This is a genomic window from Microvirga sp. (assembly GCF_014699075.1).
Taxonomy (GTDB): Bacteria; Pseudomonadota; Alphaproteobacteria; order Rhizobiales; family Beijerinckiaceae; genus Microvirga.
This window is the reverse complement of sequence record NZ_JACXAB010000004.1, coordinates 171445-286787: the sequence shown is the minus strand read 5'-3', so window position 1 is coordinate 286787 and position 115343 is coordinate 171445. Positions and strand designations below refer to the sequence as shown.

Here is a 115343-nt window from a genome sequence, read left to right as displayed (position 1 = left end):
CGCCCATAGAGGCGGCCATTCTTCTCGGTCAGCGTCCAGGGATCGGTGGTCCAATTCTGCCCCTCCACGGGCACCACGTCCGTATGGCCGGAGAACACGACCCCGCCCTCCACCTTCGGGCCGATGGTGGCGTAGAGGTTGGCCTTGTCGCCCTCCGGGCTCATCACGAGAGTGCTTTCCACCCCGTGGCTGTTGAGCCAGTCCCGGCAGAAGCTGATGATGTCGAGATTGCTGCTCGTCGAAACGCTCGGAAAGGCGACCAGACGCGCGAGCATCTCGCGGGGCGATAAGGACATGTCGTGCTTCTCCCAAGGAAAGGCGTGAGCATCCGATCCCGCAGCGCGCTTGGTCAAGCCGGAATTATCACCCATACACCGGCGGCTGCCTGTTGACGCGGCGGGCCGCGCGCCACCATGATCCGCCCTCCTCCCATTCCGGCCCGACGGAGACACGATGACCACCTTTGACGTCACGCTTGCCGATATCGAAGCCGCCCGCGGCCGCATCGCCGGACGGGTCCGGCGCACGCCAGCCTTCGACAGCCCTGAGGTGTCGGCGCGGCTCGGCAGGCGTACGACCTTGAAGATGGAGGCGCTGCAGCTTGCCGGTTCGTTCAAGGTGCGCGGCGTCTTCAACAAGGTGTTCACCTTGAGCGACGAAGAGCGCCGTCGCGGGCTGGTGACGGTGTCGGGCGGCAACCATGCCATCGCGGTCGCGCGCGTCGCCGGGACGCTGGGCCTCGACGCCCTCGTGCTGATGCCGAAGGTCACGCCACGCTTCAACGTCGATCTCGCGACGAAATACGGTGCTCGCATCGAACTCTGCGACGATGCCGCCGAGGCCTTCGCCAAGGCTGAGGAGTACCAGCGCCAGGGGCGGCTGTTCGTCCACCCTTATGACGATCCGGCGATCATCGCGGGCCACGGTACCCTCGGGCTCGAATTCCTTGAAGACATCCCCGATCTCACCCACGTCTTCGTCTCCATCGGCGGCGGCGGCATGATGTCCGGCGTCGCGGCTGCCTTGAAGGCGAAGCGGCCCTCGCTGACGATTTACGGTGTTGAAACCATTGGCGCCCCGACCATGACCGAGGCGCTGAAGGCAGGCGAGCCGGTGACGATCCGCCCGACCTCCATCGCCAGGACTCTTGGTGCACCATTCGCAACCCACAGGACGGTCGCGGGCGCCAAGCTCTTCCTCAAGGAGATCATTCTCGTGGAAGACGAGCGGGTGATTGCCGATGTGAGCTGGCTTCTGCAGAAGGAAAAGCTCCTCTGCGAACCCGCTGCCGCCTGCGTGCTGACAGCGGCTGAAACCGTTGCCTCATCCCTGCCCGAGGACAGCGTGATCGGCCTCGTGCTGTGCGGCTCGAACCTGTCCCTGGACGATCTGGACGGCTGGCGTTAGGCCTCCAAGGGGGCCTGATCGCGCCAGCCATCCCCCAGGGAGCTTAAGGGTATCGGATCCAACAAGGTGCTGCCGAGTTGTCTGCAGGACAGCTCAACTGGAAAGTACCGCGCATGGTTGATCCGGCTCTCCCTGCCCCTCAGCCGGCTCCACCGCCTGCGGCAGGCTCGTCTCTCTTCACGGCCGGCGGGATCGTTCTGGCGATCGGAGCGCTCTATTTCGGCCGTGACATCTTCATCCCGTTCGCCGTCGGCATCCTCCTCAGCTTTGCGCTGACTCCTCTCGTCAACCGGCTCCGGCGATTGAGGCTCCCGAGGGTGGCTGCCGCGTTGATCGCCGTGACCCTGGCCTTCGTCCTGATCGGAGGCCTCACCTATGTGGTCGGCCGCCAGCTTGTGCAGCTCGCCAACAACTTGCCCAGCTATCAGACGACGATTACGGAGAAGATCCGCGCCCTGCAAACCTCCGCTCCCGGAGGCGGGGTCGTGGACAAGGTCACGACCACCATTCAGGACCTAAGCAAGGAAATCTCAGGGGCAGAGAAGGCGACCGACAAAGCCGCCGAGCAGGCCGGCACGGCTCTCGGGAGCCCCCCTGCCTCACAGGAGCCCGTTACCGTCCGGCTCGAGCGACCCGAATCCCAGCCGCTGGAGATCATCCAGACCATTGTCGGTCCGCTCCTCGCCCCGCTGGCAACAGCGGGTCTGATCGTCATCTTCGTCATCTTCATCCTGCTCGAGCAGGAGGATCTGCGTGACCGCTTCATCAAGCTCGCGGGCGCCGGCGATCTTCAGAAGACCACGCAGGCACTCAACGATGCGGCCGCACGGGTGAGCCGCTACCTGCTGATGCAGCTTATCGTCAACCTAACCTACGGAGTCCCTATAGGGATCGTGCTCTACTTCATCGGCGTTCCCAATGCGGTGCTGTGGGGCCTGCTGGCGGCGGTGCTGCGCTTCGTGCCCTATCTCGGTCCGTTTCTGGCCGCGACCTTTCCCATCGCGCTCGCCTTCGCGGTCGACCCGGGCTGGTCGATGCTGCTGTGGGTCGTGGGATTGTTTCTTCTCGCCGAACTTATCAGCAACAACGTCATCGAGCCCTGGCTCTATGGATCCAGCACGGGCCTGTCGTCGCTCGCCATCATCATGGCGGCGATCTTCTGGACCACCTTGTGGGGACCGGTCGGGCTCTTCCTGGCAACGCCCCTGACCGTCTGCCTTGTGGTGATCGGCCGATACGTTCCGCAGCTCGAGTTTCTCGGTGTCCTCCTCGGCAGCGATCCGGTTCTCGCCCCTGAGGAACGCCTCTACCAGCGCCTGCTCGCCGGCAATCTGGAAGAAGCCACAGAGATTGCCGAAGATTACGTGGACGAGCATTCCTCGCGCGAGTTCTACGACCATGTCGCGATCCCGGCCCTTCGCCTGGCCGAGAACGATCGCCAGCGCAGCACCACCGACACCAACTACCGGCGCGCGGTCGCGAGCACGGCCATCTGTGTGGTGAGGGAGGTCGAAGACCACGTTCGGGAGAAAACATCGTCCTCGCAGGAGGCGGATGGCGCTGACAAGGCCCCATCCTCTGCGACCAGTCCGAACAAGCCCATTCTCTGCATTGCGGGACGGACGGAGCTCGATCGGGCTGCAGCCGAGATGCTGGCGCAGGTTCTTGAGGAGAACGGAGCCGGAGCGCGAGTCCTGCCGCCGATTGCAGTGACTGAGGGTGCTTTGGCGCAACTTGACCTCACCGGAGTGGAGGTGGTGTGCCTGTCCTACCTTCACCCTCAGCCGCAGGTCTTCGCCCGCTACATCTGCCGGCGTTTGCGCCGGCGGGCGCCTCACGTAAAATTGGTCGTGTGCTGCTGGAACGCTCCGCCACAGGGAACCCACACGGAGGATTTGGCCCGGCAGATGTCCGCCGATGCGGCGATCCTGTCGCTCGATGTGTGCGTCAATCAGGTCAGTGCGTGGCTTGCACATGAGGAAACCACTTCCGATACGAGTGGCAACCAAACGCCTGCTACGATCGACAATGAGCACGAACGGCTCGCCGCCATGCAGCACCTTGGGCTTGCAGGAGGGCATCGCCATTCCTTCGATGAGGTTGCAAAACGCGTTGCCGAAGCGTTCGGCGCTCCGATCGCGCTCGTGTCGATGATCACGGAGGAGCAACAGCTCATGCCGGGCGCGCAGGGTCTGCCGCCCGATCTTAACGCCAGCCGGCAGGTTCCCCGCGAGGAGTCTGTCTGCGGCCACGTGGTGGCGACCGACGAGGTGGTCGTATCCGAGGACGTGACGAAGGACCCCCGGTTTACGAACAATCCGCTCGTGCTCGAAAAAGGCATTCGGTTCTACGCCGGAGCGCCCTTGCGCACCTCCACCGGCCTCGCCCTAGGCTCCCTGTGCGTCATTGACATGGAGCCGCGTGAGTTTTCCGATGAGGACCGCATCAGGCTGCAACAGATGGCCGACGACCTCATGGCTGAACTGGAAAGCAACTCTCAAAAGCCAAATGAACAGGGAGCACCCGCCCCCATGTCAGGGCAGAGACAGAAGCAGGATGCATCGTCCTGAGCGAAGTATCGGAACGTCAGCCGTCAGATGGAGCGGCGGCGAAGCGAGACAGCCAGGCTGAAGAGCAACGCTCCTGCCGCCATGGCGACCAGGATCGTCCATGCTGTCCAAAGCGACGTAGAGGATGATCCCGGCGTGAGCGCCGACGAATAAGCCTGGATCGACCACGCGTTCGGCGTCCACCATCCGGCCTCCTGCAGCCAGGGCGGCAGGAAGAAGCGCGGAACCATGCTGCCGCCGGCAGCAGACAGGATGAGCACCACGAAGGTGGACAGCACCTGCGCCTGCTGACGGGAGGAGCAGATCACGCACAGGCTCAGGGCAAGGCCGGACGTCGCCGCGGCGACCGCAAGGGTCGTGGTGAGCCATGGACCAAAGGAGGCGATGAAATCCACCCCGTAGAGAATGTAGGCCGCCATAAAGACCAGGGCCGCTTGCACGCTCCCCTGCGCGACGAGGAACAGGAACTTGCCTAAGATGATCGTCGCGATGGCTCCAGGTCCTGCCAGCAGGCGATCATAGACGCCCAGGCGCCGCTCCTCGATGAGCCCGACGGCGCCCTGCACGGCTGCCAGAAGGAGGAACATCACCGCGACGGCGCCGGCATAGTAGGATACAGCCCAACCGGCATTCTGCGGCAGGGCAGATTCGCTAGCGACCAGACCCGCGTCCCGCATGCGCGGATCGTTGCGTGTCGCGTCCGCCTTTTCCTTGAAGGTCTCGTCGATCCAGATTCTCTGCTCGGACGTAATTCCGCCGATGGCTTCCAGATCGGCCAGCACCTGGGCGAACGCGACGTCCGGCATGTGGACTGCCAGAAGCCGCTGCAGGTGGCCTGCCATGATGGCACCGGCAATCGCCCGCGCCTCGTGGGTGACGAGGAGGACGGGAGCGCCGGCGCTGCGTTCATTGAGATCGGTCCTGAGGATGAGCCCCAGATCGACCGCGCCGTCCTTCACCAAGCCGCGCACGCTCTCGGCCGAGGCATCGTCACTGTGGGTGACGCGCAAGGTCGGCTCCCGCCGGAGCACCTGGACCAGTTGCGCGGTCGTCGGAGTTCGCGCCAGATCGGCGATACCCACATGAAGCCGGAGCTGGTCGCCACCGGCGGATGAGAAGATCGCCGCAAAAATCACGAAGATCAGCGGCGGCAGCACGAACGCCATGGCGAGCGCGCCACGATCCCTGAGCAAGGTCAGGAACATGACCCGAGCGGCCGGAAAGATCATGAGCGTGTGCCTTCCACATGAGCCAGAACATGTTCCAGCCCCGGCTCGCGAAGGCGGATCTCGTGCAGATCGATGCCATGCCGCCGCAGCGCAGCCGGCAGAGCCCCGAACCCTTCAACACCTGCTGACCATGAGGTCCATTCAAGCGGGTTGGCTGTCGGCGCCAGCCCCAATCGTTCGAGAGCGCTCTTCACGGTGTCGCCTGGCTCCCGGCTCAAGGTCACGACCACCTCGCGTCTGTCGCCGAACATGCGGCGGAGAATGTCGCCGACAGGCCCCTCCTCGGTCATGCGGCCGGATGCGAGAATGCCGATCCGATCAGCCAGGACCCTGGCCTCGTCGAGGTCGTGAGTCGTGAGCAGGATGGACGCGCCGTCATCCCGCAACTGCCTCAGGGCCCTGTGAAGGGACAGCCGGGCATCCACATCGACGCCGACGCTCGGCTCGTCCAGAAGGAGAAGCCTGGGCCGCGTCAGCAGGGCTGCGGCGATGTTGGCCCGGCGTTTGTAGCCGCCGGAAAGATGATCGATCAGGTCGCTTTGTCGGCCCTCCACCTGAACCAACGCCATCGCCTCCGCGACCCGCGTGGGAATCTCGCGCTTCGGCAGCCCCGCCATTCCGGCCATGATCTCAAGGTTTTCCCGAACTGTCAGGCGCGGATAGAGTGCGATCTCCTGCGGAACCAGGCTCATCAGCCGGCGAGGCGCAGCCTCCCTGCCGGGATTGCCTCCGAACACCCGCACCTCGCCGGATGTCGGCTGGAGTTGGCCCGTCATGAGCCGCATCAGGGTGGTCTTTCCCGTCCCGTTGCGTCCCAGCAGCGCGAAGATCTCGCCCTGGTTCAGGGACAGGTTCAAACCCTGCAGAACCTCACGCGCGCCCAAGCAAACATGAACCTGGCTCAAAACCGCAATCGCCGGTTCCGTATGTGCGGGCGCCGGCTTGGGCATCGTCGACAGGTTCTGACGCGCAGGAATGGCTGTCTCCTCGAGAGAAGTCGGCAGTGGCCGCCTCACGTCAGGAACCTAGCTCCGATTCCAGTTTCGGGAAGAGCGCGCGTTCATGTGATCCCCAGAGGAGCCGTGCGCTCTCGCATTCTTGAAGCCAAGCGCCAAGTTTGTCCTGGCCGGCCGCTCAAGGCGCGGCGCTCAACGAGGTGCACCATCCATGCTTCGATCGACGATTGGAATGATCGCTGTTCTCATGCTGACGGGCGCGGCGGAGGCAGCTCCGCTGACCGTTCAGGTGGAGGGCGCCATTCCGGGCCAGGGCTCCATTCTGGTCGGCATCTGCTCGGGATCCCTCGATTTCGGCTCCTGCCGGTATAGCCAGACTGTGCAGCCCCCGGCGGCGGAGTTTCAGGTCGCCTTCCCTGATGTTCCTGACGGATCCTACGCCATCGCCGTCTTCCAGGACACGAACGGCAACAACAACCTCGACCGCGACCAAAGAGGGCTGCCCCTGGAGCCCTATGGCTTCAGCAACGGAACGGGCCGCACGGCCCCGCCTTCGTTCGAGGCTGCCCGCATCATTGTCACGGGTCCGACCCTCGCAAAGGTCCGGATTGCCCGCTCGCCTTTGGCGCGCTGAACCTTCCTCGCGAGAGGCAAGAATCTCAAATTTTTGAAGAGATCAGAGCAAGGCAAAGGGGCCTAAACTCTTGAATTAATGGTCGGAGCGAGAGGATTTGAACCTCCGACCCCTAGTCCCCCAGACTAGTGCGCTAACCGGGCTGCGCTACGCTCCGACTGCCGAAAGGCTTGGATGCTCTAACTTTTTAGGAGCGGTAGCGCAACCCTGAAATTCATCTGCCGGACAGAAAGGGCTTGCCCGTCGCCGAGCGGTTCATCGGGCCATGTTCTTGCGGGGCGCTTTCTGCCCTTCAGCCCCTTTCAGATCACGTCACTCTTCAGCCGGTGCCGATCCAGCCCCTCCCCGTCCTGATGGAGTGCCGTCGGAATCCAAGCCCTCTGGGCTGCTTGCCCACCGAGCCTGAGCGGCACCGAGGCCGCACCGGTCGGATCGAAGCCTGCCGATAGCAGCAGGGAGTAGATGCCTCCCTACACCCTGCTGTCTTCCCAAAGGCTTGGATGATCAGATCGCCTCAATCCAAAAGTCTGTTGAGGACATTTTCCGGCCTGCTCCGATCTTCACGAATGGAATAGCTTCCTTTGAACCTGTTCCATCGGCATCATAGTAGATCGTGCCGTTCTTGGGATTATAGATGATACGATCATTGCTATCGTGAGCCTTGATGCCTTGCCAGAAGGCACTGGGTTTCATCCATGTGCTGGCTTTTCCGACCCCTGCAAACGCGTACTTTGAAAGCACAATCGAATCGTAGTTTCTGTTGTAATCCGTGATTATGTCCGTCGATGTCTTCGACAGCGCTGAGTTTCCGAAGAAGAAACCATCGTATCCGTCGCCGCCTGTAAGCCTATCACGGCCTCGGCTGCCGGAAATGAAGTCATCCCCGGCCCCGCCGTAGATCCGGTCGTTACCCCCGTTACCCCAAAGATCGTTGTCAAGCTCGTTGCCATAGATTGTATCAGGCCCGGCTGTGCCTAATGCGACCGTGGTACCTTGAGCATAGATGATAGCCATCCCTAATCCTCATTTGTCCGTCAGTACAAAGCCCCACTGGTTTATCTCGCGCCAGGCTCAAGCCTGATTCTGTGAGACAGGTTTACGTAATTACATTGTACATGAGCTAAAGCTGTGCGGCACCGCACGGGACTGTGAACTGCGGTTCCCGATCCAGCCAACCGCTGCGCTGAAACCTTCCCGCGGCCATGACGTTCGCATCGCAACGGCGGCCCAGAGTCGAGCGTCATCTTCGGCGTGTCGCGGCCGAGCCGGTATGTTCAGCAGGAGAGATTTATGGATCGTCGTGCGCTCCTCGGCGGCTTGGCCGCCGCGCTTATCGTTGCCCCTGCCCTCGCTCAGACCAGCGGGTCTTCATCTACCATGCCGACAGGTTCGTCGGGCAGCATGCCGATGAACCGCGCGGGCGGTCAGATGAGCCAAGCCGACATGCAGCACATGCAGCAGACCATGCAACTCGGCATGGTGGCTCTGGAATCGAGCCGCATGGCCATGAACAAGATTCGCAATGGCGACCTCAAGCGCTTCGCCAACTTCGAGGTACAGGAGCAGACCACCCTGTCGGAAGTCCTGCGCTCCATGATGGACCCTGGAGCAACCGCCGCAACGGGATCGGCGAGCAGCCAGTCGGCTCAGCCTGCCATGCAGATGGACGCCAGCGCCCGTGACATGATGCAGAAGATGCAGAACCAGCAGGCCGGGCCTGAGTTCGACAAGATGTACCTGGAAGCGCAGCTCCAGGGCCACCGCGACCTGCTGCAGGTCCAGGAGCGCTATCTGCAGGCCAACCCGCAGAACCGCGAGCATATGAACGTCGCCAAGATGGCCCGCGGGCATATCCGCGAGCACATCGCCATGCTCGAAGAGATGCAGAAGACCGTCCGCTAAGGCGCTAGAAAAAACCCGCTCCAGTGAAGGCTGGAGCGGGTTCAAGTCTCAGGAGCAATCCTTGGAGGGATCCTGTCCAACCCCTCGGAAAACGGATTGTTTCATGCAACGGGTGCGGCGTTCGACCCCATCGCCCAATCAGGCCCGTCACCTTCGCCAGACCGGTGAACTTCTTCAGAGCACCATTCGTTCTCATGCTGCCGCCTTGGCGAGAGATGGAACGGTGCTGGCATGCAGAGCAGCCTTAAAGAACGGGAAAGGGTGCTGAGAGGAAGCCCGAGCACGTCTCCGGCCCAGCCGCCCGGCTTCACCTCCGTGCTGGAGAGGAACATCAATGCCCTGCGCCACAAGCGCCAGGAGGAAGAAAGAAAGGCCAGTCTTCAGGATCGGATTGCCCAGACAATTACCCGCTTCACAGGCAGCATGGCGTTCGTCTACGTGCACCTTGCCCTGGTCGCCGGGTGGGTTGCCGCTAATCTTGGAATCATCCCCGGTGCGCCGGTCTTCGATCCGACTTTCGTGATCCTTGCGACCTTTGCGTCCGTGGAGGCGATCTTTCTCTCCACCTTCGTCCTGATCAGCCAGAACCGTGCAGCCGCAGAAGCGGACCGTCGCTCGGAGCTGGATCTTCAGACCAACCTTCTCTCAGAGCATGAGATCACCCGACTTCTGACCCTCACACGCGCCATCGCCGAGCATCTGGGCATCCAGGAAGCCAATGACCCTAGCTTGGAAGAACTGGAGCGGCATGTTGCGCCGGAAAAGGTGCTCGACCGGCTGACGCAGGACGGCGAGAACAGCTCGTCGTGACGAGGCGCCTTGAGGAGATCAGGCCTTCATTAGGGGAAATGGTGGGCGGTGAGGGGTTCGAACCCCCGACCTGCGGTGTGTAAAACCGATGCTCTACCAGCTGAGCTAACCGCCCGACAGGCCTGACATAAAAACAGAAGGCCAACAACGCAAGCGCTGTTGGCCCTCATCGCAACCAAACGCTGTCAAAAAGCGATTACTTCGCGTTGACGGCGTCCTTCAGGCCGGCGCCTGCGCGGAACTTGGGGGTCTTGGAAGCGGGAACCTTGACCTTTTCGCCGGTGCGCGGGTTGCGCGCCTCGCCGGCGGCGCGGTTGGTCACCACGAACGTGCCGAAACCGACGATCTTGACTTCGTCGCCCTGCTTCAGAGCGCCGGTGATCGCCTCGATGGCGGCGTCGATCGCATCACCAGCCTGGCCACGCGAAAGGCCCACCTTGTCGGCAACGGCCGCAACGAGCTCGCCTTTATTCATGTCTTATCCTCCAGTGATCACGGCAGCCGCAAAAGGAAATGGTCCACCGTTTCAGGGACCACCCGTTTGGCTCAAAGCTTATCCGTAAGCAACCCCGAAGTGGCTGAAATCAGGCGTTTTTCGGCACATTTTCCCAAAAAGAAGCCCCCGGACACGAGTCCGGGGGCTCCTGTCGTTACGTCAGGCAGAGGCTTTAGTGAGCCACGACCCCGGTCGAGTCGTCCTCGACTGCAGGCTTCGGATTCTTGAGAACCGAGGCCTCGTCCCATTCGATCCGCTCCGGCATGCGCACGAGGGCATGCTGGAGAACCTGATCCATCATGGAGACAGGCACGATCTCAAGCCCGTTCTTCACGCTTGCCGGGATGTCGGCCAAGTCCTTGGCGTTCTCCTCGGGGATCAGAACCTTCTTGATGCCTCCGCGCAGGGCCGCCAGGAGCTTCTCTTTCAGGCCGCCGATGGGCAGCACCCTGCCCCGCAACGTGACCTCACCCGTCATGGCGATATCGCGGCGAACCGGGATGCTCGTGATGACGGACACGATGGCGGTCGCCATGGCGATGCCGGCCGAGGGACCATCCTTGGGCGTCGCACCTTCCGGCACGTGCACGTGGATGTCACGACGGTCGAACATGGGCGGCTCGACGCCGAAATCGAGGGCCCGGGAGCGGACATAGGATGCCGCAGCCGAGATCGATTCCTTCATGACGTCACGCAGGTTGCCGGTGACGGTCATCTTGCCCTTGCCCGGCATCATGATGCCTTCGATGGTCAGCAACTCGCCGCCCACCTCGGTCCAGGCCAAGCCCGTGACGGCACCGACCATGTCCTCGGTCTCGGCCTCGCCGTAGCGATAGCGCGGGGGCCCGAGGAACTCCGGCAGGTTGTCGGTCGTCACCTCCACCGACTTGACCTTGGAGATCAGGATCTCCTTCACGGCCTTGCGGATGAGGTTGGCGATCTCACGCTCCAGGTTACGCACGCCGGCCTCGCGGGTGTAGCGGCGGATCAGCATGAGGAGAGCCTCGTCGCCGATCTTCCACTCCTTGTCCGCCAAGCCATGCTTCTTCATGGAGGACGGGATCAGGTGGGTGCGGGCAATCTCGGCCTTCTCCTCCTCGGTGTAACCCGCGATGCGGATCACTTCCATACGGTCGAGAAGCGGGCCGGGAATGTTGAGCGTATTGGCCGTCGTGACGAACATCACGTTGGACAGGTCGTAGTCGACCTCCAGGTAATGGTCGTTGAAGGTCGAGTTCTGCTCAGGGTCGAGAACCTCAAGCAGGGCTGCCGACGGGTCGCCGCGGAAGTCCATGCCCATCTTGTCGATTTCGTCGAGCAGGATGAGCGGGTTGGACGTCTTGGCCTTGCGCATCGACTGGACGATCTTGCCGGGCATCGAGCCGATATAGGTCCGGCGGTGGCCGCGGATCTCCGACTCGTCACGGACGCCGCCGAGCGACATGCGCACGAACTCACGGCCCGTGGCCTTGGCGATCGACTTGCCGAGGGAGGTCTTACCCACGCCGGGAGGGCCGACGAGGCAGAGGATCGGGCCCGTGAGCTTGTTGGCGCGCTGCTGCACGGCCAGGTACTCGACGATGCGCTCCTTGACCTTCTCGAGGCCGTAGTGATCCGCATCGAGCAGATCCTGGGCAGCCTTCAGGTCCTTCTTCATCTTCGAGCGGCGGTTCCACGGGATCCCGAGCAACCAGTCGAGATAGTTGCGCACGACGGTGGCTTCCGCCGACATAGGCGACATCTGGCGGAGCTTCTTGAGCTCGCCCATCGCCTTTTCGCGGGCTTCCTTCGTGAACTTGGTCTTCTCGATCTTCTCCTCGAGCTCGGCCAGCTCGTCGCGACCTTCGTCGTCGCCGAGCTCCTTCTGGATCGCCTTCATCTGCTCGTTGAGGTAGTACTCGCGCTGCGTCTTCTCCATCTGACGCTTCACGCGGGTGCGGATCCGCTTCTCGACCTGGAGAACCGAAATCTCGCTCTCCATCATGCCGAGCACCTTCTCCAGGCGCTGGGCAACGGTCGGGGTCTCGAGGATGGCCTGCTTGTCGGCGATCTTGATGGCGAGGTGCGAAGCGATGGTGTCGGCGAGCTTGGCCGGCTCGTCGATCTGGGTCACCGCGGTCACAACCTCGGGCGACACTTTCTTGTTGAGCTTCACGTAGTTCTCGAACTCGGACACCACGGAGCGGGCCAGCGCCTCGGCCTCCACCTGGTCACCGAGCGCATCGGGCAGAGCCTCGGCCTCGGCCTCGTAATATTCGTCCGTGCGGGTATAGGTCTTCACCTTGGCCCGGCTCGCGCCCTCAACCAGCACCTTCACGGTGCCGTCGGGCAGCTTCAGGAGCTGAAGCACATTGGCCAGGGTTCCGACCTTGTAGATCGCATCCGTTGCCGGATCGTCATCCGTTGCATCGATCTGGGTCGCCAGAAGGATGTGACGGTCTCCCTTGACCACCTCCTCAAGCGCGCGGATCGACTTTTCGCGGCCGACGAAGAGCGGCACGATCATATGCGGAAAGACAACAATGTCGCGCAGAGGCAGAACCGCATAGGTTCCGGTCGAGCCTGGAACAACAGGCTGACGTGGCTTCGATTGTGTCATGAGACGACTTCCTTTTCACTGCGTCCGGGGATCCCCTCACATGAGCTGGACCTCAGACGGATAACCGGAATGCTCAGGCTCTTGTTATGGGCTGCATCCGGTACGCCGGGCCCTCCCTCGGGCGATGAGCAGACAACTCCGGCGCAAGAGATAATGTGGCGTTGCGGACCTATCCTTTCAAGAAGATCGCCCGCAACGGTTGGGTTCATAGGGAGCCCCTGAGCCCGGCTTTAAGCGCTGGCGCTGGCGGCCTGATCGTTGCGCTCGCCGTGGATGAAGAGCGGCTTGGCCTTGCCCTCCACCACCTCGGGCCCGATCACCACCTGCTCGACGGAGTCGAGGCCCGGGAGGTCGTACATGGTCTCCAGCAGGATGCCTTCCATGATGGACCGCAGGCCGCGGGCGCCTGTTTTACGCTCGATCGCCTTCTTGGCGATGAGGGTCAGGGCCTCGTCCTGGAACGTCAGCTGGACGTTCTCCATCTCGAAGAGGCGCTGGTACTGCTTCACCAGGGCGTTCTTCGGCTCCTGCAGAATGGTCTTCAGGGCGTCGATGTCGAGGTCCTCCAGGGTCGCCAGGACCGGCAGACGGCCGACGAACTCGGGGATCAGGCCGAACTTCAGCAGATCCTCGGGCTCCACCTCGCGGAAGATCTCGCCCGTCCGGCGGTCATCCGGCGAGCTCACGGAAGCCGCGAAGCCGATGGACGTACCCTTGCCGCGGCTGGCGATGATCCGCTCGAGACCCGCGAAGGCGCCGCCGCAGATGAACAGGATGTTCGTGGTGTCCACCTGCAGGAACTCCTGCTGCGGGTGCTTGCGGCCGCCCTGGGGAGGCACGGAGGCGACGGTGCCTTCCATGATCTTCAGGAGCGCCTGCTGCACGCCCTCGCCCGATACGTCGCGGGTAATCGAGGGGTTGTCCGACTTGCGGGAGATCTTGTCGATCTCGTCGATATAGACGATGCCGCGCTGTGCCCGCTCGACATTGTAGTCGGAGGCCTGGAGCAGCTTGAGGATGATGTTCTCCACGTCCTCGCCGACGTAGCCCGCCTCGGTCAGGGTCGTGGCGTCCGCCATGGTGAACGGCACGTCCAGGATCCGGGCCAGGGTCTGAGCCAGCAGGGTCTTGCCCGAGCCGGTGGGACCGATCAGCAGGATGTTCGACTTGGCCAATTCGACGTCGTTGTGCTTCGTCGCATGGGCCAGGCGCTTATAATGGTTGTGGACCGCTACCGAGAGCACCTTCTTGGCGTGCTCCTGGCCGATCACGTAATCGTCCAGAACGCGGCTGATTTCCTTCGGGGTCGGAACCCCGTCGCGGGACTTCACGAGAGACGACTTCGACTCTTCGCGGATGATGTCCATGCAGAGCTCGACGCATTCATCGCAGATGAAAACCGTCGGGCCAGCGATCAGCTTGCGAACCTCATGCTGGCTCTTGCCGCAAAAGGAGCAGTACAGCGTGCTCTTGGAGTCGTTGCCGCCAGCCTTGGTCATTATCACATCTCCAATCCGCACCGGGACGGCCCTTCCGGCCCGATACTTCTTCTAAGTTTATGAGCGACGGACCTAACGAAAGGTTCCGTCGCTAAGAATTGAACGATCAAATCGCTATGTGCTCCGAATCCATATGCAATCACGCGCAGAGCACGGGATCAATAGAAACGGAATTGCCCGCCAAAAAGACGCACCCTGGAGGAATTTGTCCCCAGGTTTTAAGGATTAGGCCGGAGTGGCTGCCGGCTCAGGGCGCTTGGCGATCACCTGGTCGATCAGGCCGAACTCCCGGGCAGCCTCGGCGGTCATGAAGTTGTCGCGCTCCAGAGCCCGCTCGATGGCCTCGTAGGGCTGGCTGGTGTGCTGGACGTAGATTTCGTTCAGCCGGCGCTTCAGAGCCTCGCTCTCGCGGGCGTGGATCATGATGTCCGTGACCTGGCCCTGGTAGCCGCCGGACGGCTGGTGGACCATGATCCGGGCGTTCGGGAGCGCAAAGCGCATGCCCTTTTCGCCGGCCGTCAGCAGGAGGGAGCCCATGGAGGCTGCCTGACCGACGCACAGCGTCGAGACGGGGCAGCGGATGAACTGCATGGTGTCGTAGATCGACAGGCCCGAGGTCACCACGCCGCCGGGCGAGTTGATATAGAAGGAGATTTCCTTCTTCGGGTTCTCGGCCTCGAGGAACAGAAGCTGCGCCACGATCAGCGAGGCCGAGTAGTCTTCGACTGGGCCCGTGAGGAAGATAATCCGTTCGCGCAGAAGGCGCGAATAGATGTCGAATGCCCGCTCGCCGCGGTTCGACTGCTCAACCACCATCGGGACGAGCGTATTGTTTAAGAGCGCTACCGGATCTCTCATTGTCTCACTGCTCCAGTTCGGCCGCGCAGATTCGCGGCCGTCCAATTCATGCAAGCAACGAGACGCTTAAGGGAGCGTTACTCGCCCTTGCCGGATTTCTCTCCGTCTTCGTCCTCGTCGCTGAAGAGCGCGTCCTTGGAGACGGTCTCTTCGTTCACCTTCACCTGGGACAGGATCTGGTCGACGACTTTCTCTTCGAACAGAGGAGCCCGGATTTCAGCTAGGGCCTGCGGGTTCTTTTGGTAGAACTCCCAAACCTGGCGCTCCTGGCCGGGGTACTGACGGACCCGCTCGATGAGGGCCTGAGTCACCTCATCGTCGGAGATCTTGATATCGGACTTCTCACCGATCTGTGCAAGGACCAACCCGAGGCGCACGCGACGCTCGGCGATCTTGCGGTACTCGGCCTTGGCCTCGTCCTCGGTGGTGTCCTCATCCTCGAAGGTGCGGTTGTTCGACTTCATGTCGCCCATGACCTGCGACCACACGGCCGTGAACTCCTGCTCGACCAGGGTCGGCGGCAGCTCGAAGCTGTACCTGGCATCCAGGGCGTCCAGGAGGTCCTTCTTGACCTTGCGGCGGGACTGGGTGTCGAAGTCGCGCTTGATGGCGTCGCGGATCGCTTCCTTGAGCTTGTCCAGGGACTCCATGCCGAAGCCCTTGGCCATCTCGTCGTCGATCTTCAGCTCGCCGGGAGCCTCGACTTCCTTCACGGTCACGTCGAACTCGGCATCCTTGCCGGCCAGGTGAGCGGCCATGTAGTTCGTCGGGAAGGTGACCTTCACGAGCTTGGTGTCGCCTGCCTTGAGGCCGACGAGCTGGTCCTCGAAGCCCGGGATGAAGGTGTTGGAGCCGAGCTCGACCCGGATATCCTGGCCGTTGCCGCCCTCGAACTCGGTGCCGTCGATGCGGCCCACGAAGTCCACGACCACGCGGTCGCCGGACACCGCCTCACCGTCCTTCGTCTCGAAGGAGCGGTTCTGCTTGGCCATGCGCTCGAGCGATTCGTTGACCTCGGCGTCGGTGATCTCGGCCACCGGCTTCGTGACGGCAACGTCGGACAGGTCGGCCAGCTCGAAGTCCGGCAGGACCTCGAGGGCAACCGTGAAGGCCAGATCGCCCTTTGCGTCCATGGCCTTCTCGACCTCGTCCTGGCTCTCGGGGAACTGGACCTGGGGCTCGTTCGCGAGCTTCAGGCTGTTGTCCTCGACGATCTTGCGGTTCGCCTCATTGACGGCGTTCTGCAGCACGTCGGCCATGACGGAACGGCCATAGACCTTGCGCAGGTGACCCACCGGCACCTTGCCGGGGCGGAAACCGTTGAGCCGGACCCGGTCCTTCAGGGTCGACAATTCGCTGTTCAGGCGCTCTTCCAACTCGGTGGCCGGGAGCACGACCTTGAACTCTCGCTTCAAGCCTTGGGACAGTGTTTCCGTCACCTGCATGGTACTATTCGCCTTCATCCACTCGAAAAGAATTTCAAATCCAGGCTCCGGCCGATGCGGCGCATGCCATCACCTGAGCCGCTCGGAGCCTCCGGATCCAACCCTGACGGGATTGGTGCGGGCGGAGGGACTCGAACCCCCACAACTTGCGTCGCTGGAACCTAAATCCAGTGCGTCTACCAATTCCGCCACGCCCGCGCGGGAGCAGCGCGCGCGAACGCGCCCCTCTTCCGGGACGCGGCTCTATAGCATGCTTGAGAATGTGTGCATCAAAAAAGTTCGTGTGCGGCCAATTGGCAACCAAACTTGGCCGTTCACGTTCAACGCTGTACCCATACCTGCACCCTCAAGCCCTTGCGAGCCTCCTGCATGATCACCCGCCGCGCCCTCACCGCCGGCCTCGCCACCTCCCTGATTGGCTTGCCCCGGATGGGATGGACCCAGGACGCGGGCTCCTCCGTCCAGGAATTCACCGCACGGCCGGACAAGCTGCGGCTTCGGCCGGATGCGGCGAGCGATGTCGAGGCGTGGACCTTCAACGGCTCCCTCGCCCCTGTCGTGCGGGTCAAGCAAGGCGCTGAGCTGCGCCTCAAGCTGCGGAACGAGACCGCCCTGCCCCTGTCCCTGCACTTTCACGGGGTTCGCGGCCCGAACGCCATGGACGGCGTCGGCGGACTGACCCAGGAGCCGGTGGCGCCCGGCCAGACCTACGACTACCGCCTCACTCCGCCGGATGCAGGCACCTTCCTGATCCGCCCTTGCGTGCCCGGCGGCAGCGCAGAGCCCCAGGAGCGCGGGCTGTCGGGCCTGTTGATCGTAGAGGAGGCCAACCCTCCGCAGGTCGATCAGGATCTTGCTCTATTGATCGACGACTGGGGCCTGAACGACGATGGCTTGTTGGCACCTTTCGATAAGTCTGGAGAAGCCGCTCCCGCCGGCCGGCTCGGGAGCTGGCTCAGCCTGAACGGCAAGCCGACGCCGCAGCGGATCGAAGCCCCTCCCGGCGGGCGGCTCCGGCTTCGGCTCGCGAATGCCTGCAACGCCCGCGCCATGCGCCTGCGCTTCGATGGGCTGAAGGCCTATGTGATTGCCGCCGATGGGCAGCCGACCAGCACCTTCGAGCCCCTGCGCGCCTCCCTGCCCTTTGCGCCCGGCACCCGTTATGAGCTGCTCGTGGATCTTGCCTCAGACGCGGGCATGACGGGCGCCGTGACGGCCATGCTCGGCAACGGCCTGCCTCTCATTGAAATCGCGACCGCCGGCGAGAAGCGCCCGGCCCTGCCAGCCATCGCTCCGCTGCCGGCGAATACGAAGCTGCCGGAGACGATCAAGCTGCAGAATGCCACCCGCAAGGATGTGGTGATCAAGGGCGACCCGAAGGCGCCAAACGTTCCATGGACCATCAATGGAGCCGCCGGACAGCCGAACGGCGCTCCTCTCGTCAAGGTGAAACGCGGCACGCCCGTCGTGCTCACGCTGACGAACCAGACCGCGTTCATGCAGCCGCTCCATCTCCATGGCCACAGCGTCAGACTTCTCCATGCCCTTGACGACGGTTGGGAGCCCTATTGGCTGGACACGATCCAGGTGCCGGAAAACAAGACCACGCGCATCGCCTTCGTGGCCGATAACCCCGGCAAGTGGCTCCTGGCCTCGACCGCGCTGGAGCGGTTCGATGCGGGCTTGTGGACTTGGATCGAGGTTACCTGAGCAGGCCCTGCAGCACCGCCGGCACCAGCTCTGCCAAGTCCTCAGCGATCAGCCCCGGTCCGAAGCTCGCCCCGGCCTCGGCATGGATCCACACCCCGGCGCAGGCCGCCTCGAATGCGGGCACGCCCTGAGCCATCAAGCCGGCAATCAGGCCGCAGAGCGTATCGCCCGACCCGGCCGTTGCCAGATACGGTGTGCCGTTCTCGTTGATCGCCGCGCGGCCATCCGGCGCGGCAATGACGGTGTCAGCCCCCTTGAGAACCACCACCGCGCCCGTATACGCAGCGGCGCGCCGCACACGCTCGATTTTCGATGCATGATCAACGAGATCCGGGTGTCCTTTGAACAACCGGCTGAACTCGCCGTCATGGGGCGTGAGCACGGTCGGCGCATGCCTGAAGGCGCCGTGCAGCTCGGAGGCGAGTCCTTCAAAGGAGGTCAGTGCGTCGGCATCCAGCACGAGGCTGCGCCTGGCGTGGACCGCCACGGCGACCATGGCGCGGGTACCCGCATGAATGCCGAGCGCCGGCCCCAGCACCAAGGCGTTGAAGCGCGGGTCCTGCAGGATCGTGTTGAGGCCCTCCGGTCCATCGCAGCCCCGTAGCATGACGGCTGTGAGATGGGCTGCGTTGACTCCAAGGGCCTCCGGCGGCGAGACCACGGTCACGAGGCCGGAGCCGACCCTAAGGGCCGCTCGCGCGGCGAGCCGGGCTGCACCAGTCCGGGTTGCGCCGCCGGAGGCGACCAGGGTGTGGCCCCGCTCGTATTTGTGGGACGAGAGCCCGGGCCTGGGCAGCACGTGATTCCAGAGGTCTGGGATATTGGCGAACAGATTGCCGCCCTTGGCTACCAGTGTGTTGCGGCTGATCCCGATATCCGCCACCTCTACCGGGCCGCAATAGGCCCGGCCGGGCATGAGCAGATGGCAAGGCTTGCGGGCCGCGAATGTGACGGTCCGGGTGGCTTTGACGGCCACGCCCCGCACCGCCCCGGTATCGCCGTCAATGCCCGAAGGCAGATCCACCGCGAGAATCGGGCGCTCCGAAGCGTTCATGCGCTCCACGCCGAGCCGGGCGGCGCCCTCCAGATCGCGTGCGAGACCTGTGCCGAACAGGGCGTCGACGATGAGGTCCGCATCATCGAGGGAGAGATCCTCGATCCGCCCTACCTCACCCGTCCAATCCCTGGCAGCCTCGGCAGCATCGCCGGTCAGCCGGTCGGGGGCGCCCAGAAGACCAAGGCTCACCTGGTAGCCGCGCTCGGACAGAAGGGCTGCCGCGATGAAGCCGTCACCGCCATTCTGGCCGGGCCCGGCCGCCACGACGATCCTGGCACCCGGAGAGGCTAATTTTTCGGCACCGTCGGCCACGGCGCGCCCGGCGCGTCGCATGAGCTCGATCCCTGGAATCCCGCCCGCGATGGTCTCCAGATCGGCCAGCTTCATCTGCGAGGGGGTGAGAATGAGTTCGGAAGCTGTCATGGGAGCAAAATGGACCCGTTTTTCAGGATTTGGCGAGGTTTTCCGCAACTGCACAAAGTTTGAGCAGAAGATGCTCAGCAAGGCAGCAGAACGGCCGATTTTGAATCGACGAGACCATGGAAGGCTCCTCCCGGCTGGTGCTAAAAGCAGCAAAACCTTGAACGAGAACGGTTGAACGGGATGAAGAAGATCGAAGCCATCATCAAGCCTTTCAAGCTCGATGAAGTCAAAGAAGCTCTCCAGGAAGTGGGCCTCCAGGGCATCACCGTGATCGAGGCCAAGGGTTTTGGCCGTCAGAAGGGCCACACCGAACTGTACCGCGGCGCGGAATACGTCGTGGACTTCCTGCCGAAGGTGAAGCTCGAGATCGTTCTCAACGACGATATGGCGGACGCCGCCATCGAGGCCATCCGCAAGGCAGCCCAGACCGGCCGCATCGGCGACGGCAAGATTTTCGTTTCGACGGTCGAAGAGGCCGTTCGTATCCGCACGGGCGAGACCGGATCCGACGCGATCTAAGCTCGCTTTCTTAAAGCCAAGGCCTGACGGCCAAGGACGATTCTCAAGGGCAGAAGAGGACCAAACGACCATGCAGACCGCCAAGGATGTGCTCAAGGCGATCAAGGACAACGACGTTCAGTACGTCGATTTCCGTTTCACGGACCCGCGCGGCAAGTGGCAGCACGTGACTTTCGACGTGTCGATGGTCGACGAGGACATGTTCGCCGACGGCATCATGTTCGACGGCTCGTCCATCGCCGGCTGGAAGGCGATCAACGAGTCCGACATGACCCTCATGCCCGACCCGACGACGGCCCAGATGGATCCGTTCTTCGCGGCTTCCACCATGGCGATCAACTGCGACATCCTCGAGCCCGCCACCGGCGAACCCTACAACCGAGACCCGCGCGGCATCGCCAAGAAGGCCGAGGCCTATCTGAAGTCCACGGGCATCGCCGACACCGTCTATGTCGGCCCCGAGGCCGAGTTCTTCATCTTCGACGACGTGAAGTTCATGGCCGATCCCTACAACACCGGCTTCAAGCTCGATTCCGCCGAGCTGCCGACCAACGGTGATACGCCTTATGAGGGCGGCAACCTCGGGCACCGCATTCCCACCAAGGGCGGCTACTTCCCGGTTCCGCCGCTTGACTCGGCTCAGGACATGCGCGGCGAGATGCTGGCGGCCATGAAGGCTATGGGCGTCACCGTCGAGAAGCACCACCACGAGGTGGCTTCCGCCCAGCACGAGCTCGGCACGAAGTTCAACACCCTCGTGAAGACCGCCGACGAGATGCAGATCTACAAGTACTGCATCCACAATGTCGCCCAGTCCTACGGCAAGACCGCGACCTTCATGCCGAAGCCGGTCTATGGCGACAACGGCTCGGGCATGCACGTCCACCAGTCCCTCTGGAAGGGCGGCAAGCCGCTGTTCGCCGGCAACAAGTATGCCGACCTGTCCCAGGAATGCCTGTGGTACATCGGCGGCATCATCAAGCACGCCAAGGCGCTCAACGCCTTCACCAACCCCTCGACGAACTCCTACAAGCGTCTCGTTCCGGGCTACGAGGCTCCGGTGCTGCTGGCCTACTCGGCCCGCAACCGCTCGGCCTCCTGCCGCATTCCGTGGACGACGTCGCCGAAGGCCAAGCGCGTCGAGATCCGCTTCCCCGATCCGACCGCCAATCCATACCTCGCTTTTGCTGCGATCATGATGGCCGGTCTCGACGGCATCCTGAACAAGATCGATCCGGGCCCGGCCATGGACAAGGACCTCTACGATCTGCCTCCGCGCGAGCTGAAGAAGATCCCGACGGTCTGCGGTAGCTTGCGCGAGGCGCTGGCCAGCGTCGACAAGGACCGTGGGTTCCTGAAGGCCGGCGGCGTGTTCAACGACGACTTCATCGACAGCTACATCGAGCTGAAGATGGCCGAGGTTGCTCGCTTCGAGATGACCCCGCACCCGGTCGAGTTCCAGATGTACTACTCCGTCTAAAGCATCGGACCCAAAAGTGGACTTGCACTTTTGGGATCCAATTCGATGCTTCCTGCTTGGGTGAGAGCATCGACCAGACGCTTATCCTCCCGGCTGCGGATCCGCAGCCTTCCTCCGCCGGAGCCTTTTGGCTCCGGCTTTTTTGTTCTGTCGCTGAAGCCTCTTCTGCGAGCTTCTGCCACTCTGGAAGAACGTTCTTCTCAAAAGAAAAGGCCCGGAGTGACCGGGCCTTTTCGATTGCCATGATGATAGTCTTAGTAGGATCCGAACTTGGAGCTCAAACCAGCGCGAATCGTGTGGAATTCGGTTTCCACGTCGTTCGACGTGCGGCCAGTGAAGACTGGTGTCAGATCGTGGCTGAGGTCGTCGAACTGGGAGTAGCGGTACTCAAGACGGGCCGTCAGGTTGTTGGTGAAGGCATATTCAACACCGGCGCCGAGAGTCCATCCCCATTCCGTGTCGTCGAAGCTGGCAGTGTCTCTGCCGCCTGTCGTCGTATCAAGGAATGCGTAGTCGGTTTCGAAGTTGGCGAAAGCCAATCCGCCGGTCGCATAGATCAAGGCACGGTCGAAAGCGAAACCGAGGCGAGCCCGCAGCGAGCCCTGCACGGTGATGTTGCTGTCGCCGATATTGGTCGATCCGGTTGTGGGGCTGATCCGACCAAAGGTGCCGTCGATACCGGTGCCTTCTACGTCGGCCTCAAGACCTGCAACGATCGAGCCGAATTGCACATTGTACCCGACATGCGCGCCGCCGACGAAGCCGTCAAAATCGCCGTCCTCGGTGAACGGGAGAACCCCTGTCGGGATCGTCATCGTACCTGAGCTGTCACCCCACGCGTAGCCGGCCTGCACACCGACATAGAACCCAGTCCAGGTGAACACCGGAACGGCAGCGACTGGAGCCGGAGCCATGCGGGATGGGAGGTCCGCCGCAACGGCACCAACGGTCAATCCAAGGAACGCAACTGAGGACAGAAGTACGTTTTTCATTGTCAGAATCCATTTAGGAAAGGCACCGCCGCTACTTCTACAACGGATTCCCTTCCTAGACTGTGATGTGCAAAACACAATTACGTTGCGTAAGATACTTCTGATCGAGTGAGCAGCTCCGACCAAGCTTCTGGTCTCACGAGATCCGGATCATTGCCGTGATAAGCAAACAAAAAGGCCCGGGGGTGACCCGGGCCTTTTCGTCGATCGCCGAAGCGATGGATCTTAGTAGGTGCCGAAGCGGAAGTTCAGGCCAGCGCGGATCACGCCGAACTCGTACTCATCGTCGAAGCCAACGATGTCGTTGTCGCCATCGAGGTTGACGTAGAGGCCTTCGATCTTAGCCGACAGGTTGTTGGTGAAGGCGTACTCCACACCACCACCCACGGTCCAGCCGGTGGCGTCGTCAGCGAAGGCGAAACCGCCGGTTGCGTAGATCAGAGCGCGGTCGAAGGCCACACCGGCGCGAGCACGAACCGTGCCGAACCAGTCGCTGTTGTCGAAGTCTTCGCCCAGGACGCCGTCGAAGTCGTCATCTTCGCCGCCGAAGTCAGCGTACTGGATGTCGCCTTCGAGACCGACCACGAACGAGCCGATCTGGTAGTTGTAGCCAGCCTGGGCGCCGCCGACGAAGCCGCCGTCGTCGTCGAGGTCGTAGGTGATGCCACCGATGGTGACTTCGTCATTGGCGTTCCAGCCGTAGCCGGCGTTCACACCGACGTAGAAGCCGGTCCAGGTGAAGATCGGAGCAGCGGCAATGATCGGAGCCGGAGCGCGACGGGAAGGAAGGTCAGCAGCGACAGCGCCGGTGGCGAGGCCGAGCAGAGCAACCGAAGAGAGGAGAATCTTTTTCATTTGTTTGGTCCATCTGTTGGAAGGATGTGGCACAGCTTCTAGCTCAAGCCTGACGCTCCGTCTGTCACTTTCCTGCCACAGTCGATACCCCAACGGCGAGTTTGCTCATTTCCCGGTTGTTCTGCCTGTGTATTTCACCTTGCCCAAGTGGCTTCGGACACGTCTCCGCTCAACACTGGAAGCGAAACAATCCTTTTTTATCAATGCCTTATCTTTGGGCGAAACTTGTCCGCTATATTAGGAAGCCGCAGTAACCAATCATTGACCATGATTGCGAAGAACCCCGCAAGGGATCTGCGGGATTGTGGTTAATCCTTGTTCAGCCACAAGCTGAGTGCCTGCGTGACGCGCTCGGGCTGCTCCAAAGTCGACAGATGCCCCGACTCAGGCACGATCACCAGGGAAGCCCACTCGATCATCTCGGCCATTTCCCGCGCAATCTCCGGCGGCGTGATGGAATCCCCCTCCCCGACAAGCACCAGAGTCGGGATTTCGATTCCTGGAAGGCTCGGACGCGAGTCGACGCGTGCCATGATCGCCCGCTGCTGGCGGATATAGGCCTCAGTTCCCGTTTCCCGCATCATGCCGAGCACGACGTCCTGCAGGTTCCGGTTAGCCTGGTGGCCGGGGTGCACAAGGCGGGGCCAGAGCTTGGAATGGATGTCCTCGAACTGCCCTGCCTGGGCCAGGACAATCAGCCTCTCACGATCCTGGCTCGCCTCCACTGAATCGGGCCGCGCGCTGGTGTCGAGCAGAGCCAGCCGCGAAACCCGCTCCGGTGCCTGTCGCATAACCTCGAGGGCGATGTACCCACCCATCGAGAGGCCGGCGACGGCAAAACGCTCGGGCCCTTCCCTTAAGATGCGGGCCGCGATGGCCGGGATCGAATCATCGCGGGTGTGATCCGCGACCAGGATCGCACGCTCAGATCCAAGCGCGGCCATCTGTGGTTCGAAAAGGCGGGAGGTGCAGGCCAGACCGGGAATCAAAACGAGCGTTTCGGCCATCAAATCTTCCTCAAGTGTTCCCCGGCAAGTTCGCCTGGATTGACAAGCGCATAGCTTCTCTTATGGTCCGGCCACTCCTCAACTTGAGCAAGAGCCTCAGGTGAAACCAGTTTCGCGCCTGTTTGTTGCCGTAGAGCGCGGCCGGCACTTCAAGAGCGCGCCCAGCCCAACGGTAATGAGAATTCATGTCCTTCGCCGAACTCGGACTTAGCGAGAAAGTTCAACAGGCCGTATCCAGCGCAGGCTATACGGAGCCGACGCCGATCCAGGCTCAGGCCATCCCCCATGTGCTCGCCCGAAAGGACGTGCTGGGCATTGCCCAGACCGGCACGGGCAAGACGGCCGCCTTCACCCTGCCGATGCTGACGCTGCTGGAAACCGGCCGCGCCCGGGCCCGCATGCCGCGCACGCTCATCCTCGAGCCGACGCGCGAGCTCGCTGCCCAGGTCGAGGATAATTTCGATAAGTACGGCATCAACCACAAGCTCTCCGTGGCCCTGCTGATCGGCGGCGTGTCCTTCGGCGACCAGGACGCCAAGATCACCCGCGGCGTCGATGTGCTGATCGCCACCCCCGGCCGCCTGCTCGACCATTTCGAGCGCGGCAAGCTCCTGCTCACCGGCGTCGAGCTCCTCGTCATCGACGAGGCCGACCGCATGCTCGACATGGGCTTCATCCCGGATATCGAGCGCATCGTGAAGCTCGTGCCCTTCACCCGGCAGACCCTGTTCTTCTCCGCCACCATGCCGCCGGAGATCCAGCGCCTGGCCGACGCCTTCCTGCACAATCCGGTCAAGGTGGAGGTGGCCCGCGCCGCCTCGACGGCCTCCACCATCACCCAGCGCCTCGTGTCGACGGGCCGCGAGGATTTTGAGAAGCGCGAGACGCTGCGCGAGCTGATCCGCAACGCCACGGACCTGCAGAACGCCATCGTGTTCTGCAACCGCAAGCGCGACGTAGCCGTCCTTCATCGCTCCCTGCAAAAGCATGGTTTCGCCGCAGCGGCCCTCCATGGCGACATGGATCAGCACGCCCGCATGGCGGCCCTCGACAGCTTCCGGACCGGCGAGATGCCGATCCTGGTCGCCAGCGACGTGGCGGCCCGCGGCCTGGACATCCCGGCCGTGAGCCATGTGTTCAACTACGACATCCCGCACCATGCCGAGGATTACGTTCACCGCATCGGCCGCACGGGCCGCGCCGGGCGTGCCGGCCAGTCCTTCACGCTGGTGGGTCCGGGCGATGAAAAATCCCTCGCGGCGATCGAGAAGCTGATCGGCCAGCCGGTCGAATGGCAGGGCCCGACCCTGGCCGAGCGTCCGCAATCCGAGGGCTCCTCCCGCCGTCGCGGCGGGCGTGGTGAGCGGGGCGAACGTGGTGAAGAGCGTTCACGCGGCCGCAAGGTCAAGGTACGGTCCTCAGGGCGATCCCAGGAGCCTGTTGAAGCGGCACGAGAAGAGGCTCCGGTCGCACGCCCGGTTCCGGCTCCCCGTGAGGAGCAGCCGAGTCGCGCGCCCCGCCGCGAGCGGGAACGGCCTGAGCGGAGCCGGAGTTCGGACCAGGGATATCAGGGCCGCTCCCGGCGCGAAGATGACGATGAGCGCGTCATCGGCCTCGGCGATCACGTCCCGGCTTTCCTCATGCGGCCGGTGACTGTCAAGAAGGTCAAGTAGCGGGCTCGGGAGCAGTCTTCCGGGTTTTCCCGGGAGCCTTCTTGGGAGCTTTTCTGGTCGAAGCCGTCTTGGCGCCCTTGCGGGCTTTGGCGCGCCGGGCTGCACTCAGGGCCACGGCCGCAAATTCCCGTGCCTCATCAGGATCGTCCAGGGCCGATTCCGGCATGAGCCAGTAGCTCGTGAGAGTCGTGCGGCCATCCTTCGTCTCAAAGGTGAAGGGCCGGGAGCCCAGCTCCTGGAAGGCTTTGACGCTCTCCTCATCCGCCTTGAGGTAAAGCTCGCCACCCGCCTCCAGGGCGAACATCAGCTCGTCCTGATAGATCCCCTTCCCGCCGAACATCCGTCGGATATGAACAGGACCGAAGCTGCGAAAGACGTCGCGGATAGCCTCGGCGTCCATACATCACTCCGCTGATTGGAGTACGGGCGGGGTCGCCGGCGTGATGGCGACAGATTCGCCGCAGCCGCAGGCCGAGGTCTGGTTCGGGTTGTTGAACACGAACTGGGACGACATCTTGGTCGTCTGGAAGTCCATCTCGGTTCCGAGCAGGAACAGCACCGCCTTGGGGTCGATAAGCACGGTCACGCCCTTGTCCTCGACCACCTCGTCGAGAGGGTTGACGCTTTCCGCATATTCCATGGTGTAGGACATGCCGGCGCAGCCGCCGTTCTTCACGCCGACGCGTACGCCCACGATGGGACGATCCGCCTTGCCGATGATATCCTTGACGCGGTTTGCCGCCGCGTCGGTCAAGGTGACGACCTTGAAACCGGGTAGAGCCATAAGCCTTCTCTCCTGACAGCCGGGTTCAAGGCCCGGGCAGAACGAGTTCACATGAGCAATAGATAAGCGGTCGAAGGGCAAACGTCGAGACCATTGAGGGTTGCCCCAACGGCCGAGGTCGACCATATCGGGATGAAGCCATCCCCAAAAATCGCCCGTCCGAAGGAGAGCAGATGCCGCATCACACGCCGCTGATTTCAACCATCGTTGTCGGCCTGGTTCTGGCATTTGTCTTTGGCGCCCTGGCGCATCGCTTCCGGCTCTCCCCACTGATCGGTTACCTGGTCGCCGGCGTCCTGGTTGGTCCCTTTACCCCCGGCTATGTTGCCGACCAGGGGCTGGCCAACCAGCTCGCCGAAATCGGCGTCATTCTGCTGATGTTCGGCGTCGGCCTTCATTTTTCCCTGAAGGACCTCCTCTCGGTCCGCGCCATCGCCATTCCCGGCGCCGTCGTGCAGATCACCAGCGCCACGGCTCTGGGCATGGGCCTCGCATGGCTCATGGGCTGGAGCATCGGAGGCGGCATCGTTTTCGGCCTGGCGCTCTCGGTCGCCAGTACGGTCGTGCTGCTCAGGGCCCTGCAGGAGCGACGCCTCGTGGAAACCGAGCGCGGCCACATCGCCGTCGGCTGGCTGATCGTGGAAGATCTGGCCATGGTGCTCACCCTGGTGCTGCTGCCAGCCTTCGCGGCTGCCACCTCCGGCGGATCGGCGGATCTCGAATCCATCGTGATCTCTCTGGGCCTGACACTTGGCAAAGTCATCGCCTTCGTGGCCGTCATGCTGATCATCGGCCGCCGGGTGATCCCGTGGATCCTTCACTATGTGGCCCATACCGGCTCACGGGAGCTTTTCCGCCTGGCCGTCCTGGCCATCGCCCTGGGGGCTGCTTTCGGCGCCGCGGAGCTGTTCGGCGTGTCCTTCGCCCTCGGAGCCTTCTTCGCCGGCATGGTGTTGAGCGAGTCGGAGCTCAGCCATCAGGCGGCCTCCGAGACCCTGCCCCTGCGGGATGCCTTTGCGGTTCTGTTCTTCGTTTCGGTCGGCATGCTGTTCGACCCGATGATCCTCATCACCGATTTCGGCCCGGTCATCGCCACCTTCCTGATCATCGTCGTAGGCAAGTCGCTGGCGGCCTTCGCCATCGTCCGGCTCTTCGGCCACCCGAACTCGACAGCTTTGACCATCGCGGCGAGCCTTGCCCAGATCGGCGAGTTCTCCTTCATTCTGGCAGGCTTAGGGGTCGGTCTTCAGATCCTGCCCGAGAAGGGGCACGATCTTATTCTGGCCGGCGCTATCCTGTCGATCCTGACCAACCCGTTCCTCTTCACGGTGCTGGACCGGTGGTTCACGAAGCGGGAGACCGCCAGAGCACAGGCGAAGGCTGTTGCTGTCGCTGCGGAAAAGGAAGCCATCGCCGCCGAGAAGGCAGCCGCGGACGCGGCACGCGAACCGCTCCCTGTCACGAGTCTCACCGATCACGTGGTGCTTGTCGGCCATGGACGGGTCGGCAAGTACATCAGCCGCAAGATGGCAGCCATCGGTGCCCCCCTGCTCGTGATCGAGACCAACAAGGAGCAGGTCGCCGATCTGCAGAAGGACGGGCGTGAGGTCCTCGTCGGCAATGCGGCCGATCCGGAAGTGGCAGCCGCCGCCAACATTGGGGAGGCCCGCTGCCTGCTGGTGGCCATTCCCGATGCGTTCGAGAGCGGACAGGTCGTGGAGCAGGCCCGCAGGATCAATCCTGACCTGCCGATCATCGTGCGCGCCCACTCCTTCGCCCAGGAGGAGCATGTGATGAAACATGGTGCGACCAGGATCGTGATGGGTGAGCAGGAAATCGCCCGCGCCATGTTCGCCGCCGTGCCCGACGCTCCCCGCGCGCCGGTGCTGTCCTCCGTCGAGGAGGCGGATGACATTCTGGACGGGGATCAGGAGACAGAAGCGTCAGCGCACGTGCTCGGGCCGAAAGCCTATGCCGACAAGGCGGGCGGGGATGCGCCGGAACAGCGGCTGCTGCGCCAGCCACCGGATGAGCCAGGGCGGTGAGACGGGCTGCGTGCTGTTGAGAACCGGCGTGATCAGCCTGTTCTGGAGCAGCACCTGCAGCCTCTGAGTCATCCGGGTCGGCCACTCGCGGCGTTTCTGCACGAGAGCCAGCTTCTCAACAGCGACGGGGCCGCGCTTGAGCCGCGGCCCGAGAATGTTGGCTGTTGCAATTGCATCCTGGATCGCGAGATTGATGCCCACTCCGCCCGCGGGCGACATGGCATGGGCCGCATCGCCGATGCAGAGTAGCCCCGGCCTGTACCATTGCTTGAGCCGGTCGACTGCGACGGTCAGAAGCTTGATGTCATCCCAGGATTGCAGCTCCTCAAGACGATCTGCCAAAAATGGAGCAACCCGCGTGAGCTTCTCCCGGAAAGCCGGAAGCCCCTCCTGCTTGAGCCGCTCCAGCGAACCTTTTGCGATGAGGTAGGCGCACTGCCAGTAATCGCCCCGGTCGATCATCACGAGCATCTGACCGGCTTCGATGCGCCCGAGCAGCTGGCTCGGATCACCAGCGTGCTTCGATACCCGCATCCACAGCACATCCATCGGCGCGCCCACATCCAGCACCTCTAGGCCTGCCTTGTCGCGCACTACGGAGCGTCGGCCATCGGCAGCCACCAGGAGATCGGCCCTCACCTCAAGGGGTCCCTCCGGTGTCGAAATTCGAGCCCCCACGACCCTGCCCTGCTCCTCGATCAGATCCGTCACCTCCGCCTGCATCCGGAGCTTGAAGTGAGGGTACTCGCGGGCGTGATCGGCCAGGAAGTCGAGGAACTCCCATTGCGGCATGAAGGCGATGAACTTGCAGCGGGTCGGCAGATGCGAGAAGTCGCCGAGCGTCAGAGGCACGCCTCCGACCACGAGGCTGACCGTCTGGACGCGATGGTGCGGCCGGGCGAGAAACTCATCGAGCAGGCCGAGTTCGTGCATGACCTCGAGGGTCGACGGGTGAATGGTGTCGCCACGGAAATCGCGCAGGAAATCCGCATGCTTTTCGAGAACCAGCACCTCCACGCCCTGCCGGGCCAGCAGAAGCCCCAGCATCATGCCGGCCGGCCCACCGCCAGCAATGCAGCAGCGAACGTGGAGGGTTTCAGACGCATGAGGCGTGTTCATCGGCTCCCTCAGGAAGACCAGCAACCTCTCGGATGCAAGCCGAGCCTAGCGTGTTTTCCTCCCAAGCCAAAGCCAGACAGGGGGAATGATGTGAGACCAAGCCCCATCACAGGAATCGGGCGCAGAAAGCGGGTCGGAAGCCGGGGAGTAATTTGAGATCCCAATCCAGAGCCATGAGCTCGATGAGGAAAGATCTCAATATGACAACGCTTAGGAACAAGACTGCCATTGTGACCGGCGCCAGCTCGGGCATCGGCTATGCCACGGCTCGGCTCTTTGCGCGTGAGGGTGCCAACGTCATCGTCACCGCACGGCGTTCAGATGCCTTGAACGAGCTGGTCTCAGAGATCAAGGCGGAGGGCGGACGCGCCGTCGCTTTGGCCGGCGACATCAAGGACGAGGCTCTGGCCCACGCGCTGGTCGAGACGGCGATCAGCCAGTTCGGCGGCCTCGACATTGCCTTCAACAATGCGGGCATGAATGGCGAAATGGGGCCGACGCCTGGCACCTCGCTGGCCGGGTGGAATGAGACTCTCGCGGTCAATCTCACGGCGGCTTTTCTGGGTGCCAAGTACCAGATCCCGGCCATGCTCGACCGCGGTTGCGGCTCCGCGATCTTCACCTCGACCTTCGTCGGCTACACGGCAGGATTCCCCGGGGCCGCCTCCTACGCTGCCAGCAAGTCGGGTCTGATCGGCCTCACCCAGTCTCTCGCCAGCGAATTCGGCCCACGGGGCATCCGCGTCAACGCCTTACTGCCGGGCGGCACGGATACGCCTTTGGCCGAAGCCTGGATCAGCACGCCCGAAGCAAAGGCGTTTGTCGAGGGCCTCTACGCTCTGAAGCGGCTTGCCCGGCCCGAGGAAATCGCCCGATCGGCGCTCTACCTTGCCTCCGACGCATCGAGCTTCACGACGGGAACGGCCCTGCTCGTCGACGGAGGCGTGTCTATCAACCGGACATAAATGCCCTCTTGTCATTCCGGGGCGCACCTCTGGTGCGAGCCCGGAATGACAGTGAGTTTCAAATGAAAATGGCCGGGACAAGCCCGGCCATGACGTCGCAAAATTCAAAAGGGCTGAAGCCTAAGCCTCACCACATATCGAGCGCGACCCGCGCCTCGTCGGACATGCGGCTCTGATCCCACGGCGGATCGAAGACCATGTTCACCTTGACGCTCTGGACGCCCTGAACCGTGGCGACGGCGTTCTCCACCCAGCCGGGCATCTCGCCGGCCACAGGGCAGCCTGGAGCCGTCAGGGTCATGTCGATGGCGACGTTCCGGTCATCGTCGATGTCGACCCGGTAGATCAGGCCGAGCTCGTAGATGTCGGACGGGATCTCCGGGTCATAAACGGTCTTCAGGGCCGCGACGATGTCGTCCGTCATGCGGTCGAGCTCTTCCGGCGGGATCGCGGAGCCAGGGGACACCTGCGGCGCGTTGGATGGGGATTGGTCGTTCACAGGTTCATCCTCAAGCAAACAGGGCTTCCGCCTTCTGCAGGGCGTCCGCCAGCTTATCGACTTCTTGCATGGTGTTGTAGAGGCCAAACGAGGCCCGGCATGTCGAGGTTGCGCCGAAGCGGTTCAGCAGCGGCATGGCGCAGTGCGTGCCGGCCCGGACCGCGACGCCCTGCCGGTCGATCACGGTGGCGACATCGTGGGCATGCGCCCCCTTCATCTCGAAGGCGATGATGGCGCCCTTGCCCTTGGCCTGCCCGATGATGCGCACAGAGTTCATGGCCCGCAACCGCTCATGCGCATATTGCGACAGTGCCGCCTCGTGGGCCTGGATGTTCTCGCGCCCGAGGCTCATCATGAACCTGAGAGCCGCGTCGAGGCCGATGGCCTCGATGATCGGCGGGGTTCCCGCCTCGAAGCGGTGCGGCGGGTCGTTGTAGGTGATGCCCTCACAGAGCACCTCCCGGATCATCTCGCCGCCGCCCTGGTAGGGTGGCATCTTCTCCAGCCACTCGCGCTTGCCGTAGAGCACGCCGATGCCCGTCGGCCCGTAGACCTTGTGGCCGGTGAAAACGTAGAAATCCGCATCGAGATCGCGCACGTCCACCTGGAGATGGACCGCGCCCTGAGCCCCGTCGACCAGCACCGGAACGCCACGGTCATGGGCGATGCGGATGATCTCCTTGATCGGCGTCACCGTGCCCAGCACGTTCGACATGTGGGTGATGGCGACAATCTTGGTTCTGGCTGAGAAGAGCTTCTCGAACTCCTCGACGAGGAAGTTGCCCTCGTCGTCCACCGGAGCCCACTTGATCACCGCACCCTTGCGCTCGCGGAGCAAATGCCAGGGCACGATGTTGGAGTGGTGCTCCATGATGGAGAGGATGATCTCGTCGCCTTCCCCGATATTTATGCGTCCGAAGGAATCCGCCACGAGGTTGTAGGCTTCCGTGGCCGACTTGGTGAACACGATCTCGTCGATGGAACCGGCGTTGAGAAACTCGCGCACGGTCTCGCGGGCGCGCTCGAAGCCTTCCGTCGCCACATTGGCCATGTGGTGCAGGCCACGGTGAACGTTGGCGTAGCCCGTCTGCATGGTGTTCACCATGGCGTCGATCACCGCACGCGGCTTCTGGGCCGAGGCGGCAGAGTCGAGATAGACGAGCGGCTTGCCATAGACCTGCTGCGCCAGGATCGGAAACTCCGCCCGGACGGCTTCGATGTCGTATGGCTTCACTTGCATGTTCATCGCTGCCTCTTTCCCCTCCCCCTTGCGGGGAGGGGTCAGGGGTGGGGGTGGTGCAGAAGGCACTCTATGCGGTTCATTCTGCACCACCCCCACCCGACTTCCGTTCGCTTGCGCTCACTCCAGCCACCCTCCCCGCAAGGGGGAGGGAAACATCAGGCGCGCGCCTTCAGCCAGCCCTCAACCGTGCCGACAAGCGCCTCGCGGGCGGCCTCGTTCTCGACGAACTCAAGCGCCTCGCCCAGGAAAGCCTGAACCAGGAGGCTTTCGGCCTCCTTCTTGGGGAGGCCGCGGGCCATGAGGTAGAACAGGAGGTCCTCGTCGAGCTGGCCGCAGGTAGCACCGTGGGCGCACTGCACGTCGTCCGCGAAGATCTCGAGTTCCGGCTTGTTGTTCATGGAGCCGCCCTCTTCCAGGAGGAGCGCTGCCGACATCATGCGTCCATCGGTCTTCTGGGCATGATGCGGGACAATGATCTTGCCCTGGAAGACGCCGGTCGCCTCGTTGTCGATGACCGTCTTGAACAGCTCGCGGCTCTCGCAATGGGGAGCCGCATGCTCCACGACCAGCGTCGAGTCGGCGTGCTGCATGCCCTTCAGCATGGTGGCGCCATTAACGCGCAGGTTGGTATTCTCACCGTCGAGAACGGCGAAGACCTGGTGCCGGGATGTGGCGGAACCGGCCACCACGTTGATGCTGTTGAACACCGCCTCGCCGCCGATCTTGGCGGCAAGGGTGGAGAGAGCCAGCGCCTTGTCGCCCTCGGCATTGACGCGCACATGCTGCACGTTGGTACGGTCGCCTGCGATCATTTCGATCACATCGTTCGGCTGGTGGTTGGCACCGTTCGTGCTCTCGTGCGTCTCGAACAGGGTCACCGAGGCGCCCTTCTCCACGACCACGAGAATGCGCGTTGCCGTGGCGACGGCCGAAGTTGCAGAGGTGACGAAGCGCAGGTGAACCGGCGTTTCGACCGGTCCGGCGATCCGGATCATCACCCCGTCGGCCATGAAGGACGTGTTGAGCTGGTAGACCGGATTCTCGCTCGCCCATTTCACGGGGCTGAGCTTGGCGAGCCAATCATGATTGTCGGCGAGCGCCTCGGTCAGGGGGACGATTTCCACGTTCTCAGGGAGATTGTGGAAGTCCACCGCCTCGCGCACGAGATGTCCGTTCACGAACGGCACCTGCAGCGCCTCAGCACCGGCGAGCGCCTTTGCGTTTGCCAGAGCGGCCTTGGCCTCGTCAGCCGAGGGAGCCGAAGCGAAAGGCGCAATCTCGCGCAGGAAGGCGCGCAGGTCGGTGTACTTGAACTCCTCCACCCGGCGGTGCGGGAGGCCACGCTGGGTGAAGAGCTCGAAGGCCTGAGCGCGCGATTCCACATTGCCCGGCAACAGGGTCTTGGCGCTCTCGAAAGCCTGCGCCAGCGCGGTTTCCGCCGGCGTCTTCATGAGGGTGACGTCAGCCATATCAAGCAGCCTCAGTTTCCCGGTAATCGGCGTAGCCGTTGGCCTCGAGTTCCAGCGCTAATTCCTTGCCGCCCGTCTTCACGATGCGGCCGGCCGACATGACGTGCACGGTGTCGGGCACGATGTGGTTGAGCAGGCGCTGGTAGTGGGTGATGACCAGGAAGGCGCGGTCGTCTGAGCGGAGCGCGTTCACGCCCTCGGACACGATGCGCAGCGCGTCGATGTCGAGGCCGGAATCGGTCTCGTCCAGGATGCAGAAGGACGGCTGGAGCAGCGCCATCTGCAGGATCTCCATGCGCTTCTTCTCACCGCCGGAGAAGCCGACATTGAGGGCGCGCTTGAGCATGTCCTTGGGGATCTCGAGCTGGGTGGCAGCCGCGTTCACGCGCTTGATGAAATCCGGCGTGGTCAGTTCCGCCTCGCCGCGTGCCTTGCGCTGGGCGTTGAGGGTGGCCTTCAGGAAGGTCATGGAGGCGACGCCGGGGATTTCCAGCGGGTACTGGAACGCCAGGAACACGCCAGCGGCGGCGCGCTGGTCAGGTTCCATCTCCAGCACGTTCTCGCCGTTGAGCAGGATCTCGCCATCGAGGACCTCGTAGTCCTCCTTCCCGGCGATCACATAGGACAGGGTCGACTTGCCGGAGCCGTTCGGCCCCATGATGGCGGCGACCTCGCCCTTGTTCACGGTGAGGTTGAGGCCGTTGAGAATGCGCTTGTCCTCGATCTGGACAACCAGGTTCTTGATTTCGAGCATTGTTGAATTCCATTCACGTCATCCCGGACGGCTGAAGGCCGATCCAGGATCGTTATCCGAGTTGAACTGGTTTTCGCGATCCCGGCTCGCGCTGCGCTTGGCCGGGATGACGCTTGTTCGTTAACCGACCGAGCCTTCGAGCGAGATCGAGATCAGCTTCTGCGCCTCGACCGCGAACTCCATCGGAAGGTGTTGCAGCACATCCTTCACGAAGCCGTTCACGATCAGCGCCGTCGCCTCCTCTGCCGAAAGGCCGCGCTGCTGGCAGTAGAACATCTGATCTTCGGAGATCTTCGATGTGGTCGCCTCGTGCTCGAACACGGCGGTGGCGTTCTTCGACTCGATGTACGGCACCGTGTGCGCGCCGCACTGGTTGCCGATGAGCAGCGAGTCGCAGTTGGTGAAGTTGCGCGCGCCGGTGGCCTTGCGGTGGGCCGAAACCAAGCCGCGATAGGTGTTCTCCGAGCGGCCAGCCGCGATGCCCTTCGAGATGATCCGGCTCGTGGTGTTTTTGCCCAGATGGATCATCTTGGTGCCGGAATCGACCTGCTGCATGCCGTTCGACACCGCAATCGAGTAGAACTCGCCGCGGGAGTTGTCGCCGCGCAGAATGCAGGACGGGTACTTCCAGGTGATGGCGGAGCCCGTCTCGACCTGGGTCCAGGTGATGACCGAGTTCTTGCCCCGGCAATCGCCGCGCTTGGTCACGAAGTTGTAGATGCCGCCACGGCCTTCCGCGTCGCCCGGATACCAGTTCTGCACGGTGGAATACTTGATCTCGGCATCGTCAAGAGCCACCAGCTCGACCACGGCGGCGTGAAGCTGGTTCTCATCGCGCTTCGGGGCCGTGCAGCCCTCGAGATACGACACGTAGGAGCCCTTGTCGGCGATGATCAGGGTACGTTCGAACTGGCCCGTGTTCTTCTCGTTGATGCGGAAGTAGGTGGACAGCTCCATCGGGCAGCGCACGCCCGGCGGGATGTAGACGAACGAGCCGTCCGTGAACACGGCCGAGTTGAGGGTGGCGAAGAAGTTGTCCGTCACCGGCACGACCGAGCCGAGATACTGCTTCACGAGATCCGGGTATTCCCGAATGGCCTCGGAAATCGGCATGAAGATCACGCCGGCCCTGGCGAGTTCTTCCTTGAAGGTCGTGGCAACCGACACGGAATCGAACACCGCGTCCACGGCGACCCGGCGCTGCGGCTCGACGCCGGCCAGGATCTCCTGCTCGCGCAGCGGAATGCCGAGCTTCTCGTAGGTCTTGAGAATCTCAGGATCGACCTCGTCCAGGGACTTGGGCGCCGGGTTCTTCTTCGGCGCGGCATAGTAATAGATGTCGTTGTAGTCGATCTTGTCGTAGGACACGCGCGCCCAGTTCGGCTCCTTCATAGTGAGCCAGCGCTTATAGGCGTCGAGGCGCCACTGGAGCATCCACTCGGGCTCGCCCTTCTTGGCCGAGATGAAGCGGATCACGTCCTCGGAGAGGCCCCTCGGGGACTTTTCCATTTCGACTTCGGTCTCGAAGCCGTACTTGTATTGGTCGACGTCGATCAGACGGACCTGATCGATTGTTTCCTGCACTGCAGGCATCTGTCTCTCCCACCGCTCACGGCTTCAAGGGCCGCGGGTTGATGACATGGAATGCAAAAGCGAGGCCGTTCAGGCCGCGCTCGCCTTCCGCTTATATAAGGTGCCGACCACCCTTTCGCACGCCTCCGCAAAACGGATTACGTCCTCTTTCGTGGTCGACCACCCCAAACTCACGCGCAAAACACCCTCAGCGAGGGCCGGCTCCACGCCCATGGCGTCGAGCACATGCGACCGCTTGACCTTTCCGGACGAGCAGGCCGAACCGGAGGACAGGGCCACCCCCACCAGATCGAAGGCGATCAATGCCGTCTCGGCCTTGAGGCCGGGTATGGCAAAGGCGAAGGTATTAGGCAACCGCTCAGCTTGCGCGCCCACAACAACCGCATCCGGCGCAATGCGGCGGACCAGCGTCTCGGCCTCATCCCGTAGAGCCTTAAGCCGTTCAGCCTCCTGCTCAAGGATGCTTGAGGCGATCTCGGCGGCAGCGCCGAAGCCCGAGATGGCCGCCACGTTCTCCGTGCCGGCCCGAAAGCCCTTCTCCTGCCCGCCGCCTCGGATCAGGCGATCGGCGATCTCGAACTGGTCGGAGGCAAGAACCACGGCGCCGATGCCCTTAGTCCCACCGATCTTGTGAGCCGAAAGGGTGAGCACATCGACCCCGAGTTCGGCCATGTCGACCGGGATCTTGCCGGCGGCCTGAACCGCGTCGGTGTGGACCAACCCGCCATGCTCATGAACGAGACGGGCCACCTCGGCCACGGGTTGGAGCACGCCAGTCTCGTTGTTCGCAAGCTGAACAGAGACCAGAACGTGTTCTTCGCCAACCTCACGGAGGCGAACTTCGAGCCAAGCCAGATCAAGGACTCCGTTGGCATCGACGGGGATGATCTCGACAGCGTCCGGGGAGAATCGGTGTCCGTTGAGTACGCATGGGTGCTCGGCAGCACCCAGCAAGAGCCGGGTGCATCCCGGCTGACCGAGGCGGCGGAAGCCCGACGTCAGAACGAGATTGGCGGCCTCGGTGCCCCCGCTGGTGAAGATGACATTCTTGGTCCGCCCACCCACGAGGCGGGCCACCTGCTCGCGTGCCCGCTCGATCTCGGCCCGGGCGGCACGGCCCTCGGCATGGACCGAGGAGGCATTTCCGGGAAGCTGGAGGGCGCGCAGCACAACCTCGGCAACCTCGGGCCGCAAGGGCGAGGTCGCATTATGGTCGAGATATGTGCGCTGGCCTGCCGCCATAGCTGCCGTGAGCCTCAGGAAATTCTTGCAATCGACCCAGGTTGCCGTGCTAAAGCACCGCAACCACATCTGTCCGATGTCTCATCCGCTGGACTATGCTGCCCGGATGAAATGAAACATTGGAACAATTTAGAATAATTCTAAGGGTTCTTTTATGAGGAACCCCGGCCTGGAGTCAAGGCTGTCATGGGTTTTCCCTCTCCCGATGGAGGGGTGAGCAAGAGGTTCGCGTTCATGCCTGAAGTCATCTTTACGGGTCCTGCCGGTCGCATCGAGGGGCGCTATCAGCCCGCCAAGGAAAAGGGCGCTCCCATCGCCATCATCCTGCACCCGCACCCGCAGTTCGGCGGGACGATGAACAACCAGATCGTCTACAACCTGTACTACGACTTCGCGAAGCGCGGCTTCTCGGTGCTGCGGTTCAACTTCCGCGGCGTCGGCCGCAGCCAGGGCGCCTTCGACCATGGTCAGGGCGAACTTTCCGATGCGGCCGCCGCCCTCGACTGGGCCCAGGCCATGAACCCGGACGCCCGCGCCTGCTGGATCGCCGGCGTGTCCTTCGGCGCCTGGATCGGCATGCAGCTCCTCATGCGCCGCCCGGAGATCGAAGGCTTCATCTCGATTGCCGCCATGGCGAACCGCTACGACTTCTCGTTCCTCGCCCCCTGCCCGTCCTCCGGCCTTTTCGTGCACGGTTCGGAAGACCGTGTCGCGCCGGTCAAGGATGTGATCAGCGTCATCGAGAAGGTGAAGACCCAGAAGGGCGTGAAGCTCGAACACGCCGTCATCGACGGCGCCAACCACTTCTTCGACGGCCGTGTCGACGAGCTGATGGTGTCCGTCGACGAGTACCTCGACAAGCGCCTGGGCAATGCCGAGGAAGCCGCCTGAGCGGCTTTCTCTTTCAAAGCTCCCAATAGCAAAAGGCCGGCGCTCGTGGCACCGGCCTTATGCTTGTCGATAGTTTGTCCGTTTGTCTGGTGCTTACAGCCAGAGCAGGGCGAAGCTGGAGGCGGAGAGGGCCAGGCCTTTGCCGAGCGTGGCAAACTGCACCTGGGCTGCACCGCCGGCTCCGTCCGCATCGTAGAACAGGTCGCCAGTGCCGCTGTTGTACACCAGGCGATGCATTGGTTGCGGCAGTACCATAGGTGAACTGCCAAGAGTTGACCGAGCCCTGGTTGGCAAACGCCGTGAACGTGTTGCGCGTGAGCTGCAAGACGTCCGAGCCCACGGTGAAGTCGTTGACACTATCCACGTTGCCGGCACCCAGTGCGCTGTCGAAGCGGAAGATGTCCGAGCCATTGCCGCCAGTCAGCCAGTCGGAGCCGGCTCCACCGATCAGCAGGTCATGACCGTCGCCGCCGACCAGCCAGTCACCGTTTCCAAAGCCCCATAGCTCGTCATTGCCGCCATGACCGAACAGCTCGTTGTAGACCTCATTGCCGCCCAGCGCATCCGCATAGGCCGAGCCGCCGATCCCCTCGATCGACACATACCTATCGCCGGCAGCCTCGCCCTTGTTGCGCCAGCTCTCCGAGAGATTGGCTTCCACTCCTGACGTGGCGCGGTCGTAGCAGGCAAAGTCGTGTCCTGCTCCGCCATCGAGGACGTCGGCGCCGAGTCCGCCATAGAGCCCATCTCCGCCTTCGCCGCCATAGAGCGCATCGGCTCCACCACCGCCAAACAGCTCGTCGTTACCGCCATAGCCAGAGAGCGTGTTGTTCCAAGCGTTGCCGGTGAGCCAGTCGACGTAGTTCGACCCGCTCAGGCCCTCGATCGACACGAACGTGTCGCCATAAGCCTCACCGCCGTTGTCCCAAGGCCGTTCTAGGGACGCCTGCACGGCAGAGGTGGCATTTAAGTAGCTGGCAATGTCGTAGCCATCGCCACCGTTGAGGATGTCGGCGCCTATGCCACCGACCAGCAGGTCATCGCCCGCTCCGCCTTCCAGGTAGTCGTTGCCGCCCCGGCCCCAGAGTTCGTCATTGCCGCCGAGCCCATAGAGTTCGTGCGCGCCGTCGTCGTCATACAGCTTATCGGTGTAGCCGGTGCCGCCTACACCCTCGATATTGTCCTGATATTCGTCGCCGGCGGCGTCGCCCGTGTTGCGCCCCATTGCCTGACGATCAACCACCACGCCGGAGGTGGCGCCGCTGTATTCCACGATGTCAAAACCGGCTCCTCCATGCAGCCAGTCTGCGCCGGCTCCGCCGTAGAGCCGATCGTCGCCAGCCCCGCCGCTGAGGAAGTCGCGTCCGTCCAGACCATAGAGCCTGTCGTTGCCCGAGCGCCCATGCAGGTCGTTTCCGGAGTCGTTGCCCTCCAGAGTGTCAGCATGATCGGAGCCTTGCAGACCTTCGATGGAGATGTAGCTGTCGCCCGATGCATCGCCGGTGTTGCGCCAGGTATTTGCCAGGCTGACGAACACTGCCGAGGAGGCGTTCCAGTACACCGCGTAATCGGTGCCCTCACCGCCATGCAGCGTATCCATCCCGCCGCGTCCCTCAAGCACGTCGTTTCCGCCGTTGCCTCTGAGTTCGTTGCTCGCCTGATTCCCGCGGATCTCGTCATTCCCTGAGCCGCCATAAGCGTTCTCGATCAGAGATCGGCTGTCACCTCTATACTGGAGAGCATTGAAGACGTTGCCGCGAGCTTTGTTTCCGTTCCCGAGATCAGCAGTTTGGCCGAAAGAAAGCTTGGACCATCCTCCTGGCGCGAGATCAATCTTCAGTTCCGAGCCGTAACTCGAGAGATCGTAAGTATCGTTGCCGCCACCATCCCAGATCGTAAGGAAGATCCTGTTCGAGCCCCACATACCGTTGCCCGGATTGCCCTGCCCGACGCCGTTAACGAAAGTCTCGCCCGTCGTTGGTGTCCAACGATAGACGGTGTTGCCGCTGTTCGTCGTAAAGTCAGCGCCATATAGGTATTGCAGCGCTGCAATGTCATACATCATGAATGTCTGCGGCGCGCCGTATGTCTCGAAAGAGTAGTTGCTGGCCGGTCCACCCACATAAGACCGGTAGGTCATGACTGTGAACTCGATCGAGTCGCGATCCGCGCTGATCGGCCTGTCGATCACCCCAGCATACCAGTCCTTGCCTTCATGAGCATGCTTGAGACCGAGTGCATGCCCCAGCTCATGAAGCAGGAGCTTGTAGCCGTAAGAACCAACATCCGCGTTAGTATACTTGTTCTTGAGCCAAACATCGCCGCCATACACAGGCACATTGGGGTAATATCCGCGCCCCCCCGCATCGATGTCGGAACGTCCGACACGGATATTGGCGTCGTTCTGGCCCGCATATGAGAAGGATAGGTTCGTCAGCGATTCCACGGAGCCAAGAGACATCTTGGGACCGCCGGCGAATGGGCTACTGCCCTCAAGAATGTAGCGAACAGCCTGCTGCTGATCAAATGTTACCGCGCGGAAACCAGAAGCATCTGGATAGATTAGTCCGTAGTCTGAACGCGTATCCGGGAAGCTAAAGGTGACATTCGACTTGTTCCATTTATCCCCAGAGACCAAGGACAGCATGTTCGAAGTATGCCAGCTATCCGGCTGATACTCTGCAACCAGCTCCGTGTAGTACCCAATGACTGATTTGGACGGCGAAGGGTTATAGCCAACACTATTGGCAGACCAACCACGGGGACTGCTCAGATCATGACCGAAGACCCCCCAAGAGGCCGACTGTCCCGACATTGCACAACTCATGCACATAAGCAGCTCCTAAAATTCGCTTTCGGTTATTGTATAACATTAAATTATAATTGCCAAGCTCACGATTATTCCAACTGAATATTGTCCTATCGTCCCTTAGATTGAGCAAAAAAATTAGAAAAATCCGTGAAAATTGCCGATTAAGCTGTTAATGCCCAGCAATCCAACTGAAACCTGGGCCTTGGAGCTGCACATTGGGCAGCAATGGCTGACCTGAGCCGAATGTCCCGGCATGCCGGAGTAGAGATATGAACGCGCCAAAGTCCGACTTCCTGAAGGTGCTCACCGAGCGGGGCTTCATTCACCAGACCTCCGATTTCGAGGGCGTGGATGCCGCGGCTCTGGAGAACAGGCTGACCACCTATGTGGGCTACGACTGCACCGGCCCGTCGCTCCATGTGGGGCACCTGCTCTCGATCATGATGCTGCACTGGCTGCAGAAGACTGGCGCAGGAAAGCCCATCACCCTCATGGGCGGCGGCACGACCCGGGTGGGCGATCCTTCGGGCAAGGACGAGAGCCGCAAGCTCCTCACCGTGGAGCAGATCGAGGCCAACAAGGACAGCATCAAGACGGTCTTTTCGCGCTTCATCTCGTTCGGCGAGGCCAAGACCGACGCCATCATGGTCGACAATGCCGAGTGGCTGACCAAGCTCAACTACATCGAATTCCTGCGCGACGTGGGCCGGCATTTCTCGGTCAACCGCATGCTGTCCTTCGACAGCGTGAAGCTGCGCCTCGACCGGGAGCACGAGCTGTCGTTCCTGGAATTCAACTACATGATCCTCCAGGCCTACGATTTCGCGGAGCTCAACAAGCGCTATGGCTGCATCCTGCAGATGGGCGGCTCGGACCAGTGGGGCAACATCGTCAACGGCATCGATCTCGGCCGCCGCCTTGGCACGCCGCAGCTCTACGCCGTCACCTGCCCCCTGCTGACCACAGCCTCCGGCGCCAAGATGGGCAAGACCGCCTCCGGCGCCGTTTGGCTCAACGCCGACATGTTGAGCCCGTATGATTACTGGCAGTTCTGGCGCAACACCGAAGATGGGGATGTGGCCCGCTTCCTGAAGCTCTTCACGATCCTGCCGATGAATGAGATCGCACGGCTCGAGGCGCTCCAGGGCGCCGACATCAACGAGGCGAAGAAGGTTCTCGCAACGGAAGCAACCGCCCTCCTCCATGGCCGCGAGGCAGCGGAGCTGGCCGCCGAGACCGCCCGCATGACCTTCGAGCAAGGGGCGCTGGCGGAGAGCCTGCCAACCATCGAGATTCCGTCCAATGTGCTTGAAGGCGGGCTTGGCGTGTTGGCGGCTTTCGGGCCCGACTACGCCAAGCTGGTGCCCTCATCGAGCGAGGCGCGTCGGCAGATCAAGAGCGGCGGCCTCAGGGTGAACGATCAGGCCGTGTCGGACGAGCGGGGGACGTTGAGCCTCTCGGACGTGACGGCCGAGGGCGTGATCAAGCTGTCTTTCGGCAAGAAGAAGCACGTGCTGCTGCGCGCGGTGTAGGCGGTCTAGCGCTCAGAGGTCGTCGGCAGCGATCCGGTCTGCGGCGCCTGCTCGGCTCCCACGCCGAAGAGCTTGCGCAGGAAGCCCGGCGCCACGGCCGAGAGCGGATTGACCAACAGGGACGGTGCGCTCGCCTGCCCGTTCAGGCGGAAATTGACGGCGAACAGCCCCTCGTTCTGGCCGCCGCCCAGCAACGGCCCGAACAGCGGCACCTGGGCGAAAACGTTGTTGAGCCCATAGGCCGGCACGAAGGTTCCCGACACGTCGAGACGGTCGCGGGCATAGTCGATGAATCCGCCGAGGGTAAATCCGATCTGGTTGCCCCAGATGGCCGCATCCTTGAAATCCAGGCGCCCTGACGAACGCGTGAATTCAAGCCGCGCCTTCGTGAACTGGATCTCGTTCACGTCCACGCGAACCAGCTGCGGCTTGCCGGCCTGATCGCGCCCGGCGACCACCTGGGTCTGGGTCGGAATGATGCGGCGCAGGGCCGGTTCGTTGACCAGCGCGAAGGAGTGCATGATCACATGCCCGGCCTGCGGCTCGTCTCCCGTGGAGAGCTGCAGGATGAGATTGCCGCGCGACATGCGCTTGTAGATGTCCGTGAACCGCAGGAGCGCGCCCGCATCCTCCGCCTGGATGATCACCACCGGGCCGCCCCCGGCTTGCGGGATGGTGCGGCCGAGGATGTCGGTTGCCCCAAGCCGTCCCTTCAGGTCGAGCTGGCGCAGGCTATCCTTGCGCATGGATGCCTTCACGGTGGCGTTCGTGATCGCCTCCTCGTTGAAGCCGGTCAGGATGTTGAGGTTGAGATCAAGGTCGAAATCCTTGGTGTCCTTTTGGGCAGCAGCGCTGCGGCCGCCTGGCGGCGCCGTTCCTCCGCCTTTCACGAAAGGCCGCGCATCGCCCACATTTCCCCGGATCGTGACCTTGTAGACCCCGTTGGACCGCTCGATTTGAGCGCGCATATCGTCGCCCGGCGAAAGCTTGAACGTCGAAAGCTCAGCCTTGTCCAGGCCGCCCTCGTTGGTGAGCGTGGCATGGCCCCGCAGCTGGACGTTGCCGCTGTCGAGCTGCAGATCGCGGATCTCGTTCGTCGGCCCATCCACCATGGTGAAGGTGAGCTTGCCCGGCCTGCCAGCGGGCTTCACCCAACCCGGCACGAGCTGGTCGACACCGGCCCTGGCGAGGTCCGCCTCGACGTTGATGACCGACGGCGCGTTCGCGCCCAACGGTAGGCTCGCCTTGAGGCCGACGGTGCCGGTGAGCTGCGAGCCGAAGGAGAGCCCGCGCCTGCTGCGCGCGGCCTCGTCGAGGGAGAAGGCCACGCTCGCCTGCCCGCCCTGCCGGCTCTTCTGGAGATCGATGGCGGCCGTGCTTCCGGCGAGCTTGCCGCTGCCTTTCACTGACAGATCACCGCGGTCGTACGCGATGGTCAGGTCCGCATTCTCAAGGCGATCCTTCCCGAAGAAGCCGTCGACGCCGAAGTCGCTGACCATTCCGCCAACCTTCAGCGGCAGGTCGACGAATTGGGGAATGTCGTTGATCGGCAGGCCGATGCCGACCCGCAGATCCGTCCTGCCCTTCATGGTGGCCGGATCGATGTTGAAGCCTGCGATCTCCTTGATCCGCGGCTCGAGCAGCAGCGCCCCGAGGCCGTCGGCGCCGCCCATAAGGCGAAAGTCGATGCGCGCCACCCCGTTGTCGTCCCAGTAATTGTCCAGGACGAAGGCGCCTTCCGAGGCCGACAGGGATCGGTTGTTCGCCATCTGAACGAGCCCGGTCGGTGCGCGAACGAGCACCTTCATTCCGGTGACCTGGCCCGTCGCATTCATGCCGGAGATCGGCGGGATGCCTTCATCGACCTGCAAGGTGCCATTGGAGACGGCAAAGTCGATCTTCAGGGACTCGTCGGGCGTTGGGCCGCCGTTCAGCGCCTTCTCGATGTCGGCGCCGGTCATCGCGACCTTGAGATCGATGGCCTCGAGCATCCCGGCCTTCAAATGGGAGACCAGGTACCGCCGGACTGGTGGGGCTACGGCTTCCGGCCACAGCCGCAGGGCGGAGCGGATCTCGGTTTTCTCGGCGCGGACATCAAGCCTAAGCCCCTTCGGGTCGGCGGTGGCCGCCAGGAGGCCGCTGATGCGGGCGGAAAGCTCCGGGCCCTTGAGCATGATGCCGTCGATCCTGACGCCATCATGCCCGGAAAGGTCGGCCGCAAACTCGCTGACCCGGAGGGGCCGGTCGCCGGCAGCTGCCCCCGACCAGGCGATATCGCGGCCGTTCAGGCTCAGGCGCCAGGGATTGTTACCGTTCGGTGCTAGCATGCGGCCCTGGAGGCGCAGATTCGTGTCTCCGCCTTTCGCCTCGATGCGTTGAAGCTCAAGCGCTTTTGCCGCCTCGTTCCAATGCGCCTCGATGACGGCCTTCTCGACCGGGAATGGGGATGTGTCCGGATCCTGGATCTGGATCGTGCCGGGGCTGCTCTCAAGCTGCGTCTTCAGCTCCGTCACACGGCCTTCCGCAAAGCCTAAGTCAAAGCGGCCCGAGAACTCGAGATCCGTGGTCGCCGGAAGCTCGGAGGCGCCGGCGAGCAGGAGAATGTCCGTAATGGGCGCCCGCTCGGCCACGATGCTGGCCCGGTAGGCATCCTTGGCTTCCGCCGTCGCGTTGCCGTTCAGCCGCCAAGGCCCCTGTGGCCCCTCCACGGTGGCGGCGAACTGGCGGCCGCCGTTCTCGGTCCAGTCGAAAACGGCGTCGACGCGCTGAAACCTCGCCCGCTCGCGCCCGTCCGCATCGATGAAGACCAGACGCGCGTTGGTCAGCTGGGCCTGGTTGAGCGAGTTCAGGACGCTGCCGGGACCGACGATGAGTTCGAGCAGAGATCCAACAGCCCCGGAGACCGGCGAAGGCCCGTTCACGTCGCGGGCCATCGACGCAGCCGCCTCCTTGGAGGGTTCCGGCACGGCAGCGCTGGGCTGGGCTGCCTCTCCCTCAGCCCCCTGTACGGGCGAGAAGGAGAGCGAGCCGTCCCGGTTCACCCGGATCCGCAACTGGAGATCGCGAACCTCGATGGCCTTGGGTTGGAGATTGGCCGTCAGGAGCGAAGTCATGTCCGCGCTCAGGATGGCATAAGGGGCTCGGAGCACGAGCTCGCCGCCGGGAGCGCGGATGTCGAGGCCGTTCGCGCGCAACGCCGGCGAGCCGTCATGCAGCTCGATCGCCGTATTGCGCAGGGTCACCCTCCAGCCAGGCCCGATGCGGGACGCCAGCGCCTCTGCGACCCGCTCGGGCAGACGGCCGAAGCTCATGGGAGCAGCCGACAGGCGCAGGTAGAGCAGCCCGAAGGCGGCGGCCAGGAACACGATCAGCCCAAGCTTCACATAGAGAGTGCCACGCAACACGCGCCGTAGGAGGCTTCGCTTGACCGGGTCTCGCCGGGACAACGTGTTACGCAGGGGCAGCTTCATTCTTGTGACGTTTGGCAATCCGGTTCTTGCGCATGGGCGCCATTCAGGGAATCAAGAGGTGTGACCTTAACCGCCTCGGGAGCATCCCGCGACTGTTTCCCCATCAGTCGTGCACACCAGAGGTTTCCAAACAGTACATTCCGCCGAAAGGAAGGCGTTTCATGACCCTTAGCATCGGAACCAGGGCTCCGGACTTCTCCCTGCCTGCGACAGATGGTCGGGAGATCAGCCTCGACGGACTGAAGGGCCGAAAGATCGTGCTCTACTTCTACCCCAAGGACGACACCAGCGGCTGCACCCTGGAGGCACAGAATTTCCAGGCGCTGAAAGCCGAATTCACAGCAGCCGACACGGAAATCGTGGGAGTGTCGCCCGACAGCCTGAAGAGCCACGACAAGTTCCGCGCCAAATACGGCCTGGATTTCACCCTGGCTTCGGACGAGGCCACGGCCATGCTGCAGGCCTACGGCGTCTGGGCGGAAAAAAGCATGTATGGCCGCAAGTACATGGGCGTCGAGCGCACCACGGTGCTGATCGACCGGAACGGCGTCATTGCTCAGGTTTGGTCCAAGGTGAAGGTGCCGGGCCATGCGGAGGAGGTGCTCAAGGCCGCCCAAGCTCTGGGTTAGCGACAGGATGGCTCATTGCGGCCATGCATCAAATATTCCTAAGGTCTGCCGTCCGCCTATCCCTCCTACGCAGTGATCCCCGATGTCGAGCTACACAGCCATTCTCTCCGGCCAAAGCTGGAATGCTTACTCTTCCTTGAAGACCGCCAAGCGGCCTGTCTTCCTTACCTATTCCTTCAATGCTGTGTCCGAGGGGGCGTCGAAGTTCGGCAGCGCCGAGAAAGCCATGGCGCAGAAGGCCTTGAAGATGTGGGGCGATGCCAGCGGCATCCGGTTCCTTGAGGTCAAGAAAGGCGATGCCGAGCTGAAGTTTCAGTGGGCTTGGAACTGGTACACGGTCACCGCCTGGGCGGAGTTCCCGGAACTTGCCCGCGATAGCGTCGATGGATGGACGGACCAGGCGCGGGATGAAAGCGGAGGGAATGTTTACCTGAACACCCTGAGCCGCTCGGAGATCACCCGTAACCCGAATTTCATGCTCTACGTCCTGCTTCACGAGATGGGCCACGCCTTGGGTCTCAAGCATCCCTTCCATAAGATGGCTCACAACAAGAAGCTGCTGAGCTCGGACCTCGACAACGTCAAGCACACGGTCATGAGCTACACGGGCGGCGACGTCGATATGGGGCCCGTCGGGCTGGGAGCTTTGGACATCGAAGCCATTCGCGCCCTCTACGGGGATCCATCGCAGGATGGGAAACAGGTTGCGAAATGGTACTGGAACAAGACCAAGGAGACGCTGTCCCAGACCGGCAAGAGCAAGGCCGACATCATCTATGGCGTCAACGCCAAGGACATCATCAAGAGCGTCAGCGGCAACGACAAGCTCTACGGCTTTGCCGGCGACGATAGCCTCTACGGTGGAACTGGCAATGACGTCCTGAGCGGCGGGGATGACGAGGACATGCTGTTCGGCAATTCCGGCAACGATGTCCTGAGAGGCGGTCTCGGCGACGACCTGCTGCAGGGCGCTACGGGCGATGACAACCTCGGCGGCGGGTATGGCGATGACATCCTATACGGCGACTCCGGCAACGATGTCCTGAAGGGTGACGACGACAACGATACCCTGCAGGGCGGCGCAGGCAGCGACAATCTGGACGGCGGGGATGACGATGACACTCTGAACGGAGACATCGACAACGACATCTTGAGCGGTGGAGATGGCAACGACATCCTGCAGGGAGGCGACGGCGCCGACAACCTGGATGGCGGCTTCGAGAATGATACGCTCTATGGAGGCGCAGGGAGCGACATCCTGAGCGGCGGCGCGGGCAGCGATCAGTTTGGTTTCGACACTTGGTTCAACGGCGTCGACGACGTGGATCAGATTGCTGATTTCAGCAGCTGGGAGGATCAGATCCTCCTGTCGTCAACCGTCTTCAGTACCCTTACCAAAGGCACATTGCGCTTTGAGGTGTTCGTGGAGGGATCGACCGCGAAGGATGCGGATGACAGGGTCCTCTTCGACTACACTGGGCGATCTCTCGCTTATGACTCGGACGGCTCCGGCCCCAACGCCGCCTTGCGCTTCGCGCAATTCACGCAAGTGGTGACGATCAAATCCTACGACTTTTTCGTCGTATAGATCTGACCATTGATGACAAAGGCCCACTCGATCGAGTGGGTCTTTTCGTTTCAACTCATGAAACGGTTCCGCGGTCGCAGTCCTGCATCCTAGCAACAGAATTGCGACCGCAGAAAAAGCCGTCCTAGTCGATGTCCTCGACTTCGGCGTCGCCGCCATAAACGCGCTGGGCGAGCGAGGCTTCCATGAAGGGGTCGAGGTCGCCGTCGAGCACGTCCTGCGGAGCGGTCGACTGAGTTCCCGTGCGCAGGTCCTTCACCATCTGGTAGGGCTGCAGCACATAGGAGCGGATCTGGTGACCCCAGCCGATGTCCGTCTTGGCGGCGGCCTCGGCGCTGGCCTTCTCCTCGCGCTTCTTCAGCTCGGCCTCGTAGAGACGCGCGCGCAGCATGTTCCAGGCGGTGGCCCGGTTCTTGTGCTGGGAGCGCTCCTGCTGGCAGGCCACCACGATGCCGCTCGGAATATGCGTGATGCGCACGGCCGAGTCGGTGGTGTTCACGTGCTGGCCGCCCGCGCCCGATGAGCGGAACGTGTCGATGCGGCAGTCGGATTCCTTGATCTCGATGTTGATGCGGTCGTCCACCACCGGATAGACCCACACCGAGGCAAAGCTCGTATGCCGGCGGGCGTTGGAATCGTAGGGCGAGATGCGCACGAGGCGATGGACCCCGGACTCGGTCTTCAGCCAGCCATAGGCGTTGTGGCCCTTGATCAGCAGCGTGGCGCTCTTGATGCCGGCCTCTTCGCCGTCGGTGATTTCCAGAAGCTCGACCTTGTACTTCCGGCGCTCGGCCCAACGGGCATACATGCGCTGGAGCATGTTGGCCCAGTCCTGGCTTTCCGTGCCGCCGGCGCCCGAATGCACCTCCACATAGGTGTCGTTGGCGTCGGCCTCGCCGGAGAGCAGGGTCTCCACCTGACGGCGGGCGGCCTCGGCCTGAAGGCCGCGAATGGTCTCTTCGCCTTCCTTGATCGTGCTCTCGTCGTCCTCGGCCTCGCCGAGCTCGATCAGAGTGATGGCGTCCTCGAGGTCCTGCTCCATCCGCTTGATGGCGGTGATCTGGTCCTCCAGGGAGGTGCGCTCACGCATGATCTTCTGCGCGGCGTCCGCATCGTTCCAGAGGTCGGGACCTTCGGCTTGGGCGTTCAGTTCTGCGAGGCGTCGCTGGGCATTGTCCCAGTCAAAGATGCCTCCTCAGCAGCCCGACTGACTGCTTGGTCTCATCTACGAGATGTTGGATTTCGGCGCGCATTGTTCCGTTCGTTCTGTCCGTGCCTGTGATGACGGCGTCTTAGAGCATCCGGCCCCAAAGGGGAATGCACTTTGAGCCTATCGGCGCAAGCCCTCCAGCCTGGCTTGGCTCGAGGGCTTGCGATTCTGTTGATATGGATGGGTATCGATATGGCGACGAGCGCCCGTCAGTACAATCCGCCGGGTCCGACACCACCGGCCTGCCGCGGCGCTCCGGGAGGAGGAGGCGCATATTCCGCCTGCGGGATCTCCTCAGGCTCCGGCGGGATGAATTCCGGCGGGGACTGTCCGGGCTTGAAGGCTTCGAGAATCGTGCCGCCGCCCTCCCCGCCCGCGCGGGTGCCGGTCGAGGCGTTGACACGGATGAGCTTGATGCCCGCCGGCACGCGGAACGGCGTGGCTGGCTTGTCCGTGAGCGCCATCTGCATGAAGTCGCGGAACACAGGCGCCGCATACTGGCCGGCGGTGGCTGCATTGCCCAGCGACTTCGGCTGGTCGTAGCCCAGGAACACGCCCACGGCGAGATCCGGCGAGAAGCCGACGAACCACACGTCCTTGGCGTCGTTGGTGGTGCCGGTCTTGCCCGCGAGCGGCTTGCCGACGGCCTTGACCGTCTGGGCCGTGCCGCGCTGGACCACACCTTCCAGGATCGAGGTCATCTGGTAGGCCGTGAGCGGGTCGATCACCTGCTCACGGTTTTCGGTGAGCTTGGGCGCAGCGCCACCGTCCCACTTCTCCGAATTGCAGTTCGCGCATTTGCGGTCGTCGTGACGGTAGATCGTGCGGCCATTGCGGTCCTGGATCTGGTCGATCAGGGTCGGCTTGATGCGGCGGCCGCCATTGACGAACATCGAGTAGGCCGCCGTCATGCGCATCACGGTGGTCTCGCCGGCTCCCAACGACATGGAAAGCAGCGGCAGCATGTCGTCATAGACGCCGAAACGCCGGGAATATTCCGAGATCACCGGCATGCCGACCTCGTTGGAGAGGCGGACCGTCATCAGGTTCTTGGAATGCTCGATGCCATAGCGCAGGGTGCGCAGGCCGCCCGCCTTGCCGTCGTAGTTCTTGGGCGCCCAAGCCTCCTGGCCCGGCCCCATGTCGAGCACGAAGGGTGCGTCCATGATCTGGGATGACGGCGTATAGCCGTTGTCGAGGGCCGTCGCGTAGACGAGCGGCTTGAACGACGAGCCCGGCTGGCGCAGGGCCTGGATGGCCCGGTTGAACTCGCTCTGGTCGTAGGAGAAGCCGCCCACCATGGCGTGGACGCGGCCCGTATTCGGGTCCATGGCCACGATGGCGCCTGAGATCTCGGGAATCTGGCGCAGACGGAACTGTCCCTCCTTGTCGGCCAGAGGCTCCACATAGACCACGTCACCAACGGAAACGGCACGCTCGACGGGCCGGCGCGTCCATCTCACGCCGTCGGCTCCCACGATGCCGGTTTCGCGCTCCTTCACGACCTGGCCCGAGGCCTCCCGCCTGGGCTGCAAGCCGACCTTGGCCTGCCCGCGCGCAACCTCCAGCACGACCGCGAGGCGCCACGGCTGGACGTCGCCGAGAATCGGCACCTCGGACAGGGCGAGACCCCATTCGCGGCCCGCCAGGTCGATCTTCTGCTGAGCTCCGCGCCAGCCGCGCGCCTCGTCGAAGCGCACCAGACCGTCCACAAGGGATTTGCGGGCCATGGCCTGCATCTTGGGGTCGAGGGTCGAGCGGATCAGCAGGCCACCCTCATAGAGGGTTTCCTCGCCATAGCGCTCGGCGATGTCGCGGCGCACGCCCTCGGCGAAATAGCCCGAGGCAATGCTGTTGGGGGACACGTTCCGCGGCTTGACGTTGAGCGGCTCCTTCTGGGCAGCATCCGCCGCCTCCTTGGAGATGTAGCCGTTGACGGCCATGCGCTCGATCACCCAGTTCCGGCGCTCGACGGCAGCCTTGCGCTGGCGGAACGGGTGGTAGTTGTTCGGCCCCTTCGGCAGGGCTGCGATATAGGCGGACTCGGCGATGGTCAGCTCGTGGATCGACTTGCCGAAGTAATCCAGGGCGGCTGCTGCGATGCCGTGCAGATTGCGCCCCGGGGTCAGGGTGCCGAGGAAGATCTCGTTGAGATAGAGCTCGAGGATCTTCTCCTTGGAGAAGGTCGATTCCATGCGTAGCGCGATCAGTGCCTCGCGGATCTTGCGCTCATAGCTCTTCTCGTTGCCGACCAGGAAGTTCTTGGCGACCTGCTGGGTGATCGTGGAGGCGCCCTGCTCCCGCGATCCGCCCGAGCGAAGGTTGACCACGACGGCGCGCATCAAGCCTTCCGGGTCGATGCCCGGGTGCTTGTAGAAGTTCTTGTCCTCGGCCGACAGGAATGCCCCGATCACAAGCTTGGGCACGGAGTCGATCGGCACATAGAGCCGGCGCTCGCGGGCATATTCGGCGATCAGGCTGCCGTCGGACGCGTGGATGCGGGTCATCACCGGCGGCTCGTAGTTCGCGAGCTGGGCGTGATCCGGCAGATCCTTCGAATAGAACCAGAATCCATAGGCGAGCCCGACAGCGCCGATCAGGAAGAAGATCGCTCCAACGCTGAAGAGGAACCCGAAAAATCGTAGGACGAAGCGCATCCGAAGGTGTTCCATGACGGCGCCTTCAGGCGCCCGTTTATGTAGATCTCAAAAAGCGGACCCTCGTTAGCCGATGAATCGCGCCCCCGCTACGGGTATCCACACCTACTCTATGGTAAAACTGCGGCAGCGCCCCTCCGGGCGAGCCGGGTCGCGAAAAAGCGGTCCACGGCATTCGACATGGCCGAGACCATCTTGGCCCGCCATTCCTCCGACATCAACAAATCTAAGTCTTTTTGGCTCGACAGGTAGCCAAGTTCGACAAGAACGGACGGGACGTCGTGCGCCCGCAGCACTTGGAAGCGGGCCTGCCGGTGGGGGTTCTTGTTGAGTCGGGCCACAGAATCGAACTCGCCCACGAGACGGGAAGCGAAGCCGTGGGAGAAGCCGCGGGTCTCCCGAAGGGTGAGGTCCATCAGGATGTCGGATACGTCGTCCGGCATGTCGCCCGATTCGACGCCGGCCACCGCATCGGCCTTGTTTTCGCGATCCGCCAGCCGGGCGGAATCCGCGTCCGACGCCCGCTCGGACCCGGTATAGACCGTCAGCCCGCGCACGTCCTGCCCGCCCGAGATCGAATCCGCATGGATCGAGATGAAGAGATCGGCCTGGACCGAGCGGGCGGCACGCACCCGGTCTCCGAGGGACACGAACACGTCCTGATCGCGGGTCATGAGCACCTTGTAGCGACCGCCCTCTTCGAGCTTCTTCTTCAGCCGCTGGGCAAAGGAGAGCACCAGATCCTTCTCGGCCACGCTTCCGGAGCCGGCCGCTGCACCCGGATCGATGCCGCCATGGCCGGGATCGATCATGATCACCGGACGGGCATCCTTGGTCGCGTGCACGACGGGTGCGGGACCCTCCTTCACTGGTGCGGCGCTTCCCGATGCGGTTTTGCGGAACTCCTCCCGATCAACCCGGGAGAGCTCAATGGTCAGGATCGTGGCGGCGCCGGTCGCGTCCGGTGCAGTGGTCAAGCCCGACACGACCGCCGGCTGCGCGAGGTCCATCACCACGCGGGAGCGTCCGGGAGCAAAAAGACCGTAGCGGTAGGAGGCGATGAGCCCCTCCTTGCTGCGTCCGGCCTCGGCCGGCAGATGGAAGGCCACCTCCGGCAGGTCGATGATCAGCCTGTCCGGGCGCTCCATGAGGGAGACTTGCGCCGTCACAGGCTTCGACAGGGTCACCTTGAACCGGGTCTTTGCCCCATCCTGCTCGATCGCAGCGGCGGCGGCGATGATCGGGGTCGCGGGCTTCGCGCCCTCTCCCGCCGCCCAGGCATGACCCGTCCCGGCAGCGAGGATAATCGCCACGAGACAAGCGCCGACAAAGCGTATGAAGAGGGAAAGAGGCATCGCTGATCGCTGTGTTTCGAGCGTCCTTTCCTATACTCATAGCGGGCGTTTGGTTAACGGAACCTCACGCCCGGCGGCCGTTTACTGAGACTCTGTTGCATTCATGGCACAGTGAGACAGCATCTTGCCAAATGCCCCATTCGATCTGTAATGATCTTGATCCCGTCCGGCATGGCCGAATCTGACGGCGGCTCCGAGGAGACGGTTGTGTTGACCGATCCTTCAGGGACCGCCTCACCCTCGACAGGCTACGGACAGGATCAAAGGGCGACGCCTGTCGCCACTCGCCGATGGCCGGTTCACCCGGCCCATCGATATCTACGAAAGGGCCGTCTCGAATGGTTGCACACACGAAGTCAGCTATGACCTTCGTTTCTGCATCGTTCGAATCGCGCGTATCCCTTCGCGCACGCCCCATCACCACCCTTTCCGGCCCTGTGCCGGCCCAATTCAACCCAGAATGCGCCCCTTCGCGGCGCAGGATGGCGATCGACAGCACTCCGAACGCAATTTCAGCCCGTCGCCTTCGCTTGCGGCGTGCCTCACCGCCCACAATGCGGCCCCTGCCTCAGGTCCTGCCCTCGATCGCCATGTCGAGAGTTCAACATGGCAAACAAGATGCTCATCGATGCCTCCCACCCGGAAGAAACCCGGGTCGTGGTGGTACGTGGTCAGAAGGTCGAAGAATTCGACTTCGAGTCCGCTAACCGGAAGCAGCTGCGCGGGAATATCTATCTCGCCAAGGTCACCCGGGTCGAACCGTCTCTCCAGGCGGCCTTTGTGGAATACGGCGGAAACCGCCACGGGTTCCTGGCTTTCAGCGAAATCCATCCCGATTATTACCAGATTCCGGTCGCCGACCGGCAGGCCCTGCTCGAAGCCGAGGCGGAAGCCCAGCGCGAGGAGGAGCACGAGGAGGAGCGCCGCAGCAGCCGCGGCGGGCGTCGCCGCCGTTCCTCGCCGCGCCGCGCCGACAACAGCGAGACCGTTGTCTCGACCGAGGCCGAGGCCGGCGCCGTAGAAGCGATGCACGCGGGCGAGGCCTCCGATCAGTCGGAAGCCGGCGAGACGAGTGAAACCCCGCAGCTGGACGCTTCCGCGTCCGGATCGGCCGAGAGCGCCACGTCGGAAGCCAGCGAGGGCACCGAAGGGGCCGCTGTCGAAGCGGTCGAGGCATCGGCGCATGTCGCCTCCGCTCAGGACGAGGACGACTCGGACGAAGCCGAAGCCCGTTCGACCGACGGCGATCGGGAATCGTCCGACGATGAGGACGAAGAAGACGAAGACGAGGACGACGTCGAGGAGCACGAGATCGTCGAGCAGCTCGGCGGCGACGATGCCATCGAGGATCTTCCGCAGCGCCGGCGCACGCCCCGCAAGCAGTACAAGATCCAGGAAGTCATCAAGCGCCGCCAGATCCTCCTGGTCCAGGTCGTCAAGGAAGAGCGCGGCAACAAGGGCGCGGCTCTCACCACCTATCTGTCGCTCGCAGGCCGTTACTCGGTGCTCATGCCCAACACGGGCCGGGGCGGCGGCATTTCCCGCAAGATCACCAATGCGGCCGACCGCAAGCGCCTCAAGGAAATCGCCCAGGAGCTGGAGGTGCCTGAAGGAATGGGCATCATCCTGCGCACGGCCGGCGCCTCGCGCACCAAGCCCGAGATCAAGCGCGACTACGAATACCTGATGCGCCTGTGGGAGAGCGTGCGCGAGCTGACCCTCAAGTCCGCCGCCCCTGCCCTCGTCTATGAGGAAGGCTCGCTGATCAAGCGCGCCATCCGCGACCTCTACAACAAGGACATCGACGACGTGATGGTCGCCGGCGAGGACGGCTATCGCGAGGCCAAGGACTTCATGCGGATGCTCATGCCGAGCCATTCGAAGCTGGTCCAGCCCTACCGCGATCCGCAGCCTCTCTTCGCCAAGTTCGGGGTCGAGGCCCAGCTCGATGCCATGTTCTCGAACGTGGTGACGCTCAAGTCGGGCGGCTATCTCGTCATCAATCCGACGGAAGCCCTCGTCTCCATCGACGTGAACTCCGGCCGCTCCACCCGCGAGCACAACATCGAGGACACGGCGCTCCGCACGAACCTCGAAGCCTCCGAGGAAATCGCCCGCCAGCTGCGCCTGCGCGATCTCGCCGGCCTCATCGTCATCGACTTCATCGATATGGAGGAGAAGCGGAACAACCGCGCCGTCGAGAAGAAGCTGAACGAGTGCCTGAAGAACGACCGCGCCCGCATCCAGGTGGGCCGCATCTCGCCCTTCGGCCTGCTCGAGATGTCGCGCCAGCGCATCCGCACCGGCGTGCTCGAATCCTCCTCGATCCCCTGCCCGCACTGCGCCGGCACCGGCTCCGTGCGCTCGACGCCGTCCGTCGCCCTGCAGGTGCTGCGCTCGATCGAGGAAACCCTCATCAAGAACGCCAGTTACAACCTCGTGGTCCGCACCAGGATGGAAGCGGCCTTCTACATCCTGAACCAGAAGCGCATTCACCTGCGCGAGTTGGAAAGCCGCTTCGGCGTCGCGATCTCCATCGTGGCCGACGACACCCTGCAGGGCCACACCACCTACGCCATCGACCGCGGCGATCCGGCCCTCAAGCTGGAGCACAAGTCGGCCGCGACCGGCATCCAGATCGACGCCATCATCCCCGTCGACGAGCCTGTCGAGGAGGATGAGGTCGAGACGGAAGAGGACACCGCCGAGGAGACCCAGGCCGCCGGCGAAGAGCGCGGCGAGCAGGGCGAAAGCGAAAGCGAAGGTGATCGCCGTCGCCGCCGCCGCCGTCGCCGCCGTCGGGGTCGCGACCGCGAGGTTTCTGCCGGAGCGGACCAGGGCGACGAGAGCGCCGAGGGCGAAGAATCTGAAGGCGAAGCCGGCGAGGACGAGGCGGAAGCCCAGACGTCCGGAGCCGAGGCAGCATCGGCTGAGGCTGGCGAATCCGAGGACGACCGCGGGGGACGCCGCCGCCGTCGCGGTCGCCGCGGCGGTCGTGGACGCGGCCGGGACGAGAATGGCGAGTTCGCCCAGGAGGAAGGCTCCTTTGCCCCCGACCAGGCGGAAGCCGCACCGGCCTCCGACGCGACCTCTCCCGCAGATTCGCAGCCCGTGGCCGAGGCTCCCAAGCCCGCAGCCCAGGAAGAGCGGATCATGGCCCCGCAACAGCCCGTCGCCGAGGAGCCTGCCGCTCCCGCACCGGTGATCCCGGAGCCTGAGCCGGTCGCCGTCGTGCTGACCCCACCCGACCCGGAGCGCCCCAAGCGCGCCGGCTGGTGGTCCAAGGCCAAGTCTGTCCTGAGCGGATCGTAAGATAAAAACAAAATGCCCGGCTCAACGCCGGGCATTTCTTTTTGGACATCATCTCAAACGTCATGGCCGGGCTTGTCCCGGCCATCTCGATCCGAAGAAAGCTGCGTCTCTCATGATCGAGATCACCGGCACAAGGCCGGTGATGACGGGAAATCTTTACTTCAGCCACGCCTTCAGCCGCGCCACAGTCTCGCGGCAGTCGTTCTCGGAGCCTGCGAACGACAGGCGCAGGTAATGCGAGCCCTCGATGGGATCGAAGTCGAGACCGGGCGTTGCAGCGACGCCCGCCTCCTCCAGCATGCGCCTCGAGAACCCGATGGAATCGTTCGTGAAGCGGGCGATGTCGGCATAGATGTAGAAGGCCCCGTCCACCGGGTGCATTTCGGCAATGCCGACCTTGGGCAGTTCCTCCAGCAGATAGGCGCGGTTGCGGGCGTAAGCGGCCTTGACGGCCTCCAGCTCCTCCATGGCGTCGAAGGCGGCGAGCGCTGCCACCTGCGAGAGATAGGGCGGCGAGATGTAGAGGTTCTGGGCCAGCCGCTCGATGGGGCGCACCAGCCGCTCCGGCACCACGATCCAGCCGATGCGCCAGCCGGTCATGCAGTAATATTTGGAGAACGAGTTGATCACCACCGCGTCGTCGTCCGAGGCGAGCGCCGTCGAGGTCGGCTCGCCGTAGGTGAGGCCGTGATAGATCTCGTCGGACACGAACCAGAGCCCCAAGCGGCGGCAGGTCTCGCCCAGTTCGGCGAGCGCCTTGCGGCCGATCATGGTGCCGGAGGGATTGGCCGGGCTCATAGCCAAGATGCCGTGCAGGGGCTTCTCCGCATGAGCCCTGGCGATGGACTCGGCGGTCATGATCCAGCCGTCCGCCTTGGCGAGCGGGATCGTCACCGGCTCGATACCGAGTGCCTCCAGGATGTTGCGATAGGCAGGATAGCCCGGCGCCGTGATCGCCACCCGCTGGCCCGGATCGAAGAGGCTCAAGAAAGCCAGCACGAACCCGGCCGAGGAACCGGTGGTGACCACCACCCGCTCCGGCGCGACGCTCACCCCATAGGTGTCCTTGTAATGCCGGGCGATGCGCTCGCGCAGGGCGGACATGCCCAGCGCTTCCGTATAGCCGATGCGGCCGAGGTCGAGGGCCGCCTTCGCGGCCTCACGTGCGGCGCGCGGCGCCGGTGCCGACGGCTGGCCCACCTCCATATGGATCACGCTGTCCCCCCGCCGCTCCTTGGCGGCGGCCGCGCTCAGCACGTCCATGGCGAGAAAGGAGGCGACGCGGTCCATGCGGCGCGCGATGAGGGGCTGGTGGAGATCGGCGGATGCTTTGGTCATAAACAGGCTCGTATCCCGTTGGACGGATGGTCTCAAGGCGCTTTCCAGTGTCATTCCCGGCCGGAGCGCAGCGGAGGGGAAGGGAATCCATAGGTACACGCACCATTATGGATCCCCTTCCCGGCCTGCGGCCGCCGGGGATGACACCTGGTGCTGTAGACAGGTGTGAATACGCAGCCGTGATTTGACGCCGCGCTCGTCAAGCCGCTAACTCACGACAGAACGGATAAGTCTCAAGTCCGACTTGAACCATCGTTAAAGTGCGGACTTATCTCAAGAATTCCACAAAGGACCCTCAATGCGCTCTTCGTTTCTCAAGATCGGCCGGGCTGTGGCCCTGCTCGGCACATTGGCCATGGCACCCGCCGCGATGGCGCAGAGCGTGGTTTTCACCGACCAGCAGAAGCAGGCCATCGGCGAGATCGTGAAGGACTACCTTCTGAAGAACCCTGAGGTCCTGACCGAGGTGATCGCCGAGCTCGAGAAGCGGCAGGGGGAAGCCCAGCAGGTGGCTCAAGCCGGCGCCGTGAAGGAAACCAGACAGTCGCTCCTGAACGCCTCGCACTCCTACGTGGTCGGCAACCCGTCGGGTGACGTCACCCTGGTGGAGTTCTTCGACTACAACTGCGGCTACTGCAAAAAGGCGCTGGCGGACGTTCAGACCCTCATGAAGAGCGATCCCAAGCTCCGCGTGGTCCTGAAGGACTTCCCGGTCCTCGGGCCCGATTCCGTCGAGGCAAGCCGGGTGGCGCTCGCGGTCAAGAACCAGCTCCAGGGCCAGAAGCTCCTCGACTACCATGTGAAGGTCATGGACACCCGCGGCCGGGTGAACGGCGAGCGCGCCATGGCGGTCGCCAAGGAGATGGGGATCGACATGGCCCGCCTGCAGAAGGACGTGGAGAGCGCCGAGATCCGCAATGCCCTTCAGGAAAACATGGCTCTCGGAGACAAGCTGAGCCTCTCCGGAACCCCGGCCTTCATCGTCGGCGAGACAGTCATCCCCGGCGCGGTCGGCCTGGAGCCCCTGAAGCAGCTCGTGGACAATGTCCGCCAGTGTGGCAAGGCTAATTGCGGCTAGGGTTTCACCGCCACTGTCATTCCGGGGTGGCTATAGACCGAGCCCGGAATGACAATGGAAGCTGACACGCCGCCGCTTTTCGGGCCGAACTGCCCCCTCTGCCCTTCCGGAACCCCCGCCAAGCTTGGGAAAGCCCAGGTTTTCCCCTTTCCCCCTGCTCGCCTTTTGGCTAAGAGGGCGCTTCGGCTCCGCCTGACGGGGCTTCAAGGAACGCTCCTTATCCGATGACCACCGTCTTCGTCCTCAACGGACCCAACCTCAACCTGCTCGGCCGCAGGGAGCCTCAGATCTATGGCAGCACCACGCTTGCCGACATCGAGAAGCTCGTGCGCGAGAAGGCCGAGGCTCTTGGGGCGGCCGTCACCTTCCGCCAGTCGAACCATGAGGGACATCTGGTCGACTGGATCCAGGAGGCAGGAGCTCAGGGAGCCGGCATCGTCATCAATGCCGGCGCCTACACCCACACCTCGATCGCGCTCCGCGATGCCATTTCCGGCAGCGGCGCTCCGACGGTCGAGATCCATCTGTCGAACGTTCATGCTCGCGAGGGCTTTCGCCATCGCTCGCTCATAGCGCCCGTCTCCGTCGGCGTGATCTGTGGTTTCGGGCCCGTGAGCTACCTACTCGGCCTGGAAGCGGTTCACCGGGTGATGGCCGAGCGGGCCCGCCAGGTGAAACCCTCCCAGCACTAATTCCTCAAAAAAGCAGAGGTAAGCCCCATGGCCAAGGAAAACCCTTTCGATCCTGATCTCGTCCGCGAGCTGGCGAACCTGATCGCCGACACGGATCTCAGCGAGATCGAAGTGGAGAAGGGCGACCTTCGCATCCGCGTGGCGCGCATGGTCACCGCCGCCGTCACTGTTCCGGTAGCGGCTCCGGCCGCTCATCACGCCCCCGCCCCGGTCATGGCACCGCCGCCATCCGTGGCCGCTGCGGCCGAGGCTGCCACGAAGGCGGGCGCGCCCAACCCGGGCGCCGTGCTCTCGCCCATGGTCGGCACCGCCTACCGCAAACCCTCCCCTGATGCGAAGAACTTCGTCGAGATCGGCTCCAAGGTGCAGGCCGGCGACAAGGTTCTCCTCGTCGAGGCCATGAAGACCTTCAACGAGATCGTGGCGCCCCGCGCCGGCACCGTGACGGCCATCTTTGTCGAAGACGGAACACCTGTTGAATACGGCGAACCCCTCCTCGTCATCGAGTAAGGCGCGATATGTTCGATAAGATCCTGATTGCCAATCGAGGCGAGATCGCCCTGCGCATCCTGCGCGCCGCGAAGGAACTCGGCATTGCCACTGTGGCGGTGCATTCCACCGCCGACGCGGATGCCATGCATGTGCGCCTTGCCGACGAGAGCGTCTGCATCGGCCCGCCGGCCGCCCGCGACAGCTATCTCAACATCCCGGCGCTCATCGCCGCCTGTGAGATCACCGGCGCCGACGCGATCCATCCCGGCTACGGCTTCCTGTCCGAGAACGCGCGCTTTGCGGAGGTGCTGGAGCATCACCGCATCGCCTTCATCGGCCCCAAGGCGGAGCACATCCGCATCATGGGCGACAAGATCGAGGCTAAGCGCACGGCCAAGCGCCTCGGGATTCCTTGCGTGCCCGGCTCCGAGGGCGGCATCACCGACGACGACGAGGCCAAGCGCGTCGCCAAGGAGATCGGCTACCCGGTGATCATCAAGGCCGCGGCCGGCGGCGGCGGACGCGGCATGAAGGTGGCGCGCACCGAGGAGGACCTCGTCCACGCGCTCCAGACCGCCAAGACCGAAGCGAAAGCCGCTTTCGGCGACGATGCGGTCTATATCGAGAAGTATCTCGAGAAGCCGCGCCACATCGAGATCCAGGTTCTCGGCGACGGCAAGGGCAACGCCATTCATCTGGGCGAGCGCGACTGCTCGCTCCAGCGCCGCCACCAGAAGGTCTGGGAAGAAGGCCCCTCGCCCGCGCTGAACCTGGAGATGCGCGAGCGCATCGGCGGCGTGGTGGCGAAAGCCATGCAGGAGCTGCAATATGCAGGCGCCGGCACCATCGAGTTCCTCTACGAGGACGGCGAGTTCTACTTCATCGAGATGAACACCCGCATCCAGGTGGAGCACCCGGTCACGGAGATGATCACCGGCATCGACCTGGTGAACGAGCAGATCCGCGTGGCGGCGGGCCATCCGCTCTCCGTGAGGCAGGAAGACATCAAGATCGAAGGCCATGCCATCGAGTGCCGCGTGAATGCCGAGCATCCCTCGACCTTCCGCCCCTCGCCCGGCACGATCAGCTACTTCCACCCGCCGGGCGGGTTGGGCGTGCGCGTCGATTCGGCGGCCTATCAGGGCTACCGCATCCCGCCGCACTACGACTCCCTCGTGGGCAAGCTCATCGTGCATGGCCGCACCCGCAACGAGTGCCTCATGCGCCTCCGCCGGGCCTTGGACGAGTTCGTGGTCGATGGCATCGACACCACGCTCCCGCTCTTCCGCACCCTAGTGCGCAACCCGGAAATCCAGAACGGCCAGTACGACATCCACTGGCTGGAGAACTTCCTGAAGACCGGCGGGCTCGGAGACGAGTAGGTGTAACGTCTTGTTATGACATATCGGACCCTCTATTCTCGCCAAAACGGAACAGAGGGCCGCGTCATTGAAGGCGAGGCTATGAACACATGCCTCGCTTTCTTCATGTCGGTTGCGGCCCAAAGCGCAAAAATCAGAGCGTCAAGGCTTTCGCCTCGCCCGAATGGGAAGAGGTCACGCTCGATATCGACAGGAGCGTAAAGCCGGACCTCGTCGATAAGCTTCCCGAGTTGTCCCAGGTTGAGTCGAACAGCTTCGATGCGGTCTACTCGGCTCACAACATCGAGCATCTCTATCCGCACGAAGTGCCGGTGGCGCTGCAGTCGATGCGCCGGGTCCTCAAACCCGACGGCTTCGTGATCCTCACCTGTCCGGATCTTCAAACGATCGGGGAGAGACTGGCCTCGGGCGATATCGAAGCACCGATCTACACCAGCGGCAGAGGGCCGGTCGCTCCTCTCGACATGATGTATGGCTTCAGGCCCGCAATGGCGGAGGACAACCTCTATATGGCCCATCATACGGGCTTCACGCTGAAATCGCTCGGCGATGCCTGTATCCGAGCCGGCTTCGGCAAATTCTTCGGATTGAGACGTCCGCAGAGATACGACCTGTGGGGATTGGCGACGAAACTGCCGAAAACCGATGCCGAGATTCACTAACTCGGCAAAATCTATCTGACACCGGTCTGACTTCGGGTTTGAGCTATCCTATTTTGAAGGGCAGCCTGATTGATCAGATATGTAGGTGAATGCCCCACTCTCCCGACCATGCACCCGAGATTACCGCCGATATCCTGCTGAAAGCCTACGCAGCCGGGATCTTTCCCATGGCGGAGGATGCGGACGATCCGTCCCTGTTCTGGGTGGAGCCGCGTGAGCGGGGGATCATTCCCCTCGATGACTTCCATGTCTCCAAGCGCCTCGCCCGCACCGTCCGGTCGGATATGTTCGAAGTCCGGGTCGACCAGAACTTCGACGCGGTGATCGCCGGTTGCGCGGCACCCGCGGCCGACCGGGAGAAGACCTGGATCAGCCGTCGGATCCGGGAGCTCTATGGTGAGCTTTTCAATGCGGGCTACTGCCACACGGTGGAGGTCTATCAGGAGGGCCGCCTCGTCGGCGGTCTTTACGGGGTCAGGCTGAACGGCGCCTTTTTCGGCGAGAGCATGTTCCACACGGAGCGCGACGCCTCCAAGGTGGCGCTCGTGCATCTCGTAGCGCGCCTGCGCCGCGGCGGCTTCTCGCTGCTGGACACCCAGTTCGTGACCTCGCACCTGGCGCAGTTCGGCGCCACCGAGGTTCCGCGGCGGGCCTACAAGCAGATGCTGCGCAGCGCCATGGAGCATGGGGCCGACTGGAACGTCTTGCCCCGGGACAGGATCGTGAGCGGCGAGGAAGTTCTCGCTGCCCTCAGCGCCCCTTAATTGGGGCGATCCGAATTGATGACCGGCGCTGCTGCAGGCTGGCGGCGTTGGGGTTGGCGCTGTTGCGGCGCCGGCTGCCGCAGGGGTGCCGTCTCGACGGCGGGAGGACGCGGGGCGGTGCCGCCGGCCGGGGTTGTAATGTCCCCGGGCCGCGCAGGATCGTTTGGGCCGCGCGCCGCATCCTGGATGGGCGGCAGCTCCTCGGGGGTTTCCTTGGGCTCGGCGATCACCTCGGTGCCGCCTTTGCAGTCCACGAGCCAGATGTCGTAGACCGGGTGTTCGAGGCCGTGCAGGCCCGGGCTCGCCGCAAACAGCCAGCCCGAGAAGACCCGCTTGGCCTTCCCCTCTGATCCGGGCTCGTCCACCTCGATGAAGGATGTGGTGTTCGGCGTTTCCGTGGGCGGCTTGGTGAAGCAGACCCGCGCCGTCACCTGAAGCGCCCCGAACTGGACGGTTTCATCGACGGCCACTTCGAATGACACGATGCGCCCGGTGATCTTGTCGAGCCCCGAGAACACGGCCGTGGGATTCTTGATCCTGTCCGCCTGCGCCGCGCCGAGGCTGCCGAGTAGCGATGCGAGCACCAGGGCCGCCCGCGTCCATCCGAATGTCATCATGCTGTCCAGGCCAAGTTCGATTTGGCGTTTCTCGTCCGGCCAAGCTCGGCCGCACCTTGTTCCGTTCGGCAACGCGATAGCACGTGAACCATGATGGAAAAAGGGCAAGGCGGGAAGATAGGACAGGGATCCGCCCTGCCCCGGAAATCAGCCTGCCTGCGAGAGCGCTCTGAGCCCGCCCCGAAGAACCTCCGGCTGCACCTCCGGCAAGCCCGCCTCGATGGCGGCGTGGAGGTCGCGCCAGATCGGGACGGCTGCGGCCAGGGCCTCCCGCCCCTTGTCCGTGAGGCCGAGCAGCCGGCTGCGACGGTCGTCCGGGTCGCGGACAATGGTCACGAACCCATCCCGCTCGAGCGGCTTCAGGGCGGCGGTGAGCGTGGTCCGGTCCATGGCCAGAAGCTGCGCGACGGGACCGATCGGCGGGGGCTTGGGCCGGTTGAGGGCGTTCAGCAGGGAGAACTGGCCCGAAGTGATTCCTGTCGGCCGCAGCGCCTCGTCGAAGCGCCGCGACAGGGCCCGGGCGGCCCGCTGCGCATGCAGGCACAGGCAGGTGTCGCGCACCAGATGGGTTGTCTCGTAGGAAATCGCCTGCTCGTTTGACATGCCCTATTTATGTTGATATCAACCTAAATGTCAAGAGGAACATGCAACGAAGTGTCACGACGGGACGCTTCGCCAACCAGCCGTTCAAAGTGGCAAGGGAGAGACGCGATGGCTTATGTGGACGGGTTCGTGCTGGCCGTACCGGCCGACAAGAAGGAAGTTTACCGGAAGCACGCGGCCGAGGCGGTGCCCCTGTTCAAAGAGTTCGGCGCCACCCGGATGGTCGAATGCTGGGGGGACGACGTGCCGGACGGAAAGCTGACCGACTTTCGCCGCGCCGTGCAGGCCAAGGACGACGAGGTCGTGGTGTTCAGCTGGATCGAATATCCCTCCAAGGAAATCCGCGACGCTGCCCAACAGAAGATCATGACCGATCCGCGCATGGAGGAGATGGGCCAGCAGATGCCCTTCGACGGCAAGCGAATGATCTTCGGCGGCTTCATGCCGATCCTCGACGTCTAAGGAGCAGTATCATGGCCAATCAGCACGGCGACTTCAGCTGGTACGAACTTCTGACGAACGACGCTGACGCTGCCGCGCGCTTCTACGGCGCGGTGATCGGCTGGCAGAGCCGCTCGATGGAAGGATCCGACCAGGATTACCGGATCTTCGGGATCAACGGCGCGGATGTGGGTGGCCTCATGCCCTTCCCTCCCGGTGCCGAGAGCGCGGGAATGCGCCCGGTGTGGCTCGGCTATGTCGCGGTCGAGAATGTCGATGCGGCCGCGGCCGATATCGTGCGGGACGGCGGCACGCAGCACATGCCGCCCACCGACATTCCGGGCGTCGGGCGCTTCGCCATGCTGTCCGATCCGCAAGGGGTGATGTTCTACATCATGCGCGGCGCGGTGGATGCAACGAGCACGGCATTTGACCAAAGCAAGTTCGGCCATTGCAACTGGAATGAGCTTTCCACCAGCGACCCGCAGGCGGCGCTGGCCTTCTATCGGAGCCGCTTCGGTTGGGAGAAGGGTGATGCCATGCCCATGGGCGAGATGGGCGACTACCAGTTCATCGAGCACGGCGGCCGGACCATCGGGGCCGTGATGAAGCGCACGCCAGACGGTCCGCCGCCCCTATGGACGTTCTATTTCGGCGTCGAAGACATCGATGTTGCCGCACAGGCCGTGCCCGGCCATGGCGGCACGATCCACTACGGCCCCGCCGAAGTGCCGGGCGGTGTCTTCATCATCGTGGCCGGCGATCCGCAGGGCGCCCTGTTCGGCCTCGTCGGTCCGCGCAAATCGTAAGTCGGCCCCCAGGAGCATCCCATGTCCGACACGCTCGTTTCCGCCGAAGAACTCGCGCGCCGCTCGCCGGTGCGCTTTCCCAATGAGAGCGCCGAGTACCGCGCTGCGCGCGCAGCCCTGCTGGCGGAAGAGATCGAGCTGCGGCGCCATCTGGAGCGTGTCGCAGCCCAACGCCGCGCCCTGCCGCCCGGCGGCGCGGTGACCGGCGATTACCGTTTCGAGGGAGAGAACGGGCCGGTGAGTTTCGCCGACCTCTTCGGCGACAAGCAGTCGCTCGCCGTCTACACCTACATGTTCGGCCCGCAGCGCGAGCGCCCCTGCCCCATGTGCACCAACCTGCTCGGTGCGCTCGAAGGCAACGGCGCCGACATCCAGCAGCGCATGGCGCTCGCCGTCGTGGCGCGCTCGCCGATCGAGCGGCTGATCGCCTGGAAGCGGGAACGCGGCTGGACGAACCTGCGGCTCTACACCGATCTCAACGGCAATTACTCCCGCGATTTCCACGGTGTCCTGCCGGACGGGTCGGAGATCCCGAGCTTCAACGTCTTCTCGCGCCGCGACGGCACCATCCGGCATTTCTGGAGCGGTGAGATGACCGGCGATTCCGCCGATCCAGGCCAGGACCCGCGCGGCGCCCCGGATCTCGCGCCCTTATGGAACGTGCTCGACATGACGCCCGAGGGCCGCGGCACGGATTGGTATCCCAAGCTGAATTACGGTGCGTGAGAGCCCGCAGGTTTTGCCAACTCAGCCGATCCGCTAAGCTCCCAGGTCTGTGATAGTCCCAGGAGCCACGATGCCATGACGGAAGCCCAAGCTCTAAGCGATGCTGCCCGTATGCAGCTGGGCTTCCTGTCGCTGGCGGAAACCGCCGCCCTCGCCCATTTGGGCGTTCTGATCCCGGATCCCGGCTCCGTCCTCGTATTCGCCAATGTGCAGTTGGAGGACGGCTCTGTTCTCTGGCCGAACGTCATCCTTCAGGCCTCGGATCTCGGCCGGATCGCAATCGGACGGGGCACGAATCTCTTCCCCGGAACGCGCATCGTCGCCAGCGGCGGAAAGGTCGCTGTCGGAGCGGGTGCCGAGCTCGGCGAGGAAGGCGGCTTCACGATCAAGGCCGGCTCAGGCGAGGTCATCGAGATCGGTGATGGTGCCCGCCTCCTCGGCGGCGGATCGCTGACTCAATCGAACCGCATTGGCCGCGGCGCTCAGATCCTGGGTCCGATCCGCTGCCAGAACTGCACCCTGGGCGATGGCGGCACTTACCGCGATCCGGAGCCTGACGAGCGCGGTGGTGTTCTAAAAGGTGCAGGCGTTGCGCGAGGGGTCGAGGTGCCGCGAGGTCACGTGATTCAGGCCTTCAGCCTATTTGCCGAGGCACCTGTGAGGCGCCAATCCTATTTTCACCCGAAGGGTTGAAGACGTCTCAGGGCCAATCCTGCTCGATTGGGTTTGGCGCCGGCTCTGTCATCGGGTCGCCCGCCTTCACGCGCTTCTCGAAATGCGCCGTCGAGCAGGCATGCGAACAGAGAAGACCCCGCTCCGACCAATAGGCCGGACCGCTCTCAATGCGCCCGGCATGATAGGTGAAGTTGGGATGGCCATAGGGCAGCCCGCACTCGATGCAGGTGCGGGCCTGGGTTTTCTTCAGCATGAGGGATCAGGAGGCTGCCTGGAGCCTCACTCGCCGGGCGTCCACGGCACGTAATCGCCGGTGGCGGCCGGGCGCTGGCCGGACCCGAGCTGGGACCCTTGCGGCCGGTAGGCGTGGACCGTGCCGGTCATGTTCGGCACATAGGGCTTTTCCCACGGATGCGGCTGATAGGCTTCCTCGCTCGGGGGCACGTCGCCGTTGTGGCACAGCCAGGCGCGCCAGCCGGGCGGCACCTTCGAAGCATCGGCATCGCCGTTATAGACGACCCACCGGCGCTCGGCGCCCACGTTCGAGTCGATCGCCTGCGCCTGCACATAGCGGTAGTAGGTGTTGCCGAACTCGTCCGTGCCCACGAACACGCCCTTGCGCCAGGTGAAGAATCGGGTGCCGAGGGTCTGTCCGTTCCACCAGGTGAAGAACTGGGTGAAAAACTCTTTCATGCTGCTGCCGCCGGAGGGGTTCGTGAAGTTGCGCGGAATATGGCCGCAAGGGTCTGTGAAGTCCAGCCTTCTGAGTCGCGAAAACCCGCACTGATTCTCGGGTTCACCTCTTCCCCAGGGGCGGGGGCGGAATTTCCCGCAATCAGGCCATTTCGGGTCCGGGCCGGCCGCGGCAGCCGTGGACCACGGATTGATGCGCCGGCACAACATCCACCCGCCGTTAAGCATGACTCAACATGGGTCCCTGAGCCGGCGAAGCTTGGCCATTGCAAAAAACGGGAACGGATTCTCGGAGGAGTCTGAGAGGCTTAGCCGGAAGGGCCATTGTTATCCACAATTCTCACAGCTACACACAACATGTAGTTCGGAACCGTGAGCCGCGACACTAGTTCTTGACGTGAGGCTCGCAACACGACTAGCTTGCCGGGGTGCCGACCAGAGACCGGCAGCCGACCCGAAAAGGCCGGTTGAACACTCCCCAGAGCAGGCGTCAGAGCCCGTGGCAACCATGTTGCCGCGCCACCTGTGACGCCCGAAGGGGACCGTAACTCAGGCGTGTTGCGTGGGCGATCCGGCAAAGAACGGATCGTTGGGGCGTCGAACAATAATTTGGGCTGATGAGCTGCGGGGCAAATCGCGGCCATGGGGACGTTTGTCCTCAATACTTAGGATGTGACCTATGCGGATCGAGCGGCGTTATACGAAGTCTGGCCAATCGCCTTATTCCTCCCTTGCCTTCCGGCTCGCCACGAGCGAGATCCGCAACCCGGATGGCTCGGTGGTCTTCAAGCTCGAGAACATCGAGGTTCCCGAGACCTGGAGCCAGGTGGCCTCGGACGTGCTGGCCCAGAAGTATTTCCGCAAGGCCGGCGTGCCGTCCCGCCTGAAGAAGGTGGAAGAGAACGACGTCCCGTCGTGGCTGTGGCGCTCCGTTCCCGACGAGGCCGCACTCAGCCAACTGCCCGAGGATCAGCGCCTCGGCTCCGAGATTTCCTCCAAGCAGGTGTTCGACCGTCTTGCCGGCTGCTGGACCTATTGGGGCTGGAAGGGCGGCTATTTCTCGTCCGAGGAAGACGCCCGGGCCTTCTATGACGAGCTACGCTTCATGCTCGCCAACCAGATGGTGGCGCCGAACTCCCCGCAATGGTTCAACACCGGCCTGCACTGGGCCTACGGCATCGACGGCCCCGGTCAGGGCCACTATTACGTGGACTACAAGACCGGCAAGCTCACCAAGTCCAAGTCCTCCTACGAGCACCCGCAGCCGCATGCCTGCTTCATCCAGGGCGTCGAGGACGATCTGGTGAACGAAGGCGGCATCATGGACCTGTGGGTCCGCGAGGCGCGCCTGTTCAAGTACGGCTCCGGCACCGGCTCCAACTTCTCCAAGCTGCGCGGCGAGGGCGAAAAACTCTCCGGCGGCGGCCGCTCGTCCGGCCTCATGAGCTTCCTCAAGATCGGCGACCGGGCTGCCGGCGCGATCAAGTCGGGCGGCACCACCCGCCGCGCCGCCAAGATGGTGGTGGTCGATGTCGATCACCCGGATATCGAGAGCTACATCGACTGGAAGGTGAAGGAAGAGCAGAAGGTCGCCGCGCTGGTCACCGGCTCCAAGCTCGCCGCCAAGCACCTCAAGGCCATCATGAAGGCCTGCATCAACTGCGAGGCCGAAGGCGATGCCTGCTTCGATCCGGAGAAGAACCCGGCCCTGAAGAAGGAAATCAAGCTGGCCCGCCGGGTGCAGATCCCGGACAACTATATCAAGCGCGTCATCCAGTTCGCCAAGCAGGGCTACACGGATATCGACTTCCCCGTCTACGACACCGATTGGGATTCGGAAGCGTATCTGACTGTCTCCGGCCAGAACTCCAACAACTCCGTCTCGCTCACCGACGACTTCCTGCGCGCCGTCGAGAACGACGCGGACTGGCACCTCACCGCCCGCAAGGACGGCAAGGTGGTGAAGACCCTCAAGGCCCGCGACCTGTGGGAGCAGATCGGCCACGCCGCCTGGGCGTCCGCCGATCCCGGCCTGCACTTCAACACCACCATGAACGACTGGCACACCAGCCCCGCCGGTGGCCGCATCAGGGCGTCGAACCCCTGCTCGGAATACATGTTCCTGGACGACACGGCCTGCAACCTGGCCTCGGCCAACCTGCTGCAGTTCTTCGACCGCCAGAACCACAAGTTCGACGCGGAATCCTTCGAGCATGCCTGCCGCCTCTGGACCGTGGTGCTCGAAATCTCCGTGATGATGGCGCAGTTCCCATCCAAGGAGATCGCGCAGCTCTCCTACGAGTACCGCACGCTCGGCCTGGGCTTTGCCAATATCGGCGGACTGCTCATGACGATGGGCCTGCCCTACGATTCGGACGCCGGCCGCGCTCTCGGCGGCGCGATCACGGCGGTCATGACCGGCGTGTCCTATGCCACCTCGGCCGAGATGGCCGGTGAACTCGGGCCGTTCCCGAACTACAAGGCCAACGCGAAGCACATGCTGCGCGTGATCCGCAACCACCGCCGCGCGGCCCATGGCGAGGCGCAAGGGTATGAGGGCCTAGCCGTCAACCCGGTCCCGCTCGATCACGCCTCCTGCCCCGACCAAGACCTCGTCGCCCATGCCAAGCGCGCCTGGGACAAGGCCCTCCAGCTCGGCGAGAAGAACGGCTACCGCAACGCGCAATCCACCGTCATCGCGCCCACCGGCACGATTGGCCTCGTGATGGATTGCGACACCACCGGCATCGAGCCCGACTTCGCCCTCGTGAAGTTCAAGAAGCTCGCCGGCGGCGGCTACTTCAAGATCATCAACCGGGCGGTGCCCGATGCGCTGCGCGCGCTCGGCTACCGTGAGCACGAGATCGCCGAGATCGAGGCCTATGCGGTCGGCCACGGCTCCATGAAGCAGGCGCCCGCCGTCAACCCCGGCTCGCTCCGCGCCAAGGGCTTCACGGACGACAAGATCGACGCGGTGGAGAAGGGCCTGAAATCGGCCTTCGACATCAAGTTCGTGTTCAACCGCTGGACGCTCGGCGAGGACTTCCTCACCGGCACGCTCAAAGCGCCGGCCGAGAAGCTCAACGATCCGTCCTTCGACCTGCTGTCGTTCCTCGGCTTCTCGAAGGCCGATGTGGAAGCCGCCAACATCCACATCTGCGGAGCGATGACCCTGGAAGGCGCGCCGTTCCTCAAGGTCGAGCATTACCCGGTCTTCGACTGCGCCAACCCGTGCGGCAAGATCGGCAAGCGCTACCTCTCGGTGGAAAGCCACATCCGCATGATGGCGGCGTCGCAGCCCTTCATCTCGGGTGCGATCTCCAAGACCATCAACATGCCCAACGATGCCACGGTCGAGGACTGCAAGAACGCCTACATGCTGTCCTGGAAGCTGGCGCTCAAGGCGAACGCCCTCTACCGCGACGGCTCCAAGCTCTCGCAGCCGCTGAACTCCGCCCTCATCGCCGATGAGGACGAGGATGCGGACGACGCGGTGGAAGCACTCGCCGCCATGCCGGCCGCCGCCAAGGTGGCGCATGTGTCGGAGAAGATCGTCGAGAAGGTGATCGAGCGCGTGGAGCGGATCCGCGAGCGCGAGAAGATGCCGGACCGCCGCAAGAGCTACATCCAGAAGGCCGTGGTCGGCGGCCACAAGGTGTATCTCCACACCGGCGAATACGACGACGGACGCCTCGGCGAGATCTTCATCGACATGCACAAGGAAGGCGCCGCCTTCCGGGCCATGATGAACAACTTCGCCATCGCGATCTCGCTCGGCCTGCAATACGGCGTACCGCTGGAGGAATACGTGGAGGCCTTCACCTTCACGCGCTTCGAACCCGCCGGCTTCGTCCAGGGCAACGAGCGCATCAAGAGCGCCACCTCGATCCTCGACTACGTGTTCCGCGAGCTCGCCGTGTCCTATCTCGGCCGCAACGATCTCGCCCACGTGGACCCGTCGGAAGCAGGCCCCACCACCATCGGCAAGGGCGAGGACCAGTCGAAGGCGCCGGAGCCCGCCCCCGCCACGGCCATCGTGTCCCGCGGCTTCGTGCGCGGCAATTCCGACCGCCTCATGCTCATCCCCGGCGGCGGTGGCAGCGCCACGGGCGTGACTCAGCGCACCACCGGCATGACGGTCGGCGCGAACGCGCTCAAGGCTGAACTCCCGCAGCCTGCCGTGCAGGCGGAGGAGAAGCCGGTCGGCGAAGCCGAGATGTCCAAGCTCGCCTTCACGGCCCCGTCCGTCGCCGACCGGCGCGCCGAGGCCAAGATGAAGGGCTATGTCGGCGAAGCCTGCCCCGAATGCGCCAACTTCACGCTGGTGCGAAATGGGACGTGCTTAAAGTGCGATACTTGCGGCAGCACGACGGGGTGCTCGTAAGCATAGAGCTAGTGCTGTGTCGCCCATAAAGCCGTCTTTTAATCCAATTCTCTGCACGACGTCGCCCATAACGATGTTGTGCAGGGTCTGGGCGGAAACGGGCAGGTGTTCGGACTGTGATACATGCGGAAGCACAACCGGGTGCAGTTAGGGAGAAACCGGTTATTCCGATGTGGCGGCACGGATAGTTCTTCCCTTCTGAGGGGGTGAACTTCCCTTCCGCCCCCCACACGGCTTCCCGAGGCCTTGTCAGATCCTGCACTTCCTGCGCTGCGGCAGATTAAACCTGCCGCAGCTCCCTTGATGGAACATTTAGCGAACGAGACTTGAAGGTGCGCTCGACAGTGGGTGCAGTCGTCACAGTCGATCGTCGACAGGTGCACCATGATTCTCAATTCAGAAACACTCGTGGGTTATCTCAGGGCTGAATTCACGAAGGCATCGCGGCTTCGGGTCTGGATGTTCTTCACCCAACTCGCTGTCGCCGTCCCAGCAGCGATCTCCGTCGTCGTGGCGGACGAGATCCTTCTCTACGTCCTTGCCGTCCTTGGCACCGTACTGCTCATCTCTTGGTGGGTCCTCAATACGCTTTATGGCTCAGCCCGGAACGCAGCCCAGTCCGCCCGTCGGGCAGCCATGTTGATGGGCGGACTGAAGGATCAGCTCTCTGCGAGCGAAATTCAGAACTTGAGAGAACGGCTCACGGTCACAGCGGAGGAGGCCAAGGCCTTCGAGAAGAAGGATTACTACGCCAGCAACCTCGCCCCCAGCTCTTCACGGCTGGGCGAAATGCTGGAGGAATCTGCGTTCTACAGCGCCAAGCTGCAGCGCGTCAGTGCTTCGACAATGTTGGCGATAATCCTGGTCTTCGCTTTGCTGGCTGGGGTGATAGCTCTTACCGCGATACCTATGGTGGAGCGAGACGGCTCAATGGTCGGCACGCGAATACTTCTCTCGGTACTCGTCTTCATTATGTCGTCGGACGTTCTAGGCGCCCTTCTGGCACATCGCTCATCAGCTTCAGCCCTCGACAACATCAGAGCGAGATTGGTTGCTGCGGATCGCAGCCGGTATCCACAAACCGACGTTCTCCTGATCATGGCCGATTACAACGCTGCAGTAGAGAGCGCGCCAGAGAGTGTCCCCTTCGCGTATCGATTGCTTGAGAGTCGTCTGAATCAGCAATGGAGACAGTATCTGGCTGACCGTGCCGAAGTACGAAAAGACACTGAGGAAGTTAGCTCATGAAGCACGTCGACCTGTTCAACGACTTCCTCAAAGATGTCGTCAACCTAAATTCCACTCGAGTCGCACAACTCGAGACCAGCATTCAGGCAATCAAGGATGTTCTCGAAGCCTCGGATTGGGTGCCGGAGATCGACAGCTGGATGCCGCAGGGCTCCTGGGCTCACAGGACCATAATCAAGCCCATCGACTCCGGAGAGTTCGACGCCGACCTGCTCGTGTTCGTGCATCCGATGGAGGAATGGAGCGCGTCGAAGTATATCGACGAACTCTATAACATATTCAAGACCCATGGGACCTACAAAGACAAGGTCCGGCGCTGGTCTCACTGCATCACGATTACTTACGCGAACGAACGCAAGATCGACGTCGCCCCCTGTTTGATCAATCGTGATGGGTACCAACGCCTCGAAGTCTGCAATCGGGATTGCGACTCCTTCGAACTCAGTGAGCCGAGGCAGTATACCGAATGGCTGACGGAGAAGAATTCTTATTCGGGTAACAACAGCTTCAGGAAGGTCACGCGGCTCGTAAAATACCTGCGCGACATCAAAACGACCTTTACCTGTTCATCCGTCCTCCTCACCACCGTTCTCGGTTACCGGATCAGGTTCAGTGATAAGTTCGGGAGCGAATTCGCTGACACTCCAACTGCCCTCAAGACCATCTTTGGGCGTATGGATGACTGGCTTCAGGTCAATCCTCAGAAGCCCTCGGTAACCAATCCCTTTCTATCATCGGAGGATTTTGCGAGCAGCTGGACGGACGTCCAGTACACGAACTTCCGGAATATGGTGAGCAAATATCGAGGCTGGATCGATGATGCCTACTCTGAGCAGAACAGAAACGAAAGTATAGCGAAGTGGCGACGCGTGTTTGGAGACGAGTTTGCTGCCGATGTAGTCGTCGAGGAAGCAAAGTCGGTCAGCAGATCCGCGGTCGCCGTGCTCAAGGAGTCGATCAGCACAGCGGCCCTGTTTACTGGCGACCTTGTCGCTGCTGTGAAGCAGTTCGGTTCCCGCGCCTTGCCGCCGGGGTTCAGTTCCCTCCCCCATATGCAGAGACCACGCTGGCGTCAGAGCCCTTCACCCGTTTTCACTGTTCATGTGAAGGCGGAGCTATATAAGTCTCAGGGTTTCGGTAAACTCAAAAGTGTCCAGACCTTGGAGCCATTGCCTCCTAACCACTGGATTTACTTCACCGCGACGACCTCCACAGGTGTCCCTCTGAGTACGTCCGAGTTCCGGGTGGAATGGCGGGTTACCAACACGGATCTAGCCGCTTTCAACGATCGATGTCTACGTGGTGACTTCTACCCCTCTGACTCGGGGCAGTCCCGTTGGGAGCACCTGAAATACCGTGGAGTTCACCTTGTTGAGGCGTTCGTGATCCGCAAGCGTGACGAAGTTCTTGTTGCCAAGAGCAACCCCTTCCAGGTGGTGATCGAGTAAGTGACCAATTAGTGTGTCTCTGACGCTCGAATACGTTCGTATTCCCGGCGGACGGTTCCTTTGCCGTAGGTCCGCTCCAGTCGACGCACGGTGAAGTGTCCGCGGGCCAGCGACTGGAAGTGAGAGACGAAGGCAGCGTTGACGGCCGCGCCGCCGATCGCACCGACGACCGGCACGGCCTGGGCGGCGACCTTCTGCGAAACGACCACGCCGAAGCGGGCTCCGATCTGAGCCAGCAGGCGCACGATGGCTGAGGCGCTCTCGTCAACGACCCCGCGCCCGGCCATCTGCTGCAGGGCGCGGGTGACGGACTTCGCCATCGCGGCCCGCACGGCGAAGTAGCCCGCCTCGTGCAGGTTGTCGGAGCCGGAATGCCCGCCCAGGGCGAAGACTTGGACACAGGCCAGCGCGGTCTCGGGATCCTGAAGGTCCTCGCCCTCGCTCTGCGCAATCCGGGCGATCGACCGCAGCATGATCGTGGTCGAGACCGGAAGCTCCACCAGAACCGCCGAGACGCCGAGCGCCCCGCCCATGGCGCCGGACAGGACCGCCAGCGCCTTGTGGACTCGGGTTTCGGGATCCCTGCCCTCCTTCGGAATCGTCCTGAGCGCGTAGCGCAAGGCAGGGGTGAGCGCCGCCTGCGTGGCCTACGAGATCAGGCCGGAGACCGGCACCGGAAGCGCCTGCCCGAGCAGCTCGATTGGCCGGCCCGCCAGGGCCGCCAGGCGAGCGACGTAGCTCGGCCCCTCGAGCGCGAGCACGGCCTGCCGCAAGGCCTCGCGATCCTCGTCCGAGAGGGCGATCTCAGGTGGCGCTGCGCGGGTGGCCGAGGCCGGAAGGGGCTCCTGGCGGCGAAATTCCTGGCTCATCCTACTTATCTGGCGATTCCGCACTGCTTTGGACAGCCCGCAACCCTTCAACGCAGCTTGGCGTTGGTCTGCGGGGGGGAGGAGTCGATGTTGATTAGATCCGCGGCGGCGGTCGTTCCCATGATGATGGCCCAAGTCGCCATGGCCCAGCCGGTGCCACCTCTACCGCCTCCACGGCCCATCGAGACTCCTTCTCCCGCGACACCCCCTGCCCCACGACCTCAGGCTCCACCGGCGCCGACGGCGGACGCGCCTTCAGCTGTCCCGTCAGCCGAGGATTGCCTAGCCGTCCTGAAGGCGGTCGGGTTCGAGATCGAGCCTGCGGAGCCACCCCAGGTCTCGAACGAGCTCTGCCGGATCGAGACGCCGGTGCGGCTCAAGGCCGTGCCGGTTCCGACCAAGCCTGAGACAGTTGTCCGGCTGGCCAATCAGCCCGTCCTGGCCTGCCGTTTCGCCGGGCCGTTCGGTCACTGGATCGGCGATCTCGTGGCTCCGCTCGTCGCCGGCATCAAGGGGAGCGAGCTGAAAGCCGTCCAGACCGGGCCCGGTTTCGAGTGCCGCAACCGGAACCGGTCGACCACAGGCAAACTCTCGGCCCATGCCCAAGGGCTGGCGATCGACATCGCCGGCTTCGACCTCGCCAACGGGACGACCTTGCGCATTAAGCCCGAAGCGAACACCGCGCCGGATCCGGCACTCGCAGCCCTGCGGACCGCGGCCTGCGGCTGGTTCACGACGATCCTCGGTCCCGGTTCGGACGAGGCGCATCACGATCACCTGCACGTCGACATCGAGCAACACGGATCCAGCGACCGTTACCGCATCTGCCAATAGGCGATGATCCCTCCCGGTTGCTACCCCGGGCGGCCGCCTTGTCCTGGGTCATGGTATCGAAGTCGCTGGCGTCATGACGTTCGTGCAACTGCTCGGAGGGCTCGCCGAAGGCACGGTGGACGATCCTCCCCCGCTTGACGGTGGGGCGAGCGCCGATCGCCCCAGCCCAGCGCCGGACGTGCTGGTAGTTCTGCACGGACAGAAACTCGCCCGCCTCGTACAGACGTCCCTGAACCAGGCCGCCGTACCACGGCCAGATGGCCATGTCGGCGATCGTGTACTCAGATCCTGCCACAAATTCGTTGTCCGCAAGCCGTCGGTCGAGCACGTCGAGCAGCCGCTTCGTCTCCATTGCGAACCGATCGATTGCATACGCAATCTTCACTAGCGCGTAGGCATAGAAGTGCCCGAAGCCTCCGCCCAGATAGGGAGCACTTCCCATCTGCCAGAACAGCCAGGACAGGCATTCGGCACGCGGGTCGGCTTCCGCTGGGAGGAAGGCTCCGAACTTCTCCGCGAGATACAGCAGGATCGCGCCGGACGCCAAGACCCGGATCGGGCGCGGGAATCCTCAAGTGGTGATGTCCCCTGCTCCTTGCATGCCCGCTCTGCGGTCACCTGAACCAGGACTTGGAGCTGAAAGCGACGTCATTGCAAAATTCCTCGGCCAAAGCAGATTGTAATTTTCGGCACAAGAACCAAAAATGCTTAGGCCTGAGCATCGAAGGCTCGGCGGCAATTCGTGCCCTGAACTCCTTCTGATGGCTGCGACCTCCTGTAGCCTCTTGGAGGCCATGTGTGCACTGCCTAAGGTACGGCTCAAGCTCCTCGTCGAAGTGAAATAGCACCTTGCACAAAGCCTGCGACCGCTTCCACGTATTGCTCGGGCGTGACACCGCGGCGACGGTATTTGCCACGCTTCACATACCAGTCCTGCAGCAGCGGCTTGATGAGTGCCGCAGTCAGCTCGACGTTGGGCACGGAGGCCTGCTTGCGCCGGACAACGTCCGCAAGAGCGTCGGCGATCATGGCTTCGGTGGCTAGTTCGCTACGCCTGGCTTTTTCGCGCCCTTCCTTCGAGAAGGCCTTAGCTTCCATGTAGGCAAAGAGAAACCAGGGCTGCATAGTTTCGGTCAGGTAGACATGGGTCTCAAGCAGCCATCGCAGGCGGCGTACTGGGTCGTCGGCGAGCGATGCCGGCGGGCAGCCAAGGGCGGTGGACACGGCCGACGACACTTCGCCCAGGATCATCATCAACAGCGTATCCTTGCTGTCGAAGTAGGTATAGAGCGCGCCCATGCTTAACCCAGACACTTTAGCGAGCTCCCGCAGGCTCATGGAATGAAAACCCTTGCGATTGCTCAACATCAGAGTGGTCCGGATGATCCTGGCGAGCTTCGTGACGGCAATGTGGGGTTTCTGCGTGCGGATCGTGTCTCGGTGCCTGTCGAGCATGCGAGCGCAGATTGCCTCAAGCGAGAAGTCATACTCCGCCTGAAAAGCCTTTAAGGACAGGATGTTTTCCGATGCCGCGGATGAGGTTGCTTCCCGAGCCGATGCGAACTCGAAGGCCACGAAACAGGTCTCCTTGAATGGCAGACGCCGCATTTGCCAGAGGCAGTGTCCTGCGGGCGCTTGATGATCAATCTTTCCCTTGACACTCTACCTCCTATAACATCAACATCAACAAAAAACGAGCGCTCGCTCACAAAAGCGCATGGAGGAACGCCTGTGACTGTGGAGTTGAACCTGAACGGCCGCACGGCTCTCGTGACAGGAGCCTCCAGTGGGCTTGGCCGCCACTTCGCGCAGGTTCTGGCGCGGGCCGGAGCGAAAGTGATCGTCGCGGCGAGACGCACGCAATCTCTCGAGAGCCTCTGCGGCGAAATCACCGCCGCGGACGGGCAGGCCAGCGCCCTACAGCTTGACGTCACCGACAGCGCCAGCGTCAGCCGTCTCTTCTCCGACATCGGGTTGATGGGTGGGTTCGACATCCTCATCAACAACGCTGGCGTTACGACGACCCGGTCCGTTCTCGATCTTTCCGAGCAGGAATGGGATCAGGTGGTCGACACGAACCTCAAAGGCAACTTCCTCGTCGCTCAAGGAGCGGCGCGTCTCATGAAGACGCAAGGCCGGGGCGGCACTATCATCAACATCGCCTCCATTCTGGGCCTGCGGGTTGCAGGCTATGTCGCGCCCTACACGGCCTCCAAGGCCGGCGTCGTGCAGCTCACCAAAGCCATGGCGCTCGAACTCGCGCGCTACGGCATTCGTGTGAACGCGCTCTGCCCCGGCTATATCGAAACCAACCTCAATCAGGAGTTTTTTGCCAGTGAGGTGGGGCAGGCGCTGGTCAAGCGCATTCCGCAGCGCCGTCTCGGCCGTCCAGAGGATCTTGACGGGCCGCTCCTGCTCCTGTGCTCGGATGCTGGCTCATACATCACCGGTGCGTCCCTTGCCGTCGATGGCGGCCATCTCGTATCCACTCTCTAAAGGAAATCCCATGGACTTCCATATTTCACCGAGGATCGAGGACTACCGCTCACGTATTGACGCTTTTGTGGAGCGGGAGCTCATCCCACTCGAGTCCGAACCTGTCTCCTTCGACGAGCACGAGAACATCAGCCTCGATCTGCTTCAGCGGCTGCGCGATAGGGCTAAGGCCGAGGGCCTCTGGTGCCTGCAGCTTAAGCCTGAGACCGGGGGCGCCGGTCTCGACAAGGTTGGCATGGCGGTGTGCTACGAGGCGATGAACCGCTCGATCTTCGGCCCTGTGGTGTTCAACTCTGCGGCTCCCGATGACGGCAACATGATGCTGCTCGAGGCTGTGGGCACACCCGACCAGAAGGAACGTTGGCTTCAGCCCATCGTGCGCGGCGACGTGCGCTCCGCCTTTGCGATGACCGAGCCTCATCCCGGCGGCGGCTCCGACCCGAGCATGATCCAGACCCGCGCAGAGAAGCGGGGCGGCACCTATGTGGTGAATGGGCGCAAGTGGTTCATCACAGGAGCCGACGAAGCCAGCCACTTTATCCTGATCGCCCGCACGTCAGACGACCCGCGTTATGGCCTGACCGCCTTCCTGTTCCACAAGGACGAGCCGGGCTGGGAGATCCTGCGGCGCATCCCGATCATGGGGCCTGAGGAGCATGGCGGCCATTGCGAGATTGCCTTCACCGGGCTCGAGATCCCGGAGGAGAACGTGCTCATTGGAGAGGGCCAAGGCCTTAAGGCCACACAGATCCGTCTAGGCCCTGCCCGCCTGACCCATTGCATGCGCTGGCTCGGCCTCTCAAAGCGGAGCGTGGAGATTGCCCAAGCTTATGCGGCGGAGCGCACGGGTTTTGGCCAGCGTCTGGCCGACCGGGAAAGCATCCAGCTCATGCTGGGCGACCTTGCGCTTCAGATCGAGATCGGGCGCCTGCTCGTCATGAAGGCAGCTTGGGAACTTGACCGGGGCAGCTTCGCCCGCAAGGAAGTCTCCATGGCCAAGCTCCATGTGGCGAACGTGCTGCATCAGGCGGCCGACACTGGCATCCAGATCAACGGCGCGCGCGGCTATTCCAAGGATACGGTTCTGGAGTGGATCTACCGTTATGCGCGCCAAGCCCGCTTAGTCGATGGAGCGGACGAGGTGCACCGCATGGTGCTCAACCGGTTCCTCACCTCCGAGAGTTCGGATTTCTGGCATTGGCCCGTCGAGGTCAATGCGGGGTCCTCTTGAAGAGAGAGGTAACGCGAATAAGCTCGACGAAGGGGCACCACTAGGATCTTGGGACTAGTCGACATGAGCCATGAGAAGCACCTCGCCCCGCGCGCAGCGAACTTCAGACCGCTGACCCCGCTTGATTTTCTGGAACGTACCGTTTCTATCTATCCCGAGAAGATCGCCGTAATCTGGCGCGCCCAGCAATACACCTACCGCGCCTTCGGCGATCTCGTGGGGCGCTTTGCTGCCATGCTTCGCCGCTTCGGCATCATGCCCGGCAACACGGTTTCGATTATGTCGACGAACCGTCCCGAGATGCTGGCGTCTCATTATGCTGTTCCCATGACGGGCGCGGTGCTCAACACCATCAACACCCGGCTCGACGTCAGCACCGTCAACTACATTCTCAAACATTCCGAAAGCCGGATCGTCATCGTCGATCCGACGTGCGTCGACGTGGTGCGGCAGGCCGCCTCCGGCATGGCTGTGCGCATCCTGCTTCTGTCCGGTGGCTCAGGGGACAGCGAAGGCTTCGATGCCCTCATTGGGACCGAGGCGCCCGATCCCATCACGGCGGATGCCGTAACGGACGAGTGGCAGCCGATCTGCCTCAACTATACTTCAGGCACGACGGGCAACCCTAAAGGCGTGGTCTACCATCACCGGGGCGCTTACCTGAACGCGCTCGGCAATCTTGTGTCTCTGAGCTTCAACACCAATTCGGTTTATCTGTGGACGCTGCCCATGTTCCATTGCAATGGGTGGTGCCATACATGGGCAATCACCGCGGCGGGAGGGACGCATGTGTGCCTCGAGCGGATTGAACCACCGGCGATCTTCCGCGCCATTGAGGAGCACCGGGTCACTCACCTGGCCTGTGCGCCTGTAGTTCTTTACATGCTACTCAACCATCAGGACAGGAGCCTGCGCGATCCCTCCCGACGCGTGCTCCTGGCAACCGGAGGCGCATCGCCGACCAGCGCACTCATCAGGCAACTTGATGCTTTGGGCTTCGAGTTGATCCATCTCTACGGCCTCACCGAATCATACGGTCCCGCGACCCTTTGCGCGCTGCGTGAGGACTGGATTCTGGCTGACGACGAAGACAAGGCACGCGCCCTCGCCCGGCAGGGAGTTCGCCACCTCACGGCGAGCCGCGTGAGGGTCGTCGATCCGCAAGGCGCGGATGTGCCGAGCGACGGCGTATCGGTCGGTGAAATCATGCTGCGCGGCAATACACTCATGGCGGGCTATTACGGAGACGAGGCCGCGACGGACAAAGCTTTTTCCGGAGGTGAGTTTCACACGGGCGATCTGGCCGTCCGGCATCCTGACGGTTACGTAGAGATTAAGGACAGGTCCAAGGACATCATCATCTCAGGCGGCGAGAACATTTCGAGCCTCGAAATCGAGAGTGTTCTGCATCAACACCCGGCCGTTCTGCTCGCCGCAGTCGTTGCGGCACCCGACGACAAGTGGGGCGAGATCCCGTGCGCGTTCGTCGAACTAAAGGATGGCATGACCTCCACGCCCGAGGACCTCACTGCCTTCTGCCGCACCCGTCTGGCGGGCTTCAAAATCCCGCGCAAGTTCGTGTTTTGCTCCATTCCCAAGACTGCCACCGGCAAGGTGCAGAAATTCCAGCTCAGGTCGGAACTACGCTCCTCTGGCGACACCTGAGGACTTTAGGAACGTGCATGCCGAGGGCTCGGCGATGACGGAAAGACTTTCTACCATTAAGGAGAGCGTAATGGAATTTGACCCGGAGCGTCTGGACGCTTTCCTGCGCACCTCGATCCCTGGCCTCAAAGGACTGATGCACTTGGAGCGCATCTCGGGCGGGCAGTCCAATCCAACGTTCTTTGTGACCTACGATAACCGCCGGCTTGTTCTTCGCAAGCAGCCGTCTGGCAACCTGCTGCCATCCGCCCATGCAGTCGATCGCGAATACCGGGTCATGGCGGCGCTGCGGACTGTCGGCGTTCCGGTGCCTGCCATGGTTCTATACTGCGACGACCGGGAGGTTATTGGGACCTTATTCTACATCATGGAGCGTCTTGAGGGCCGCGTGTTTCACGATGCCGCTCTGCCAGGCGTCACCGCGCAGGAGCGCGGGCAGATGTACCGATCGCTGGCACAGGCGTTGGCTGCCCTTCACAATGTGAATCCGGCCGCTGTGGGCTTGTCCGATTACGGCAAGAGCGGGAACTACTTCAAGCGCCAGATCTCCCGCTGGACGAGGCAGTGGGAACTCTCTCGTACCCGTGACGATGCCAACATCGAGCACTTGATCGCATGGCTGCCCCGCAACATTCCAGAGGATGACGTGACAGGCGTGTCGCATGGGGATTACCGCGTCGGCAACGTCATGTTTCATGAGACAGAGCCGCGGGTGATCGCAATCCTCGATTGGGAGCTTTCAACGCTCGGGCATCCATTGGCCGACCTCGCCCACGCCTGCATGGGCTGGCATTCCAGGCCTGAGGAGTACGGAGGTCTCGAGGGCTTGGATCTGGTTACGCTCGGCCTTCCAACTGAGGCCGAGTTCGTGAAGACCTACTATGACGCCGCCTGTCATAACATACGTATGACCAGCTTCCATATGGCCTTCGCGCTTTTTCGTTTCGCGGTCATTTTTGAGGGTATCGCGGCACGGGCGAAGGCTGGTAATGCCGCCGATTCCGAGGCGGAGAAAGTCGGCCCTTTATCCGCTCGGTTTGCCCAACATGCGCTCAATGTTTTGCGAGGCCGTGGATAAAATCGGTCGTCATACTAAGCAAGACGTGGGGCCAGGCGTTCCGGCGAAGAAGGTGGGCGCAACGTTAGCGCCCACCCTGTACCGTTGATTTAGCTCTTCTTTACGAGGGCGCAGCCGCCTTCCGCCTCCGGCCGGAAGGCCTGATCACCAGGAACTGTGGCGAGTGTCTTGTACAGATCCCAATCTCCTTTCGATTCTTGCGGCGTCTTGACCTGGAAGAGGTAGGCGTCATGGATCTTGCGACCGTCCGCACGAATCCGGCCTTTGCCGAAGAGCGGATCGTCGGTCGGCATTTCCTTCATCTTTGCCATCACCTGCTGGGCATCCTTGCTGTTCAAGCCCTCGACAGCCTTGAGATAGTGGAGAACGCCAGCGTACACGCCTGCATGGACCATCGTCGGCATCTTGCCACCGAAGCGCTCTCCGAAGCGCTTGGAGAAAGCTCGAGTCTGATCATTCAGATCCCAGTAGAAGGTCTCGCTCAGGACCAGGCCTTGTGCCGTCTTGAGGCCAAGAGCCTTTACATCGGATGCAAAAACAAGCAGTCCGGCAAGAGCCTGACCACTCTGTGTCAGACCAAACTCGCCGGCCTGCTTGATGGAGTTGACAGTGTCGCTGCCCGCGTTGGCAAGTCCAATTACCTTGGCTCCTGAGGATTGAGCCTGCAGGAGGAAGGACGAGAAGTCTGATGTTGGAAATGGAGCTCTGACGGATCCGACGACCTTGCCCCCATTCTTCTGAATCACGGCTGTAGTATCGCGTTCAAGAGCGTGGCCAAATGCGTAATCAGCCGTGATGAAGAACCATGTCGAGCCGCCTTGTTTCACCATTGCACCGCCAGTCACATTGGCCAGTTGCACAGTGTCATAAGTCCAATGCACAGTGTTCGGTGAACACTGAGAACCCGTAAGATCTGACGCCGCTGCGCCGGAGTTGATAAAAATTTTGTTCTTGTCGCGAGTAATCTGGCTGACTGCTAGTGCGACCGAGGACGTTGGTACGTCGAGTATCACATCGACCCCTTCCTGATCATACCATTGCCGAGCGACACTGGAGCCGACATCCGGCTTGTTTTGATGGTCTGCGGTAATCACCTCAGCCTTGATGCCCTTATTTGCCGTTTTGGCTAAAAAGTCCTCCACCGCCATGCGGGCGGCAACAGCGGAGCCCTCACCGCCAATATCTGAATAGGCGCCGGATCGGTCGCTCAATACACCGAGCTTGATCGAAGTCTGCGCCTGAGCTGTGCTGGCAGCAAGCCCGGCAACAATAACAGCCAGTGAAATCAACGTGGAATTCATCAGTCGTTCCTCCTGTTGCTTCATTATGTTTGGCGAACAATTTACACTGCCCCGCGCGAATAGGCTATGCAATACTCGTGGTTGCCCGGCAGGTCTCAGCTGGGCTTGGCAAGATAATAGCTCTGCTGTTGGCTGGAGGCCCAGGGGCTAATGATAGGCTATTTTGAGCAGATCTGCGCGTTGCTCGCAAAATTCCAGTAAAAGATCTACTCCTTCGCCCCGTTTGCTGCTGTATTGGTATTTCGGTCAGACCAGGTATCTCTGTCACTAACATCTGCACCTAGAATAAGCTCAATGCCTCCATGCGTTCTTAGTCAGATACCCACGACTTGTCCCGTAGCTCCTGAACAACTTTGGTATATCAATGGTGGCGCATGACAACAGAGATTAGTGGAGCTACCAAGATTTTTGGCATCATTGCTGATCCAATCCAACACGTACAAACACCGCAGGTATTCAACGACGTTCTACGAGCGCGGGGCGTGGATGGTGTGCTTGTCCCGTTTCATATCAGCAAGGACGATCTTGCCGCTTGCATTGATGGCCTCCGCCACATGAGAAACCTCGGAGGCCTCATTGTAACAGTGCCGCACAAGGTCCGCATGTTAGCTATGTGCGATGAGGTTACTGAACGCGCGAGGCGCATTGAGGCGGTCAATGTTGTGCGAAGAGAACATGACGGCCGTCTTGTAGCAGATATGCTCGATGGTGAAGGGTTTGTCTCTGGACTCCGTCATGGTGGGATAGAACCAGCGGGTAAGAGGGTATATTTGGCTGGGGCTGGCGGCGCCGCCAATGCGATTGCTTTCGCGCTTGCAGACGCACGTGTTAGTCATTTGACTGTGGCAAACCGGACAAAAATTAAGGCGCAAGAATTGTGTGAGAGAATCCGTGAATACTATCCTGACCTGCGTGTGGACGTTGGTACCGATGATCCTTACGGCCACGAGGTCCTTGTCAACGCTACTTCGCTCGGCCTTTGCACCTCCGATCCTTTGCCGTTTGATGTCAGCAGGCTCGCGCCAAGCAGTATCGTGGCGGAGATCATCATGAAACCAGCGGAAACTTCATTGATGGCGGTGGCTCGGAGCAGAGGCTGCCGCATTCATCCTGGCCTGCCCATGTTGCAGAGCCAAATCGCTCTGCTGGCTGACTTTTTGAAGGTAGGTCAATAGATCTTGACAACTTGTTTGGCGGGGCGCTGCAGTGGATGTGTTCGATTACATTATTGTTGGTGGCGGAACTGCAGGGTGTATTCTCGCTGCACGCTTAAGTGCCTCCTCGAGCCGAACCGTTCTCCTGCTTGAGGCGGGTGGGCAAGGAAAACACATTTGGGTTACGGTACCGGCTGGCTTCAGCAAGCTTCTCGCTGGTGATAAGTTCAACTGGCGCTTCCAGACAGAGCCGGAGCCCAACGTCTATGATCGCATTATCGTAGTGCCGCGCGGCAAGGGGCTTGGGGGATCAAGCCTCATTAACGGTATGATCTATGTGCGCGGGCAGGCGCTGGATTACGACACCTGGGCTCAGATGGGGGCAACTGGGTGGAGCTTTCAGGATGTGCTTCCCTATTTCAAAAAGCTGGAGAATTTCAAGGGTGGCGGAGACCTGCGCGGCCGCGGCGGGCCGATGAGCATCGAGCGTGTCGCAGTGCGCCATGAAATGGCAGACGCCTTCATCCGCGCCGCGGTCGAGGCAGGGTTTCCGGACAACGCCGACTATAACAGCCATGATCAAGAAGGCTTCGGCTACTACCAAGTCACCCAGAAAGGAGGGCGGCGCTGGAGCGTTGCCGACGCTTATCTTCGCCCTGCCCTCTCCCGCCCGAACCTAAAGGTGCTGACGGATGCGCATGTAACACGCGTCGATTTCGAGGGAACGCGCGCGGCCGGCGTCACCTATTACCTGGGCGACCAGAAGCGGCAGGCGAAGGCGCGGGCGGAGGTGATCCTCACCGCAGGCGCAGTGCAGACGCCGCACCTCCTCGAACTTTCAGGCGTCGGCGATCCGCAGGTTCTCGGCAAAGCGGGCATTCCGGTGTTTCATGATCTGCCGGGCGTGGGCAGGAATTACAGCGACCACTTCGCAACGCGGATGAACTGGCGCGTGAAACTGCCGATCACCCTGAACGAGCGCACCCGCGGCTGGCGTCTGGGGCTTGCGGTCGCGCAGTATCTCCTTCGCCGCGAGGGCATCCTAACCCTCGGGACTGGCCTGGCGCATGGGTTCGTCAAGACGCGGCCGGAACTCAGCACGCCGGATGTGCAGTATTTTTTCATGCACGCCAGCTACGGTGACGCCGCCACTCGCGCGCTCGACCGGGAGCCCGGCATGACGATTGGCGTCACACAGTTGCGACCGGAATCCCGGGGCACGATTCACATCAAGTCGCCCGACCCGCGAACGCCGCCGGCCATTCGCCCGAACTTTTTATCCATGCCAACCGATCAGGAAACCCTTGTGGGCGGTATGCGCATTGCCCGCTCCATCGTCGAGCAGCCGGCGATGGAGCGCTACCGGGCCCACGAGATGAACCCGGGGCCCAACGTCCAGACTGACGAGGAGTGGCTCGACTTTGCCAGGCGCAACGGTCAGACCATCTACCATCCGGTCGGCACCTGCAGCATGGGCCACGGACCCGAGGCCGTGGTGGACTCAAGCCTGAAGCTTCGGGGCCTAGAGGGCTTGCGCGTTGCCGATGCCTCCGTGATGCCCACCATCGTGTCCGCCAACACGCAGGCCGCCGTGATGATGATTGCCGAAAAAGCCGCCGACCTGATTGCAGCAGAGCGCCGGTAATGCGGCGCTCGGGTCGGAAGATCTCACGGTAGATTTTAGCTTGAGCGTTTCAAGCGGAAGCGCACTAATACTGTTGCGCATAGGTATTCGAACAAAGTCGTATGCCATCAAGGTGCTTTTCCGCCTAATCTTGTCGAAGGGCCGATCGAAGAGCCCGACGGGAGAAGGACGCCTCGATGCCAAACCAGCCTCTCGATCTGCAGCTATCCCTGCTGCGCGGCGAGTCGCCGTGCCCAATCAACCTCTCGCGCCTTGGACGCCCTGGCTCCATGCGCATGAAAACCCAGACGAAAGCCGCCATTTCCGACCGCTTGGCCGTGCGGCTCCTAATGCTCATCGCGTCCCGCCGCCTGCCGTCTGGATCGCGTCTGCCCCCCGAGCGGCATATCGCCGAAGCGCTCTCGGTCAGCCGCGGCCGCGTGCGCGCTGCCCTCGACCGACTGAAGACTGAGGGCTACCTGGAATCGGTCCAGGGCTCGGGCACCCGGGTGGCGGACAGCAACAGTACCCAAAGCCTCGAGCACCTCACGGCGGCCCACATGGCCAACCTGCGCGACTTGGAGGAGATCTGCGTCGAACTCGACCGCTGGGCGCTAACCCGCGCGGTGCTGCAAGGCACGCGGGAGCAGATCGAGAAGGTCATCGCACTTCTGACGTCGGTGCCCTGCCCCGCCAGGCTCCCGGATCGGGAGGTGGAGCTACGCCTCGCCATCGCGGACGCGTCGGGCAGCGAGACGTTCCGCCTCCTCATCGGCCATCTGGTGCGCGGCCTCGAAGGCTATTTCTGGCGCGACGCTCCGGGGGGGTACACGGCATCCGCGAGGAGGCAGTTGCGCGCCGCATCGAGCCGCCTCGCACGCGCCCTGCAGGCGCGCGACCTGCCTGCTGTTGAGACCATCATGGCGGCCCGCGCCGCGTTGCTGCGGGAGCGCTCAGGGTGCACGGCGTCGCGCCATGCGCCGGTGGATCTTGAGACCGACCTTCTGAACGACCTTCTCGTGAGCCATCCGGACCACCTGCGCAACCGCCTAGCCCGGGAAATCGCCGCAATGATGGCGCGCCAGCGCCTCAAGCCCGGAGAGAGGATAATGAGCGAGCGACAGCTGGCGGACGTGTTCGGGGTCAGCCGCATGACCGTTCGGGAAGCTCTCGCCCAGCTCAAGGAGCAGGGCTTCGTATCGAGGCACGCGCGCAGCGGCACCCATGCGGAGGAAGCCGTGGATGCAAGCGAAGCCTTGAGCCTGCAGGAGTTGAGCCGGCAGAGCTACCGCAACTTTAGCGACCTGTGCTCCCTCCGGCACTTCCTGGAAACCTGGTCCGCGACCCGGGCAGCCGTGACTGCAAGTGAGGAGGATCTTGCGGACATGCGCCGCATTCTGTCGGAAATGCGCCGCCCAATCGCAGCGGCGCGGCGCAAGATCGACCTGGACCTGCAGCTTCACCTCACGATTACCCGGGCATCCGGCAGCGCAGTCAACCTCTACATCACAGAAGTGCTGCGCGACGCGATCTCGGCCTATTTCGATTTTACCCTCACCGAGCTCTTCGTGGACCCGGGCAGCAACGAACTTCTGCTGAGCCAACATGAGGACATTGTGCGCGCCATCCTGGCTCGTGACCCGGAGGGTGCGCGCGGGGCGATGACCAGGCACCTGGAAATGTTCCGCAACCGCTTCGAGCAGGCTTGTGGCCCCGCCGCGCCCTGGGACAGCGCCTTGCATTAACTGAGGCGGCGCGTCCCTTGTTGGAAAACGCCGCCTCTTTCGCACTATTTGCCGGTGAAGACCGGCTTGCGTTTTTCGCGGAAGGCGTTGACAGCCTCCTGGTGATCGGCTGTGCGGTTCGACAGCGCTTCGTAGGCGACGCTCGCGTCCATTACGCCGTGAACGATGCGCTTCAGCTCGATGTTGGTGGCGATCTTCGACCAGCGAATGGCTTTGGTGGCTCCGTTGAGGAGCTTCTGGACGTAGGCGTCCACCGCCGCATCAAGCTCCTTGGGCGGAACCGCATGGTTGATCAGGCCCATTTCGGCCGCCTTGCGGGCCGGGATCAGCTCGCCACTCATTAGATATTCCTTTGCACGCGCGTAGCCGATGAGCTGCGGCCAGATAGCGGGCCCACCATCGCCGGCCACGAACCCGATGGACACATGCGGATCTCCGATCTTCGCCTCGTCAGAGGCGAAGATTACGTCGCAGAACAGCGCAAGCGTCGCGCCTAGGCCTGTGGCGTGGCCGTTGACCTTCGCAATCAGGGGCTTCTCCAAGTCGAGTATGGAGAAGACGATGCGCTTGGCTTCGCGGGCCGTCTGCTCGAAGGTTTCCGGCTGGTCGATCATCTCCTGCATCCAGCCGATATCGCCGCCGGACGAGAAGGCGCGCCCCGCGCCCGTGAAAACGACCACGTCGCTGTCCCGGTCGCTCGCGACGTCATAGAACACCTCGGCCAGTTCCTCGTGCATCACCTTGTCGGAGGCGTTGAGGAAGTCGGGCCGGTTCATGGTGATGGTGAGAAGCCGCCCATTGCGCTCCACTTTCAGGGTTTCATATCGTTCTTCGATCGGTATGCGCTTCATGATTGTCACGTCTCATGCTGGGTTGAGGGAATGAACAAGTCGCCGAGTCGGGCGATATGCGCCTCTGTGGAGCCGAACAGGGCGGAGACGGTCTGAAGGCGCTTGTAGACGTGGCCAATGCGGTAGTCTTCGGTCAGGCCAATGCCGCCGCTCACCTGAATGCAGCGCGACGCCGCCGTCAGCCCCTCGCGTCCCAGGAAAACCTTCAGGGCGGAGGCAGCTTGCGCGCGCTCGTCAGGCGAGCCTTCCAAGGCCACCGCGCCCCATAACAGCAGGGAGCGCATCTGCTCGATCTCGCAGAAGCTCTCCGCCATCTTATGCTGCACCGCCTGGAAGGATGAGAGCGGCGCACCAAACTGGGTTCTCTGCTTGACGTAATCGACCGTGAGCTCAAGCCCGCCCTCCAAGGCCCCGAAGGCCTCTGCGCAGGCCCCAATCACGGCGCGATCGTTTAACTCTTCGAGCAGCCTGAAGGCCGTCTCTCCGCGCGCGAGTACCGCATCGTCCGGAATGGCCAGATCCTCAAAATAAAGGGTGGATGCGCTGCGCCCGTCAATGAGCCTAGAGTCCGCGCGGCGCACCGCATCGCTCGCAGGCAGCAGGAGCAGGCTGGCCCCGTCGGCAGACCGGGAGCCTACGGCGACCAGCCAGTGGGTTGCCTCAGCGGCACCCAACGCAAGGCTGCCCTTCCCTTCCAACCGCATGGTGCTGCGGGAGAGGTGCAGGCTGCCATCCGGCACATAGGCGAAACGGATTTCGCCTGCGGCCAGCTTTTCCGCGAGAGGTATCGCCACGGCTTCGTTCATGGCCGAGAGAGCCTTTGGGGCCAGTAGCACGTTGGCGAGGAGCGGAGCATCATGAAGGACGCGGCCAGCCTCTTCCAGGATGGAAAGAAGCTGGTTGCCGTCGCCTTCGAGGCCACCCAGTCGCTCCGGCAGGCCCAAGGCGAACCAACCCAGCTCCGCTGCAGAGCGCCAGTGGGCGGCGCGGTCCGCCCGGCGCAAGCGGCCCTCGTCCCAGGCATAGGTATCCTCAAGGAAACGGCGAGAGGTGTCGCGAAGTAACGTGTCCTCCGCGCGGGTTTGTTCTGAGCGCCGCATGGTCCCTCCCCTTACATTCCAAGCACGCTACGCGCGATGATCGTTTTCTGGATTTCGTTGCTGCCCGCGTAGATGGTCACGACGCGGCGGAACAGGTGACGCTCGGTCCAACCCTGCGCTTCCTGGGCCAGTAGGCTGTCGCCCTCGTGCTCGGCCTTGATTCCCTCCTCACCCAGCACCTCCATGGCGAGCTCGGTGATGCGCTGCTGCAGCTCAGAGCCGATGATCTTGACGATAGAGGCCTCCGGACCAGGCTCGCGGCCTTCGGTCTGGTCGGCCAGAACGCGCAAAACGGTGATCTCAAGGGACACGAGGTTCGCCTCGACAAGAGTGAAGCGCCGGCACATAGCCGGCTCGTCGATGAGGCGTCCTCCTCCGGAGCCGGGCAGCGCCGCGGCTAGATCCTTGAGCCTGGTGAACTCACGGCGGGAGCGGTGCACCTGCGCGTTGTTGGTGCGCTCGTGGCTCAGGAGGAATTTCGCGTAGGTCCAGCCCTTGTCCACCTCGCCGATCAGCCCGTCGTCAGGCACAAAGACATTGTCCATGAAGGTCGTGTTGACGCTGTGGCCGCTGTCAATGGTGATCACGGGCTGAAGCGAAATGCCCTTGTCCTTCATATCGACAATGAAGAGCGAGAGACCGGCCTGAGGCTTCACGTTAGGGTTCGTGCGAGCAAGGCAGATCATGAGATCCGCGAAATGCCCTTCCGAGGTCCATGCCTTCGACCCATCAATGATCCAGCCCCCCTCTACCTTGCGAGCGGTGGTGCGCACAGCCGCTAGATCCGAGCCTGCATCGGGCTCGCTGTAGCCTTGACACCAGAACGTCTCGCCGGAGCGGATGCCCGGCAGATAGCGCGCCCGCTGCTCGGAAGAGCCGAAGGTGTAGATGGTAGGCCCCACCAAATAGAGGCCGAACACGCTCAGCGGCGGAGCGTCCCCGCTCGCGCATTCCGCCTCGAAGATGAACCGCTGGATCGGCGTCCATCCAGGACCGCCATACTCGGTAGGCCAATGGTGAACGGCCCACCCGCGCTTATCCAGGATGGTGTTCCAGCGCGCCATGTCCTCCCGTGCGAGATGGATGCCGTCGCGGGTCTTCTGCGCCAGATCGGTGGGCAGGTTCTCTCGGATGAATGCGCGCACCTCGTCCCGAAAGGCTATCTCATCTGCGGTGAAGAAAGCGTCCATGGCGGGTTCCTTATGGCACGAGCACGAGCGAGCCGGACGTCACGCCGGCTTCAAGCTGGCGGTGCGCCTCGCCGGCATCCTGGAGGGGAAGACGGAGGCCCACGGTGGCTTTCACCTTCCCGGAGGTGATCATGGCGAACATCTCATCCGCACCAGCCTGCAAATCCGGCAGGGTGCGCAGATGGGCGAAAACCCCAGGTACGGCTACGGAGAGCGAGCGTTGAGGGCCGAGCTGGGCGAGATCGAGTTTTGCCAAGCCGTCGCCGATCTGCCCGAGATTGACCGCCAACCCGAACGGCTTCAGGCAGTCGAGGGAACGTTCAAGAATACTGCCGCCGAGCCCCTCGTAAACGACTTCGACGCCTGCGCCGTCGGTCAGGAGCTTGGTCTCGGCCACGAAGTCCTGCTCGCGGTAAAGGATCACGTCGGAGCAGCCGGCCTTCAGCGCCAGTTCTCCCTTGGCCTCGGAGCCGACCGTGCCTATGACCCTCGCGCCGAGCGCCCTCGCCCATTGGGTGATGAGCAACCCGAGCCCGCCGGCCGCCGCGTGTACCAAAACCGTATCGCCCGCCCCCAGCGGGCGCACACGGGTGATCAACATGTGCGTGGTCATGCCCTGAAGCATCAGCGCCGCGGCGTCTTCGAAGCCAACAGCGTCTGGGATCTTCACAAGGCTCTTCTCAGCCATAAGGCGTGCGCTCACATAGGAGCCGATGGGCGGACCCGCATAGGCGACCCGGTCGCCTGGCTTCAGACGGGTCACGCCCTCGCCCACCACCTCCACGACCCCCGCAGCCTCGACCCCAATAGCGCCCGGCAGATGGGGAATCGGAAAAACGCCTTTGCGGTGATAGACGTCGATGAAGTTGATCCCCACGGCATGCTGGGTCAGCAGCACCTGCCCTGGTCCCGGGGCGGGCAGATCCACCTCTTCAACGGCTAAAGCGTCAGGGCCGCCATAGGCGCGGATTCTGACCTCACGGGCGATCGGCATGGCATCAGTCCTCATCGCGGCGAGTGGCTGCGTGAATGAAGGAAACGCGAAGACCGCAGCCGCGACAACACGCATATTGGTCCGCTGTGAAGACCAAAGCTCGCTTTGACGACGACCCTCCGCCCCGGCGAAATCACGTTAGTTTCGTATCGCGCTTGTGGAGCTGCTTTTAGCCATGTCCGATCCCACTGTTCTGTCTCTCACCGTACCTGACCTTCTGCGCAAGCGCGCCGGCGAAGCGCCCCATCGCATCGCCTTGTCCGCGCACTCTATCAACGGCTGGCGCGACCGGCTCACTTATGCCCAGCTGGTTAATCGGATGGAGTCGACAGCGCGAGGCTTGGCCCGCATGGGCTTCGGCAAGGGAGACCGGATCGGCGTGCTCCTCGGCAATGAGGCGGGCCGCGAATGCATCCTCACTGCGCTCTCCGCCCTTCGCTTGGGTGTGGCGGTCGTGCCGCTTAACACGCGTTATGCGGACGAGGAGCTCGGCCACGCTCTGGAGCTTGTGGAGCCTGCGGCGGTGGTAACCACCACCGATGGAGCGCACCGCATCGCGCGCCTCCACCCCCCAGCAAGAGCCCTGGTGGTGGGTCTAGCCGCCGACGATCAGGAGCGCTGGCCCGAACCTTTGGAAGAGCCCTTTGCCCCTCTCCCGTCGGATCCGGGCGACCAAACACTGTTAGCCTGTCTCCTCTTCACTTCGGGCACAACCGCCCGGTCTAAGGCAGTGATGCACGACCACCGCTCCATGATCGGCGCAGGGCTTTCCTGCGGGACAGCACTCGGGCTCACCGAGCGTGATCTCTATCAAGCGGGATGGCCATTCTTTACAAGCTCCGCCCTCAACCTCGGCTGCATGTCCAGTTGGGTTCAAGGGGGCGGCTTCGTGTTCGAGGAGCCCCTCGATAATGCCGGGCGTTTGCGCCTGATTGCTGCTGAGCAGACCACCTTCTACCACGGTGTGCCGTCGGTGGTGCATTTCATGATCGAGGAATATGCCCGTGGCCGCTTCGACACCACCAGCCTGCGGCGCGTCGGCTATGGCGGCTCGGCCATGCCATCGGAGGTGATCCGCCGCATCTCGGAACGTTGGCCATGGGTAGAGCAGGTTCAGATCTACGGCATGACCGAAAGTGGTCCCTCGGGCTCCCGTCTTCAACCAGCCGACATGTGGCGCAAGCACGGTTCCATCGGAGCGGCTATGCCCTACTGCACCATCGAGATTGTTGACGACGAGGGCAAACTGGTTCCGGCCGGCGCCACCGGCGAGATCGTGATCAAGGGCCCTGGCGTGGCCAGAGGCTACTTTCGCAACCCACAGGCCACCGAAGAGGCGTTTCGCGACGGGGGGATCTGCACCGGAGATGTGGGCCATCTCGACGATGAAGAGTTTCTGTTCTTCACGGATCGCAAAAAGGACGTGATCAACCGGGGCGGCCTGAAGATCGCATCAGTCGCAGTGGAGCATGTGCTCTATCGCTTCCCGGGCGTGCGCGAGGCCGCCGTCGTGTCCGTCCCCCATCCGGACCTGGGAGAGGATGTGGCGGCCTGCGTGGTGCCAGAAGAAGGCGTCGCGTTGGACACGAACGAGATCGCTCGCTTTTGCGCCGACAAGCTTGCTGATTACGAGCGTCCCCGCCAGTGGCTCATTCTTAAGGAACTGCCCAAGAACCCTATGGGCAAGGTGCTGAAGACCGAACTTCGCCGTTTGCTGGAGGATGCCCGCTCGGAAAGCAGGAGGAACAACCTTACTTCCTCTGGGACCTAGATCCCTGCGGGTCAGCGGCATGGAAGACGAACGTCATCTTATGACGCCTCTTCTTTCTTCCGCGCCGCCTGCTCTCGGGCGGTAGCGACGGACGTTCCTGCAACAGCGAAGTTTCCGAGCGCGTAATCCTGCACCATGATCCGCACCTGTTCGGGAGGGCAACCGAGCGTGCGGCACAAGGCCTGCGTCACCTCCGCATACATAGCGTCCTTCTGAGCCTGATTACGCCCCTCCAGCAGAACGATGCTGACGATCGGCATGGCTTTTCCTCCTTGAGGTTGGTTCGAAAAAAGCGACTTCGCTTTGCGAAAAACCCGCAGTGTAAGGGAGCTCATCATGAGTCTCAGAAGAGCTGAGCCATGGGGCTGCAAGCGATTGTATCAATTCGACACGGCGAATTATGGTACAATTCTAGGTATTGTCATAAAACAATATGAAGGTTAGCGTCTATGAAAATAAAACAATCTACCGCGAAAGAATAAGATCGCACGAGCGGCAGGGGCTTAGATGCGGGCGAGTATCCGCATCAAGGAGAGGAAACATGGGACGGATGCCGAGACGCCCGAAGAGCGCTAAACTCACACCCGAACGGCTTGCGCGGTTGAACACTACAAACCTCGCGATCCGCAAAGACATGCCGCGTGCAAATACCCCGAACACGCCTGATCTGCTCACGTGCTCGGTGGAAATGGTCTCATCTGCAGACCAGCGACGAGATTGATCAAGTTACCCATCGTGAGATCGTTCTTGGAGCGCAGGCATATCGACGCCAAAAAACGAGTCCGCGCCCCAAAGACGAAAAACAGACAATTCGTAATCTGGGAGGATCATATGTCTAATCATCGATCACAGCGTACCACTGCCAACAAATCCAACCTGCTGACAGGAGCGCTGACGTTTGGGGCGCTTACGTTTTATGCAAGCTTCGCTTTTGCCCAAGCCGCTCCGACAGTCACCATCGGTTGCGTGCTTCCGCTCTCCGGCGGCTCCGCTAGCGTGGGTAGCCAGACAAAGGTCGGTGCCGAGATCGCCGTGGATCAGATCAACCGCGAGGGAGGGATCAAATCCATGGGTGGCGCCAAGCTGAACGTCGTCTTCGGCGACAGCCAATCCAAGGCCGATATCGGCGTGACCGAAACCGAACGCCTCGTCACCCGCGAGAACGTCGCCGCCCTGTGCGGCGCGTTCAACAGTGCCGTTACCTTCCCGGCGACCGAAGTGGCCGAGCGCTACAAGACCCCTTGGGTGGTGGTCGGCGCCGTGAAGGACGAAATCACGGAGCGCAACTTCAAATACGTTTTCCGCATCAACAACAAGGCCAACTACGACGCCCGCGAACAGGTGGACGCCATCGACCTGCTCTCAAAGGAGACGGGCAAGAAGCCCAAGACCCTCGGCGTTATCTACGAGGGTACCGACTGGGGACGCTCGCATGCAGCGAACATCAAGAAGTTCGCAAGTGAGCGCGGCTATTCGGTCGTGCTCGACGAAGCGGCCCCACCCAACCAAGTGGACTTTTCCAATCAGCTATTGAAGGTTCGTTCGACGAAACCTGAGGCCCTGATCGTGGCCTTCTACACCCCCGACCACCTTATTCTGTCGCGCCAGCTCATGGAGCAGCGCCTGGATGTGCCTTTCGGTATTCACTCGGTGGGCGGCGGTACCGAAGACCCAGCCTTCTATAAGGCCGTCCCGCCGCGCGCTGTGGGCTACTACTTCGTGCAGGAAGACTTCCAGATCGACATCACGGAAGTCACCAAGGATCCGATGATCCTCGAAGCTGACAAGCGCAGCAAAGAAGTGCTCGGCTATCCCATGAGCGCCTACACCGCACAAGGACTATCTGGTGTCTATGTGATCAAGGACGCTCTCGAGCGTGCCGGCTCCGCCGACCGCACGAAGCTCCGCGATGCGCTCGCCGCCACGGACATCAAATCCGGCCCAGCCCTGGCCACCGGCTATCAGCAGATCAAGTTCGACGAGCAGGGTCAGAACACCCATGCTCACGGGGCGATCTCTCAGAACATCGAAGGCAAGCGCCGCACCGTGTGGCCGGCGGAAAACCGTGCGCCGGGCGTGAAGCCGTCGTGGCCCGTGCCGACCTGGTCCGAGCGTCCTAACTCCTGATCAAACCAAGGAGGGCGGCGAACCTGCCGCCCTCGCGTCCGCGAGCCGTCCTTTTCCAAGGAGCAACGGCGCCGGATTCCAATCCGACTGATTAGAGCGTAGCGGAAGTCCATGGACCCTTTTATCTTATCCTTTGCCGTCGTGAACGGCCTCCTGCAAGGTGGCATCTACGGCGGCATTGCCTTAGGGCTCAGCCTCATCTTCGGCGTGTTGCGCGTCGTGAACTTCGCCCACGGGTCGTTCCTGATGCTGTCCCTGTACCTGTCCTTCTGGTGCTGGAACCTGCTCGGCATCGATCCATATCTCAGCGCCATCGTCACAGTCCCGGCCATGTTCGCGCTCGGCTACTTCGTGCAGAGCGTGATCATCTCGCCACTGATCCGCCGCGAGCGGGCGCTGGTTGTTGAGCCCCTGAGCGCCCTGCTTCTCACCTGCGGCGTCTTCCTGGTGCTGGACAACGTCGCCCTGATGGCGTTTGGGCCTGACGTCCGCTCGGTCCAGCTGTCTTATTACCTGCCCTCGCTGATGCTTGGGCCGATCCCGGTGAACATTCCACGCCTGATCGCGGCCTTGGCGGCCATTCTGGTCGCGGTCGGCGTGTCGTTCTGGCTGCGCCACTCCCATGCCGGTCGCGCCATTCGCGCCACAGCGCAGAACCGCGATGCGGCGGCCATGTCCGGCATCGACGTGCCGAAGGTCTACGCCGTAACCTTCGGCCTTGGCTGTGCGATTCTCGGTCTCTTCGGCGCGCTCATCTCGCCCTTCATCCCAGCCACCCCGACCATCGGCCTCGCCTTCGGCATCAAGTCGTTCATTGTGGTGGTTCTCGGCGGCATGGGAAGCATCCCAGGTTCGATCATCGGCGGCCTCGTCATCGGCGTCTTTGAAGCGGTGGCATCGCAATTTGTCACCGCCACCTCCGCCGCCATCTTCTCCCTTGGCCTCTTCATCTTGGTTCTGCTGGTTCGACCGGCCGGCATCATGGGTAAAGCATGACAGTTTCCACCATCCCTCTCGACAGAACCGCTCCGGTCGGCTTCTCCAAAGGGCCAGCCCTGGCGTTGATTGTGCTGCTCCTGGCGGCGGGCCTTCCGCTTGTCACGCAGGACAGCTTCTTCATTCACTCGGCCATCATGGTGCTGTTCTTCGCCTACATGGCGACGGCCTGGAACTTCCTGTGCGGCTATGTGGGACAGCTCTCCCTCGGCCACGCCATGTTCAGTGGCATGGGCGGCTACGTGTCCGTGCTGCTGTTCACCACCTTTGGGCTCTCGCCCTGGCTCGGCATGATTGTGGGCGGGCTCGCAGCGGCCGCTCTCTCGGTGGTGATCGGCTACCCGACTTTCCGCCTCAAGGGCCCGTACTTCACCCTCACCACCATCGCTTTCGCAGAGATCGTGCGCATCTGGGTGGAGAACACCGACACCTTCCTGGGCTTCCACATCAAAGGGGCCGAAGGCCTGGTGGTGCCGATGGTCGGCGAAAGCTTCGCGGCCTTCCAGTTTGGCGGCAAGATTCCCTACTACTACATCATCCTCGGCATGCTGGCGCTCGCTATTCTTGCGACCCTGATCATGGAGCGCTCGAAGCTGGGCTACTGCCTCAAAGCGATCCGGGGAGACCGCGACGCAGCGGAGGCGCTTGGGATCTCCCCCACCCGCTACACGCTGACGGCCTTCGCCATCAGCGCGTTCATGACGGCGCTGGGCGGCAGCTTCTACGCGCAGTTCTTCCGCTACATCAATCCCGAGCGAAACATGGGCACCGAGCTCTCCATCGACATGGCCCTGATGAGCATCATCGGCGGTCAGGGCACGGCCTTCGGACCACTGATCGGCGCGCTGATCCTCACGCCGTTAGCAGAAGTCACGCGGGGCTATCTCGGTGGCACCTTCTTGGGTCTGCACCTCGTCATCTACGGCATCGTGTTGATGCTCGCGGTGCTCTACTTCCCGAAGGGCGTCCTGGAGCCCCTGAAGAACTTGGCGGTGGGCCTCTTCCGCAGGAGGAATCCGGCATGAGCGGGTCGCTTCTCGAAGTCAACGGCATCTCCAAACGCTTTGGCGGATTGCAGGCCGTCAAGAAGCTTTCGTTCAACGTAAACGAGGGCGAGATCCTCGGCTTGCTCGGTCCGAATGGCGCAGGCAAGACCACCGCCTTCAACATGATTGCTGGATTCCACAAGCCTGACGAGGGCACGATCAAGCTCGGTGGCCACAACATCGCAGGTTCCAAGCCCTGGGAAGTGTGCCGCGCCGGCATCGGCCGCACCTTTCAGCTCTCCAAGCCCTTTGGTGACCTCACCGTGGTGGAGAACCTCATGGTAGGCGGCTTTTCCCGCAGCTCTGATCGGAAGCGCATCCGCGCGGCCGCCGAGGAGATTGCGGCGTTCCTCGGCCTCGAGCGGAAAGGTGATACGGAAGCCCACAACCTGACAGCCTTTGACCGCCGCAAGCTTGAACTGGGACGCGCCCTGTCCACGCAGCCGCGCCTACTCCTCATGGACGAGGTCGTAGCGGGTGCTACCCCCAACGAAGCCAGCGAGATGGTCGAGTTGGTGAAGAAGGTAAGGGCGCGCGGCGTCAGCGTGCTCATCGTCGAGCACGTCATGAAGGTGATCATGGCGCTCAGTGACCGGGTGATCGTGCTCGACTATGGCTCCCTCATCGCAGACGGCAAGCCGAAAGACGTCGTCACCTCCCCCGAAGTCCTCAAGGCATACTTTGGAGAGCGTTATGTACAAGCCCGCACTTAAGATTGCCGGGCTCACCTCGGGCTATGGTGACATCCGTGTCCTGCGCGGCGTTGACCTTGAGCTGAAGCCGGGCACCATCGTGGCCCTCATCGGCGCGAACGGCGCAGGCAAGACCACTCTGCTGCGTACTATCTCCGGCCTCGTGAAGGCGGACTCCGGCTTCTCGGAACTCTATGGAGAGTCCATCCACGGCCTTGCGCCTCACAGGGTGGTTCAGGCCGGCTTCGTTCAATCGCCCGAAGGCAAGCAGCTGTTCGCCGACATGACCATCCTGGAAAACCTGATGGTCGGCGCGCACAGCAAGCGAGCCTACGAGCGGCGCAATGAAACGCTAGAAGAGGTCTATGAGCTCTTTCCCATCCTGGCCGAGCGCCGCTACCAGAGGGCTTCCACCCTGTCGGGCGGACAGCAGCAGATGGTGGCCGTCGGCCGAGCGCTGATGGCCCTACCCAAGGTGCTTGCCCTCGACGAGCCGTCGCTGGGTCTTGCGCCCATCATGGTGGACCGACTCTTCGAGTCGATTGCGAAGATCCGCGAGCGCAATCTCTCCATCCTCATCATCGAGCAGAACGTGTTCCAGGTGCTCGAAATGGCGGATTACGGCTACGTGCTGGAAAATGGCCAGATCAGCCTCTCCGGCACGGGAGCCGAACTGCTCGGCAACTCGCATCTGCGCGCCACCTATCTCGGCCTTTGATCAGGAAAACCGTCATGTCCCCTACAAACGACTCATCCCGGAAGACCGCTGTCGTGACAGGCGGCGGAACAGGCCTGGGCCTTGCCTGCGTCAAGCGCCTCATGCGCGAGGGTTATCAGGTGCATGTGCTCGGCAAGGATACCGAGGAGGATCTTCGCGCCCCCTCCATCACCTTCACAGATTTCGACGTGACGAACGAGGCCGCGGCTCTCGACTTCGCTGCATCCATCGGGGAGGTCGACACGCTGGTGAATGCCGCCGGCATCATCCTGCACGATCGCCGGGAGTTCTCCACCGAGGGATTCCGCCGGGTTGTCGACGTCAACCTCCATGGCACACAGATCATGGCCTCCGCCCTGCACGCGAACCTGAAGGCCAGGAAGGGATCGGTACTCAATTTCGCCTCCATGTGGTCCGTCTTCGGCTCGGGTCGCAATCCGGCCTACTCCGCGAGCAAAGGCGCCGTGCTTCAGCTAACCCGCTCGCTCGCCGTCGCATGGGCGGAGGACGGCATTCGCGTGAATGCGGTCGCGCCAGGATGGATCAAGACGCGCATGTCCGTGAATGCCATGAGCGATCCTGTGCGCAGCGAGGCCATCATGCGCCGCGTTCCCCTGGGCTACTGGGGCGACCCGGAGGACGTGGCCGCCGCAGCCTGGTTCCTTATCTCGCCCGAGGCCCGCTACATCACTGGCGTCATGCTGCCCATCGACGGCGGCTACTCCATTGCCTGATTGCGCTGACCTGACAAGTTTCATTGGGAGAAAACCGTGACGCCGGCTTTATCGAACGACACGCTGTCTTTCGCTTTTCTGAAGGAGAAGGCGCATCAGCTGCGCCGCAACATGCTGGTTCAGGCCGCCGGGAAGGGACAGGGCTATCTTGGCCAGGGGCTCGGGCTCGCGGAGTTCTTCTCTGTCCTCTACTTCCATGAGCTGAAGTACGATCCGCAAGATCCTCACGCAGAGAACCGTGACCGCTTCTACATGTCCACGGGCCATTACTCGATCGCGCTCTGGGCGGTGCTGGCGGAGATCGGATATATCCCCAAGGATATGCTGCCGACCTACGGAGCGGATGAGAGCCCGCTTGAGATGAGCACCATCGAAGGCCGCGTTCCCGGCGTCGAGATGACGGGCGGCTCCCTCGGCCATGGCCTCGGCATCGCGGTCGGGGCAGCTTTGGGCCTGCGGCTCAAGGGCAGCCAGTCGCGAGTCTTCGTGGAAACCTCCGACGGCGAACTGCAGGAAGGCTCGACCTGGGAGGCCGCCACCGCCGCCGCCGCCTTCAAGTGCGACAACCTTGTGGCCTTCCTCGACTGCAACGGCATCCAGGCGGACGGCATGCTCGTGGTCCCCATCGAGCCCGTGGCCGACAAGTGGCGCGCCTTCGGCTGGGACGTGTTCGAGATCGACGGAAATTCTCTCGAGCAGCTCGTCGGCGCGATGCAATGGGCCCGCGCCACCCGGGGAAAGCCCAAGATGGTTGTGATGCGCACCAAGCCCGGCAAGGGCATCGCGCGGCTTGAGGCTCGCGAGCAGGCGCACTTCATCCGCGTCGACGCGGATGAATGGGACCTCATCTCTCGTGAATTGGAGCAGGAAAATGCCTAAGGGCCAAACGCTGGGAATGGGTGAACTCGAAACCGTCGAGAACCGCCCTTTCGAAACCGCTCCGTTCGCCAAGGGGGCCATCGCGGCGAATGAAAAGCGCGACGACATCGTGGTGCTGACGGCGGACCTGGGCAAATATACGGATGTCTACCCGTTCCGGGACCGCTTCCCCGACCGGTTCTACAATGTGGGCATGGCCGAGCAGGCGCTGGTAACGGTGGCGGCCGGTCTCTCCCGCACCGGCTGGACCGCCTATTGCACTACGTATGGGGCGTTCGCAACGCGCCGCGCCCATGACTTCCTGGCCATCGCCTGCGCGCATGGCGGGGCGAACGTCAAGATGTTCGCCGGCAATCCCGGCCTGACCACGGGTTATGGCGGTACGCACCAGGCTATCGAGGATCTTGCCCTCATGCGCGCGGTGCCGGACATGACCGTGATCGACCCGTGCGACGCGACCGAGATGCGCCAGATCGCCGAGCAGGCAGGCGAGATCGACGGCACGGTCTATTGCCGGCTCCTGCGCGGCAACGTACCGGTGGTGTTCGATCCGGCCACCTACAAGTTCGAACTCGGCAAGGCCAAGCGCTTCGGCGACGGAGCCGATATCGGCTTCATCTCCACCGGCTTCATGACGGAACGCTGCCTGGACGCCGCCCGCGACCTCGCCCGCATGGGCGTGAAAGCGTCGGTGCTTCACTGCGCCACAATCAAGCCCTTCGACCGGGATGGCGTGGCGGAGTTCGCCGCATCGGTCGACAAGGTGGTGACCGCCGAAAACCACGTGCTCATCGGGGGCCTCACCTCGGTGGTGCTGGATGCGCTCCAGGAGGCCTCCATCCTGAAGCCGATGCTCAAGATCGGCATTCCGGACCGCTTCATCGAGTGCGGCTCCATCCCCTATCTGCAGAACAAGTACGGCCTCACGGCTGAGCGGGTTCGGGACTCAGTGGCCGATTGGCTGGGCGTGCGCGCAGAGGCAGCGGAGTGATGACCATGCGCGACCTGAAGGTTTTCGGCTCACCCGGTCTGTATGTGCAAGGCCCCGGAGCCATCCAGGAACTTGGCCAGCTGATCGCAGGCATCGGCGAGCGAGCGCTGCTGGTCTCGGACGAGATGGTCTGCAACCTGCTCGTCCCGAAAGTCGAGCCGGTTCTGGCTGCTGCGGGCGTCGAGTTCGCCTGGGTCGGTTTTACGGGGGATGTGACGCCCCAGAACGTGGAGCGGATGACGGACGAGAAGCAAGACTTCGCACCCGACGTGGTCATCGCCGCGGGCGGCGGCAAGGGCATGGATGCGGGCAAGGCCGTATGCCGGGCGTTCGGCGCACGGCTGGTCAGCCTGCCGACGGCGGCCTCCAACGATGGCCCCACGAGCCGCAACTTCGTGTTCTACGACGATAACCACAAGCTGCTCTCCGTGGAGAAGCTCGCCCGCAATCCCGATCTGGTGCTGGTGGATACCTCCATCATCATCAATGCGCCCCCTGCCCTGCTCGTGTCCGGGATCGGCGACGCTTTGGTCAAGCGCTTCGAGGCGGCGCAGTGCGTGGCGGCGAACGGGCCCAACATGTTCGGCGGACGAGCCACCCTCACGTCCCCGTTCCTGGCCGAGATGTGCGACCGCGTCCTGCGCGAGAACTCCGTCGCGGCGCTCGCGGCCGTGCGCGCACGCACGCCGGATGAATCCTTCGAGAAGATCATCGAGGCCTGCTTCCTCCTGTCCGGCCTCGGCTTCGAGGGCTCCGGCCTTTCCATCGCGCATGCCATGACCCGCGGGCTCAGCGCCGTTCCGCAGACCGCTGCGGCGCTCCATGGCTATCAGGTGGCCTACGCGCTGCTCGTGCAGTTTGTGCTCGAGCGCAGGAGCGACGACTTCATGCGGGAGCAGTTCGCCTTCTACCGGCAGGTCGGGCTTCCCATCAGCCTCGGCGATCTCGGCCTCACATCCGCGAGCCCGCAGGACCTAGAGACCATTGCCACTCTCACGCACCGCGCGCCACACACGAGCAACTTCGAGCGCGAACTAACCCCGGACGATCTTGTCGAGGCCATGAAGCGCCTTGAAGCGATCAGCGCCGACTACCCGGCCCGCGCCGCATAACGAAAGCCGTTTCAAAGGTTGATTTCATGAATGTCGTGGATCGCGCATTGCAGAGAGAACCGGATGAGCAGGCCCGCCTGCCCTATCGCCACCCGCAGCCGAAGGAGTCTCCGCCCGAGCTGGTGATCCCGAGCGTCATCCCAGAGGACGAACGCCTCTGGGTGCCGCAGCAGACCAATGTCTGGATGCGTCCCCTGCTGCTCTGCGCCAGCCGCGGCTATTGGATGAATTTGCTGCGGGTGAGAAAGTCCGGCGTGCTCTCGCGCCACCGCCACCCGCAGCCGGTTCACGCCTATGTGCTGAAAGGAAGCTGGCGCTACCTGGAGCACGATTGGGTCGCCCAGGAAGGGGGCTATGTCTATGAGGCTCCGGGGGAGACGCATACGCTGGTTGTCGACGAGCATGTGGAAGAGATGATCACGCTCTTCCAGGTGAACGGTGCCATGATCTACGTTGACCCGGACGGCAACACCCTCGGCCATGAGGATGTCTTCACCAAGATCGACCTGTGCCGCCGGCACTATGCCTCGGTGGGCTTGGGAGAAGAGTTCGTCGACCAGTTCATCCGGTAGCGCCGATGAAAGCCACCCTGTCTGCAGAGCCCCGGCTGATCGACGTCGGGTTCTTTCCCTCCTGGCAGGATGCGGTGGTCCGCCATGCGGACCTCGACCCCAACCATCATGTGACGAACAGCGTCATCTGCTCCTGGTTCGACGACGGACGCTATGCCCTCCTTGTCCGCGTCCTGAGACCTCTTCTGGACCCGGCCGAAGTGCTCGCGCTGGCGAATGTCGCCATCGACTTCCATGCGGAAATCCGCTTTGGCGAGGTTCCAAGGATCGGCACCGCGATCCTGAGGCTCGGAGGCAGTTCCATCGCCATGGGCCAGGGCATCTTCGTGGGGGACCGCTGCGCCGCCACGGCCACGTCCGTGACGGTCGTGGCCAGTGGGCCGGAGCGGCGCGCCCGCGCCCTGACGGAAAACGAGCGCGCGGCGCTGACTCCTTATTTCGGCCGCTGACGGTTTTTCAGCGGCCCTCCACGATAGCACGCACGAAGCGCGGCAGGTCGACCTGGTACTTCGCCTCAAGATACTCCTGAGAGCCGCACTCGAAGAAGCTGTCCGCCAAGCCGATCTTGATGAGCGGCTTCATGATGCCTGCCTCGTACAGCGCTTCGATTACGAGAGTCGCGAGGCCGCCGGTAGTCTTGTGGTTTTCCGCCACGATCAGCCGGTCAAAGCGCTGGGCGAAGGACAACACCGTTTCCTTGTCGAAGGGCTTGATCGTCGATACGTGAAGAACCGCCGCATCGAGGCCCTGACCGGCGGCAGCGTCCGCCGCATCGCGCGCCCGGGCCGACATGTAGCCCGTGGAGATGACGCCCACGTCCCGGCCCTCACGGATAATTTTGGCCTTGCCCACCTCGAACTTGTAGTCGGATCCCAGCTCCACGGGCACCTTGCCGCGCAGGCTACGCACGTAGACCGTTCCCGGGATATCGGCCACCGCGCGAACCACCTGCTTCAGCTCGGTGGCGTCGCAAGGATCGATGATCGTCAGATCCGCGATGCCGCGCATCATGTTGATGTCCTCGGTCGCCTGATGGGTCGCCCCATAGCCGTTCACCAGTCCCGGCATTCCGGCGAAGATCTTCACGTTGGCCATGGAGTGCGCGCAGGCGATGGACACGAAGTCGTAGGCGCGCCGGGTGATGAAGACCGAATAGGTGGTGCAATAGGCGATCTTGCCGGCCTTCGACATGCCCGCCGCGATCATGATCAGATCCTGCTCGGCCATGCCCACGTTGAAGAAGCGGTTGGGATGCGCATCGCGGAACGGAAGGATATCGCTGTAGCGACCCATGTCGGCGGTCAGTCCCACGATCTCGGGCCGCTCGTGGGCGAGCTCTGCCAGGGTGCGGCCGAACGGAGCGATTTCCGTGACCTTGCCCTCCACGTCGATCAGTTCACCCATGCCGCGGGTGCGGCCGACGGCGTGCAGAGCTTCAGCCATTTTCCTTCTCCAGTTCAGCCTTGAGGGAATCCCATTCGCTGTTGTCGACGCGCACGAAATGGGCGCGCTCGCGAGCCATCAGGGTCGGCACGCCGAACCCTGGGGTGGTGCGCATCACGATGGCCTTGGGGCGTCCGTCCTGCTCGCGGGCGTTCGCCAGCGCCGACACAAGCGCCTCCATGTCGTTGCCGTTGACCTCGACCGTGTCCCATCCAAAGGCAGTGAACTTGTCGGCCACGGGGTCGATCTTCACTGTGACCGGGCCGTCGGCTTGGATGCCGTTGCAATCGATGAGCCCCACGAGGTTGTCGCACTTGAAGGTCGCCGCTCCCATGGCGGCCTCCCAAGTCGAGCCTTCCTGCAGTTCGCCGTCCGAGAACTCGCAGAACACGCGGGCTGGCGAGCCATCCACCTTCAGGGCCATGGACATGCCGACCGCCTGGCCCAAGCCGTGCCCGAGGGATCCGCCGACGATCTCCACGCCCGGAATGTCGTCGAATGTGCTCATGGGCAGTCGTGAGCCGTTGAGCCCGTAGGTGGGCAGCTCCGTCTCGTCGAGATATCCGGCCTCGGCCAGAACCGCATACATGGCGATCGAGTAATGTCCGGTGGACAGCAGAAAGCGGTCCCGGTCCTGCCACTTGGGATCGGCTGGGTCGTAGCGCAGTTCATGAAAGTAGAGAGCCGCCAGGCAATCGGCCATGCCAAGGCCTTGGGCGATGTAGCCCTCGCCCTTTCCGCTTGCCATGTTGAGCATCTTGCGCCGCAGGCTGAGCGCACGGCCCTTCAGGGCTCTGATGTCCGGGTTCTCCGGGGGATGATTCAGTGTGGACATGAATGAACTCCAGACAGAACGTTCAGCTTAAGAGACCGGCAGGCCTTGCCGCGCCCAAGGCATTGACACGAGACAGCCGGTGCTCGAGAGGGTGATGTAGGCGGTGCGGTGAGCCTCCCCGCCGAAACAGATGTTGGTGGTGTAGGGATCGGGCATGTCGATCCGCTCCACCAGCTCGCCCGACGGTGACACCACATCGATGCCACCAAACCTGAGCGTCGCGATGGCGATATTGCCGCCTGCCTCGACGGCGAGGGAGTCGTAGCGGTGGAATCCAGACAGTCCCGCTACCAAATCGCCGCCCGTCGGCGATGGCCAGTCGGGCCGGTTCAAGCGCCCCGGCTCCAAGACCCCGTAGCCCCAGAGGCGGCCGGAGGATGTCTCCGCCACGTAGAGCGTTCTCCCGTCCGGCGAGAGGCCGATGCCATTGGGACCGATGAGCGGAAAGGCCACCTCGGCGATGTCGCTGCCATCTGCTTTGGCATAGAAGACCGCACCGAACTGCAGTTGCCGTTCCTGCCGGTGGCCATGATCGGTGAAATAGAATCCACCATGGGCGTCGAAAACCAGGTCGTTGGGAGCCGACAGGGCAACGTCCCCGCAACGGTCGTACAGGGTCTCGACCTTACCGGTTTCCGGATGCACCCGTTGAATGCGCCCGCCGGCATTGTCCCCAGCCCGCCCCACCGGCTTCAGGCCGGCGCTTTGGTCCCAGCTGAACCCGCCGTTGTTGCAGACATAGAGAAAGCCGTCGGGCCCGCGCGCCGCGCCGTTCGGGCCGCCTCCGGTGTCGGCAAGACGCGTTACCTTCCCTGTGCTGTCGATGAGCGTCAGACAGCCGCGCGCAATCTCCGTGACCACAAGGCTGCCGCCGGGCATCACGACCGGGCCTTCAGGAAAAGCGAGCCCTTCCGCCAGAACCGTGAAGCCGCTCATGATGCGGCCTTCCGTGCGACCGGCAGCCCGAGGATGCGGCCCAAGTCCTCGATGCTGTCGGCGAGAGCGCCGGGATCGTAGGTCTCGAGAACCTCCCGGTCATAGAATCCGTAGCTGACCGCAATCGCCTCCATGCCGCAGGCGCGGGCCGCCAGAACATCCTGGGGCCCATCGCCGACATAGACAGACTCCTCAGGCTTAGCCCCGGCCCGCTTGAGCCCGAGCAGGATCGGCGCCGGATGGGGCTTGCGCTCCACCGTGTCTTCCGCAGTCACGATGGCGGCGAAACATTCCGGCTCGATGCCTGCGACCGAGAGATCGATAAGGGTGCGTTCCAGCCCCTTGTTGGTGACGACGCTCGGCTTGCGCCCGCTCAAGGCAAGACCTCCGATGAGTTCGGCGACGCCCGCGAAAACCTTGATTTGCTTAACGCAGAGCGGATAAGTGTTGTGATAGGCCAGATAAAGCTCCTCCGCCCTGCCGGGAGCCACCACTGAGAAAACCTCCCGCGGGCGCATGGCGAAAAGCTCGCGCGCATCGATCGATTCAGGTGGAAAGCCCGCGTCGAGGCATTCCCGGAAGACGCGACGATAGCACTCCATTACGGCGGCACGGGTGTCGACCAGGGTGCCGTCCAGATCGAAGAGGACGTGTGTGTGCAACATCTCTTTCATCGGGAATCCTGCTGTTCTTGAGCCTGAAGAAGCGCGGCGCGGTGTTTCCAAAGAGGGGTGAGGTCCCGTCCGAGATCACGGAAAAGCGGGTAAGCTGCCTGGTAGCGCTCAGCGAGCCCGGGATCGGGCGTGACCTGTTCGGCAATGCGCACCATGCGCTCGGCGGCCGATGTGAGGCTGTCATGGACGCCGACCGCGGTCGCACCTAGCATGGCGACCCCCAGGGCTCCGGTTTCCTCGACCTCGGGCACCATCAGTTCGCGATTCATGGCTGCCGCGCAGATCTCGCGCCACAGTTTGCTTCGTGCTCCACCGCCTGTGATGCGGATTTCGTTCACCGGCGCATCAAGCGCCGCGTAGCATTCCACCATGGAGAGGGCGACGCCTTCCATTACCGCGCGCACCATCGTCATGGGCTGGGTGGCCATGTCGAGTCCGAAGATCGAGCCGCGGGCAGCAGGCTCGTGCCGGGGGGCCGACATGCCCGAGGTATTGAAATAAGGATGGATCAAAAGCCCGTGCGCCAGCGGCGGCACTGCGCGGGCATCCTGCTCGATGCGCTCGAAGATGGCATCCGCATTTCCATTGCCCGATCCCGGTTCAGCCTGACAGAAGGCAGAGATGATCCAATCCAGGCAAAGCGAGCCTCCGCCCGTGTTCGACATCAGCCGCTGCCATCGCCCTTCAGGCATGAGAAACAGAAACCCGACATTCTCGGGCTCCATCATCGGACGGTCGACCGTCAGGTTGTTCATGAAGCTGGTACCAATTACGGTGACGGCCTGGCCCGCCTCCAGCGCCCCGACGCCGATGGCGGCAGCCACCGCGTCTCCTGCCCCGGTGACCACCGGCGTGCCCTCGGCAAGGCCCGTCTGCGCGGCAGCTTCCCTCATGACGCGCCCGACGATATTACCGATGCCGAGAATGCGCGGCAGGCGGCCCCTGATTTTCGGCACCCCGGCGAGCTCGAGCAGTTCCGGCGAGACCTTGCGCCCGCGAATGTCGCACGGGAAGAACGATAGGTCGGACTCGTCCATGGCGATCTCGCCCGTGAGCCGGTAGTTGATGTAGTCTTTGGCGCAGAAAACGGTCGCGATGCGCGCATAGCGCTCCGGCTCGTGCTGCCTGATGTAGGACAAGAGCACCAGGGGAAGGCCCGGGATCGGCGCATTGCCGCAGATCTCGTAAAGGCGCTTCGTTCGCCCGTCTTCATTCCACCCTTCCAGCATGGAGGCGGCTCGCGCATCCGGCCAAGCAATGGCACGCCCCACCGGCTTCCCCGCGGAGTCGAGCGCCCACAATCCTCCCATGTGCCCGCTCACGCCGACTGCCGCGATCTCTGCGGGATCGACGCCGGAAGCTTCGATGGCTCCACGAATGGCGAGCGCGACTCCATCAAACGTGACTTCCATATCCTCCTCATGCCAGTCGGGCTTGGGACGATAGGAGGGCGTTTGCCGCCGCGCCGTGCCGAGCGCCTGACCGGTTTCGGCGTTGATGACCACTGCCTTGGTGGCAGTCGTGCCTTTGTCGATGCCCAGAACGTAGCTCATGCGGTCAGCGCTCCTGAGGTCAAATCAGCCCTGCGGCCCGAGTAGCCTCGATAGACATCCCGCGCCTCCCGAAAGAGCGAGAACCAGCCTTCGTATTCCGACTGCGCCCGTGGATCAGGCTCGTACCGGGCCACGGTCTGAACCGTTTGATCGATGGCGACCTCGAGGTTCGGCCAGAGGCCCGTGGCCACCCCGGCCAGGAGCGCGACGCCGAGAGCGCCCGACTCCTTGGCGCTTGATATCTCGATGGGAAGCCCACAGATGTCGGCGAACATCTGCGCCCAGAAGGCGCTGCGACTTCCACCGCCCGTGAGCGTCAAGGACGAGGGCCTTGCCGGCATCGACTCGAAGCAGTCGCGGGTGGAGAAGCACAGCGCCTCATAGACTGCCCGGAGCAGATGGTCGCGGGTCGTGTGGCTCCCCACGCCGAAGAACGATCCCCGGGCGCGGGCATCAAAGAATGGCGCGAGCACGCCGCTGCCGTTCACGTAAGGAAGCAGAAGCACCCCGCCCGCACCTCTCGGTACGGAGCCGGCGAGTTGCTCCATGGCGGAGAAGTCCCAAGCGCCGTCAGGCTTCTTCGGGCCGCCGAAACGCTCCAGGAACCAATCCATGGTGATGGTGCCGGAGGTGTTCGGCAGAATGCGGATGTAGCGGTCGCACGGCATCGCGAACAGGAAGCCAAGGCCCGGAGGGTCGCGGTCGGGCTTCGCCAGGATCAGCGAGTTGAGGCAGCTCGTGCCGAGGACGGTAAGCGCCTCACCCGGGCGAATGCGCCCCACGCCCAAGGCGTTGGCAGACGCGTCACCAAGCCCAGCAACCACCGGGGTTCCCACATTCAGGCCTGTTTCCGCGGCGGCGCTGGCCGAGATGCCTCCGGCGACTTCGCCGGATTCCAGGATGCGCGGCATCCGGTCAATCCAGTCGCCCGCGCCGCACAGGCTCATGAGTTCAGCCGAGTGCTCCCGCCGGTCGATGTCGCCCGGCACGAAGGATACGTCGGATGGGTCCGTCGCAAGCCCGCCGGTCAGCCGGTAGCGCAGGTAGTCCTTCGCGCAGAGAACCACATGAGCCCGGTCTAGGACGCTCGGTTCGTGACGCGACAACCAGGCGAGCACCATCAGGGTGATGCCCGGCATAAGGCCGTTGCCGGAGATGGCGAAGATCCTGTCGAGAAGGCCTGCCCGCTCCAAGGCCATCTGCTCGTCCTGGGCACGCTCGTCGGGCCAGCAGACCGCGTTGCGGACGGCCTCTCCGCCCTTATCCAGAATCCAGGCTCCGCCCATGTGAGCCGCGATGCCGACGCCCTTGATGTCGGACCCGGAAATCCCCGCCGCCGCGATGGCCTCCCTGATCGTTTCGACGCAGAGCCGCCACGTACGCTCGGGATCCTCCTCGTGCCAGCCGGGCTGGGCGCGCAGGACCTCCATACGCCGCTGGCTCGACCCGCAGTCGCGCCCGGTGATGTCGAACACAACGGCCTTGATGAGGGATGTGCCTTTATCGATGCCGATGACGAAGCTCATGGGATGCCTCAGGCATAAACCGCCGGTGGATTGCCGAGACCGGGCGATATGGTTCTTGGGGCGAAGCGCACCGTGCTCTGGGTTTTAGGATCGAACACGTAGAGCGCCGCCTCGTCCGCCAGCACATCGACCGGTTCGTCGAGTCCGAACTTTCGGTCGTTCGGGATGAGGGCCTGAACCGTGTCAGGCCCGATCTGCACCGTCACCAGGAGGGAGTCGCCGAGCTGCTCGGACACATAGACCTTGCCCCGCACCTGCAGCGTGTCGGTCGACGGCTTCGCCTCGCCGGCGCGGCGCACGTCAAGACCGCTCGGGCGGCACCCCAGGAGGAGCTTCGCATCCGAAGAGACATTGGGCCGCAGGGCCGTGGGAAGATTCGCCGTCTCGCCGCCGAACCGTCCCATGAGGCGGGGGAGCTCCACCACGCCTTCGATCGACATCAGATTGATGGAGTGCAGGCCGAAAAACTGCGCCACGAATGCGCTGACGGGACGACTGTGGATCTCATCGGCCGTGCCGACCTGCTGCAGAACGCCGTCACGCATCACGGCCAGACGATCCGTCATGGTCATGGCCTCGATGGGATCGTGGGTCACGATGACCGAGGTGGTGCCCAGCGAGCGCTGGAGGCGCTTGAGCTCGCCGCGGAGCCTGGCCCGGAGCAAGGTGTCCAGGTGAGCAATGGGCTCGTCGAGGCACAGCAGATTGGGGTTGCGGACCAGAGCCCGCGCGATGGCAACACGCTGCTGCTGGCCGCCGGACATCTGCGATGCGCGACGGTCGATGAGGTGCGCGATGTTGAGCATCCCAGCGACCTCGGCGACCTTCGCGTCGATGTCGGCTTTGGACATGCCCCTGATCTTGAGCGGATACGAAATGTTCTGCCGCGCCGTCATGTGGGGGTAGAGCGCATTCTGTTCGAATACCATGGCGATGTTGCGCTCCTGCGGAGACTTATCCTCCACTGGTACGCCATCGAACAGGATCGAGCCGGAGGTCGCGCTTTCAAGGCCTGCAAGCATCCTGAGCACGGAGGTCTTGCCCGATCCGGACGGCCCCAGAAGCCCGAAGAACTCTCCATCCTCGATAGTGAAGCTGACGTCCCGAACGGCATGAACCGCCTGGCCGTACCATTTGTTGATGTTGGCGAGAGTGATCGATGCCATGATCGTCGTTCCTTATCGGCCGCCGAGTTCGATGGAGAAGCTGCGGATCAGCGACCGCTGCATGTAATAGGAGATGATGAGGAGCGGCCCCACGGCCGCGATGCCGATGGCCCCAAGCTGCCCCCAGTTGGGCTGCTGGAAGAGGAAGAAGCTCGCCAGCGCCTTCGGCAGGGTAATGACGTTCTCGCCCGTGAGCACCAGCGCGAACAGGAACTCGTTCCAGGCAAAGATCATGGACAGGATGCCTGCCGTCAGCACACCTGGGGCGCTCAGCGGCAAGAGCACATCCCAGAACAACCTGTACCAGGGCGCGCCGTCGATGCGGGCGGCCTCCTCGTAGGATTTGGGGATTTGGCGGATGAACTCAGACAGAAGCCAGATCACCAGCGGCAGGTTCATGAAGGTGTAGATGATGACGAGGCCTGTATAGGTGTCGAACAGGGACAGTTCCTGAAACAGGAGGTAGAAGCCGATCACGGGCACGATCGGCGGCATCATCCGCAGTGAAAGGATGGTGAAGCTCAGCTGCCCATGCGGAGGAAACCGGCGCGCCAGCGCATAGGCTGCCGGGAACCCGAGAACCAGGCAGATGGCGGTGGAAAGAGACGCGACGATGAGGCTGTCACCGATGCCCTTTCCTCCGCCGACGGCCCAGCCCTCCGTGAAGTTCGCGAGCGTACCGTTGACCGGCAGCACGGTCGGAGGCGAATTGAACAGCTCCGCATAGGGCTTGAAGGCAGTCAGCAGCAGCCAGAGCAGAGGGCAAAGAAAGAGCAGGAGCAGCGCCACCATAACCACGTGCTTGAGCACTTCCCGAAGGACCTCGCTGAGGGGAACGCGATCGACGGGAGGACGAGAGGCGGTGACCGAGCTCATGCGGCGCTTCCTTCTGCAAGGCGGTGCGTAGCGGCCGGGGCGGCGGATGCGGGAGCCTTGTCCCGTCTCTTCACGAGGGCCAGAATGGCCATGGTTCCGAACGTGAGCAGGATCAGCTGAATGATGCTGAGCGCGCCCGCCGCGCCGAACTCGAAGCGCCCGAAGCCGAGATCGTAGGTGTAGTAGGCAAGATTCTGCGTACTCGTGCCTGGCCCGCCCCGGGTGAGGATGTAGATGATGTCGAACACCTTGAAGCTGTCGATGAAGCGCAGCACGAACGCCACGGTCATGTAGGGCACGAGCATGGGCAGCACGATGTGGATGAAGGTCTGCATCCGGTTCGATCCATCGACCTTCGCGGCCTCGAAGACGCGCGGCGGGATCGAGCGAAGTCCAGCCAGCAGGACGATCATCACGAACGGCGTCCATTGCCAAATGTCGACCAGCACCAGCGTGGGAAGCGCCCATTCGGGGGATGAGGCCCAGGCCGGCGGACTTATCCCGACGCCGCGTAGGACGGAGTTCAGCGGTCCATAGATGGGATTCAGGAACAGGTTCCAGGAGAAACCCACCACGATGGGAGCCAGCATCATGGGGATCAGGAAAAGCGAGGTATAGATTTCGCGCCCGCGGCTGTACCCGTTGAGGAGGAGCGCAAGCCCAAGACCGACAAGGATTTGCAGCGGCACCGCCATAAGGGCGAACACCAGCGTGATCGAAAGGCTCGACCAGAATCTGGGGTTCGTCACGATGCTCTCAAAATTGCCCAGACCCACCCACTCGATCGGGATGGGAATGGCGAGCTGGTAGGACGTGAAGGAGGCGTACAGCAGATAGGCCACCGGCCAGATCGAGAGCAGGAAGAGGAACAGGAGCGCCGGCGCCAACAGGATCAAGGTCGCGCGTTTTTCCTGAGCCTGCTGTCTTTTCTGGGATGCGCTCCGGGGTGACCGAACGGCATTGGGGATCACGGCCGATGTGCTCATGCCTGCGCCTCATCAATCTCGTATCTGCAATGACGGGAGGGCGGAATTCAGCCGCCGTATCGGCGATGGCGGGAAACCGCCATCGCCAGGTCTAGGCATCAGGACCAGTAGCCCTGTTTGATCATGCGCTGGCGGTACTCGTTGTAATGCGTGATCTGCCGGTCCCGGTTATAGGTTTTCGTCGTTTCCTCGAACTCGGAGGTCATCGCCTTCAGGGCCTCTTCAGGCGTAGCCTG

Annotated in this window: 98 protein-coding genes, 3 tRNA genes and 2 pseudogenes (2 of these 103 only partly in view); 49 read left to right on the top strand and 54 right to left on the bottom strand. The window is 62.9% G+C overall.

Annotated elements, in window-relative coordinates:
- Positions 1 to 296: the start of an acetylornithine deacetylase gene (argE, locus tag IC232_RS08895; RefSeq protein ID WP_190844563.1), read on the bottom strand. It extends 859 nt beyond the left edge of the window; 296 of the gene's 1155 nt are visible here — the first part of the coding sequence; its start codon is at positions 294 to 296; its stop codon lies beyond the left edge, outside the window.
- A 157-nt stretch (positions 297 to 453) separates the two neighbouring features.
- Here argE and IC232_RS08890 point away from each other — a divergent pair, with 157 nt between their 5' ends.
- Both IC232_RS08890 and IC232_RS08885 read left to right on the top strand, forming a co-directional pair.
- On the top strand, positions 454 to 1407 hold the full coding sequence (locus tag IC232_RS08890; protein ID WP_190844562.1) for a threonine/serine dehydratase: 954 nt from the start codon (positions 454 to 456) through the stop codon (positions 1405 to 1407).
- A 113-nt stretch (positions 1408 to 1520) separates the two neighbouring features.
- Positions 1521 to 3977: an AI-2E family transporter gene (locus IC232_RS08885; RefSeq protein WP_190844561.1), complete on the top strand. Its 2457-nt coding sequence runs from the start codon at positions 1521 to 1523 to the stop codon at positions 3975 to 3977.
- 23 nt (positions 3978 to 4000) lie between these two features.
- Here the strand turns inward: IC232_RS08885 and IC232_RS08880 are convergent, their stop codons facing one another.
- Positions 4001 to 5206 (bottom strand): ABC transporter permease, encoded by a 1206-nt coding sequence (locus IC232_RS08880; protein ID WP_190844560.1) that lies wholly within the window; start codon positions 5204 to 5206, stop codon positions 4001 to 4003.
- Complete coding sequence (locus tag IC232_RS08875; RefSeq protein ID WP_190844559.1) at positions 5203 to 6222, bottom strand: ABC transporter ATP-binding protein; 1020 nt, start codon at positions 6220 to 6222, stop codon at positions 5203 to 5205. The genes IC232_RS08880 and IC232_RS08875 overlap by 4 nt, the downstream gene beginning before the upstream one ends.
- Positions 6223 to 6373: 151 nt before the next feature.
- Here IC232_RS08875 and IC232_RS08870 point away from each other — a divergent pair, with 151 nt between their 5' ends.
- Positions 6374 to 6796: a DUF2141 domain-containing protein gene (locus IC232_RS08870; RefSeq protein WP_190844558.1), complete on the top strand. Its 423-nt coding sequence runs from the start codon at positions 6374 to 6376 to the stop codon at positions 6794 to 6796.
- Positions 6797 to 6875: 79 nt separating this feature from the next.
- On the opposite strand, the gene IC232_RS08865 is transcribed toward IC232_RS08870, so the two are convergent.
- Positions 6876 to 6953: transfer RNA gene (locus tag IC232_RS08865), tRNA-Pro, on the bottom strand.
- A 347-nt stretch (positions 6954 to 7300) separates the two neighbouring features.
- The gene (locus tag IC232_RS08860; protein WP_190844557.1) at positions 7301 to 7810 is read right to left on the bottom strand and encodes a hypothetical protein; all 510 of its coding nucleotides are present in this window, start codon (positions 7808 to 7810) and stop codon (positions 7301 to 7303) included.
- Between the two features lie 276 nt (positions 7811 to 8086).
- On the opposite strand from IC232_RS08860, the gene IC232_RS08855 reads away from it, so the two are divergent.
- Positions 8087 to 8698 carry a DUF4142 domain-containing protein gene (locus IC232_RS08855; protein ID WP_190844556.1) on the top strand — a complete coding sequence of 204 codons (612 nt, stop codon included), beginning with the start codon at positions 8087 to 8089 and terminating at the stop codon, positions 8696 to 8698.
- 231 nt (positions 8699 to 8929) lie between these two features.
- Positions 8930 to 9508: a DUF1003 domain-containing protein gene (locus IC232_RS08850; protein WP_190844555.1), complete on the top strand. Its 579-nt coding sequence runs from the start codon at positions 8930 to 8932 to the stop codon at positions 9506 to 9508.
- Between the two features lie 39 nt (positions 9509 to 9547).
- On the opposite strand, the gene IC232_RS08845 is transcribed toward IC232_RS08850, so the two are convergent.
- The 7 genes from IC232_RS08845 to IC232_RS08815 form a co-directional block, all read right to left on the bottom strand.
- Positions 9548 to 9623 (bottom strand) — tRNA-Val (locus tag IC232_RS08845).
- 81 nt (positions 9624 to 9704) lie between these two features.
- Positions 9705 to 9983 carry an HU family DNA-binding protein gene (locus IC232_RS08840; protein WP_036352717.1) on the bottom strand — a complete coding sequence of 93 codons (279 nt, stop codon included), beginning with the start codon at positions 9981 to 9983 and terminating at the stop codon, positions 9705 to 9707.
- Positions 9984 to 10176: 193 nt separating this feature from the next.
- Positions 10177 to 12603: an endopeptidase La gene (lon, locus tag IC232_RS08835; RefSeq protein WP_190844554.1), complete on the bottom strand. Its 2427-nt coding sequence runs from the start codon at positions 12601 to 12603 to the stop codon at positions 10177 to 10179.
- 230 nt (positions 12604 to 12833) lie between these two features.
- Positions 12834 to 14102 (bottom strand): ATP-dependent Clp protease ATP-binding subunit ClpX, encoded by a 1269-nt coding sequence (gene clpX, locus IC232_RS08830; RefSeq protein ID WP_036352724.1) that lies wholly within the window; start codon positions 14100 to 14102, stop codon positions 12834 to 12836.
- 225 nt (positions 14103 to 14327) lie between these two features.
- Positions 14328 to 14960, bottom strand: a complete 633-nt coding sequence (locus IC232_RS08825; RefSeq protein WP_190844553.1) for an ATP-dependent Clp protease proteolytic subunit — start codon at positions 14958 to 14960, stop codon at positions 14328 to 14330.
- Between the two features lie 77 nt (positions 14961 to 15037).
- Positions 15038 to 16405: a trigger factor gene (gene tig / locus IC232_RS08820; RefSeq protein WP_190844706.1), complete on the bottom strand. Its 1368-nt coding sequence runs from the start codon at positions 16403 to 16405 to the stop codon at positions 15038 to 15040.
- A 113-nt stretch (positions 16406 to 16518) separates the two neighbouring features.
- Positions 16519 to 16603 (bottom strand) — tRNA-Leu (locus tag IC232_RS08815).
- A 171-nt stretch (positions 16604 to 16774) separates the two neighbouring features.
- On the opposite strand from IC232_RS08815, the gene IC232_RS08810 reads away from it, so the two are divergent.
- On the top strand, positions 16775 to 18115 hold the full coding sequence (locus IC232_RS08810; RefSeq protein WP_190844552.1) for a multicopper oxidase family protein: 1341 nt from the start codon (positions 16775 to 16777) through the stop codon (positions 18113 to 18115).
- On the opposite strand, the gene IC232_RS08805 is transcribed toward IC232_RS08810, so the two are convergent.
- Complete coding sequence (locus tag IC232_RS08805; protein WP_190844551.1) at positions 18108 to 19595, bottom strand: NAD(P)H-hydrate dehydratase; 1488 nt, start codon at positions 19593 to 19595, stop codon at positions 18108 to 18110. The genes IC232_RS08810 and IC232_RS08805 overlap by 8 nt on opposite strands.
- 180 nt (positions 19596 to 19775) lie before the next feature.
- Here IC232_RS08805 and IC232_RS08800 point away from each other — a divergent pair, with 180 nt between their 5' ends.
- The gene (locus tag IC232_RS08800; RefSeq protein WP_036352735.1) at positions 19776 to 20114 is read left to right on the top strand and encodes a P-II family nitrogen regulator; all 339 of its coding nucleotides are present in this window, start codon (positions 19776 to 19778) and stop codon (positions 20112 to 20114) included.
- 70 nt (positions 20115 to 20184) lie between these two features.
- Complete coding sequence (gene glnA, locus IC232_RS08795; RefSeq protein ID WP_190844550.1) at positions 20185 to 21594, top strand: type I glutamate--ammonia ligase; 1410 nt, start codon at positions 20185 to 20187, stop codon at positions 21592 to 21594.
- A 254-nt stretch (positions 21595 to 21848) separates the two neighbouring features.
- Here glnA and IC232_RS08790 read toward each other — a convergent pair whose 3' ends face one another.
- The 3 genes from IC232_RS08790 to IC232_RS08780 all read right to left on the bottom strand — a co-directional run bounded on the left by IC232_RS08790 (position 21849) and on the right by IC232_RS08780 (position 24448).
- Positions 21849 to 22586, bottom strand: a complete 738-nt coding sequence (locus IC232_RS08790) for an outer membrane protein (protein WP_190844549.1) — start codon at positions 22584 to 22586, stop codon at positions 21849 to 21851.
- A gap of 225 nt (positions 22587 to 22811) precedes the next feature.
- The gene (locus IC232_RS08785; protein WP_190844548.1) at positions 22812 to 23441 is read right to left on the bottom strand and encodes an outer membrane protein; all 630 of its coding nucleotides are present in this window, start codon (positions 23439 to 23441) and stop codon (positions 22812 to 22814) included.
- Positions 23442 to 23749: 308 nt separating this feature from the next.
- Positions 23750 to 24448, bottom strand: coding sequence for an alpha/beta fold hydrolase (locus IC232_RS08780; protein WP_190844547.1), 699 nt, complete (start codon positions 24446 to 24448; stop codon positions 23750 to 23752).
- A 185-nt stretch (positions 24449 to 24633) separates the two neighbouring features.
- Between IC232_RS08780 and IC232_RS08775 the strand changes: the two genes are divergently transcribed.
- Positions 24634 to 26121: a DEAD/DEAH box helicase gene (locus IC232_RS08775; RefSeq protein WP_190844546.1), complete on the top strand. Its 1488-nt coding sequence runs from the start codon at positions 24634 to 24636 to the stop codon at positions 26119 to 26121.
- Here the strand turns inward: IC232_RS08775 and IC232_RS08770 are convergent.
- Both IC232_RS08770 and IC232_RS08765 read right to left on the bottom strand, forming a co-directional pair.
- Complete coding sequence (locus IC232_RS08770; RefSeq protein ID WP_190844545.1) at positions 26114 to 26521, bottom strand: TfoX/Sxy family protein; 408 nt, start codon at positions 26519 to 26521, stop codon at positions 26114 to 26116. The two genes, IC232_RS08775 and IC232_RS08770, sit on opposite strands and share 8 nt — an antisense overlap.
- Before the next feature lie 3 nt (positions 26522 to 26524).
- Positions 26525 to 26905 (bottom strand): HesB/IscA family protein, encoded by a 381-nt coding sequence (locus IC232_RS08765; RefSeq protein ID WP_190844544.1) that lies wholly within the window; start codon positions 26903 to 26905, stop codon positions 26525 to 26527.
- 173 nt (positions 26906 to 27078) lie between these two features.
- On the opposite strand from IC232_RS08765, the gene ybaL reads away from it, so the two are divergent.
- Positions 27079 to 28950: a YbaL family putative K(+) efflux transporter gene (ybaL, locus tag IC232_RS08760; RefSeq protein WP_190844543.1), complete on the top strand. Its 1872-nt coding sequence runs from the start codon at positions 27079 to 27081 to the stop codon at positions 28948 to 28950.
- On the opposite strand, the gene IC232_RS08755 is transcribed toward ybaL, so the two are convergent.
- Positions 28849 to 30069 (bottom strand): FAD-dependent oxidoreductase, encoded by a 1221-nt coding sequence (locus IC232_RS08755; protein WP_190844542.1) that lies wholly within the window; start codon positions 30067 to 30069, stop codon positions 28849 to 28851. The genes ybaL and IC232_RS08755 overlap by 102 nt on opposite strands.
- 200 nt (positions 30070 to 30269) lie before the next feature.
- Between IC232_RS08755 and IC232_RS08750 the strand changes: the two genes are divergently transcribed.
- Entirely contained in the window at positions 30270 to 31034 is a 765-nt protein-coding gene (locus IC232_RS08750; protein ID WP_190844541.1) for an SDR family oxidoreductase, read from the top strand.
- A 127-nt stretch (positions 31035 to 31161) separates the two neighbouring features.
- Here the strand turns inward: IC232_RS08750 and IC232_RS08745 are convergent, their stop codons facing one another.
- From IC232_RS08745 to IC232_RS08720, 6 genes are all read right to left on the bottom strand, one after another.
- The gene (locus tag IC232_RS08745) at positions 31162 to 31458 is read right to left on the bottom strand and encodes an SUF system Fe-S cluster assembly protein (RefSeq protein WP_409564900.1); all 297 of its coding nucleotides are present in this window, start codon (positions 31456 to 31458) and stop codon (positions 31162 to 31164) included.
- Between the two features lie 85 nt (positions 31459 to 31543).
- Positions 31544 to 32779, bottom strand: coding sequence for a cysteine desulfurase (locus tag IC232_RS08740; RefSeq protein ID WP_190844539.1), 1236 nt, complete (start codon positions 32777 to 32779; stop codon positions 31544 to 31546).
- A gap of 152 nt (positions 32780 to 32931) precedes the next feature.
- On the bottom strand, positions 32932 to 34245 hold the full coding sequence (sufD, locus tag IC232_RS08735; protein WP_190844538.1) for a Fe-S cluster assembly protein SufD: 1314 nt from the start codon (positions 34243 to 34245) through the stop codon (positions 32932 to 32934).
- Between the two features lies 1 nt (position 34246).
- Entirely contained in the window at positions 34247 to 34999 is a 753-nt protein-coding gene (sufC, locus tag IC232_RS08730) for a Fe-S cluster assembly ATPase SufC (protein ID WP_190844537.1), read from the bottom strand.
- 120 nt (positions 35000 to 35119) lie between these two features.
- The gene (gene sufB, locus IC232_RS08725) at positions 35120 to 36592 is read right to left on the bottom strand and encodes a Fe-S cluster assembly protein SufB (protein ID WP_190844536.1); all 1473 of its coding nucleotides are present in this window, start codon (positions 36590 to 36592) and stop codon (positions 35120 to 35122) included.
- Between the two features lie 69 nt (positions 36593 to 36661).
- Positions 36662 to 37834, bottom strand: a complete 1173-nt coding sequence (locus IC232_RS08720; RefSeq protein ID WP_190844705.1) for a cysteine desulfurase family protein — start codon at positions 37832 to 37834, stop codon at positions 36662 to 36664.
- A gap of 234 nt (positions 37835 to 38068) precedes the next feature.
- Between IC232_RS08720 and IC232_RS08715 the strand changes: the two genes are divergently transcribed.
- Entirely contained in the window at positions 38069 to 38725 is a 657-nt protein-coding gene (locus tag IC232_RS08715) for an alpha/beta hydrolase (protein WP_036347451.1), read from the top strand.
- Positions 38726 to 38738: 13 nt separating this feature from the next.
- Here the strand turns inward: IC232_RS08715 and IC232_RS32855 are convergent, their stop codons facing one another.
- Positions 38739 to 41372, bottom strand: a complete 2634-nt coding sequence (locus tag IC232_RS32855; RefSeq protein ID WP_190844535.1) for a M10 family metallopeptidase C-terminal domain-containing protein — start codon at positions 41370 to 41372, stop codon at positions 38739 to 38741.
- A gap of 434 nt (positions 41373 to 41806) precedes the next feature.
- On the opposite strand from IC232_RS32855, the gene tyrS reads away from it, so the two are divergent.
- On the top strand, positions 41807 to 43069 hold the full coding sequence (gene tyrS, locus IC232_RS08705) for a tyrosine--tRNA ligase (protein WP_190844534.1): 1263 nt from the start codon (positions 41807 to 41809) through the stop codon (positions 43067 to 43069).
- 5 nt (positions 43070 to 43074) lie between these two features.
- On the opposite strand, the gene IC232_RS08700 is transcribed toward tyrS, so the two are convergent.
- Positions 43075 to 46473, bottom strand: a complete 3399-nt coding sequence (locus tag IC232_RS08700; protein WP_190844533.1) for a DUF3971 domain-containing protein — start codon at positions 46471 to 46473, stop codon at positions 43075 to 43077.
- A gap of 227 nt (positions 46474 to 46700) precedes the next feature.
- Between IC232_RS08700 and IC232_RS08695 the strand changes: the two genes are divergently transcribed.
- Both IC232_RS08695 and IC232_RS08690 read left to right on the top strand, forming a co-directional pair.
- On the top strand, positions 46701 to 47168 hold the full coding sequence (locus IC232_RS08695; RefSeq protein WP_190844532.1) for a peroxiredoxin: 468 nt from the start codon (positions 46701 to 46703) through the stop codon (positions 47166 to 47168).
- Positions 47169 to 47250: 82 nt separating this feature from the next.
- Positions 47251 to 48756, top strand: a complete 1506-nt coding sequence (locus tag IC232_RS08690; protein ID WP_190844531.1) for a matrixin family metalloprotease — start codon at positions 47251 to 47253, stop codon at positions 48754 to 48756.
- Positions 48757 to 48880: 124 nt separating this feature from the next.
- Here the strand turns inward: IC232_RS08690 and prfB are convergent.
- The 3 genes from prfB to IC232_RS08675 form a co-directional block, all read right to left on the bottom strand.
- Positions 48881 to 50009, bottom strand: a protein-coding gene (gene prfB / locus IC232_RS08685; protein WP_190844530.1) for a peptide chain release factor 2 whose coding sequence is annotated in 2 segments (ribosomal slippage) — positions 48881 to 49939 and positions 49941 to 50009 — 1128 coding nt in all. Because the reading frame shifts where the segments join, the coding sequence is not laid out codon by codon here.
- A gap of 166 nt (positions 50010 to 50175) precedes the next feature.
- Positions 50176 to 52623 (bottom strand): penicillin-binding protein 1A, encoded by a 2448-nt coding sequence (locus IC232_RS08680; protein ID WP_190844704.1) that lies wholly within the window; start codon positions 52621 to 52623, stop codon positions 50176 to 50178.
- A gap of 110 nt (positions 52624 to 52733) precedes the next feature.
- Complete coding sequence (locus tag IC232_RS08675; RefSeq protein WP_190844529.1) at positions 52734 to 53978, bottom strand: N-acetylmuramoyl-L-alanine amidase; 1245 nt, start codon at positions 53976 to 53978, stop codon at positions 52734 to 52736.
- 606 nt (positions 53979 to 54584) lie between these two features.
- Between IC232_RS08675 and IC232_RS08670 the strand changes: the two genes are divergently transcribed.
- Entirely contained in the window at positions 54585 to 57290 is a 2706-nt protein-coding gene (locus IC232_RS08670) for a ribonuclease E/G (RefSeq protein WP_190844528.1), read from the top strand.
- A gap of 156 nt (positions 57291 to 57446) precedes the next feature.
- On the opposite strand, the gene IC232_RS08665 is transcribed toward IC232_RS08670, so the two are convergent.
- Entirely contained in the window at positions 57447 to 58628 is a 1182-nt protein-coding gene (locus tag IC232_RS08665; protein ID WP_190844527.1) for a pyridoxal phosphate-dependent aminotransferase, read from the bottom strand.
- A 298-nt stretch (positions 58629 to 58926) separates the two neighbouring features.
- Between IC232_RS08665 and IC232_RS08660 the strand changes: the two genes are divergently transcribed.
- From IC232_RS08660 to aat, 6 genes are all read left to right on the top strand, one after another.
- Complete coding sequence (locus IC232_RS08660; RefSeq protein WP_190844526.1) at positions 58927 to 59706, top strand: DsbA family protein; 780 nt, start codon at positions 58927 to 58929, stop codon at positions 59704 to 59706.
- 224 nt (positions 59707 to 59930) lie between these two features.
- Positions 59931 to 60398, top strand: coding sequence for a type II 3-dehydroquinate dehydratase (aroQ, locus tag IC232_RS08655; RefSeq protein WP_190844525.1), 468 nt, complete (start codon positions 59931 to 59933; stop codon positions 60396 to 60398).
- 27 nt (positions 60399 to 60425) lie between these two features.
- On the top strand, positions 60426 to 60908 hold the full coding sequence (gene accB, locus IC232_RS08650; protein WP_190844524.1) for an acetyl-CoA carboxylase biotin carboxyl carrier protein: 483 nt from the start codon (positions 60426 to 60428) through the stop codon (positions 60906 to 60908).
- Positions 60909 to 60916: 8 nt separating this feature from the next.
- Positions 60917 to 62272, top strand: a complete 1356-nt coding sequence (gene accC, locus IC232_RS08645; RefSeq protein WP_190844523.1) for an acetyl-CoA carboxylase biotin carboxylase subunit — start codon at positions 60917 to 60919, stop codon at positions 62270 to 62272.
- Positions 62273 to 62361: 89 nt separating this feature from the next.
- Positions 62362 to 62934: a class I SAM-dependent methyltransferase gene (locus tag IC232_RS08640; RefSeq protein WP_190844522.1), complete on the top strand. Its 573-nt coding sequence runs from the start codon at positions 62362 to 62364 to the stop codon at positions 62932 to 62934.
- Positions 62935 to 63023: 89 nt separating this feature from the next.
- Complete coding sequence (gene aat / locus IC232_RS08635; RefSeq protein ID WP_190844521.1) at positions 63024 to 63698, top strand: leucyl/phenylalanyl-tRNA--protein transferase; 675 nt, start codon at positions 63024 to 63026, stop codon at positions 63696 to 63698.
- Here the strand turns inward: aat and IC232_RS08630 are convergent.
- Positions 63695 to 64312 (bottom strand): DUF2155 domain-containing protein, encoded by a 618-nt coding sequence (locus IC232_RS08630; protein ID WP_190844703.1) that lies wholly within the window; start codon positions 64310 to 64312, stop codon positions 63695 to 63697. The genes aat and IC232_RS08630 overlap by 4 nt on opposite strands.
- Before the next feature lie 150 nt (positions 64313 to 64462).
- Positions 64463 to 64918, bottom strand: a complete 456-nt coding sequence (locus tag IC232_RS08625; protein ID WP_190844520.1) for a MarR family winged helix-turn-helix transcriptional regulator — start codon at positions 64916 to 64918, stop codon at positions 64463 to 64465.
- A 108-nt stretch (positions 64919 to 65026) separates the two neighbouring features.
- Here IC232_RS08625 and IC232_RS08620 point away from each other — a divergent pair, with 108 nt between their 5' ends.
- From IC232_RS08620 to IC232_RS08605, 4 genes are all read left to right on the top strand, one after another.
- Positions 65027 to 65380 (top strand): DUF1428 domain-containing protein, encoded by a 354-nt coding sequence (locus IC232_RS08620; RefSeq protein ID WP_190844519.1) that lies wholly within the window; start codon positions 65027 to 65029, stop codon positions 65378 to 65380.
- A gap of 11 nt (positions 65381 to 65391) precedes the next feature.
- Entirely contained in the window at positions 65392 to 66168 is a 777-nt protein-coding gene (locus IC232_RS08615; RefSeq protein ID WP_190844518.1) for a VOC family protein, read from the top strand.
- Between the two features lie 21 nt (positions 66169 to 66189).
- Positions 66190 to 66894, top strand: a complete 705-nt coding sequence (locus IC232_RS08610; protein WP_190844517.1) for a DUF899 family protein — start codon at positions 66190 to 66192, stop codon at positions 66892 to 66894.
- A 75-nt stretch (positions 66895 to 66969) separates the two neighbouring features.
- Entirely contained in the window at positions 66970 to 67587 is a 618-nt protein-coding gene (locus IC232_RS08605) for a hypothetical protein (RefSeq protein ID WP_190844516.1), read from the top strand.
- A 7-nt stretch (positions 67588 to 67594) separates the two neighbouring features.
- Here the strand turns inward: IC232_RS08605 and IC232_RS08600 are convergent, their stop codons facing one another.
- The gene (locus IC232_RS08600) at positions 67595 to 67822 is read right to left on the bottom strand and encodes a hypothetical protein (protein ID WP_190844515.1); all 228 of its coding nucleotides are present in this window, start codon (positions 67820 to 67822) and stop codon (positions 67595 to 67597) included.
- A 26-nt stretch (positions 67823 to 67848) separates the two neighbouring features.
- Positions 67849 to 68262, bottom strand: coding sequence for an NADH:ubiquinone oxidoreductase subunit NDUFA12 (locus IC232_RS08595; RefSeq protein WP_190844514.1), 414 nt, complete (start codon positions 68260 to 68262; stop codon positions 67849 to 67851).
- Positions 68263 to 68941: 679 nt separating this feature from the next.
- Between IC232_RS08595 and IC232_RS08590 the strand changes: the two genes are divergently transcribed.
- The 3 genes from IC232_RS08590 to IC232_RS08580 all read left to right on the top strand — a co-directional run bounded on the left by IC232_RS08590 (position 68942) and on the right by IC232_RS08580 (position 75342).
- Entirely contained in the window at positions 68942 to 72646 is a 3705-nt protein-coding gene (locus IC232_RS08590) for a vitamin B12-dependent ribonucleotide reductase (protein ID WP_190844513.1), read from the top strand.
- A 384-nt stretch (positions 72647 to 73030) separates the two neighbouring features.
- Positions 73031 to 73894, top strand: coding sequence for a hypothetical protein (locus IC232_RS08585; protein WP_190844512.1), 864 nt, complete (start codon positions 73031 to 73033; stop codon positions 73892 to 73894).
- Positions 73891 to 75342 carry an SMODS domain-containing nucleotidyltransferase gene (locus tag IC232_RS08580; protein ID WP_190844511.1) on the top strand — a complete coding sequence of 484 codons (1452 nt, stop codon included), beginning with the start codon at positions 73891 to 73893 and terminating at the stop codon, positions 75340 to 75342. Before IC232_RS08585 ends, IC232_RS08580 begins: the two co-directional genes overlap by 4 nt.
- An 8-nt stretch (positions 75343 to 75350) precedes the next feature.
- On the opposite strand, the pseudogene IC232_RS08575 reads toward IC232_RS08580, so the two are convergent.
- Positions 75351 to 76211: pseudogene (locus IC232_RS08575) on the bottom strand (EcsC family protein).
- Positions 76212 to 76298: 87 nt separating this feature from the next.
- Between IC232_RS08575 and IC232_RS08570 the strand changes: the two are divergent.
- On the top strand, positions 76299 to 77045 hold the full coding sequence (locus IC232_RS08570; RefSeq protein ID WP_190844510.1) for an extensin family protein: 747 nt from the start codon (positions 76299 to 76301) through the stop codon (positions 77043 to 77045).
- A 28-nt stretch (positions 77046 to 77073) separates the two neighbouring features.
- Here the strand turns inward: IC232_RS08570 and IC232_RS08565 are convergent.
- Both IC232_RS08565 and IC232_RS08560 read right to left on the bottom strand, forming a co-directional pair.
- Positions 77074 to 77610: pseudogene (locus IC232_RS08565) on the bottom strand (glutathione S-transferase C-terminal domain-containing protein); the annotation flags it as partial.
- 254 nt (positions 77611 to 77864) lie between these two features.
- Positions 77865 to 78620, bottom strand: coding sequence for a TetR/AcrR family transcriptional regulator (locus IC232_RS08560; protein WP_312895130.1), 756 nt, complete (start codon positions 78618 to 78620; stop codon positions 77865 to 77867).
- A 156-nt stretch (positions 78621 to 78776) separates the two neighbouring features.
- Here IC232_RS08560 and IC232_RS08555 point away from each other — a divergent pair, with 156 nt between their 5' ends.
- The 4 genes from IC232_RS08555 to IC232_RS08540 all read left to right on the top strand — a co-directional run bounded on the left by IC232_RS08555 (position 78777) and on the right by IC232_RS08540 (position 83515).
- Positions 78777 to 79541, top strand: a complete 765-nt coding sequence (locus IC232_RS08555) for an SDR family NAD(P)-dependent oxidoreductase (protein ID WP_409564892.1) — start codon at positions 78777 to 78779, stop codon at positions 79539 to 79541.
- Between the two features lie 10 nt (positions 79542 to 79551).
- Positions 79552 to 80772, top strand: a complete 1221-nt coding sequence (locus tag IC232_RS08550) for an acyl-CoA dehydrogenase family protein (RefSeq protein ID WP_190844507.1) — start codon at positions 79552 to 79554, stop codon at positions 80770 to 80772.
- Positions 80773 to 80835: 63 nt separating this feature from the next.
- Complete coding sequence (locus tag IC232_RS08545) at positions 80836 to 82437, top strand: AMP-binding protein (RefSeq protein ID WP_190844506.1); 1602 nt, start codon at positions 80836 to 80838, stop codon at positions 82435 to 82437.
- A 70-nt stretch (positions 82438 to 82507) separates the two neighbouring features.
- Positions 82508 to 83515 (top strand): phosphotransferase family protein, encoded by a 1008-nt coding sequence (locus tag IC232_RS08540; protein WP_210335287.1) that lies wholly within the window; start codon positions 82508 to 82510, stop codon positions 83513 to 83515.
- Positions 83516 to 83604: 89 nt separating this feature from the next.
- Here IC232_RS08540 and IC232_RS08535 read toward each other — a convergent pair whose 3' ends face one another.
- Positions 83605 to 84816: an ABC transporter substrate-binding protein gene (locus IC232_RS08535; protein ID WP_190844504.1), complete on the bottom strand. Its 1212-nt coding sequence runs from the start codon at positions 84814 to 84816 to the stop codon at positions 83605 to 83607.
- Between the two features lie 374 nt (positions 84817 to 85190).
- Between IC232_RS08535 and IC232_RS08530 the strand changes: the two genes are divergently transcribed.
- The 3 genes from IC232_RS08530 (at position 85191) to IC232_RS08520 (ending at position 89339) form a co-directional block, all read left to right on the top strand.
- Positions 85191 to 85991: a shikimate dehydrogenase family protein gene (locus IC232_RS08530; protein WP_190844503.1), complete on the top strand. Its 801-nt coding sequence runs from the start codon at positions 85191 to 85193 to the stop codon at positions 85989 to 85991.
- Positions 85992 to 86022: 31 nt separating this feature from the next.
- On the top strand, positions 86023 to 87615 hold the full coding sequence (locus tag IC232_RS08525; protein ID WP_190844502.1) for a GMC family oxidoreductase: 1593 nt from the start codon (positions 86023 to 86025) through the stop codon (positions 87613 to 87615).
- Between the two features lie 176 nt (positions 87616 to 87791).
- Entirely contained in the window at positions 87792 to 89339 is a 1548-nt protein-coding gene (locus IC232_RS08520; RefSeq protein WP_190844501.1) for a FadR/GntR family transcriptional regulator, read from the top strand.
- 44 nt (positions 89340 to 89383) lie between these two features.
- Here the strand turns inward: IC232_RS08520 and IC232_RS08515 are convergent, their stop codons facing one another.
- Genes IC232_RS08515 through IC232_RS08500 form a run of 4 tightly spaced genes read right to left on the bottom strand, consistent with a single transcriptional unit; the run spans position 89384 to position 93474 of the window.
- Positions 89384 to 90190 (bottom strand): enoyl-CoA hydratase/isomerase family protein, encoded by an 807-nt coding sequence (locus IC232_RS08515; protein WP_190844500.1) that lies wholly within the window; start codon positions 90188 to 90190, stop codon positions 89384 to 89386.
- A 5-nt stretch (positions 90191 to 90195) separates the two neighbouring features.
- Entirely contained in the window at positions 90196 to 91290 is a 1095-nt protein-coding gene (locus IC232_RS08510; RefSeq protein ID WP_190844499.1) for an acyl-CoA dehydrogenase family protein, read from the bottom strand.
- 11 nt (positions 91291 to 91301) lie between these two features.
- Positions 91302 to 92480: an acyl-CoA dehydrogenase family protein gene (locus IC232_RS08505; protein WP_190844498.1), complete on the bottom strand. Its 1179-nt coding sequence runs from the start codon at positions 92478 to 92480 to the stop codon at positions 91302 to 91304.
- Positions 92481 to 92490: 10 nt separating this feature from the next.
- Entirely contained in the window at positions 92491 to 93474 is a 984-nt protein-coding gene (locus tag IC232_RS08500) for a quinone oxidoreductase family protein (protein WP_190844497.1), read from the bottom strand.
- Positions 93475 to 93649: 175 nt separating this feature from the next.
- Between IC232_RS08500 and IC232_RS08495 the strand changes: the two genes are divergently transcribed.
- A complete protein-coding gene (locus tag IC232_RS08495; RefSeq protein ID WP_190844496.1) occupies positions 93650 to 95245 on the top strand; it encodes a class I adenylate-forming enzyme family protein in 1596 nt (531 codons plus the stop codon).
- 38 nt (positions 95246 to 95283) lie between these two features.
- Here IC232_RS08495 and IC232_RS08490 read toward each other — a convergent pair whose 3' ends face one another.
- Positions 95284 to 95505 carry a tautomerase family protein gene (locus tag IC232_RS08490; protein WP_190844495.1) on the bottom strand — a complete coding sequence of 74 codons (222 nt, stop codon included), beginning with the start codon at positions 95503 to 95505 and terminating at the stop codon, positions 95284 to 95286.
- A gap of 571 nt (positions 95506 to 96076) precedes the next feature.
- Between IC232_RS08490 and IC232_RS08485 the strand changes: the two genes are divergently transcribed.
- From IC232_RS08485 to IC232_RS08435, 11 genes are all read left to right on the top strand, one after another.
- Positions 96077 to 97372 (top strand): ABC transporter substrate-binding protein, encoded by a 1296-nt coding sequence (locus tag IC232_RS08485; RefSeq protein WP_190844494.1) that lies wholly within the window; start codon positions 96077 to 96079, stop codon positions 97370 to 97372.
- A gap of 111 nt (positions 97373 to 97483) precedes the next feature.
- Positions 97484 to 98368 carry a branched-chain amino acid ABC transporter permease gene (locus IC232_RS08480; protein ID WP_190844493.1) on the top strand — a complete coding sequence of 295 codons (885 nt, stop codon included), beginning with the start codon at positions 97484 to 97486 and terminating at the stop codon, positions 98366 to 98368.
- Positions 98365 to 99393 (top strand): branched-chain amino acid ABC transporter permease, encoded by a 1029-nt coding sequence (locus tag IC232_RS08475; protein ID WP_190844492.1) that lies wholly within the window; start codon positions 98365 to 98367, stop codon positions 99391 to 99393. The genes IC232_RS08480 and IC232_RS08475 overlap by 4 nt, the downstream gene beginning before the upstream one ends.
- Complete coding sequence (locus IC232_RS08470) at positions 99390 to 100127, top strand: ABC transporter ATP-binding protein (protein WP_190844491.1); 738 nt, start codon at positions 99390 to 99392, stop codon at positions 100125 to 100127. Before IC232_RS08475 ends, IC232_RS08470 begins: the two co-directional genes overlap by 4 nt.
- Positions 100108 to 100824: an ABC transporter ATP-binding protein gene (locus tag IC232_RS08465; protein WP_190844490.1), complete on the top strand. Its 717-nt coding sequence runs from the start codon at positions 100108 to 100110 to the stop codon at positions 100822 to 100824. The genes IC232_RS08470 and IC232_RS08465 overlap by 20 nt, the downstream gene beginning before the upstream one ends.
- Before the next feature lie 14 nt (positions 100825 to 100838).
- On the top strand, positions 100839 to 101558 hold the full coding sequence (locus IC232_RS08460; RefSeq protein ID WP_190844489.1) for an SDR family NAD(P)-dependent oxidoreductase: 720 nt from the start codon (positions 100839 to 100841) through the stop codon (positions 101556 to 101558).
- A gap of 36 nt (positions 101559 to 101594) precedes the next feature.
- Entirely contained in the window at positions 101595 to 102437 is an 843-nt protein-coding gene (locus IC232_RS08455) for a transketolase (protein WP_312895129.1), read from the top strand.
- Positions 102430 to 103428 carry a transketolase family protein gene (locus tag IC232_RS08450; RefSeq protein ID WP_190844488.1) on the top strand — a complete coding sequence of 333 codons (999 nt, stop codon included), beginning with the start codon at positions 102430 to 102432 and terminating at the stop codon, positions 103426 to 103428. Before IC232_RS08455 ends, IC232_RS08450 begins: the two co-directional genes overlap by 8 nt.
- Before the next feature lie 5 nt (positions 103429 to 103433).
- Positions 103434 to 104540 (top strand): glycerol dehydrogenase, encoded by a 1107-nt coding sequence (locus IC232_RS08445; protein WP_190844487.1) that lies wholly within the window; start codon positions 103434 to 103436, stop codon positions 104538 to 104540.
- A 26-nt stretch (positions 104541 to 104566) separates the two neighbouring features.
- On the top strand, positions 104567 to 105112 hold the full coding sequence (locus IC232_RS08440; protein WP_190844486.1) for a 2,4'-dihydroxyacetophenone dioxygenase family protein: 546 nt from the start codon (positions 104567 to 104569) through the stop codon (positions 105110 to 105112).
- Positions 105113 to 105117: 5 nt separating this feature from the next.
- Positions 105118 to 105561, top strand: coding sequence for an acyl-CoA thioesterase (locus IC232_RS08435; protein ID WP_190844485.1), 444 nt, complete (start codon positions 105118 to 105120; stop codon positions 105559 to 105561).
- Between the two features lie 7 nt (positions 105562 to 105568).
- Here the strand turns inward: IC232_RS08435 and IC232_RS08430 are convergent, their stop codons facing one another.
- The 10 genes from IC232_RS08430 to IC232_RS08385 all read right to left on the bottom strand — a co-directional run.
- Positions 105569 to 106555 (bottom strand): transketolase family protein, encoded by a 987-nt coding sequence (locus tag IC232_RS08430; RefSeq protein ID WP_190844484.1) that lies wholly within the window; start codon positions 106553 to 106555, stop codon positions 105569 to 105571.
- Positions 106548 to 107390 (bottom strand): transketolase, encoded by an 843-nt coding sequence (locus IC232_RS08425; RefSeq protein ID WP_190844483.1) that lies wholly within the window; start codon positions 107388 to 107390, stop codon positions 106548 to 106550. Before IC232_RS08425 ends, IC232_RS08430 begins: the two co-directional genes overlap by 8 nt.
- Before the next feature lie 27 nt (positions 107391 to 107417).
- Positions 107418 to 108326: an SMP-30/gluconolactonase/LRE family protein gene (locus tag IC232_RS08420; RefSeq protein ID WP_190844482.1), complete on the bottom strand. Its 909-nt coding sequence runs from the start codon at positions 108324 to 108326 to the stop codon at positions 107418 to 107420.
- Positions 108323 to 109000: an HAD family hydrolase gene (locus tag IC232_RS08415; RefSeq protein WP_190844481.1), complete on the bottom strand. Its 678-nt coding sequence runs from the start codon at positions 108998 to 109000 to the stop codon at positions 108323 to 108325. Before IC232_RS08415 ends, IC232_RS08420 begins: the two co-directional genes overlap by 4 nt.
- The gene (locus IC232_RS08410; protein WP_190844480.1) at positions 108997 to 110553 is read right to left on the bottom strand and encodes an FGGY-family carbohydrate kinase; all 1557 of its coding nucleotides are present in this window, start codon (positions 110551 to 110553) and stop codon (positions 108997 to 108999) included. Before IC232_RS08410 ends, IC232_RS08415 begins: the two co-directional genes overlap by 4 nt.
- A complete protein-coding gene (locus tag IC232_RS08405; protein WP_190844479.1) occupies positions 110550 to 112079 on the bottom strand; it encodes an FGGY-family carbohydrate kinase in 1530 nt (509 codons plus the stop codon). Before IC232_RS08405 ends, IC232_RS08410 begins: the two co-directional genes overlap by 4 nt.
- Before the next feature lie 8 nt (positions 112080 to 112087).
- On the bottom strand, positions 112088 to 113245 hold the full coding sequence (locus IC232_RS08400) for an ABC transporter ATP-binding protein (RefSeq protein ID WP_190844478.1): 1158 nt from the start codon (positions 113243 to 113245) through the stop codon (positions 112088 to 112090).
- 12 nt (positions 113246 to 113257) lie between these two features.
- A complete protein-coding gene (locus tag IC232_RS08395) occupies positions 113258 to 114121 on the bottom strand; it encodes a carbohydrate ABC transporter permease (RefSeq protein WP_190844477.1) in 864 nt (287 codons plus the stop codon).
- Complete coding sequence (locus tag IC232_RS08390) at positions 114118 to 115107, bottom strand: carbohydrate ABC transporter permease (RefSeq protein ID WP_190844476.1); 990 nt, start codon at positions 115105 to 115107, stop codon at positions 114118 to 114120. Before IC232_RS08390 ends, IC232_RS08395 begins: the two co-directional genes overlap by 4 nt.
- A 98-nt stretch (positions 115108 to 115205) precedes the next feature.
- A protein-coding gene (locus tag IC232_RS08385; protein ID WP_190844475.1) for an extracellular solute-binding protein crosses the window boundary here: on the bottom strand, positions 115206 to 115343 show its 3' portion. It continues 1359 nt past the right edge of the window; only the last 138 of its 1497 coding nucleotides appear in the window; its start codon lies beyond the right edge, outside the window; its stop codon occupies positions 115206 to 115208.

Coding starts and splice junctions, on each gene's coding strand:
- IC232_RS08825 (WP_190844553.1), bottom strand. CDS start 14,960: ATGAGAGATCCGGTAGCGCTCTTAAACAATACGCTCGTCCCGATGGTG.
- tig (WP_190844706.1), bottom strand. CDS start 16,405: ATGCAGGTGACGGAAACACTGTCCCAAGGCTTGAAGCGAGAGTTCAAG.
- IC232_RS08400 (WP_190844478.1), bottom strand. CDS start 113,245: ATGGCATCGATCACTCTCGCCAACATCAACAAATGGTACGGCCAGGCG.
- IC232_RS08670 (WP_190844528.1), top strand. CDS start 54,585: ATGGCAAACAAGATGCTCATCGATGCCTCCCACCCGGAAGAAACCCGG.
- sufD (WP_190844538.1), bottom strand. CDS start 34,245: ATGGCTGACGTCACCCTCATGAAGACGCCGGCGGAAACCGCGCTGGCG.
- IC232_RS08600 (WP_190844515.1), bottom strand. CDS start 67,822: ATGCTGAAGAAAACCCAGGCCCGCACCTGCATCGAGTGCGGGCTGCCC.
- IC232_RS08625 (WP_190844520.1), bottom strand. CDS start 64,918: ATGTCAAACGAGCAGGCGATTTCCTACGAGACAACCCATCTGGTGCGC.
- IC232_RS08515 (WP_190844500.1), bottom strand. CDS start 90,190: ATGAAGCGCATACCGATCGAAGAACGATATGAAACCCTGAAAGTGGAG.
- IC232_RS08430 (WP_190844484.1), bottom strand. CDS start 106,555: ATGGCTGAAGCTCTGCACGCCGTCGGCCGCACCCGCGGCATGGGTGAA.
- IC232_RS08860 (WP_190844557.1), bottom strand. CDS start 7,810: ATGGCTATCATCTATGCTCAAGGTACCACGGTCGCATTAGGCACAGCC.
- IC232_RS08800 (WP_036352735.1), top strand. CDS start 19,776: ATGAAGAAGATCGAAGCCATCATCAAGCCTTTCAAGCTCGATGAAGTC.
- IC232_RS08740 (WP_190844539.1), bottom strand. CDS start 32,779: ATGAACATGCAAGTGAAGCCATACGACATCGAAGCCGTCCGGGCGGAG.
- IC232_RS08660 (WP_190844526.1), top strand. CDS start 58,927: ATGCGCTCTTCGTTTCTCAAGATCGGCCGGGCTGTGGCCCTGCTCGGC.
- sufC (WP_190844537.1), bottom strand. CDS start 34,999: ATGCTCGAAATCAAGAACCTGGTTGTCCAGATCGAGGACAAGCGCATT.
- accB (WP_190844524.1), top strand. CDS start 60,426: ATGGCCAAGGAAAACCCTTTCGATCCTGATCTCGTCCGCGAGCTGGCG.
- IC232_RS08445 (WP_190844487.1), top strand. CDS start 103,434: ATGCGCGACCTGAAGGTTTTCGGCTCACCCGGTCTGTATGTGCAAGGC.
- IC232_RS08505 (WP_190844498.1), bottom strand. CDS start 92,480: ATGGACGCTTTCTTCACCGCAGATGAGATAGCCTTTCGGGACGAGGTG.
- IC232_RS08595 (WP_190844514.1), bottom strand. CDS start 68,262: ATGAAAGAGTTTTTCACCCAGTTCTTCACCTGGTGGAACGGACAGACC.
- IC232_RS08550 (WP_190844507.1), top strand. CDS start 79,552: ATGGACTTCCATATTTCACCGAGGATCGAGGACTACCGCTCACGTATT.
- IC232_RS08785 (WP_190844548.1), bottom strand. CDS start 23,441: ATGAAAAAGATTCTCCTCTCTTCGGTTGCTCTGCTCGGCCTCGCCACC.
- IC232_RS08495 (WP_190844496.1), top strand. CDS start 93,650: ATGTCCGATCCCACTGTTCTGTCTCTCACCGTACCTGACCTTCTGCGC.
- IC232_RS08590 (WP_190844513.1), top strand. CDS start 68,942: ATGCGGATCGAGCGGCGTTATACGAAGTCTGGCCAATCGCCTTATTCC.
- IC232_RS08480 (WP_190844493.1), top strand. CDS start 97,484: ATGGACCCTTTTATCTTATCCTTTGCCGTCGTGAACGGCCTCCTGCAA.
- IC232_RS08420 (WP_190844482.1), bottom strand. CDS start 108,326: ATGAGCGGCTTCACGGTTCTGGCGGAAGGGCTCGCTTTTCCTGAAGGC.
- accC (WP_190844523.1), top strand. CDS start 60,917: ATGTTCGATAAGATCCTGATTGCCAATCGAGGCGAGATCGCCCTGCGC.
- IC232_RS08715 (WP_036347451.1), top strand. CDS start 38,069: ATGCCTGAAGTCATCTTTACGGGTCCTGCCGGTCGCATCGAGGGGCGC.
- IC232_RS08570 (WP_190844510.1), top strand. CDS start 76,299: ATGTTGATTAGATCCGCGGCGGCGGTCGTTCCCATGATGATGGCCCAA.
- IC232_RS08755 (WP_190844542.1), bottom strand. CDS start 30,069: ATGAACACGCCTCATGCGTCTGAAACCCTCCACGTTCGCTGCTGCATT.
- IC232_RS08805 (WP_190844551.1), bottom strand. CDS start 19,595: ATGACAGCTTCCGAACTCATTCTCACCCCCTCGCAGATGAAGCTGGCC.
- IC232_RS08640 (WP_190844522.1), top strand. CDS start 62,362: ATGCCTCGCTTTCTTCATGTCGGTTGCGGCCCAAAGCGCAAAAATCAG.
- IC232_RS08790 (WP_190844549.1), bottom strand. CDS start 22,586: ATGAAAAACGTACTTCTGTCCTCAGTTGCGTTCCTTGGATTGACCGTT.
- tyrS (WP_190844534.1), top strand. CDS start 41,807: ATGAACGCGCCAAAGTCCGACTTCCTGAAGGTGCTCACCGAGCGGGGC.
- sufB (WP_190844536.1), bottom strand. CDS start 36,592: ATGCCTGCAGTGCAGGAAACAATCGATCAGGTCCGTCTGATCGACGTC.
- clpX (WP_036352724.1), bottom strand. CDS start 14,102: ATGACCAAGGCTGGCGGCAACGACTCCAAGAGCACGCTGTACTGCTCC.
- IC232_RS08465 (WP_190844490.1), top strand. CDS start 100,108: ATGTACAAGCCCGCACTTAAGATTGCCGGGCTCACCTCGGGCTATGGT.
- IC232_RS08675 (WP_190844529.1), bottom strand. CDS start 53,978: ATGCCTCTTTCCCTCTTCATACGCTTTGTCGGCGCTTGTCTCGTGGCG.
- IC232_RS08840 (WP_036352717.1), bottom strand. CDS start 9,983: ATGAATAAAGGCGAGCTCGTTGCGGCCGTTGCCGACAAGGTGGGCCTT.
- IC232_RS08690 (WP_190844531.1), top strand. CDS start 47,251: ATGTCGAGCTACACAGCCATTCTCTCCGGCCAAAGCTGGAATGCTTAC.
- IC232_RS08510 (WP_190844499.1), bottom strand. CDS start 91,290: ATGCGGCGCTCAGAACAAACCCGCGCGGAGGACACGTTACTTCGCGAC.
- aat (WP_190844521.1), top strand. CDS start 63,024: ATGCCCCACTCTCCCGACCATGCACCCGAGATTACCGCCGATATCCTG.
- IC232_RS08435 (WP_190844485.1), top strand. CDS start 105,118: ATGAAAGCCACCCTGTCTGCAGAGCCCCGGCTGATCGACGTCGGGTTC.
- IC232_RS08750 (WP_190844541.1), top strand. CDS start 30,270: ATGACAACGCTTAGGAACAAGACTGCCATTGTGACCGGCGCCAGCTCG.
- IC232_RS08615 (WP_190844518.1), top strand. CDS start 65,392: ATGGCCAATCAGCACGGCGACTTCAGCTGGTACGAACTTCTGACGAAC.
- lon (WP_190844554.1), bottom strand. CDS start 12,603: ATGACACAATCGAAGCCACGTCAGCCTGTTGTTCCAGGCTCGACCGGA.
- IC232_RS08665 (WP_190844527.1), bottom strand. CDS start 58,628: ATGACCAAAGCATCCGCCGATCTCCACCAGCCCCTCATCGCGCGCCGC.
- IC232_RS08585 (WP_190844512.1), top strand. CDS start 73,031: ATGATTCTCAATTCAGAAACACTCGTGGGTTATCTCAGGGCTGAATTC.
- IC232_RS08425 (WP_190844483.1), bottom strand. CDS start 107,390: ATGTCCACACTGAATCATCCCCCGGAGAACCCGGACATCAGAGCCCTG.
- IC232_RS08540 (WP_210335287.1), top strand. CDS start 82,508: ATGGAATTTGACCCGGAGCGTCTGGACGCTTTCCTGCGCACCTCGATC.
- IC232_RS08855 (WP_190844556.1), top strand. CDS start 8,087: ATGGATCGTCGTGCGCTCCTCGGCGGCTTGGCCGCCGCGCTTATCGTT.
- IC232_RS08720 (WP_190844705.1), bottom strand. CDS start 37,834: ATGGCGGCAGGCCAGCGCACATATCTCGACCATAATGCGACCTCGCCC.
- IC232_RS08440 (WP_190844486.1), top strand. CDS start 104,567: ATGAATGTCGTGGATCGCGCATTGCAGAGAGAACCGGATGAGCAGGCC.
- IC232_RS08620 (WP_190844519.1), top strand. CDS start 65,027: ATGGCTTATGTGGACGGGTTCGTGCTGGCCGTACCGGCCGACAAGAAG.
- IC232_RS08395 (WP_190844477.1), bottom strand. CDS start 114,121: ATGAGCTCGGTCACCGCCTCTCGTCCTCCCGTCGATCGCGTTCCCCTC.
- IC232_RS08810 (WP_190844552.1), top strand. CDS start 16,775: ATGATCACCCGCCGCGCCCTCACCGCCGGCCTCGCCACCTCCCTGATT.
- IC232_RS08485 (WP_190844494.1), top strand. CDS start 96,077: ATGTCTAATCATCGATCACAGCGTACCACTGCCAACAAATCCAACCTG.
- IC232_RS08470 (WP_190844491.1), top strand. CDS start 99,390: ATGAGCGGGTCGCTTCTCGAAGTCAACGGCATCTCCAAACGCTTTGGC.
- IC232_RS08450 (WP_190844488.1), top strand. CDS start 102,430: ATGCCTAAGGGCCAAACGCTGGGAATGGGTGAACTCGAAACCGTCGAG.
- IC232_RS08850 (WP_190844555.1), top strand. CDS start 8,930: ATGCAGAGCAGCCTTAAAGAACGGGAAAGGGTGCTGAGAGGAAGCCCG.
- IC232_RS08890 (WP_190844562.1), top strand. CDS start 454: ATGACCACCTTTGACGTCACGCTTGCCGATATCGAAGCCGCCCGCGGC.
- IC232_RS08390 (WP_190844476.1), bottom strand. CDS start 115,107: ATGAGCACATCGGCCGTGATCCCCAATGCCGTTCGGTCACCCCGGAGC.
- IC232_RS08880 (WP_190844560.1), bottom strand. CDS start 5,206: ATGATCTTTCCGGCCGCTCGGGTCATGTTCCTGACCTTGCTCAGGGAT.
- IC232_RS08870 (WP_190844558.1), top strand. CDS start 6,374: ATGCTTCGATCGACGATTGGAATGATCGCTGTTCTCATGCTGACGGGC.
- IC232_RS08775 (WP_190844546.1), top strand. CDS start 24,634: ATGTCCTTCGCCGAACTCGGACTTAGCGAGAAAGTTCAACAGGCCGTA.
- ybaL (WP_190844543.1), top strand. CDS start 27,079: ATGCCGCATCACACGCCGCTGATTTCAACCATCGTTGTCGGCCTGGTT.
- IC232_RS08770 (WP_190844545.1), bottom strand. CDS start 26,521: ATGGACGCCGAGGCTATCCGCGACGTCTTTCGCAGCTTCGGTCCTGTT.
- IC232_RS08780 (WP_190844547.1), bottom strand. CDS start 24,448: ATGGCCGAAACGCTCGTTTTGATTCCCGGTCTGGCCTGCACCTCCCGC.
- IC232_RS32855 (WP_190844535.1), bottom strand. CDS start 41,372: ATGCTGTCCTTGGTCTCTGGGGATAAATGGAACAAGTCGAATGTCACC.
- IC232_RS08545 (WP_190844506.1), top strand. CDS start 80,836: ATGAGCCATGAGAAGCACCTCGCCCCGCGCGCAGCGAACTTCAGACCG.
- IC232_RS08630 (WP_190844703.1), bottom strand. CDS start 64,312: ATGACATTCGGATGGACGCGGGCGGCCCTGGTGCTCGCATCGCTACTC.
- IC232_RS08475 (WP_190844492.1), top strand. CDS start 98,365: ATGACAGTTTCCACCATCCCTCTCGACAGAACCGCTCCGGTCGGCTTC.
- IC232_RS08415 (WP_190844481.1), bottom strand. CDS start 109,000: ATGAAAGAGATGTTGCACACACACGTCCTCTTCGATCTGGACGGCACC.
- aroQ (WP_190844525.1), top strand. CDS start 59,931: ATGACCACCGTCTTCGTCCTCAACGGACCCAACCTCAACCTGCTCGGC.
- IC232_RS08695 (WP_190844532.1), top strand. CDS start 46,701: ATGACCCTTAGCATCGGAACCAGGGCTCCGGACTTCTCCCTGCCTGCG.
- IC232_RS08680 (WP_190844704.1), bottom strand. CDS start 52,623: ATGCGCTTCGTCCTACGATTTTTCGGGTTCCTCTTCAGCGTTGGAGCG.
- IC232_RS08405 (WP_190844479.1), bottom strand. CDS start 112,079: ATGAGCTTCGTCATCGGCATCGATAAAGGCACATCCCTCATCAAGGCC.
- IC232_RS08410 (WP_190844480.1), bottom strand. CDS start 110,553: ATGAGCTACGTTCTGGGCATCGACAAAGGCACGACTGCCACCAAGGCA.
- IC232_RS08530 (WP_190844503.1), top strand. CDS start 85,191: ATGACAACAGAGATTAGTGGAGCTACCAAGATTTTTGGCATCATTGCT.
- IC232_RS08885 (WP_190844561.1), top strand. CDS start 1,521: ATGGTTGATCCGGCTCTCCCTGCCCCTCAGCCGGCTCCACCGCCTGCG.
- IC232_RS08580 (WP_190844511.1), top strand. CDS start 73,891: ATGAAGCACGTCGACCTGTTCAACGACTTCCTCAAAGATGTCGTCAAC.
- IC232_RS08535 (WP_190844504.1), bottom strand. CDS start 84,816: ATGAATTCCACGTTGATTTCACTGGCTGTTATTGTTGCCGGGCTTGCT.
- IC232_RS08490 (WP_190844495.1), bottom strand. CDS start 95,505: ATGCCGATCGTCAGCATCGTTCTGCTGGAGGGGCGTAATCAGGCTCAG.
- IC232_RS08500 (WP_190844497.1), bottom strand. CDS start 93,474: ATGCCGATCGCCCGTGAGGTCAGAATCCGCGCCTATGGCGGCCCTGAC.
- IC232_RS08605 (WP_190844516.1), top strand. CDS start 66,970: ATGACGGAAGCCCAAGCTCTAAGCGATGCTGCCCGTATGCAGCTGGGC.
- IC232_RS08610 (WP_190844517.1), top strand. CDS start 66,190: ATGTCCGACACGCTCGTTTCCGCCGAAGAACTCGCGCGCCGCTCGCCG.
- IC232_RS08520 (WP_190844501.1), top strand. CDS start 87,792: ATGCCAAACCAGCCTCTCGATCTGCAGCTATCCCTGCTGCGCGGCGAG.
- IC232_RS08745 (WP_409564900.1), bottom strand. CDS start 31,458: ATGACGGACGACATCGTCGCGGCCCTGAAGACCGTTTATGACCCGGAG.
- IC232_RS08765 (WP_190844544.1), bottom strand. CDS start 26,905: ATGGCTCTACCCGGTTTCAAGGTCGTCACCTTGACCGACGCGGCGGCA.
- glnA (WP_190844550.1), top strand. CDS start 20,185: ATGCAGACCGCCAAGGATGTGCTCAAGGCGATCAAGGACAACGACGTT.
- IC232_RS08460 (WP_190844489.1), top strand. CDS start 100,839: ATGTCCCCTACAAACGACTCATCCCGGAAGACCGCTGTCGTGACAGGC.